Origin of the sequence: Polynucleobacter asymbioticus, from assembly GCF_018687575.1 — a bacterium.
Classification (GTDB): Bacteria; Pseudomonadota; Gammaproteobacteria; order Burkholderiales; family Burkholderiaceae; genus Polynucleobacter; species Polynucleobacter asymbioticus_C.
Map to the genome: position 1 here is coordinate 626,821 of NZ_CP061297.1, position 115,343 is coordinate 742,163.

At 47.1% G+C, this 115,343-nt stretch carries 92 protein-coding genes and 3 tRNA genes (2 of these 95 only partly in view); 75 read left to right on the top strand and 20 right to left on the bottom strand.

Annotated elements, in window-relative coordinates; translation table 11 throughout:
• The 3 genes from AOC19_RS09350 to AOC19_RS03150 all read left to right on the top strand — a co-directional run.
• Positions 1–2,521: the 3' end of an autotransporter-associated beta strand repeat-containing protein gene (locus tag AOC19_RS09350; protein WP_435367687.1), read on the top strand. 20,510 nt of this gene lie to the left of the window's left edge; the window shows 2,521 of its 23,031 coding nt (coding positions 20,511–23,031); its start codon lies off the left edge, out of view; its stop codon occupies positions 2,519–2,521.
• Between the two features lie 11 nt (positions 2,522–2,532).
• On the top strand, positions 2,533–3,123 hold the full coding sequence (locus AOC19_RS03145) for a hypothetical protein (RefSeq protein WP_215377508.1): 591 nt from the start codon (positions 2,533–2,535) through the stop codon (positions 3,121–3,123).
• A gap of 297 nt (positions 3,124–3,420) precedes the next feature.
• The gene (locus AOC19_RS03150) at positions 3,421–21,483 is read left to right on the top strand and encodes a YDG domain-containing protein (protein WP_215377510.1); all 18,063 of its coding nucleotides are present in this window, start codon (positions 3,421–3,423) and stop codon (positions 21,481–21,483) included.
• Positions 21,484–21,501: 18 nt separating this feature from the next.
• On the opposite strand, the gene AOC19_RS03155 is transcribed toward AOC19_RS03150, so the two are convergent.
• Both AOC19_RS03155 and pgi read right to left on the bottom strand, forming a co-directional pair.
• Complete coding sequence (locus AOC19_RS03155; RefSeq protein ID WP_215377512.1) at positions 21,502–22,887, bottom strand: phosphomannomutase/phosphoglucomutase; 1,386 nt, start codon at positions 22,885–22,887, stop codon at positions 21,502–21,504.
• A gap of 46 nt (positions 22,888–22,933) precedes the next feature.
• Entirely contained in the window at positions 22,934–24,430 is a 1,497-nt protein-coding gene (gene pgi, locus AOC19_RS03160; protein ID WP_215377514.1) for a glucose-6-phosphate isomerase, read from the bottom strand.
• Between the two features lie 139 nt (positions 24,431–24,569).
• Here pgi and AOC19_RS03165 point away from each other — a divergent pair, with 139 nt between their 5' ends.
• Complete coding sequence (locus AOC19_RS03165; protein ID WP_215377516.1) at positions 24,570–25,706, top strand: NAD(P)/FAD-dependent oxidoreductase; 1,137 nt, start codon at positions 24,570–24,572, stop codon at positions 25,704–25,706.
• Between the two features lie 20 nt (positions 25,707–25,726).
• A tRNA-Ser gene (locus AOC19_RS03170) sits at positions 25,727–25,816 on the top strand.
• Positions 25,817–25,882: 66 nt separating this feature from the next.
• Here the strand turns inward: AOC19_RS03170 and AOC19_RS03175 are convergent.
• Positions 25,883–26,464 carry a hypothetical protein gene (locus tag AOC19_RS03175; RefSeq protein WP_215377518.1) on the bottom strand — a complete coding sequence of 194 codons (582 nt, stop codon included), beginning with the start codon at positions 26,462–26,464 and terminating at the stop codon, positions 25,883–25,885.
• Between the two features lie 238 nt (positions 26,465–26,702).
• On the opposite strand from AOC19_RS03175, the gene AOC19_RS03180 reads away from it, so the two are divergent.
• The 5 genes from AOC19_RS03180 to AOC19_RS03200 all read left to right on the top strand — a co-directional run bounded on the left by AOC19_RS03180 (position 26,703) and on the right by AOC19_RS03200 (position 31,930).
• Positions 26,703–27,086 carry a DUF1924 domain-containing protein gene (locus AOC19_RS03180; protein ID WP_215377519.1) on the top strand — a complete coding sequence of 128 codons (384 nt, stop codon included), beginning with the start codon at positions 26,703–26,705 and terminating at the stop codon, positions 27,084–27,086.
• A gap of 11 nt (positions 27,087–27,097) precedes the next feature.
• Complete coding sequence (locus AOC19_RS03185) at positions 27,098–27,559, top strand: diheme cytochrome c (RefSeq protein WP_251368074.1); 462 nt, start codon at positions 27,098–27,100, stop codon at positions 27,557–27,559.
• Complete coding sequence (locus tag AOC19_RS03190; RefSeq protein WP_215377521.1) at positions 27,556–28,230, top strand: cytochrome b/b6 domain-containing protein; 675 nt, start codon at positions 27,556–27,558, stop codon at positions 28,228–28,230. Before AOC19_RS03185 ends, AOC19_RS03190 begins: the two co-directional genes overlap by 4 nt.
• A 59-nt stretch (positions 28,231–28,289) precedes the next feature.
• Positions 28,290–29,732, top strand: coding sequence for a sensor histidine kinase (locus tag AOC19_RS03195; protein WP_215377523.1), 1,443 nt, complete (start codon positions 28,290–28,292; stop codon positions 29,730–29,732).
• Between the two features lie 95 nt (positions 29,733–29,827).
• Positions 29,828–31,930, top strand: a complete 2,103-nt coding sequence (locus AOC19_RS03200; protein ID WP_215377525.1) for an alkyl/aryl-sulfatase — start codon at positions 29,828–29,830, stop codon at positions 31,928–31,930.
• A 79-nt stretch (positions 31,931–32,009) separates the two neighbouring features.
• Here the strand turns inward: AOC19_RS03200 and AOC19_RS03205 are convergent, their stop codons facing one another.
• Positions 32,010–33,224, bottom strand: coding sequence for a CaiB/BaiF CoA transferase family protein (locus AOC19_RS03205; protein ID WP_215377527.1), 1,215 nt, complete (start codon positions 33,222–33,224; stop codon positions 32,010–32,012).
• A gap of 117 nt (positions 33,225–33,341) precedes the next feature.
• Between AOC19_RS03205 and AOC19_RS03210 the strand changes: the two genes are divergently transcribed.
• Positions 33,342–34,145 carry an enoyl-CoA hydratase/isomerase family protein gene (locus AOC19_RS03210; protein ID WP_215377528.1) on the top strand — a complete coding sequence of 268 codons (804 nt, stop codon included), beginning with the start codon at positions 33,342–33,344 and terminating at the stop codon, positions 34,143–34,145.
• 27 nt (positions 34,146–34,172) lie between these two features.
• Here AOC19_RS03210 and hemW read toward each other — a convergent pair whose 3' ends face one another.
• Genes hemW through rph form a run of 3 tightly spaced genes read right to left on the bottom strand, consistent with a single transcriptional unit; the run spans position 34,173 to position 36,724 of the window.
• A complete protein-coding gene (hemW, locus tag AOC19_RS03215; RefSeq protein ID WP_215378061.1) occupies positions 34,173–35,393 on the bottom strand; it encodes a radical SAM family heme chaperone HemW in 1,221 nt (406 codons plus the stop codon).
• Entirely contained in the window at positions 35,377–35,976 is a 600-nt protein-coding gene (gene rdgB, locus AOC19_RS03220) for an RdgB/HAM1 family non-canonical purine NTP pyrophosphatase (protein ID WP_215378065.1), read from the bottom strand. Before rdgB ends, hemW begins: the two co-directional genes overlap by 17 nt.
• 16 nt (positions 35,977–35,992) lie before the next feature.
• On the bottom strand, positions 35,993–36,724 hold the full coding sequence (gene rph / locus AOC19_RS03225; RefSeq protein ID WP_215377530.1) for a ribonuclease PH: 732 nt from the start codon (positions 36,722–36,724) through the stop codon (positions 35,993–35,995).
• A 32-nt stretch (positions 36,725–36,756) separates the two neighbouring features.
• Here rph and AOC19_RS03230 point away from each other — a divergent pair, with 32 nt between their 5' ends.
• From AOC19_RS03230 to AOC19_RS03245, 4 genes are read left to right on the top strand one after another with little or no spacing between them, the layout of a single operon-like run.
• Positions 36,757–37,698: a YicC/YloC family endoribonuclease gene (locus AOC19_RS03230; protein ID WP_215377532.1), complete on the top strand. Its 942-nt coding sequence runs from the start codon at positions 36,757–36,759 to the stop codon at positions 37,696–37,698.
• A 34-nt stretch (positions 37,699–37,732) separates the two neighbouring features.
• Entirely contained in the window at positions 37,733–38,383 is a 651-nt protein-coding gene (gene gmk / locus AOC19_RS03235; RefSeq protein ID WP_215377534.1) for a guanylate kinase, read from the top strand.
• 45 nt (positions 38,384–38,428) lie between these two features.
• On the top strand, positions 38,429–38,632 hold the full coding sequence (rpoZ, locus tag AOC19_RS03240; RefSeq protein ID WP_011902918.1) for a DNA-directed RNA polymerase subunit omega: 204 nt from the start codon (positions 38,429–38,431) through the stop codon (positions 38,630–38,632).
• Positions 38,633–38,647: 15 nt separating this feature from the next.
• Positions 38,648–40,993, top strand: coding sequence for a RelA/SpoT family protein (locus AOC19_RS03245; RefSeq protein ID WP_215377536.1), 2,346 nt, complete (start codon positions 38,648–38,650; stop codon positions 40,991–40,993).
• Between the two features lie 17 nt (positions 40,994–41,010).
• Here the strand turns inward: AOC19_RS03245 and greB are convergent, their stop codons facing one another.
• Positions 41,011–41,511, bottom strand: coding sequence for a transcription elongation factor GreB (greB, locus tag AOC19_RS03250; RefSeq protein ID WP_215377538.1), 501 nt, complete (start codon positions 41,509–41,511; stop codon positions 41,011–41,013).
• Between the two features lie 18 nt (positions 41,512–41,529).
• Between greB and AOC19_RS03255 the strand changes: the two genes are divergently transcribed.
• The 7 genes from AOC19_RS03255 to AOC19_RS03285 all read left to right on the top strand — a co-directional run bounded on the left by AOC19_RS03255 (position 41,530) and on the right by AOC19_RS03285 (position 48,517).
• Positions 41,530–41,606 (top strand) — tRNA-Arg (locus AOC19_RS03255).
• Positions 41,607–41,695: 89 nt separating this feature from the next.
• The gene (locus AOC19_RS03260; RefSeq protein WP_215377540.1) at positions 41,696–42,868 is read left to right on the top strand and encodes an MlaE family ABC transporter permease; all 1,173 of its coding nucleotides are present in this window, start codon (positions 41,696–41,698) and stop codon (positions 42,866–42,868) included.
• Positions 42,868–43,635: an ABC transporter ATP-binding protein gene (locus tag AOC19_RS03265; protein WP_215377541.1), complete on the top strand. Its 768-nt coding sequence runs from the start codon at positions 42,868–42,870 to the stop codon at positions 43,633–43,635. Before AOC19_RS03260 ends, AOC19_RS03265 begins: the two co-directional genes overlap by 1 nt.
• Positions 43,632–44,546 (top strand): MlaD family protein, encoded by a 915-nt coding sequence (locus AOC19_RS03270; RefSeq protein ID WP_215377543.1) that lies wholly within the window; start codon positions 43,632–43,634, stop codon positions 44,544–44,546. The genes AOC19_RS03265 and AOC19_RS03270 overlap by 4 nt, the downstream gene beginning before the upstream one ends.
• On the top strand, positions 44,543–45,208 hold the full coding sequence (locus AOC19_RS03275; protein WP_251368075.1) for a PqiC family protein: 666 nt from the start codon (positions 44,543–44,545) through the stop codon (positions 45,206–45,208). The genes AOC19_RS03270 and AOC19_RS03275 overlap by 4 nt, the downstream gene beginning before the upstream one ends.
• Positions 45,209–45,248: 40 nt before the next feature.
• Positions 45,249–46,034 carry an SDR family oxidoreductase gene (locus tag AOC19_RS03280; RefSeq protein WP_215377545.1) on the top strand — a complete coding sequence of 262 codons (786 nt, stop codon included), beginning with the start codon at positions 45,249–45,251 and terminating at the stop codon, positions 46,032–46,034.
• 5 nt (positions 46,035–46,039) lie between these two features.
• Complete coding sequence (locus tag AOC19_RS03285; protein WP_215377546.1) at positions 46,040–48,517, top strand: ABC transporter permease; 2,478 nt, start codon at positions 46,040–46,042, stop codon at positions 48,515–48,517.
• Positions 48,518–48,544: 27 nt separating this feature from the next.
• Here the strand turns inward: AOC19_RS03285 and AOC19_RS03290 are convergent, their stop codons facing one another.
• From AOC19_RS03290 to AOC19_RS03305, 4 genes are read right to left on the bottom strand one after another with little or no spacing between them, the layout of a single operon-like run.
• On the bottom strand, positions 48,545–49,084 hold the full coding sequence (locus tag AOC19_RS03290) for an RDD family protein (RefSeq protein ID WP_251368076.1): 540 nt from the start codon (positions 49,082–49,084) through the stop codon (positions 48,545–48,547).
• 13 nt (positions 49,085–49,097) lie between these two features.
• The gene (locus AOC19_RS03295) at positions 49,098–49,730 is read right to left on the bottom strand and encodes a DUF3106 domain-containing protein (RefSeq protein WP_215377547.1); all 633 of its coding nucleotides are present in this window, start codon (positions 49,728–49,730) and stop codon (positions 49,098–49,100) included.
• A 25-nt stretch (positions 49,731–49,755) separates the two neighbouring features.
• Positions 49,756–50,220 carry a DUF3619 family protein gene (locus AOC19_RS03300; RefSeq protein ID WP_215377549.1) on the bottom strand — a complete coding sequence of 155 codons (465 nt, stop codon included), beginning with the start codon at positions 50,218–50,220 and terminating at the stop codon, positions 49,756–49,758.
• On the bottom strand, positions 50,217–50,786 hold the full coding sequence (locus tag AOC19_RS03305; protein WP_215377551.1) for an RNA polymerase sigma factor: 570 nt from the start codon (positions 50,784–50,786) through the stop codon (positions 50,217–50,219). The genes AOC19_RS03300 and AOC19_RS03305 overlap by 4 nt, the downstream gene beginning before the upstream one ends.
• Positions 50,787–50,979: 193 nt before the next feature.
• Between AOC19_RS03305 and AOC19_RS03310 the strand changes: the two genes are divergently transcribed.
• The 6 genes from AOC19_RS03310 (at position 50,980) to AOC19_RS03335 (ending at position 57,710) form a co-directional block, all read left to right on the top strand.
• Entirely contained in the window at positions 50,980–52,767 is a 1,788-nt protein-coding gene (locus AOC19_RS03310) for an acetolactate synthase 3 catalytic subunit (protein ID WP_215377553.1), read from the top strand.
• On the top strand, positions 52,767–53,258 hold the full coding sequence (ilvN, locus tag AOC19_RS03315; protein ID WP_015420909.1) for an acetolactate synthase small subunit: 492 nt from the start codon (positions 52,767–52,769) through the stop codon (positions 53,256–53,258). The genes AOC19_RS03310 and ilvN overlap by 1 nt, the downstream gene beginning before the upstream one ends.
• Before the next feature lie 50 nt (positions 53,259–53,308).
• Positions 53,309–54,325: a ketol-acid reductoisomerase gene (gene ilvC / locus AOC19_RS03320; RefSeq protein ID WP_215377554.1), complete on the top strand. Its 1,017-nt coding sequence runs from the start codon at positions 53,309–53,311 to the stop codon at positions 54,323–54,325.
• 64 nt (positions 54,326–54,389) lie between these two features.
• Complete coding sequence (locus AOC19_RS03325; protein ID WP_215377556.1) at positions 54,390–55,037, top strand: phosphatidylserine decarboxylase; 648 nt, start codon at positions 54,390–54,392, stop codon at positions 55,035–55,037.
• Between the two features lie 27 nt (positions 55,038–55,064).
• Positions 55,065–55,928 (top strand): CDP-diacylglycerol--serine O-phosphatidyltransferase, encoded by an 864-nt coding sequence (pssA, locus tag AOC19_RS03330; protein WP_215377558.1) that lies wholly within the window; start codon positions 55,065–55,067, stop codon positions 55,926–55,928.
• Positions 55,929–56,162: 234 nt separating this feature from the next.
• Positions 56,163–57,710, top strand: coding sequence for a 2-isopropylmalate synthase (locus AOC19_RS03335; protein WP_215377559.1), 1,548 nt, complete (start codon positions 56,163–56,165; stop codon positions 57,708–57,710).
• 39 nt (positions 57,711–57,749) lie between these two features.
• Here the strand turns inward: AOC19_RS03335 and AOC19_RS03340 are convergent, their stop codons facing one another.
• Positions 57,750–58,352 (bottom strand): YSC84-related protein, encoded by a 603-nt coding sequence (locus AOC19_RS03340; RefSeq protein ID WP_215377561.1) that lies wholly within the window; start codon positions 58,350–58,352, stop codon positions 57,750–57,752.
• A 210-nt stretch (positions 58,353–58,562) separates the two neighbouring features.
• Between AOC19_RS03340 and rpsO the strand changes: the two genes are divergently transcribed.
• The 26 genes from rpsO to AOC19_RS03470 all read left to right on the top strand — a co-directional run bounded on the left by rpsO (position 58,563) and on the right by AOC19_RS03470 (position 82,498).
• On the top strand, positions 58,563–58,832 hold the full coding sequence (gene rpsO / locus AOC19_RS03345) for a 30S ribosomal protein S15 (RefSeq protein WP_015420915.1): 270 nt from the start codon (positions 58,563–58,565) through the stop codon (positions 58,830–58,832).
• Between the two features lie 271 nt (positions 58,833–59,103).
• Positions 59,104–61,272, top strand: coding sequence for a polyribonucleotide nucleotidyltransferase (pnp, locus tag AOC19_RS03350; RefSeq protein ID WP_215377563.1), 2,169 nt, complete (start codon positions 59,104–59,106; stop codon positions 61,270–61,272).
• A 25-nt stretch (positions 61,273–61,297) separates the two neighbouring features.
• Positions 61,298–62,296 carry an NAD(P)H-quinone oxidoreductase gene (locus AOC19_RS03355; RefSeq protein WP_015420918.1) on the top strand — a complete coding sequence of 333 codons (999 nt, stop codon included), beginning with the start codon at positions 61,298–61,300 and terminating at the stop codon, positions 62,294–62,296.
• Between the two features lie 17 nt (positions 62,297–62,313).
• Complete coding sequence (gene tpiA / locus AOC19_RS03360) at positions 62,314–63,072, top strand: triose-phosphate isomerase (RefSeq protein ID WP_215377564.1); 759 nt, start codon at positions 62,314–62,316, stop codon at positions 63,070–63,072.
• A gap of 22 nt (positions 63,073–63,094) precedes the next feature.
• On the top strand, positions 63,095–63,442 hold the full coding sequence (secG, locus tag AOC19_RS03365; protein ID WP_215377566.1) for a preprotein translocase subunit SecG: 348 nt from the start codon (positions 63,095–63,097) through the stop codon (positions 63,440–63,442).
• Positions 63,443–63,526: 84 nt separating this feature from the next.
• Positions 63,527–63,611, top strand: a tRNA-Leu gene (locus tag AOC19_RS03370).
• Positions 63,612–63,720: 109 nt separating this feature from the next.
• A complete protein-coding gene (locus AOC19_RS03375; protein ID WP_215377568.1) occupies positions 63,721–64,080 on the top strand; it encodes an NADH-quinone oxidoreductase subunit A in 360 nt (119 codons plus the stop codon).
• A gap of 5 nt (positions 64,081–64,085) precedes the next feature.
• A complete protein-coding gene (locus tag AOC19_RS03380) occupies positions 64,086–64,568 on the top strand; it encodes a NuoB/complex I 20 kDa subunit family protein (RefSeq protein WP_011902891.1) in 483 nt (160 codons plus the stop codon).
• A gap of 3 nt (positions 64,569–64,571) precedes the next feature.
• The gene (locus tag AOC19_RS03385; RefSeq protein ID WP_215377570.1) at positions 64,572–65,171 is read left to right on the top strand and encodes an NADH-quinone oxidoreductase subunit C; all 600 of its coding nucleotides are present in this window, start codon (positions 64,572–64,574) and stop codon (positions 65,169–65,171) included.
• Positions 65,172–65,174: 3 nt separating this feature from the next.
• Positions 65,175–66,428, top strand: a complete 1,254-nt coding sequence (locus AOC19_RS03390; RefSeq protein ID WP_215377571.1) for an NADH-quinone oxidoreductase subunit D — start codon at positions 65,175–65,177, stop codon at positions 66,426–66,428.
• Between the two features lie 23 nt (positions 66,429–66,451).
• Positions 66,452–66,958 carry an NADH-quinone oxidoreductase subunit NuoE gene (nuoE, locus tag AOC19_RS03395; protein ID WP_215377573.1) on the top strand — a complete coding sequence of 169 codons (507 nt, stop codon included), beginning with the start codon at positions 66,452–66,454 and terminating at the stop codon, positions 66,956–66,958.
• Positions 66,955–68,253: an NADH-quinone oxidoreductase subunit NuoF gene (nuoF, locus tag AOC19_RS03400; RefSeq protein WP_215377575.1), complete on the top strand. Its 1,299-nt coding sequence runs from the start codon at positions 66,955–66,957 to the stop codon at positions 68,251–68,253. The genes nuoE and nuoF overlap by 4 nt, the downstream gene beginning before the upstream one ends.
• 31 nt (positions 68,254–68,284) lie before the next feature.
• A complete protein-coding gene (nuoG, locus tag AOC19_RS03405; protein WP_215377577.1) occupies positions 68,285–70,600 on the top strand; it encodes an NADH-quinone oxidoreductase subunit NuoG in 2,316 nt (771 codons plus the stop codon).
• An 8-nt stretch (positions 70,601–70,608) separates the two neighbouring features.
• Complete coding sequence (gene nuoH / locus AOC19_RS03410) at positions 70,609–71,682, top strand: NADH-quinone oxidoreductase subunit NuoH (RefSeq protein ID WP_215377579.1); 1,074 nt, start codon at positions 70,609–70,611, stop codon at positions 71,680–71,682.
• Positions 71,683–71,693: 11 nt separating this feature from the next.
• Positions 71,694–72,185, top strand: coding sequence for an NADH-quinone oxidoreductase subunit NuoI (gene nuoI / locus AOC19_RS03415; RefSeq protein ID WP_215303350.1), 492 nt, complete (start codon positions 71,694–71,696; stop codon positions 72,183–72,185).
• An 18-nt stretch (positions 72,186–72,203) separates the two neighbouring features.
• Positions 72,204–72,851, top strand: coding sequence for an NADH-quinone oxidoreductase subunit J (locus AOC19_RS03420; protein WP_215377581.1), 648 nt, complete (start codon positions 72,204–72,206; stop codon positions 72,849–72,851).
• Positions 72,848–73,156 carry an NADH-quinone oxidoreductase subunit NuoK gene (nuoK, locus tag AOC19_RS03425; RefSeq protein WP_215377583.1) on the top strand — a complete coding sequence of 103 codons (309 nt, stop codon included), beginning with the start codon at positions 72,848–72,850 and terminating at the stop codon, positions 73,154–73,156. The genes AOC19_RS03420 and nuoK overlap by 4 nt, the downstream gene beginning before the upstream one ends.
• Before the next feature lie 2 nt (positions 73,157–73,158).
• Positions 73,159–75,219, top strand: coding sequence for an NADH-quinone oxidoreductase subunit L (gene nuoL / locus AOC19_RS03430; RefSeq protein ID WP_215377585.1), 2,061 nt, complete (start codon positions 73,159–73,161; stop codon positions 75,217–75,219).
• A gap of 24 nt (positions 75,220–75,243) precedes the next feature.
• A complete protein-coding gene (locus AOC19_RS03435) occupies positions 75,244–76,710 on the top strand; it encodes an NADH-quinone oxidoreductase subunit M (protein WP_215377587.1) in 1,467 nt (488 codons plus the stop codon).
• A gap of 10 nt (positions 76,711–76,720) precedes the next feature.
• The gene (nuoN, locus tag AOC19_RS03440) at positions 76,721–78,226 is read left to right on the top strand and encodes an NADH-quinone oxidoreductase subunit NuoN (RefSeq protein WP_215377589.1); all 1,506 of its coding nucleotides are present in this window, start codon (positions 76,721–76,723) and stop codon (positions 78,224–78,226) included.
• Positions 78,227–78,331: 105 nt separating this feature from the next.
• Positions 78,332–78,934, top strand: a complete 603-nt coding sequence (locus tag AOC19_RS03445) for an NUDIX domain-containing protein (protein WP_215377591.1) — start codon at positions 78,332–78,334, stop codon at positions 78,932–78,934.
• 61 nt (positions 78,935–78,995) lie between these two features.
• The gene (locus AOC19_RS03450; RefSeq protein WP_215377592.1) at positions 78,996–79,523 is read left to right on the top strand and encodes a DUF1178 family protein; all 528 of its coding nucleotides are present in this window, start codon (positions 78,996–78,998) and stop codon (positions 79,521–79,523) included.
• Between the two features lie 81 nt (positions 79,524–79,604).
• Positions 79,605–80,357, top strand: coding sequence for a transporter substrate-binding domain-containing protein (locus AOC19_RS03455; RefSeq protein WP_215377594.1), 753 nt, complete (start codon positions 79,605–79,607; stop codon positions 80,355–80,357).
• A 44-nt stretch (positions 80,358–80,401) separates the two neighbouring features.
• On the top strand, positions 80,402–81,055 hold the full coding sequence (locus tag AOC19_RS03460) for an amino acid ABC transporter permease (RefSeq protein WP_215377596.1): 654 nt from the start codon (positions 80,402–80,404) through the stop codon (positions 81,053–81,055).
• 46 nt (positions 81,056–81,101) lie between these two features.
• Entirely contained in the window at positions 81,102–81,833 is a 732-nt protein-coding gene (locus AOC19_RS03465; RefSeq protein ID WP_215377598.1) for an amino acid ABC transporter ATP-binding protein, read from the top strand.
• Complete coding sequence (locus tag AOC19_RS03470; protein ID WP_215377600.1) at positions 81,833–82,498, top strand: amino acid ABC transporter permease; 666 nt, start codon at positions 81,833–81,835, stop codon at positions 82,496–82,498. Before AOC19_RS03465 ends, AOC19_RS03470 begins: the two co-directional genes overlap by 1 nt.
• Before the next feature lie 87 nt (positions 82,499–82,585).
• Here the strand turns inward: AOC19_RS03470 and AOC19_RS03475 are convergent, their stop codons facing one another.
• A complete protein-coding gene (locus AOC19_RS03475; protein ID WP_215377601.1) occupies positions 82,586–84,106 on the bottom strand; it encodes a CoA-acylating methylmalonate-semialdehyde dehydrogenase in 1,521 nt (506 codons plus the stop codon).
• 150 nt (positions 84,107–84,256) lie between these two features.
• Between AOC19_RS03475 and AOC19_RS03480 the strand changes: the two genes are divergently transcribed.
• The 3 genes from AOC19_RS03480 to AOC19_RS03490 all read left to right on the top strand — a co-directional run bounded on the left by AOC19_RS03480 (position 84,257) and on the right by AOC19_RS03490 (position 87,220).
• Entirely contained in the window at positions 84,257–85,378 is a 1,122-nt protein-coding gene (locus AOC19_RS03480) for an NADH:flavin oxidoreductase/NADH oxidase (protein ID WP_215377603.1), read from the top strand.
• Between the two features lie 62 nt (positions 85,379–85,440).
• Positions 85,441–86,100, top strand: a complete 660-nt coding sequence (locus AOC19_RS03485; protein WP_215377605.1) for a SprT family zinc-dependent metalloprotease — start codon at positions 85,441–85,443, stop codon at positions 86,098–86,100.
• Positions 86,101–86,134: 34 nt separating this feature from the next.
• Complete coding sequence (locus tag AOC19_RS03490; protein ID WP_435367679.1) at positions 86,135–87,220, top strand: tartrate dehydrogenase; 1,086 nt, start codon at positions 86,135–86,137, stop codon at positions 87,218–87,220.
• Positions 87,221–87,239: 19 nt separating this feature from the next.
• On the opposite strand, the gene dnaQ is transcribed toward AOC19_RS03490, so the two are convergent.
• The 5 genes from dnaQ to AOC19_RS03515 form a co-directional block, all read right to left on the bottom strand.
• A complete protein-coding gene (dnaQ, locus tag AOC19_RS03495; protein WP_215377606.1) occupies positions 87,240–87,950 on the bottom strand; it encodes a DNA polymerase III subunit epsilon in 711 nt (236 codons plus the stop codon).
• On the bottom strand, positions 87,950–91,048 hold the full coding sequence (locus AOC19_RS03500) for an efflux RND transporter permease subunit (protein ID WP_215377608.1): 3,099 nt from the start codon (positions 91,046–91,048) through the stop codon (positions 87,950–87,952). Before AOC19_RS03500 ends, dnaQ begins: the two co-directional genes overlap by 1 nt.
• A complete protein-coding gene (locus tag AOC19_RS03505; RefSeq protein ID WP_215377610.1) occupies positions 91,045–92,361 on the bottom strand; it encodes an efflux RND transporter periplasmic adaptor subunit in 1,317 nt (438 codons plus the stop codon). Before AOC19_RS03505 ends, AOC19_RS03500 begins: the two co-directional genes overlap by 4 nt.
• Positions 92,362–92,477: 116 nt before the next feature.
• A complete protein-coding gene (rnhA, locus tag AOC19_RS03510) occupies positions 92,478–92,933 on the bottom strand; it encodes a ribonuclease HI (protein WP_215334807.1) in 456 nt (151 codons plus the stop codon).
• Between the two features lie 4 nt (positions 92,934–92,937).
• Complete coding sequence (locus tag AOC19_RS03515) at positions 92,938–93,723, bottom strand: class I SAM-dependent methyltransferase (protein WP_251368077.1); 786 nt, start codon at positions 93,721–93,723, stop codon at positions 92,938–92,940.
• 36 nt (positions 93,724–93,759) lie between these two features.
• On the opposite strand from AOC19_RS03515, the gene gloB reads away from it, so the two are divergent.
• From gloB to AOC19_RS03550, 7 genes are all read left to right on the top strand, one after another.
• Complete coding sequence (gene gloB, locus AOC19_RS03520; RefSeq protein ID WP_215377614.1) at positions 93,760–94,569, top strand: hydroxyacylglutathione hydrolase; 810 nt, start codon at positions 93,760–93,762, stop codon at positions 94,567–94,569.
• Positions 94,569–95,978, top strand: coding sequence for a transglycosylase SLT domain-containing protein (locus tag AOC19_RS03525; RefSeq protein WP_215377615.1), 1,410 nt, complete (start codon positions 94,569–94,571; stop codon positions 95,976–95,978). The genes gloB and AOC19_RS03525 overlap by 1 nt, the downstream gene beginning before the upstream one ends.
• 35 nt (positions 95,979–96,013) lie before the next feature.
• Complete coding sequence (locus AOC19_RS03530) at positions 96,014–97,897, top strand: propionate--CoA ligase (RefSeq protein ID WP_215377617.1); 1,884 nt, start codon at positions 96,014–96,016, stop codon at positions 97,895–97,897.
• A gap of 245 nt (positions 97,898–98,142) precedes the next feature.
• Complete coding sequence (gene carA, locus AOC19_RS03535) at positions 98,143–99,336, top strand: glutamine-hydrolyzing carbamoyl-phosphate synthase small subunit (RefSeq protein ID WP_215378075.1); 1,194 nt, start codon at positions 98,143–98,145, stop codon at positions 99,334–99,336.
• Positions 99,336–102,599 (top strand): carbamoyl-phosphate synthase large subunit, encoded by a 3,264-nt coding sequence (carB, locus tag AOC19_RS03540; RefSeq protein WP_215377619.1) that lies wholly within the window; start codon positions 99,336–99,338, stop codon positions 102,597–102,599. Before carA ends, carB begins: the two co-directional genes overlap by 1 nt.
• 19 nt (positions 102,600–102,618) lie before the next feature.
• Positions 102,619–103,095, top strand: a complete 477-nt coding sequence (gene greA / locus AOC19_RS03545) for a transcription elongation factor GreA (protein ID WP_215377621.1) — start codon at positions 102,619–102,621, stop codon at positions 103,093–103,095.
• Positions 103,096–103,139: 44 nt separating this feature from the next.
• Positions 103,140–103,598, top strand: a complete 459-nt coding sequence (locus tag AOC19_RS03550) for a DUF4149 domain-containing protein (protein ID WP_215377622.1) — start codon at positions 103,140–103,142, stop codon at positions 103,596–103,598.
• 56 nt (positions 103,599–103,654) lie between these two features.
• Here AOC19_RS03550 and AOC19_RS03555 read toward each other — a convergent pair whose 3' ends face one another.
• Positions 103,655–104,281, bottom strand: coding sequence for a YhbY family RNA-binding protein (locus tag AOC19_RS03555; protein ID WP_215377624.1), 627 nt, complete (start codon positions 104,279–104,281; stop codon positions 103,655–103,657).
• Positions 104,282–104,419: 138 nt separating this feature from the next.
• Between AOC19_RS03555 and AOC19_RS03560 the strand changes: the two genes are divergently transcribed.
• The 11 genes from AOC19_RS03560 to phoR all read left to right on the top strand — a co-directional run.
• Positions 104,420–105,094, top strand: a complete 675-nt coding sequence (locus AOC19_RS03560; RefSeq protein WP_215377626.1) for an RlmE family RNA methyltransferase — start codon at positions 104,420–104,422, stop codon at positions 105,092–105,094.
• Positions 105,095–105,221: 127 nt separating this feature from the next.
• A complete protein-coding gene (ftsH, locus tag AOC19_RS03565; protein ID WP_215377628.1) occupies positions 105,222–107,099 on the top strand; it encodes an ATP-dependent zinc metalloprotease FtsH in 1,878 nt (625 codons plus the stop codon).
• A gap of 25 nt (positions 107,100–107,124) precedes the next feature.
• Positions 107,125–107,994, top strand: coding sequence for a dihydropteroate synthase (gene folP / locus AOC19_RS03570; RefSeq protein WP_215377629.1), 870 nt, complete (start codon positions 107,125–107,127; stop codon positions 107,992–107,994).
• A 52-nt stretch (positions 107,995–108,046) separates the two neighbouring features.
• Positions 108,047–109,393 (top strand): phosphoglucosamine mutase, encoded by a 1,347-nt coding sequence (gene glmM / locus AOC19_RS03575; RefSeq protein WP_215377631.1) that lies wholly within the window; start codon positions 108,047–108,049, stop codon positions 109,391–109,393.
• Between the two features lie 111 nt (positions 109,394–109,504).
• Positions 109,505–110,527: a phosphate ABC transporter substrate-binding protein PstS gene (gene pstS, locus AOC19_RS03580; RefSeq protein WP_215377633.1), complete on the top strand. Its 1,023-nt coding sequence runs from the start codon at positions 109,505–109,507 to the stop codon at positions 110,525–110,527.
• Between the two features lie 87 nt (positions 110,528–110,614).
• Positions 110,615–111,604 carry a phosphate ABC transporter permease subunit PstC gene (gene pstC, locus AOC19_RS03585; RefSeq protein WP_215377635.1) on the top strand — a complete coding sequence of 330 codons (990 nt, stop codon included), beginning with the start codon at positions 110,615–110,617 and terminating at the stop codon, positions 111,602–111,604.
• On the top strand, positions 111,601–112,467 hold the full coding sequence (pstA, locus tag AOC19_RS03590) for a phosphate ABC transporter permease PstA (RefSeq protein ID WP_215377637.1): 867 nt from the start codon (positions 111,601–111,603) through the stop codon (positions 112,465–112,467). The genes pstC and pstA overlap by 4 nt, the downstream gene beginning before the upstream one ends.
• Positions 112,468–112,523: 56 nt before the next feature.
• On the top strand, positions 112,524–113,315 hold the full coding sequence (gene pstB / locus AOC19_RS03595) for a phosphate ABC transporter ATP-binding protein PstB (RefSeq protein ID WP_215377639.1): 792 nt from the start codon (positions 112,524–112,526) through the stop codon (positions 113,313–113,315).
• 12 nt (positions 113,316–113,327) lie between these two features.
• Entirely contained in the window at positions 113,328–114,035 is a 708-nt protein-coding gene (gene phoU / locus AOC19_RS03600; protein ID WP_215377641.1) for a phosphate signaling complex protein PhoU, read from the top strand.
• A gap of 21 nt (positions 114,036–114,056) precedes the next feature.
• Positions 114,057–114,770: a phosphate regulon transcriptional regulator PhoB gene (phoB, locus tag AOC19_RS03605; protein ID WP_215377643.1), complete on the top strand. Its 714-nt coding sequence runs from the start codon at positions 114,057–114,059 to the stop codon at positions 114,768–114,770.
• Between the two features lie 62 nt (positions 114,771–114,832).
• Positions 114,833–115,343 carry the start of a phosphate regulon sensor histidine kinase PhoR gene (gene phoR / locus AOC19_RS03610; protein WP_215377645.1) on the top strand. The gene runs 788 nt beyond the window's last position, so the window shows 511 of its 1,299 coding nt (coding positions 1–511); it begins with the start codon at positions 114,833–114,835; its stop codon lies beyond the right edge, outside the window.

Genomic DNA, 115,343 nt, shown 5'->3' on the forward strand with positions numbered 1-115,343 from the left:
TTATTACTACGTCACTCTCAATGGTGTGGTGAGTGGTACTGGCAACCTCATTAAGGATCAGGCTGGAGTATTAACTCTGGCTGGTATCAACACCTACACTGGTGATACCACCGTATCAGCAGGTACTGTACGTCTAACTGGTTCCGGCTCCATTGCAACTTCAAGCAGCTTTACAAACAATGCTATTTTTGACATCAGCGGCACTACAGCTGGCGCTTCAATTGTTGGTTTAGCGGGTAATAGCTCGGGATCAGTTGTCTTAGGATCTCAGACCTTAACCATTACTAATGCTAGTGATCGATTTGCTGGCGTCATCTCTGGCGCAGGCAACCTCGTTCTGACTACCGGTACTCAAACCCTAGCTGGCACCAACACCTACACTGGTACAACAACGATTGATGGTGGTACGCTGTCCTTGTCCGGCTCTGGATCGATTGCCACTTCAAGCAGTCTGATCAATAACGCCACCTTTAGCATTAGCGCTACTACAGCAGGCGCTTCGATCATCAGCCTGGCTGGTAACAGCTCTGGTAATGTTGCTTTAGGTAGTAAAACACTGACTATTAGCAATGCCAATGACATTTATACTGGCGTCATCTCTGGCACCGGTAACCTAGTTCTTACTGCCGGTACTCAGACTCTGTCAGGTACTAACACCTACAGCGGCACCACCACCATTAACGGTGGCACCTTGGTGGTCAGTAGTGATGCAGGTTTAGGTTCTGTTCCTAGCTCCGTAGCAGTAAGCTCGCTTGTACTGAATAACGGCACACTGAAGACTATCAGTAGCTTTACTCTGAATGCTTCCCGCGGAATCACCTTAGTAGGTAACGGCACGATCAATGTGGATGGCAGCACAACCTTAACATATGGCGGCATCATTGCAGGATCTGGTAATTTGATTAAAGCAGGCACTGGAACTTTGATCTTGAATGGCATTAATAGCTATTCTGGAATGACTACTGTTGCAGCGGGTATGCTCTTCATGAATGGCGAGATCCCATCAACTAATGTGGTTTCGGTATCAGCAGGTGCCGTGTTTACGATCCCGCATGCCATGACCTTGAATGAAATCTTGGGTGAGGGTAATGTTGTCCTGAATGCTAGCCTGACAGTTGGTGCTGCAGATTCTAGCTTTACCTTTGGTGGTAACTTCAGTGGCACCGGATCCTTGGTTAAGGTGGGTAGTGGCACGATGACCTTGTCAGGCAATAGCAGCTTTAGCGGTAATACCGTATTGAATAGCTCTACCTTGGTCTTGAATAGCGCTAACGCCCTTGGTTCTGGATCACTGACTTCATCATCCGGCAATCTACAAGTTGGTAGTGGTGTCGTTTTATCAAGCCTACGTGTCACTGGGCCGATCACCATTACTGGCAGCATTCATACGCTGGGCGAACAAATTTATGATGGTCGTGTGACCATTAGCCCGGCTGGTGGGTCAGTGACTGAGCTAACAAATTATGCTGGTGCTGCTTACACCACTTCGGGCGTCACCTTGAGTTCTAGCAATAGTGCAATTACCTTTAACAGCACGATTGATGCTGGCAGCGCCAAGTCTGCCTCATTGAAGATCAACGCTGGCACCGGCACTGTCACTATTGGTGATAGCGTAGGCTCAATTGCTCCGTTGCAGAACTTCTATATTGTAGGCGGCAGCATTAAGCTCTTAGCGGACGTATTAACCGGTCAAGAACAAACCTATATTGGTGCGGTGACGATTGGCAACAATGGTTCTAATGGTTTCTTACTCTCAGAATTTGCCAATCGGACACGTCTCATCTCTTCATTTGCAATGCAGAGCACGCTCTATACGCGTACTCTTATCTCCAGGGATCCGACCGTAAGATTTGTCGGTAGCGTAAATCCGGATAGGGCTGGCATCTATTCTCTGCTTGTGGCTGCCATCTACCCTGGACTTGTGAATGGTCACCCCGAAAGAGAGCCAAGGATTATCTTTGATGGCCTGGTTGGCAATATTAATTCATTCTATTCAACGAATTTCCAAACCTTGCAGGCTGGCGATCAATTTATGCTCTCGGGCAAAATTAGCACTATGGGCGTAAAGACAGTCGCCACACAGAGCTACAGCACCGATTCCTTGACTGTAAGTCTAGATCCAGGTAATTCAGTGGCAACATTTAGAGCATCGCAGCCAGGCACGATTAATTTCGACTTAAGTTCGGTTGGCGGTCAGCTCAATATGGGCTCAGCTTCTGGGGTAACCCGAGTGATTATTGATGGTTTAACGAATTTCACCGGTACTGGCATCAGTTTGGCGTCAGTAGGGTTTCCACTTCAAGAAGCCGCAGCAGCTGATGCTGCAGCTAAATCTAGAGCATCATCCGGCAGCATGAGTCTAGAAAACGCTGCTCAGTTTAAGCAGCAACTTAGTGGCTTACGCGCTCAGGTAGATTCATCCAGTGTGAGTGTTGTCATGGATGAAAGTATTCGTAAAGAAAGTCCGCAATTAAGGGCGAATGCCTGTGCTGAAGCCGACAATACGCCTGAGTGCCGTTAACTCATATCGCAATGACCATTAAGCAGTTAAATGCCACCTATTTGGTCAATGAAGACCGAATTTTCTTTCGGTTTAATACTCAAGACCAAGTTGAGTACCGTCTCTGGCTAACCAGAAGAGTGACGCTATTTATCCTCGTTGCTAGCACCCATTTACTAACTAAAAAGCTAGAGCAAGTGCATTCACCTGACACGGCAAAAGCCGTTAATGAATTTGAAAAAGCAGCGCTGATAGAGGCTTCAAAAACTGCTAATGCAGGATCAACAGATTACGAATCCGGTGTGCAATTTCCGCTTGGATTTGATCCATTATTAGTCATGGATGTATCTTATTCTCTGACTAAAAATGGTGAAAAAGTAACAGATCAAGATTCATCAAAAGCAGTTGATTTTGACGATGCATTATCAATAGATTTTCTACTCCCCGGTGGAGGTAATTTGAATCTGAATCTACCAAATAATTTGATGCGCGCAATGTGCCTTTTGTTAGATCAACTGCGTATTCAGGCTGGTTGGGGTGAGGCTGTATTGAGTATAAAAAAAGATGTAGAAATACAGTCTGTTGTAGAAGAAGAACCCAAGAAAAATAGCCCGCTACATTAAAGAAAAAGCGGTGGTGTTTTCATCTTTTTAAGTAGTGATTCTTCTCCATTTCTGCTTTCATCATATTGCTCAAATTGATTACTGAAATTGGATATTTTTTCGATATTTAAAATACACCCATCTTTCCAATAGTTTGATCAAAAAAGACTCCCTAAATACGGGGGTTTCAGGGCGTTATCCCTAGGGCTAATTCCATTAGCTATAGGGCTTTGGGAAAATCCTTTTTCCGGAAATTTCCCAGTAAATGTGTTGAAAAAAGCCCTCCTAGAAAGGTCGCTCCTTTCTTCGAAAATCTCGTTGAAAATTTGTTTTGCAAATGCTTCATTTGCAGGCAAATTGACGCGTGCATTTTTTGTGGGCGCATTGTTTTCAGTAACAACCGTATTAGCAAATCCATCCGTTCCTTTACTCCCGAATGTTTTACCAACAGGTGGAACAGTAGTTGCTGGAAGTGCTGCCATTACCCAAACACAAAACGCAACTTCTGCAACGATGAATGTGAACCAAACTTCACAACGTGCAGTCGTCAATTGGGATAGTTTTAATGTTGGTAAAAATGCCACTGTTAACTTCAATCAGCCCAATGCAAATGCAGTCACTTTGAATCGAGTAACGAGTGCAACACCATCAATGATTGATGGTGCAGTAAAAGCAAATGGCCAAGTGATTTTTGTCAATCCGAACGGCGTTACTTTCGGTAAGGGTGCTGACATCAACGCAGCAGGTGTAGTAGCAACCACCATGAACATCGCCAATAAAGATTTCATGGAAGGTAAGTCCACTTACAAAGGTAATGGCACAGGCCAAGTGATTAATGAAGGCAAAATTCATACCAATGCTGATGGCGGATACATTGCCTTGCTAGCACCGGAAGTTCGTAACGATGGTTACTTGCTTGCTAAAAAAGGTGAGGGTACGGTTGCCTTGGCTTCGGGCCAACAAATTACCTTGGATTTCAAGGGCAATTCCCTGATGAGCCTCAAGGTCGATGTCGCCACTTATAACGGCCTCATTGAAAACAAGCGGGTTGTCGAAGTCAATGGTGGTCTAGTAGTGATAGCGGCAGGTGCCGCTAACCAACTTATGGCCTCCGTTATTAAAAATACCGGCCGAATTGCTGCCAATAGCTTAGTGAACAACGGCGGCGTGATTGAATTAGTCGCCAATAGCGTTACCCAGGCGGGCAAAGTCATGGCTAATAGCCAAACTGCCCAGGGTGGCCAAGTCAATATCGTTGGCAATGAGATCACTATTGCCCAGAACTCCAAAACTACAGCCACTGGCACCCAAGGTGGCGGTCAGGTCAATATTGGCCTAGCAAGCACTAAGGTAACTGGCGGTACTCAGGTCAACGCACAGGCTCCGAGCACTCAAAGTAACCTTCAGGCTGAAGCTGCTATTAAGTCGAACGCCCAAGCAGCAAGCAATAGCAAGCAAATGGCCAGAACAGTCACTGTAGAGCAGGGCGCTCTCATAGATACATCGGCCACTCAGTCAGGTAACGGCGGATATATTGCTATCTGGTCTGAGCTGAAAACCGCAGTAGCAGGCGTTCTGAAGTCGATGGGCGGAGCTGTATCCGGTAACGGCGGCTTTATCGAAACCAGTTCCAAGACCCAAGTTAGTCTTGGATCAACAGCCCAAATCAATACCAGCGCAAGCAAGGGCAAGTCCGGTACGTGGCTCTTAGACCCAATTGACTTAACGATTGATACTGCGGCAGCCAACATCATCTCTGCAGCACTCTCATACAACAACGTGATTGTTGAGGTGAATGCCAATACCACCGCCTGCCCAAGCATTGGTGGGTGCACACAAAATGGTAGCGGTAGCTTAACGATTGCTAGTGGTGCGGATATCCTCAAGAGCGGCACTAACCTAACAACATTGACCCTATCCGCCTCAGGCATCTTCAATCTCAATGCCAACATTAGCGGTCAGAACTTAGATGTCATCATCAGATCGTCTATTGCTTACCTCAATGTCGGTACAACAATCTCCGCAACTACAGTAACCGTTCAGGCGCAGACCATCTATGCTGCCGGAACAATCAAGACCTCTAATTACCTGAACGGCAGCAACTCAGGCTCGCTAGGTAATGCGATCAGCCTATTAGCTCAAGCCATTTATGTTTCTGGCCAATTAAGCCTGAACTCAAGCTTGCCAAATAATGCAGCGACCACTGTATTGGTCAATGGCGCGGCTAAGCGTCCAGATGAACTGCCTGTTTATCTCACTAGTCTGAACGCGAGCAGCAGTAATCTAGATCAAATCTATTCAAGCACAGCTGCTAATGATGTCAACAGCTTGCAAGTAAATCCAATCAGTCAATCTCAAAGTAATGTGATTTACCTCACTGCCAGTAATGAAACCTTCGTTCACACAGCAGCGCAAGTTCTTGCTAATGGGACAACTGGTGGTTCAATCTACTTAACATCACCCAGTATTGCTACCCAGGCGGGTAGTGTGGTGCAGGCCAATGGCAATAACGGCCCCGGTGGTTTAATTGCATTTTCAGGCGATCAAATTACAGCAGCAGGCAGCATTGCAGCAAACGGATCTACAGATGGCGGCGCCATCACCATGATTGCCAATAATGGCGATCTCATCATTCAAAACTCCACAATCCAAACCAACGGCTCTACTGGCCGTGGCGGCAGCATTTCTTTATCCGCAAACAACAATGTCACTGTTCAAGCTAGCTCAATCGAAGCAACAGGCTTAAATCAAGGCGGCAGAATATTAATAGGCAATGATGCGAAAAATGGCACATTGCCTTTTGCTTTATTAACTACCATCGATCAGCATTCCAGCATCAATGCAGCTCAGCTAGATCAAGACCTAAGCAATACAAATGGTGGTTTCATCGAGACCTCTGGCCAAACTCTCAGCATGATGGCAAGTATCAATGCGGGTAGAGGAGGGATGTGGCTATTGGACCCAACTAATGTAACAATTGGCTCGACAGCATCTACTGGAGGAAGTTTAGCGACAGCTCAAGGTCAATCCACCACCTCAAACTTCAGCGCTACCGATATTCAAAATGCAATTAACGCCGGTACCAGCGTTACGATCATCGCCTCTGGCACCATCACTCAAACAGCAAATCTTTCTTTCTCAATAGCCTCTGGTAGTAGTGCCAGCTTGACTTTAGATAACAGTAGCGGAACAGCTCAAGCGATTACGCTTACTGGAACCACTACTAATACCGGTGCTGGAGATCTCAATCTCAACTATATTTCAAATGGCCAAATTATTATCAATGGCGCTATTAACTCCACCAGCACTGGAAAAATTAATGTAGCTGCAAAAACAAGTTACGCAACAAATGCCCTAACAGGTTGTACGGCGGGTGCGTGTGCCAGCATCTATAACGGAGCCTCCGGAACTATCACTACCAAAGGCGGCTACGTTGTAATGGATGCAACAGGCGGAACCGTTAGTGGATCAACTGTTACGATCGGAGCAGTACAAAATGGCCCCATTTATCTCAATGCAGCCATTAATACAACTACAGCAGGTACATCGGCAAGTGGTGCCGGTGGCAACTTCTCTCTAGCAGCCTCAGCTAATCTAGCAAGTGGTATCGGTTCATTTGAGCCTAATGTGGCAACTCTGAATATTGGTGGTAATGCCACCTTCGCCCTAAAGAATTACACCAATGCAAGTTATGGATTTGTAGTCGCCAGTTATGCGACAACTTCTCCTATCACCGCCTTTGGGAATATCGACATCACCAGTATTGGTGTGAGTACCAGTAATACGGGACTCATTTATTTAACTTCTGCCTTAACTTCAACTGCTGGCAACATTACCTTAACAGCAACCTCTACCAATACAAGTGCAACTCTTAATCCCGGTGTCAGTGGAACCTCAAATGGCACCCTTACAGCTAATGCTGGGGCAATTACGGTCACGAGTACATCAAATGCAAGCACGGCGGTATCACTAGTCGGTGCAATGTCAGCTAAAAGTATTTCGATTACTGGAACATCAACAACTGCATCAACCATTGTTTCCCTAGGCGCGATGACGATTGTTGCGGGCGGATCTGATCTCTCAGTCACTGCAATGAATACTTCTGGTGGTGCCAATACAGGCATTACTCAAACTGGAACAATTACAGATAATGCTGATGGAGGAAGCATTAGCTTTATATCTAACAACATCATTAGTCAAGGCGGAGCAATTACATTAGCTGCCAACACTGGTGGCAATGCTTCAACAGTTTTGTATGACACTACTTCTGGTGCTAAGACTTCCACTATTGCTGCCGGCGCGCTAACAGTTGCTTCTGGCTCAACCAGTGCCATTAATTACATTATTAAAACCTCAGGCGCTGGTATTGATACTGGTGCATTGAGCGTTCCAGGATCTGTCTTGCTGGATAACACCTATGGTGGCACTGCAGGAGTAGGGGGCACCCCAACTTCTGGATACATTACTACCTCCAATTCCGGTACGTTTGCGGGCGCAAGTATTGGTGTCCTGATTAATGCTGCGATTACCGCTGGTACCGGCATCACCTTAAAGGGTGCTTCACTCACTGGCTGGTATTCAGTGACATTGCAAGCAGCTATTGCAACATCGACTGGAGCTATTTCAATCACCGGTACTGGTATTAATTACGCAGTGCATAGTAATAGTGCTGGGACAATTCTGGCTTCTGCGGGTGCGGTGATAATTACTGGAACGGCAACAACAGGTCAAGCTGTTCAGCTTGCTGGCGCTATTACTGCACACACTGGAATCACGATTGATGCCAATGGCACCAGCACATCAACTATTGCTACCGTTGGCGCGCTGACTTTGGGTTATGGTTATTACGCTGGTGATAACTCTAATCCAACAGTTATCTCTACTGCTACTGGTACTTCGGGAAGTTTGATAGGATCGCTCACCGGTTCTACATTGCCAACTATAAGCTCAGGCTCAATTAGTGGTGCTTCAGCTCCTGGAACCTACTCTATTACTGCTGCTAGTTTGCAAAGCTCAACCGCTACAACCGCAACGTATGTCATTGGCTTTTGGAATGGTACGCACACCAAAATGGTTCAGCTGGTATTAACTGCAAGTGGCAATAATATTTATGCAACAGAGACAGCGGCCAAATACAACACAAGCGCATTGTCAACTGGAACCGCAGCTAATACATTAGGTGGCACCACTAATTTACTATCGCTATGGAATGGCTCTGGTGCAGGCGGGGTTGGAACCGTTTCAACAATGACTTTAGCTGCCAGCTCATCGGCAGCAGGCTATGCTGCGGCAAACATAGCTTTATCTGGTGGAGACTACACTCAAAATACCCCATCCGGCAATATCACTATTACCGCAAACAATACTTCTGGCGGGGGAAATACTGGCATCACTCAATCTGGTGACATTATTAATAATGCCTCTGGTAGCAGCATCACCTTTACCTCAAATAATTTGATCAACCAAACTGGCGCCATTACATTGGCGGCCAATACGAGTGGAACTGAGTCTAACGTTAGTTATGACACTACTCGTGGAAGTAATGCATCTACTATTACTGGTGGCAACCTCAGTATTATTTCTGGATCAAGTAGCGCTATCAATTATGTTCAAAAGAGTGCCGGCGCTAATTTAGATCCTGGCGTAATCAATGTCCCCGGAAGCATCGCTCTAAATAATACCTATGGCTGCTCTGGTACAAACTGCACGCCAGCTAGCGCTTATATCGTTGCTTCAAATATCGCTCTAGCACCCAACGGCGTTGCTGGTATCACCATTAATAATGCATTGACAGCTACCGGTGATATTTCTATTAATGGTGTTTCTAATGGCAACTACTCGATTTATGGAGTTGCAGCTATTTCCTCTTCGGCTGGCGACATTACGTGGACGGGAAGGGCTACCAACTACGGTATCTATACCAATAGCTCAGGAACTATTACTGCATCAACGGGCGATGTTTCTATTACAGGCAACTCAACTACTGGGCAAGCGGTAAATCTTGGCGCCCTGGTAACGGGAGATAGCATCACGATTGTTGGTAATGGCACAGCAGCATCAACGATTGTGACCTTAAGTGCTTTAACAATTAATGCGGGAGGTTCAGACCTCGCCGTCACTGCCAATAACACCTCGGGCGGTGGTAATACCGGCATTACCCAAGCTGGCGTAATCACAGCTAACGCATCCGGTGGAAATATTACTTTCACCTCCAATAATCTGATCAATCAAACTGGTGCCATTACCATGGCAGCTAATACTAGTGGCAATGCCGCCACAGTAACTTATGACACCACCCGTGGTACAAATGCATCAACGATTACTGGCAGCAATCTCACCGCTAATTCGGGATCAACAGGCGCAATCAATTATGTTCAAAAAAGCGCTGGCGCTAATTTAGATCCAGGTGTAATTAATGTCCCTGGGGCCATTACCTTGGATAACACTTACGGTTGTTCCGGAGCAAGCTGCACTCCTGCCAGTGGATATATCGTAGCCTCCAATATTGCTTCCGGTCCAAATGGTGTTGCAGGTGTCACCATCAACAACGCATTAACAGCTACAGATAACATTCTTGTCAAAGCCGTTTCCAATGGTAATTACTCTATCTACGCTGTTGCAGCAATTACCTCAACTGGTGGCGATATTACTTGGACTGGTATTGCTACTAATTACGGTATCTACACTAATAGTGCAGGAGTCATCACTGCTGCCTCAGGTGCAGTAAGTATCAATGGAACATCTACCACTGGCCAATCAGTCAACTTAGGCGCTGAAATCACCTCTCATACCGGTATCACCATTATTGGAACTGGCACAAGTGCAGGCACCATTGCAACAGTAAACGCTTTGACTTTAGGTTATGGCTACTACGCAGGCGATGCCACTAACCCAAGCATGATATCTACGGCTACTGGAGCTTCAGGCAGTTTGATGGGTAATTTGAGTGGATCAACTCTCCCAACAATTGCGGCCGCATATTTAACTGGTGGATCGATCGGTACAGCGCGCTCAGCTACCGCTGCTATTTTGCAGAGTTCCACTTCAACAACAGCTACCTACCTTATTGGTTTCTGGGATGGAACCTATACCAAGATGGTGCAGGTCGTGCTTACATTAAGTGATGGAAAAATATATGCAAGAGAGTCTCTAGCAGGATACAAAGCAACGCAATTAGCCTCAGGTGGGGACGCTAACGTATTTGGGGGAACTACCAACTTAGCAACCATCTGGAGTAGCAGGGTAAACCAGTCCGTTGCAGCTACATCCTCTGCCATTGGCTATGGTGCTGCTAACTTGTTCCTCGGTGGATCTGGTTACTCTTTAAATTCTCCATCTGGAAACATTTCCGTAACTGCCAACAATACGGCTGGCGGCGGTAATACCGGAATTAGTCAAACTGGCGCCATCACCAACAATGTGGCGGGAAGCAACATTACCTTTACATCCAATAATCTGATTAATCAAACCGGCGCCATTACATTGGCGGCAAATACTACTGCCAATGCTGCAACCATTACCTATGACACCACTGCTGGTACTAAGGCGTCAAATATTACCTCTGGAGCACTAACAATTATTGCCGGCTCAAGCAGTGATATCAATTTACTACTGAAGTCAGCTGGTAGTGCAATTAATCCAAACACTATTGGTACTAGCTCTGTTCGTTTGCCTGGAACAGTCGCTATCGATAATTCATATGGCGGTGCTACGCCAGCGACAGGCTATATCACAACAAGCAATCTTTCCACATACGCTACAGGTAGCTCGGGTGTGACGATTAATAATGCTATTTACAGCACAAAGCTCATTAGCGTAAAAGGATTTTCATATTCGTCTCAAGGCGTTGCATACAGTGCCGTCATTAACTCTAATGCTGGCGGTGTTGAAATCACCGGAGCAACTTATAACAACTACGGTATCTACACCAGCAATGCTTCGCTGATTACCGGTGACTTCATTACACTTAACGGTGCCGCTACTACATCAGTAGCAGGATGGGTTGTTTATGCTGGCGCACTGAGCATTAACTCGGGATCTACTGGTGGTGATATAGCAATTACTGCTACTGGATCTGCCGCTGGTGGGGGTAATGGCCTGTATCAGTCGGGTGCGATTACTGGGGCCAATGGATCTGATCTGACTTTTACGACCAATAATGCCCTGAGCCAAAATGGCGCCATTAGCCTTGCAGCAAATACCAGTGGAAATATTTCTACGTTGACATATGACACCACTAGTGGAAATAAATCTTCTACCATTCTGTCGGGCACTATAACAATTACTGCAGGATCAAGCAGTGATATCAATTTTGTAATGATTGCTGATGGTGGCGCCATTAATCCAGGCCTCATTGGAACAAGTTCTGCGCGTTTGCCTGGAACCATCACTTTAGATAACACTTATGGCGGCGTTTCTCCAGCTTCTGGATATATCACCACTAGCAATATTTCAACCTTCGCAACTTCAAGTGTTGGTGTTACGGTTAACAATGCAATTCACAGCACGAAGCTCATTAGCATTAAAGGTATTTCTTATGCCTCACACGGGGTGCAATACACCGCAGCAATTAATTCGAGCGCTGGCGGAGTGGAGCTAACTGGTACTACCTATAACAGTTACGGTATTTACACCGCTTCATCACTTATTACTGCTAATTTCATTACGATCACCGCAAGAGCCACTGTTGCTGCAACATACGTTGCTTACTTGGGCCCATTAACGATTAATTCGGGCTCAACTGGTGGTGATATCACCATTACATCAACGGGTACTTCAGCGGGAAATGATGCGGGCATCACTCAAACGGGGGCAATTTCTGCTGCAAACGGCTCAGATATCACCTTCATAGCAAATAATATTATCAGTCAGTCTGGCGCTATTACTATGGCAGCCAATACGAATGCCATTTCAACAATTACGTATGACACCACAGGCGGGAATCGACTTTCAAATATCACTACGGGTGTTGTAACAACGACATCCGGATCTACTTATTCAATTAATTACCTGATTAAATCTGCTGGATCTGCAATCACTGTGAATGATGTCTCGGTCCCTGGCTATATCAATATTGACAATACTTATGGCTCTGCTAGTGGGGCTAAATCTAGTGGTTATCTCACTGGTGCCAATGTCACCACCAGTAATACAACGGGCTCTTCCGGTGTGTTGGTTAGCGGTGCCTTAACTGCAGGTGGCGCACTCACTATTAAAGGCGCAGCGCCAAGTAGTTGGGGTATTCAGAATTCATCCGCATATACCTTAACTGCGGGATCTGGAGATCTCACGCTAGTCGGTATTGGTGCCCATGGTATTTATCAAATGGGTAGTTTGATCGCTACAGCAGGAAATATTTCGGCAAGTGCATATGCGCTGAGTAGTACATGGTCTTATTACGCCTTACAAAGCTCTCAAAAGAACTATATTGCCTCGGGCAATATTGACTTGATTGGCTATAGTACGACTTATAGTTCATCAATTTATATGCAGTACATATTAATGAGAACTACCACTGGTGACATTACGTTATCCGCAAGAGGCGGCTCAACAGGTAATGGCGCCTCTCATCCGGCAATCCATTTAATGGCGAATGTGATTAATGCTGGCGGTGACTTTATTATTCAGGGTGCTAGCAATGCCGGTGGTATTGCAACAGCTGCACCAGGGACTGCCTCTATGAACACATTGGCTGATACTGGTGTGCATATCTCGTCTAGTGCTAGCTATGCTTATGGCGGTATAACTTATACCGGGTATAAAGCGGCGGGAGATATTACCTTTGCTGGCTCATCTACGGGTTCTTACGCTAACTACATTGCTGCAGCTATCGAGTCAACTGCTGGCGCAGTCACCATTACGGGTACATCATCAACGGGTTATGGAATTACAACAACCAGCACCGGAACCATCACTGGGGTGACTGGTGTTGCACTCTATGGTGTCGGTAATGCAGGAAGTGTTACTACTGCCGCTTTAGTCCGTAACACTGGAACAACGGGTGGCATCATCATCAATGCGGTTGGTAATGCCAGCATAGGTGCTGTCACCAACTCCGGTGCAGACGGTATTCGGATCACGGGTGGTAATGGTGTTGCTGCTGGCACTACAACAGGCGGAACAATTACTGCCTTGGGTACTGTCACCAATACCGGCGGGGTAGTGGCCTTGTCGATGGCTTCCCCGCGTTCAGCAAATTCTTATGACGTTGAGGGCAAAATTGGTATTACTGCATCAAATGCCTCTACTGCCAATATTCGCTACAACGTTCAAGGTGGTAATTTCACTACGCCAACGACCTATACCAGTGGTAACTACATTGATTACCGGGCTGGTACTACCACTTATACGATTACGGTTTCTCTTGGAGGTAATTATTCAGCAGCCTATGGCACTGCTTATACCGATTCCACTGCGCTAAGCTGGCTCCGCACTAATGCTACGGTAACACTTAGCGCGACACCATTTGGTGTCTCAACTGCAGGTATTAAAGATGGCTTGGTATGGAACAGCACGATTGGTTCTGCTGGTATCAATGCCAATGCAGTGCAAGCTGGAACAACCATCGTATCGGCCAACATTCTTTCTGGAACAGGGCAGAGCGTCACACTCTCTGGAACGAGCCGCACATATACCATCACCGCTAAAGCGCTCACGATTACGAATTTAGCTAGTACAAGCAACTACGATGCTGTCACTACTTACGCATCACTGGTGGGTACAGCGGGGTATAGCGTGAGTGGCTTAGTGACTTCAATAGGTGGTGTTGCGGTAACGGATGCAGTGAGCTCGGTGACGCAAACTATGAAGTCAGGTTCTGTAGTGGGCTCTGGTTCTGTAGTTTCTGGGGTGGCTCAGAACGGATCATTTAATGCGGTTCCTAGTTCTGCGGTTGGTGTTGGTTTATCAAACTACAGCATTACTTATGTAGGCGTAGCCTCTACTGTCAATAAAGCGACATTAACGATTACCGCTGCAGACGATACCAAGGTGTATGGCAATACCACTTCAGCTGCAGGCATTGCTTATAGCGCTGGCGCCGCTTCAGCCACTGGCGGAGTAGGTTATTCATTAAGCTCTGGAACTTTGCTGGGAACGGATACCTTGACTGGGGTAACACTGACTAGTACCGGTGGCTTAGCAGCAACCGCGGTAGGAACCGGAATCTCTATTGCCCCAAGTGCTGCCACTGGTAGTGGTATCGGCAACTACACCATTACCTATGCCAACGGTGCGATGGCGGTGACTCAGCGTCCATTAACGGTGACTGCATCCAATCAAAGTGCCAACTATGGCTCCTCTTATTCCTTGGGCACCAGTTCATTTACAACGAGTGGTTTAGTTAACAGCGATGCCGTGAGCTCAGCCACGCTCAAAAACAGCGGCTCAAGCACGGTTGCTGGAACTACTAATGCCGGCACTTATACCGGCGGCATTATTGCTAGCGCGGCGACAGGTACCGGCCTTTCCAATTACGCCATTAGTTATGTAGCCGGTAATTTAACAGTCGCAACTAAGGCTCTAACGATTACTGCGGATGCGCAAAATAGCACCTACGGTAGCGCTTATGGTTTGGGAACCAGCGCCTTTACCGCTAGCGGCCTAGTCAATAGCGATGCTGTTTCCAGTGTGACTCTGCTGTATAGCAATAACGCTACCGTTGCCCCAACTGTTGCCGCAGCAACGTATTCAGGGGGCATTGTTCCAAGCGCTGCATCTGGTACAGGATTATCTAACTACACGATTTCTTATGTAGCGGGTAACTTGGTGGTGGGCAAGGCTACGATTACCGTAACTCCAAATGGCTCGATAGCGACTTACGATGGCACAACCCTCGCTAATAGTACGTATTCACAGACAACAGCGAATTACACGATTACAGGTTATAAAAATACCGACCTTGCTGCTGATGTTCCAGTGACGCTTTCTGGCTCGATGGCATTTAATGGCAGCACCACAACTGTGGTTAAGAATGCCGCTACTTATGCGCTGACTGTAGGCACATTAGCGGGCACCACAACAAATGGTAATTATCAAATTGCATTTGCTAATCCGTCTAGCCATGTTTATTTGATCAATCCAGCAACCGTATCGATATCTGCAGCTAAAGATTACGACGGCACAAGAAGCTTTGCCTCTAATCAAATTACAGTCGCCACTGGTATCGGATCACAAACCCTTACTTTGAGTGGTACTGCAACTGCGAATAGCGCAAATGTAACCGGGGTTTCTTCACTCTCGACTACAGGCTTAACTTTGGGTAATGGCAGCAATGGTGGTTTAGCTGCTAACTACCAATTACCTGCATCTACTAGCAGTGTGGCGATTCATCCGCTGACCTTGTCCGCCTCAATTACTGGCGCACCTACTAAGCAATATGACGCCACTGATAGCGCTACATTAACTTCAGGCAACTATTCAATGTCTGGATTCATAGCCGGTGAGGGCGCAACAGTTACCCAAACTGTCGGTAGCTACAACACTGCTAACGCCACTAGCAATACCGCTTATTCACCAGCTACAACTGTCAGCGCTACATTGGTGCCGGCTCATTTCACGGCAGATGTAGGTACCACGCTCAGCAATTACGTATTGCCAACAACGGCTACTGGTAGTGGCGTGATTACTACTGCACCATTAACCTTAAGCGCTAATTCATATTCGGCATTTGCTGGTCAATCACCATCGAGCTTTACCGGTAGTGTTACTGGAGCACAGGGTAGCGATAGTATTACTGTGAGTATTACTCAAACTGCCTCAGGTATCACAGGAATTTATACGCTAACTCCTGCTGCCGTCATGAGTACTAGCCTAGTAGGTAACTATGGCACCCCAACTGTAGTCACTGGTACTTATACTGAAGCTCAGCAATATCAATTGGTGGTGTCAGCTGCTAATGCAAGCAATTCATACGGAACATTGAGTTCAAGCTCAGCTGCGAACTCAGCCGTCAATCTCGTTGCCCAATATTGCACCGTCAGCAGTAATTGCACTTCAGGAAGCATTGTCACTCTTGCGTTAACCCTTCCAAGTGCAACGGTTTCGCAAATTACGACATCGTCCTCAACTACACCAACTTGGGTGGCAACAGATTCAGCATTGAATACTTACAACATTAAGGTAGTCTCAGACGCTACTTTAGGATTCAGTACTGGTAATTTCCTTAATGCAGGTACGTATACCTTCACCCCAAGCGGACAAACTAACGCCACGATTTCTGGGGCAACTAATCCGGTAATTTATATTCCTGGGGCGCTCACAGTTACTCCAGTCAGCATCACCGCCACTAATAACTCAGCACCGAATAAAGTGTATGACGCCACTACGACATTGACCACAGGCGTTAGCTTGGCTGCATCCAATGCACTAGCTGGTGACGTCGTGAGCGTATCTGGTGCCGGAGCATACTCCAGTAAAAACGTCGGAACCACGAATTACACTATTAGCAGTGTCACTCTGGGCGGGGCAGATGCTGCCAACTATCGCTATTCAACAGGCAATATCGCAGGGACAAATGGCGTGATTACAGCAGCACCAATTACGATTAGTGGATTGGCTGCAAGTAATAAAGTGTATGACGCTGGTTTATCTGCAACCGTTTCTGGTACTCCAACAGCACTCGGTATCTTGGGCTCTGACACCGTGACTGTTTCTGGAAGTGTTACAGCAGGTAGTTTTGCTACACCAGATGCGGCTACATCAATTGTAGTTACTCCAGTACTGACAGGACTATCGCTTAGCAATGCAAACTATGCCATTACCGGAGTGACTAGCCCCTTATCAGCAAACATCAGCGCTGCACCAGTCACAGTAGCTATTAATAAGACCTACGACGGTACCATGACTGCTGCCAATAGCGACATCACCGTTAGTGGTGTAGCAGGGCAGACACTGCTTTTAGCAACAGGTACTGCAACATTGACTAACCCGAATGTGGGTAGCGCAGCTCTCTCAACGTTGAATGGCGCTAGCTTAGCTGACGGTACTGGATCAGCTGCTAACTACACCTTAGTGAGTCCAACTGGGGTGGTAACGATTACGCCAGCTTCAATTAGCGTGTCCGCAAGCAATGCCGTGAAGGTGTATGACACTGCTACTGATGTCTTGAGTGCCACAACGGCACCTGCAGCTACCTTAGTCAGCGGTACCCTTTATACCAATAGTGATACCGGCTTCACAGATGCACTTTCTGGTGGCACATTTACTTATGCAACAAGCGCAGTGGGCAATGGCAATAAAGTCTTGAATGTGAGCGGAGTAGGAATCTTAAATGGCAGCTCTAATGCTGCATCGAATTACAGCATTACCTATGTCGCCAATACCACGAGCACTATTACGCCTGCGCCAATTACCATTAGCGGCCTCTCAGTCAGCAATAAGCAATATGACACTGGCCTCAGCGCAACAGTGAGTGGCACCCCAACGGCAGTAGGTGCGCTCGGCGGCGATACGGTCACAGTGAGCGGTAGCGTAAGCACTGGTAGCTTTGCTTCAGCAAATGTTGGCACCGGAATTGTGGTGACCCCAGTGTTATCTGGACTGAGCTTAAGTAGCGCCAACTACCAAATTACGGGAGTAGCAAGTGCACTCACCGCCAACATTACTGCTGCACCAGTCACTATTAGCGGCCTCACTGCTAGCAATAAGCAATACGACACAGGCTTGTCTGCCACTATCTCCGGTACACCGACTGCGGCAGGGGTTCTTGGTGCAGATACCGTCACCGTGAGTGGTAGCGTCAGCGCTGGTAGCTTTGCTTCAGCAAACGTGGGTACTGGTATTGCAGTTACTCCAGTCTTGAGTGGTTTAAGTCTCAGTAACGCGAACTATGAAATTACTGGGGTCACTAGCGCACTGACTGCCAACATTACTGCGGCACCAGTCACTGTCACCGCTAGCAATCAAAATACTGCTTATGGCACCCCATTGGCATTGGGTACGGCTAACTTCACAGCTAGTGGCTTATTAAGTGGCGACTCCATTTCCTCAGTGACGCTCACTCAGATAGGTAATACCACCGTACCTGGCACGCAAAATGCCGGAACCTATTCTGGAAGTGTGAACGGCATTCTAGCTAGTGCAGCTGTTGGAAGTGGTTTAAGTAATTACCAAATTACCTATTCACCAGGTACTCTCACTATTGCTAAGAAGGGTATTAATGTCATTGCGGATAACGCCTCGATGACCTATGCAGATGCCAACTTGCCAACACTTTCTTATCAAAGCGTTTCTGGTTTGGTCAATGGCGATCAAATGAGTGGCACCTTGGCAACTACAGCCACCCCATACAGCGGTGTTGCTGGCTCAGCCTCTAACGTGGGTTCCTACTTTATTACTCAAGGCACTGTGACTGCGGGTAGCAATTATGAAATTACATTCACTCGCGCCAGTTTGACGGTGAATCCGGCATCTCTTTATGTGATGGCTGAGAATCAATCTAGCACTTATGGTTCCTTATTAGTCCTCCCGCAATCGGGAAGCGCTGCTTACTCTGTTGTGGGTCTGCGTAATGGCGACTACATTAGCTCGAGCACAGTTCTATATAGCGGTAATCAAACCGTTCCTGGCACTACCAATGCTGGAAGCTATGCAGGCTCTTTGGATATCTCTGCTGCTACCGGTGTTGGCATGTCTAACTACAACATTAGTTATATAGCGGGTGACCTCAGCATTGCAAAGGCAAGCTTGTTACTGACCGCACTGGATAGTGGCAAATTCGTGGGCACGAGCGATCCGTCTGGCTATGGTGGCGTGATGTATACCGGCTTTAAGAACTCAGATACAGCCGTTAGTGGTGCACTAGGCTCAGCCGTAGTAAGCGTCAGTAGAAGTAACTCCTCTGTGAATGATGCAGGCGTCTATAGCGGCGTCCTGGTTCCTAGCGTAGATAGAACATTGGACAACTACACCGTGAGCTATGGCAATGGTAATTTCACAATTGCTGGAGCAAATCAACTCTTAGTATTAGTGGGTAATAACACTACCGTGTATGGAACTGCGCCTACATACAGTGCTGGCGGTATGACAGTTTCTTACTGTACTGATTGTGCTACCGGCAATAGCTCGCCAAATATCGTCAGTGTTACTGGTGCTGACGTTTCTGTATCGGGCTCTACAGTCACTGTTATAGCTGGTAACACCACTGGAGTATTCAGTCTAAGCCCAGTCAATCCGGTCATGAATTCATCTAACACGCAATTGTCGGTTGGTGGATATGGCTTGGGTGCTAGTGGAACCAGTATTAGCACTTCGGGCGGCTCTCCGAACTTCAACGCGCTTACAGCTGTTGGTGGCTTAACAGTGACGCCATTAGTCTTGACCTACGCAGATCTGGGTGTCGCAGGTATTACTCAGCAGTACAGTGGCTCAGTCAATATGACTAATTTGCAGCTCACTACCGCTGCAGGATTCTTGCCAGGTGATTCAGTGACTGCTTCGGCTACTGGTACCTTTGCTGCTAAAAACGTGGGAACCAGTGTGGCTTATACGATTGGTGTAGCGCTTACAGGTTCTGATGCTGCGAACTATCAAATGAGTGCTGGCGCCTCCTACACCGGAAGCAACGGCGTGATTACTCAATTGCCATCGGTGACCTATACAGGCTCTAGTGCGGGTGGCAACTGGTCTAATCCTACGAACTGGACAACCACTGGCACCTCCACCGTGGGCGCCATTCCAGACCTATCCAATGTGGCTACTGTGATTATTCCAGTGGGCTCAACAGTTATTTACGATGCAGGGGTAGAGGGTCCCGTGACCTCAAACGTCGTTACGAGCGGTAATATCACCATGAGCTTGCCGTCTGCCACAACGATCTCGATGCCGATTTCCGGCTCAGGTACAGTCACCATTGCAAATTCTGGTGTGATCACGATGTCGGGTGATAATTCTTACACAGGCGGCACAATCCTATCTGCCGGTTCAAATTTGATTGCTGGTAGCGATAATGCAATTGCTGGAGGCGCAATCACTTCTAACGGCACTAGCGTTAGCCCAGCTACATTCTCTATAAGTAGTGGAGTAACGCCCCCAGAACTCAGCATTAGTGGCGGCACTACTAAGTTAGCTAGCAATATCACTACTAGCGGTTCACAAACCTATAGCGGATCGATCTTGATTGCTCCAGCTTCAGGGTCAACTACAACGCTCACTAGTGGCAATGCAGCGATTATGTTCACTGGCGCATTAGATGCGGTGAGTGATAAGTCCAAGTCCTTAGTGATTAATGCTGGTACCGGTGTCGTGACTATTGCTAATAGCATTGGTAGTGTTGCTCGAATAAATGACCTCACGATTACTGGGTCCAGGATTAATCTTCTTGCAGATATCTTGACTGCGGCCACTCAAACCTACAACGGTGCTATTTTCATTGGCGATGCCAGCTATTTGGGTCAAACACCAAGCGTTGGCTTCCTATACTCCTCAACTTATATCCCATACTTCCAATATCAGTCCGGTGGCAATGTTAGTGCGATTGATTACCTGAATCTCAATCCAATTTACATTCGAACCTTAATTTCTGAAGATCCGAGTGTGACATTTAATGGTTCGGTTAATGACATTACCGCTAATACCCATACTCTATTGGTTGCAGCAATTGCTCCAGAAGTAATTCCAAGTTCAAGTGGTGTTTCAGCCATAAATGCAGGAGCTAGCATCAGTTTTAACGGCGCTGTAGGTGTTAGCGCGCCGCTATACAGCTTGAATTCTCAAGTAGTTGTTAGTCAAAGTGAACCAAATGCTAGTAGCGCCTTCATTGGAACTATTAATGCGGTTGACAGCATTAGGACCTACTCAAGTCAGACATATCGAGCCAACTTGATGAGTGCTCGGGCTAGTACGCAGCCGGGAAGCATGACTTTCTCCGTATGGGATCCTGCAGCTAGCGTTAATTTCAATTTGCCGGAACAAACTGTTGCCAATAGCAGCTGCTCAGGAAATTGTGGTCAGCTGAATTTGCAAAACCCAAATAGCTCCGATGTATTGACGGTCAATGGCGTAAGCAACTTTGCATTGGACGCGAACTTAACCGGCGTAAATAACTGGGGCAATCAGTTTGTTCAGAATGAGGCTTTAGGCTACATTCCTCCGGTCGTTGTGCCGCCCGTTGCGATAGTCCGTACCCCACTTATTCCGGTAATGAATGGCGGTATGTTGCGAGAAGTCCTCGATTTCCACGCTGATCAAGTGCAGATGACCGTGGATGCAAAAATTCTGGCAGCTGGAGTGACTGTTTCCTCGCCTGAGGAGATTGCTCAGGTTGTGAGATCAGTGATTGCCTCTACAAAAACTAAGGGCTCAAAAGCGACTTTGAATTCTTCAGGAGCTGCGGTGATCTGCAGCGTTGATGAGAAGGGTGATTCCTATTGCGGGGAGGAGTAACGGCGGCCCCAAAAAGCTTTAGAACGGTAACTTCGCCTCTGGCTTAGCCGCCAACAACACAGCCTTAAATTCCGCCTGAATACGCTTAATCGCCTCTTCGCTATCCGCCTCAAAACGCATTACTACCACTGGAGTGGTGTTGGATGGTCTAGCTAGACCAAATCCATCGGCATATTCCACGCGGACACCATCAATCGTATTAATGGATTCTGATGTTGGGAACTTGGCATTGGCTTTAATGGTTTCCAGAAGGGTGAATGGCTCACCTTCAGCACAAGCGAGCTGCAACTCTGGGGTGCAGATCGCATTCGGCAAGTGATTGAGGGTGTCGCTCGGATTCTTCTCTTTGCTGAGGATCTCTAGTAAGCGAGCTCCGGTATACAAGCCATCATCAAAGCCAAACCAACGATCCTTAAAGAAGATATGGCCACTCATCTCGCCAGCGAGTGGGGCGCCAGTTTCTTTTAACTTGGCTTTAACTAAAGAATGACCCGTTTTCCACATGATGGGTTCTCCGCCATGCTCTTTGACATAGGTCGCTAGATTGCGAGTGCACTTCACATCGTAAATAATCTGTCCGCCTGGATTGCGGGAGAGAACATCTTTGGCAAAGAGCATCATCTGGCGGTCTGGGAAGATCACCTGACCATCTTTAGTGACGACGCCTAAACGATCAGCATCACCATCAAAGGCGAGGCCTAATTCATTATCGGTAGTCTGCAGATTCTTAATGAGATCTTGTAAGTTCTCAATATGCGCTGGATCAGGATGATGGTTGGGGAAATGCCCATCCACTTCGCAGAATAGTTCTTGCACCTCACAACCCAAAGCTCTAAATAACTTGCCAGCAAATGCACCACCAACCCCATTACCGCAGTCGACTGCAATCTTCATCGGGCGGGCAATCTTGATGTCACCCACAATGTAATTGAGATACATTGGGAAAATATCAAAGGTACTTCTTGTTCCTTGGCCAGTAGCAAATTGCTTAGCTTCAATAAGTTTACGTAAATCCTGAATTTTTTCACCGTAAATCGCTGCTGTTCCCAAAACCATTTTGAAGCCGTTGTAGTTCGGGGGATTATGGCTGCCAGTGATCATGATCCCGGACTTGGGGGTCTTGCCATTGATAGTGTGATTAGCGGCGAAGTAGACCATCGGTGTAGCTACCATGCCCAAATCAATCACATTGATGCCTGTAGAAAGCAGGCCTTCTGTCAAAGCCTCAATCAAGCTAGGGCCAGATAGGCGACCATCGCGACCGATGACGATATCAGTTTCACCAAGCTCACGCATTTCAGTACCGAAGGCTTGGCCAATCAGTTTGGCGATCGAGGGATCCAAGGTCTCATCAATAATGCCGCGGATGTCATAGGCTTTAAAAATAGATGGAGACAATTGCATTGCAGATCCTTCGGTAAGAACACCTCCTAACTACAGGGGGTGATAACTAGTTATTTGAATTTAATAGATTAATGCGAGCAGCAGTAATGGCGTCAATATCTGCGCTGGCAGCAATATCATGTTGATGGCTTGCAAGAGCTTTCTCAATCGGCTTGGCCAGTACTTTTCCGTACTCCACGCCAGGCTGATCAAAGCTATTGATATTCCACAAAGCGCCTAATGTCGCAGTGCGATTTTCATATAAGGCGAGTAGAGCGCCGAGATAAAACGCATTGAGTTTAGGTAGCAACAAGAGATTGCTCGGACGTTTACCGGGATAAACATCATTCGGGTTGCTAGCAGTCTTGCCATTCGCTAATGCTTGCGCTTGTGCCAAGCAATTAGAAAGTAGGATGCGGTGATGAGCAACAGCCTCAGGTCGATCACTCATCGGCTCACGCACCGCGATGAAATCAATTGGAATGATTTCTGTACCCTGATGAAAGAGCTGGAAGTAAGAGTGCTGAGCATTACTACCTGCACTACCAAAGACCACCGGCGAAGAATGCTTCACGGGCTTGCCATCACGATCTACGCTCTTGCCATTACTCTCCATATCCAGCTGTTGCAACCACTTCGGAAACCAGTCCAATGCATCTGCATACGGAATGGCTGCATAGGCCTTGATATTGTGTCTCTCTTGCTGGTGCAGCAAAGAGAGCGCCATGATGACGGGCAGATTTTCTTCTAGAGGCGCATTCTTAAAATGCAAATCCATCGCTTCAGCACCTGCCAAGAATTGCTGAAAGGTCTCAAAGCCGTATTGCAAAGCAATGGGTAGGCCTACTGCTGACCAGACTGAGTAACGACCACCAACCCAATCCCAAAAGGGATAAATATTGTCTTCCTCAACACCAAATTCTTTAGCAGCAGGAATATTGGCAGTCACTGCATAGAGGGCGTGAGCAATCTGACTCTTAGTGCAACCACTGTCCTTAAGCCAAGCCACAACGGCTTTGGCGTTCATAGATGTTTCAAGAGTCGTAAATGACTTTGAGGCCACAATCACACGAGTGCTATGAGGCTGAGCGTGTGCCAGGATACGCGCTAACTCAGCAGTATCAATATTGGCCAAGAAATGCATCCGCATGCCGCGGCTTTCAATGCCGGGTACATGCGCCAAAGCTTCAATTGCCAGGCGGGGACCAAAGTCCGATCCACCAATGCCGATATGAATGACATCCGTAACGCCAACCCATTTATTACACAGCGCCTCAATCCGATGCCAAACCTCTGATACTGCTGGCATGACATCGGAGCCATTGATGAGTACCGGGGTTTTGGTGAGATTGCGCAGCGCAGAGTGAAGAGCAGGTCGATCTTCACTGTTGTTAATGTGCTTGCCCGCAAACAGATCTGTAACAAACTGATCTAACTGCGATTTGCGAGCATTCGCAAATAGCTTTGCCCAGTTGCTGGCATCAATTCCCTGATAGGCGGTATCGAGCACCACATCTAGGGCAGAGTGAATACTTTTGGTAGCTAATTGGGCTTGCACAGACATTTCTAGATTTTATCAATAAGGGCACCAAATCCCCCTAAAACGCTGAAAATGTTACGATTTCATGAATAACAAGGCTTTAGCGGAAGCAAAAGTCATTACAAAATTGAGACATATCTGAAATCAGGTCAGGAATAGCCGAATGGAGCAGGTTGATTGCGTTGTGGTGGGTGCTGGAGTAGTAGGTTTAGCCGTTGCTCGCGAGATGGCGCTCCAGGGTCGAGAAACGATCTTGCTCGAGCGTGAGGCTTCTTTTGGAACCATCAGCAGCGCTCGCAATAGTGAAGTCATTCACGCAGGAATCTATTACCCAAAAGATTCTCTCAAGGCCAAGCTTTGCGTCCAAGGCAACCGACTCTTATATGAATACTGTCGTAGTCATCAAGTGAGTAATCGGGCGTACGGCAAGCTCATTGTTGCTGCAGATGCTAGTCAGTTAGATGATCTACAAGCTATTTTGTACAAAGCTCAAAACAACCAAGTTCCCGATATCAAGATGATCTCAGGGGAGCAAGCTAAAGCGCTGGAGCCACAACTGCAATGCGAAGCTGCCTTACTCTCAGGTTCCACAGGTGTAGTAGATAGCCACGGCTTGATGCTGTCATTGCTTGGCGGCTTTGAGGATGCAGGTGGGATGGTTGCTTATCAATCGCCTTTACTAGCTGCAAAGCCGATCGGTGCTAATGCTGAAGGTGGTTTTGAGCTGACCATTGGTGGCGCTGATGGCATGACCATTCAGACAAAGTTACTCATTAATTGCGCGGGACTGAGTGCGCCAGCACTGGCTCAAAAAATTGAAGGCCTCTCGAAAGATTTGATCCCCAAGGCCTACTTTGCAAAAGGTAACTACTTCTCTTTATCTGGCAAATCACCATTCAGCCATTTGATTTATCCGATCCCAGAACCCGGGGGATTGGGTGTTCACTTAACCCTCGATATGGGTGGTCAGGCGAAGTTTGGTCCAGACGTCGAATGGCTTGATATCGAAGAGGAGGGCCAGATTAATTACAGGGTCGACCCCAAGCGCGGAGAGGGCTTTTATGCTGCAGTCAGGCAGTACTGGCCAGGTCTAAAAGACGGTGCTTTGCAGGCTGATTACTCTGGTGTCAGAGCCAAAATCGTCCCGCCAAATGCACCCGCAGGAGACTTTTACTTCGAAGGACCCCAGCAGCATCAGCTTCACGGCCTATTTAACCTATATGGCTTTGAGTCCCCGGGCCTCACCTCTTGCTTAGCCATTGCCCAGCATTTAGAGGCGCAAATCAAAAGTTCTCTATAATCTAGGACTCAAATCGCAAAGGAAGAGTGGCAGAGCGGTTGAATGCACCAGTCTTGAAAACTGGCGAGGATGAAAGTCCTCCGTGAGTTCGAATCTCACCTCTTCCGCCAAATAAAAAACCCCAGCAATCACTTGCTGGGGTTTTGTCTTTCTAGTGACTAGAAAGCGTTATTGCATTACTTCTTCGCAGCTGGTGCGCTAACTACTGCAGCAATCGCTTCTGTGTAAACCACTTTAACTTGGTCATTTACAGCGATATCTTTCATCAAGTCAGGATTCTGAACTTTAACTTTGAAGACATTACCTTGAGGACCTTTTAAAGAAACAACGTTCTTTGCTGTATCAATTGCTTCAACATTCGCAGTTGCAGTAACAGTATTGGTAGTGATCATGCCTGGCTTGTCGCCTTGTGGGGCAGTCGTAGTGCTAGTCGTAACTTGCTCACTCGTAGTGCCTGGGTTTTTTACCTTAACCAATTCAATCGCAACAGCGAGTTCGTAAACAACGTCAAAACGATCGCCAACTTTGATTTCAGCAAAGTTCTTTACTTCTGGGCCAGCAACGATAGTAGATTCACCATCTTGATTTTTGAGGGTAACTGTACGAGTTGCAGCATCAATCTTGATCACTTCACCGTCATAAATGAGGGCGGCTTCTTGAGCGGCTACGCCAGCGATAGGAGCTTTTGGCTTGTTGAGCATGAAGTAAGCGCCTGCAGCAATAGCAGCAAGAATGACAATAATGACTAGTTTTTTCATAACGGTATTAATCCTTAATAAATTGAATCTCATTACCCGATAGGGGCAATGGGGTAATTGATAAATGCAGTTGTTTTAACAATTATGGAGATTGTATTACTCATGTTATTAACCAGAATGAATTTCTGGGCCTAATTTGGCTAAAAAGGGGTTAATTCCAGGCTATTTGTTGATCTATCGCAATACTCCGTCTTTTAAGGGGCTCATACTTTGATCCTAAGGATCAATAGGGGTGCATATGCTTTGGAAGTTATTTTCGGGATTTATCCTCATGGGGCTGGCTCTTGTAGTCAGCGCAGCAACGCCGCAAGACTTGCTGAAGTCTTATGAGGCTCAATCGGGTAAGGCGTCACCAGCTCGTGGAGAGCAGTTCTTCAATGCCAAGCATGGCAAGGAATGGAGCTGCGCATCCTGCCATGAAAATCCCCCCAATCACGACACTAAACATATCGTTACTGGAAAGGTGATTAAACCGTTGGCACCAAGCGCTAACTCTGCACGCTTTACTGATGAAGCCAAGGCTGAGAAATGGTTTAAGCGCAATTGCAATGATGTACTTGCTAGAGACTGCTCCTCACAAGAAAAAGCGGATGTCCTGTCTTGGCTCATCACGGTTAAATGAATCTCATCAATATGAAAAAAATTATAAAGATTGCGACTGTATTGCTCCTGCTATCTTCGCCTACATTTGCTGCAAAAATGGCGATGCCTAGCGATGCGCCTGCTTCTTATGAAGCTGAGTGTGCAAGTTGTCATATGGCCTATCCGCCAGCACTCTTAAGTCAGCAGAGCTGGAAAAATGTCATGGCTGGACTATCAAAGCACTTCGGTACTGATGCTAGCTTGGATCCTAAGACTCAGGCTGAGCTAACAAATTGGCTAGTAAAGAATGCAGCCACTCGGCAAAAGTACAGCGAGACTCCCCCTGAAAACCGCATCACAAAAACATCTTGGTTTATTCGTAAGCATGATGAGGTGAGGGCAGACGTATGGAAGCGAGCGAGCATTAAGAGTCCTGCCAACTGTGGCGCCTGTCATATTGATGCTGCTAAAGGCATTTTTAGTGAGAACAATATCAAGATCCCACCACAATGAATCACCTCCAGAATGACACCATTGACGCTACTGGCAAAGTGAAGCAAGCAATTATGGTTTGGGATATGCCGGTGAGGGTGTTTCATTGGCTATTGGTAATTTGTTTTGCGGGAGCTTGGCTCAGTTCGGAGAGTGAGCGCTGGGCCATGATCCACTATGCGTTCGGATATACCGCATGTTTGCTTGTTCTCATTCGCTTGATCTGGGGTCTGATTGGCACCCGCTATGCCAGATTTAGTCAATTTCTGAAAAGTCCCAAGGCGGTGCTGGAGCACTTTATGGCCATGCTGCGTGGCCACCCCCATCACGATGTTGGTCACAATCCGGCGGGTGGTCTAGTGATGTTTGCGCTGATGTTACTCATTCTATTGATAGGCTTAACTGGCTATCTATCAGTAAAAGAGTTTTTAGGTAACTTTGCATCTGAGGCTCATGAGGTAGTTGCCAACTTAGTTCTTGGCTTAGTGATTGTTCATATCATTGCCGCAATTGGGATGAGTCTGATTGAAAGACAAAACCTAGTCAGATCCATGGTGACTGGCAAAAAAAAGGGTTTTCCGGAGCAGGGAATTCCTTATCCGCAATATCTGATTGGCTCCCTGATTTTTCTCAGCATGCTTTACTTCTTCTACCTCACTTTAACTGGCGCTATACCGAGTCTGACCCAGTAAAAGTCTATCTGGTTAAAGATTGAGAACGGGGCCGTCTGCCTCGTTGTACGATAGACAGTATGAAGCTCCTGATTGCCCTGTATTTCTACATTCTTGCCACTATTCAGTTGGGCTTGTTATTGGGCGTCTACCACTACTATCGCTCTCAAAGTGCGGTAAGACCAAGTCAATACTGGATGGGGTCCTTGGTGGTGAGTATTTTGGCCTTAGCTACCTTTGGCACCGGAATTTTGACTATTGAGGATGTCTCAAAGCCGGAATTTAATTTCACCATAGCTAATTCTTTTTTCTATATTGCGGCTATTTTGCAATTATTGTTTTGTCAGTCTCTGAATAAACCAATCAGCAAGCGTCTTGAATACGCATTCATGATTTCCGTCTTAATTTTCATTCCATTCTTTGAATGGATGCGGGTTCACGGCACATTCGAAAGTCGAACCACAGTCATTTGCGTCATTACAGGTTCTTTCTTTATCTGGCAAATTTTTCAATTGCGTGAAAAGAGAAAGGCGGCTCCTTCGCAGCAATTAATGTATTTGCAATATGCCACTACCGCAGAATTGTTTTTTGCAATCGGTCGACTTTCTGTGGTGATTGCATCAGGATTTACTATCCGACAAGTTGAGCAAATCCCTCAATTTTTGATTCTTCTGACAATCATGCAAATCGTGATGAACACGCTCGCTTATATTGCGATTGGCGGCTACTGGTCTGAGCGGATTGCACTGGCAAGCGCTCAATCACAAATTGAGAATAGAGAAATTAAAGCCTTGCTAATTGAACGTGAGAATTTAATCTCCAGCTTACTCAGGGCAAATAAAACGGCAGCAACTGGTGCTCTGTCAGCCTCTATTGCTCATGAGCTGAATCAGCCCCTAGGAGCGTCGCAGCTCAATATTCAGTTTCTACAGAAGAAGTTATCTGAGGGGCATTTAACTGCTGAACAAAACCAAGAGATACTGACTGCCTTGCTAGCTGATAACCAGCGAGCCAGCAATATCATCCAATCCTTGCGCTCCATATTTTCAGATGGAAAGATTGGGGTAGAACGTATTGATATTGTGGAGTTGATTGAGTCCGTTCTTAAAATTACTAAGCCAGAAATCCAGGCGAAGAATATTCAAGTAGTTCTAGATCTTGCCTCACATTCTTCAATTAACGTAAATCGTGGTGAGATTCAGCAGGTGCTGCTCAATCTGATTAATAACGCTATCCAAGCCCTAAGCGAATCCACTCGATCTCCTCGAACCCTGCGTATTGAAAGTCGCGATGTCCCTGGTGGAATAAATCTGTTGGTTGCGGATAGTGGTGGTGGTATCCCTGCTGCTGTGCAGGATCACCTATTTGAATTACTTTCGAGCAGTAATAAGCGATCCGGTATGGGTTTGGGTTTGTGGCTTTGCCAGCATATTGTCACTCGTCATGGTGGCTACATTCGTTATGAAGACGCAGCTAGCGGGGGTGCTCAATTTACCGTATTCCTACCCTCCATTCAGGGCTAGGATACTAGCTCTATAGCTAATTGCCCAAAGGCAGACCTATCTTTACATTCGAAGAATAGCTTTTCTACCTATTTCCGCTTTAATTCAAGGCTTCTATGAATACAAAACTATCGCTTCTTGCCCTATCTATTGCCCTAATTGCTGGGAATTCCGCCATTGCTGCGGGCGGGGGTGGAGTCGTTGCTGATCCAGGCGCAATGCAAGGAAAGCATTTTGATCCTAAGGGCAAAGCACCCTCCACATTTACCGTTGAATTGCAAAACGGTTTACGCAAATCACTGCCTTTCGAAGATAAGCGTGACTTTGAAGAGTCCAAGAGGGGATTTATTGCAGCTCCAGCTTATAAAACCATCATGGCAGATGCTGGCAACGTGGCCTGGGATATGGGTAGCTATGAGTTCTTATTGCAAGGCAAGGATTTCGATAGCGTACATCCATCATTGCAACGTCAAGCAATTCTGAACATGGGTTACGGTCTGTATGAAGTCGTGCCGGGCAAGATCTATCAAGTTCGTGGCTTTGACTTATCGAACATCAGCTTTGTTAAAACCAATACCGGTTGGATTGTCTTTGACCCATTAACTTCAAAAGAGACTGCAAGAGCAGCATTAGAGTTGGTCAATGAGAAGTTAAGTAAACGCCCAGTAGTAGCAGTGGTGTACTCCCATTCGCATGCTGACCACTTTGGTGGTGTGCGTGGTGTAGTGGAAGAAGCAGATGTGAAGAGCGGTAAGGTCAAAATTATTGCGCCAGCTGGCTTCATGGATCATGCTGTTGCAGAGAACGTCTACGCTGGCAATGCAATGACACGCCGCTTGTATTTTCAGTATGGCGTTTTATTGCCACGTAGCCCATTTGGCCACGTTGACCAATCTATTGGTAAAAATACTGCAGCAGGAAACCTCGGTTTGATTGAGCCTACTATTCTGATTAATGAGCCATTTGAAAAAATGACGGTAGATGGTGTGGAGATGGAGTTCCAAAATACGCCGGGTACAGAGGCGCCTGCTGAGATGAATACTTATTTCCCGCAGATGAAAGCATTCTGGGCTGCTGAAAATATCACCGGCACCATCCATAATATTTATACCTTGCGCGGTGCTCTAGTACGTGATGCCTTGGCATGGTCTAAGAATATTAATAATGCTTTGTATCGTTATGGCACTGAGGCGCAAGTCATGTTTGCCTCCCATTCATGGCCACGGTGGGGTAATGATCGCGTGCAAGAAGTCATGCGCACGCAGCGTGATAGCTACGCCCACTTGAATAACGAAGTACTCCATTTGGCAAATAATGGCGTGACCATTAATGAAGTGCATAACGTTTACAAGCAACCCGAGAGCTTAAAGTCTCAATGGGCGGCGCATAGCTACCACGGCTCTGAAGAGCACAATAGTCGCGCCGTGATCAATCGTTACTTAGGTTACTGGGATGCTAATCCTGCAACCCTGATCCCATTGTCACCAAAAGATTCTGCACCGCTATATGTGGAAATGATGGGTGGCGCAGGCAAGATCATGGCGAAGGGTAAGCAGCTCTATAAGCAGGGCAAATACCGTGAAGCAATGGAGATCGTGAATAAGTTGGTGTATGCAGAGCCAAACAACACGGCAGCTAAAGATTTGCTAGCGGATATTTTTGAACAGATTGGCTATCAAAAAGAAAGTCCAAGTGTGCGCAATAGTTTCTTGGGCGCTGCTTATGAGTTGCGTCATGGCATGCCTTCTGGCGCCTCACCCAAGACCAATGGCCCAGACATGATCAAGGCTATGACAACCGAGTTATGGCTCAATGCCCTAGCAATTAGCATGGACAGCAAAAAAGCTGCCGGTATGAAGTTCACCATCAATCTCAGTACTCCAGATAATGGTGAAAAGTTTGTGGTGGAGATGAGTAATTCCGCGCTGAGTAATATCAAGGGTTACCAGGATAAAAATCCAAGCCTGACGATCACCGTGAATCGCAGTGACTTAGAAAAAGTCATGGGCGGTCAAACCACCTTTGAAAAACTCCAAGCCGAAGGAAAAGCGAAGTTTCAGGGTGATCGTAAAGCGTTCGAACAGTTGCGAAGCACCTTGACTACCTTTACTCCAGACTTCGAGTTGATGCCAGGCACTAAAGCTAAAAAAGCCCCACCTGCTAAACCAAATAAAGACCCATTTGAGGCTCCTCCAATTGCCAATTCTGATGGGGCTTAATCAAGATTAAGCGGTAGATGGGTATTAGAAAAAATGGGCTCCTCGGAGCCCATTTCTTTTACCTAGAAAAACTAGTGACTCAGGCCGCGAAAGCGCCACCATCCTCTAGTACCTTGAGTGCATCTCCAGCAATACCCAATTCTTCAAGCAATTCATGGGTATGTTCACCGAGTAAAGGGGGGTGACGAGATACCTGCTGTGGAGTCCCCATCATCTTGACGGCAAAACCAATATTCGGAACCTTACCTTCAATTGGATGATCAATTTCCATGCGCATCTTGCGATGCTGTCCATGCTCACTATCAAACGCTTGGGGATAGGTATTAATCGGCCCAGCCGGAATGCCGGCAGCCAAGAGGAGATCCACCCATTCTTCACTGGTTTTAGTGGTGAAGGTCTTTTCCAGTTCGGTTGCCAGAATCAAGCGATTGGCTAGGCGTAGAGGATTTGTCCTAAATAATGGATCCTCAAATAATTCTGGGCGATTAATTTTGTCGCAGAGGAGTTTCCAGAGTTTTTGATTGGTAGCACCCATGACAAAGTAGCCATCAGAGGCTTTCATGGCTTGATACGGCGCGCTCATGTGATTGGCTGTGCCTAGCTTATAGGGCTCAACACCGGTACCCCAGTACTGCGCTGTATCCCAAATCGAGAACGCCAGTGCAGAATCAAACAGGGATGCGTCAATAAACTGACCTTCACCCGATTTAGTCTTGCCAATATAGGCTGACAAAATTCCATAAACCGCAAAGAGGGCGCAACCAATATCTGCCACTGGCACACCTGCTTTTACTGGAGGGCCATCTGGATAACCGGTAACACTCATCACTCCAGACATGGCTTGTGCCATTAGATCAAAGCCCGGACGATCCGCCCAGGGTCCAGTTTGTCCAAATCCAGAGATGCTGGCATATACCAAACCTGGATTGAGATCTTTTAGGGATGGGTAGTCGATCCCCAGTTTTTTCATCACACCAGGTCGGTAGTTTTCTACCAAGATATCCGCAGTCTTTACGAGCTCAAAGAAGACTTTTTTTCCGGCCTCAGTTTTGAGGTTGAGCGTCACACTGCGCTTGTTGCGATTCATATTCAGAAAGCCCATGCTATCTGAACCCTTCATCTTGAATCCCATGGCCCCACGGGTTTGGTCGCCTGTGCCTGGAGGTTCAATTTTGATGACATCCGCGCCTAAGTCAGCTAGCAGCATGCAGCAGTAAGGACCTGCCATCACTTGACTCACGTCAAGAACGCGAACGCCAGCCAAGGGCAGGGGTTTATTTGAAGCTGAATTCATTTTGTCTCAATTATTTTTATATGTTTAGAATGAAGTGCTACCAATAGGTATCAATATAAATCAATTACGCAGAGTAGTTCACGAACCCTTTATTTCAACTTCTTGGCCATACCTTCTATGTCATCAACCGCATCCCAGCCGACGTCTTCAACTGCCAAAGTCGATTTTGAGCTGCGCAATGGCATTGCGTACATCACCTTTGATCATGTTGCTGCTCGCAATGCATTGACGGTGAGGATGTATCAGAGCTTGAAGTCCATTTGCGAAGATTTGACTCAAAGCTCGGCAGCGAGAGTGGCTATTTTGCGTGGTGCTGGCGGCAAGTCTTTTGTCTCTGGCAGTGATATTGCCCAATTCTCTAGCTTTACTTCTGGCGATGATGGGATTGAGTACGAAGAGGGCATTGATGCCTACTTTGCGCCTTTAGCCATGTTGCCGATTCCGACCATTGCTGTGATTGATGGCATGGCTGTGGGTGGGGGCCTTGCGATTGCGAGTTGCTGTGATTTCAGAATTGCTACGCCGGATGCTCGCTTTGGCGTTCCCATTGCCAAAACCTTGGGTAATTGCCTATCGGCCGGTAATATTGCTTGGCTAGTTGCACACCTAGGGGCCAACATCGTCAAGCGTATGTTGTTACTAGCCGAGTTAGTGACTGCGCCCGAGTTGCTTAAACAAGGCTATCTCTTAGCTACTTATCCTGCTGAAGTGCTCGAGCATGAAGCCAATCAGCTGGCTGAGCGTTTAATGAAGCTAGCACCCATCACACAGAAATCTAGCAAGCAGACCCTTGCCAGAATTATCAAGAACAACTTACCAGATTGCAGTGATTTGATTCGGGAATGTTATGGCAGCGAAGACTTTAAAAATGGAGTTACTGCATTCTTAGATGGGAAGCCACCCGTCTGGACTGGAAAGTAATTTAAACCACCGAGCAAATTTTTCGGCTTATAAAAACATCTCTTGCAAGTTATTGAGATAGCGCAAACCCTGTTCAGTTGCCTTGAGCTTGTTAGGGTCTGAATCTAACAAACCTTTTTTGCTGGCCTCATCCAATCCTTTGGATACGACATTCAGAGGCAAACCAGTGCGTTCACTGAACGTAACCGTGTCTACGCCGTCTGTTAAGCGTAAGGTATTGAGCATGAATTCAAAGGGAAGATCTTTAGCGGGAATCTCTCGCGCTTCAATAAGAGCATTGCCTTTAGATTCCATTGCCTGCATATATGTTTCAGGATGACGCTCGCGAACTTGCCGGGTAATTTTGTCTGGGAAGGAGATCTTTCCATGTGCGCCTGCACCAATGCCGATGTAATCCCCAAAGCGCCAGTAATTGAGATTGTGTTTACACTCCTGATCTTTCTTGGCATAGGCCGAGATCTCATAACGTCGATAACCTGCTGCCTCTAGGAGCGCTAAGTTCTGCTCAAAGATTGCATCAATCTCATCTTCGCTGGGAAGCTTTGGAGGAAAGCTTGCAAAGTAAGTATTGGGTTCTAGGGTCAGGTTATAGAAGGAGAGGTGTGGGGTTTTGAAGGAGAGGGCAGTTTCGATATCCGCTTTAGCTGCTTCCAAGGTTTGATTCGGTAAACCAAACATGAGATCGAGATTAACGGATTTGAAGTGTTGCAGAGCAATCGCAATCGCGCGCTTAGCTTCTTCGCCATTATGAATACGTCCCAAAGCTTTCAACTGATCATCCTGAAAACTCTGAATACCTAAAGAGACGCGATTGATTCCCGCCTTGGCAAAGCCGGCAAATTTGTCGGTCTCAACAGAGCCAGGATTGGCTTCCATGGTGATCTCGCAATCGGGCTCTAGGTTCACGCGAGCTCGAATGGCTGAGAGTAGCTCATTCATACCATCAGCGGACATCAAACTGGGAGTGCCACCACCAATAAAGATGCTGTGGACTTGGCGACCCCAGATGCGAGGTAGCTCTGTCTCTAGATCGGTAATGAGCGCCTGGATATAACGCGCCTCATCAAATCCCTTTGAAGCTTTTGCGCCAGACTCTGCATTGCCAATACTATCTTTAATTTGATGCGAATTGAAATCACAGTAAGGGCACTTCTTTTCACACCACGGAAAATGAATGTACAAAGATAGCGGGGGAAGGGCGGTGAGTTTTGGCTGTGTTGCCAAAACAGAATTAAGTGGATTGAGCACGGATTTGAAGTTGTGTGATGAGTTCACGCAAGGCTTGACCCCGATGACTGATCTGGTTTTTCTCGGATGCTGCTAATTGGGCCGCAGTCTTGCCAAGCCCTGGTAAAAAGAAGTGGGGGTCATAACCAAAGCCACCATCCCCCTGAGCAACATCAATCACTTGGCCATACCAGCGAGTTTGCACAATCAGTGGTTCTGGATCATTGGCGCTGTTGACCATCACGAGGGCGCAGAGATAGTGGGCGCCGCGATCCGCTTGACCCTGTAATGATGCAATCAGCTTTTGATTATTGGCTGCGCTATCGCCATCAATACCGGCATAGCGAGCAGAGTACACGCCGGGCGCGCCATCTAATGCATGGGCGCAAATGCCAGAGTCATCTGCCAGTGCAGGTAAACCGCTGGCAGCGCTTGCATGGCGGGCTTTAGCTAAGGCATTCTCAATAAAAGTAGGGTGCGGCTCCTCCGCTGCTGGAATCCCCAATTCACCTTGAGGGATCACCTGAAAGTGAAAGGGCGCCAAGAGTTCCTGAAACTCCCGAACTTTGCCGGCATTGTTGGAGGCGAGAACGAGTTGTTGCACCATCTGCATCAATCTTTTATTTAAACGCTTCTTTTTGTAGCTGCGTTAAATCCGCAATGCCTTGCTCAGCTAAATCCAATAGCGCATTTAACTCGGCGCGAGAGAAGGCCGCACCTTCAGCAGTACCTTGCACTTCAATCATGCCGCCTTTGCCCGTCATCACGACATTCATGTCGGTATCGCAAGAAGAGTCTTCCGGGTAATCCAAGTCGAGTACCGGCACGCCTTGGTAGATGCCAACAGAAATCGCGGCAACACTATCAATAATCGGATCAGCCTTGAGCGCGCCGCTTTGCAGGAGTGTATTGATTGCATCACGTGCCGCTACATAAGCACCTGTAATCGATGCAGTCCTCGTGCCACCGTCAGCTTGTAAGACATCACAATCTAAATGGATAGTTCTTTCGCCCAAAATCTTTAAGTCAAATACGCTACGCATGGCGCGACCGATCAAGCGCTGAATTTCTTGCGTACGACCCGATTGCTTGCCGCGTGTAGCTTCACGATCGCTGCGGGTGTGAGTAGAGCGGGGGAGCATGCCGTATTCCGCAGTGACCCAACCTTCGCCAGAGCCTTTTTTGTGGGGTGGCACCTTTTCCAGCACGCTGGCTGTACAGAGCACCTTGGTATCGCCAAAGGCAATCAGTACTGAACCTTCTGCATGCTTGGTAAAGGCGCGGCTGATGCTGACAGGGCGCAATTGCGTAGGGGTGCGGCCACTGGGGCGGGTGATGTTGGGCTGAGTCATGGGGTGTGGTCCTAAAGATCTACAATGTCCATATGATATCGAGCATGACTGGTTATGGCAGCGCTTCTCGCCAAGTCTCCCTAGGGGCTGGCGTTGTAGCTGATCTGCAAGTGGAATGTCGGGCTGTTAATAGCCGCTTTCTGGATTTGGGCTTCCGTCTTCCGGACGAGTGTCGCGGGGCTGAGCCTGCCTTACGAGAAATGGCAACTCAAAGCCTTTCTCGGGGTAAGGTCGAGTTTCGGGCTGCATGGCGCGTTAATTCGGGTGCTGCTGGAGCTGCTAAAGCAAACCCACATGCTTTGGGCGCTCTCAACAAAGACCGCTTGGATGCCCTGTATACCCTGCAAGAACATGCTCAGGTCGCCTTTCCGAATGCTGAAGCATTGCGTATCGCTGATATCTTGCGTTGGCCAGGCATTGTTTCTGAGCCTAGAGGGGAAGAAGAGGGTTGGATTGCTGCCACTGTAGAAGCAGGCCGCGCTGCCTTAGCTGCCCTGATGGATAGTCGTCATGCTGAAGGTAAAGCCTTAGTGATGGTCTTAACTAACATCACCAGCAAGATGCGTGAGATTGTGAAAGTGATCGAGCCAAAGGTTCCGGTCTACGTAGCCCAGTATCAAGAAAAACTGACTGAGCGCTTGGCTGAAGCATTGGCTGCGCAAGAGCAGGGAAAAACCAGCAGTGGGTCTGGTACTGAGTTAATGGAGCGTATTCGTCAAGAGGTGGTACTTTACGCTGTGCGTATTGATGTGGCGGAGGAGTTTGCCCGTCTTAAAACCCATCTTCAAGTAGTCGATACGGCGCTGGCAGGTAAGGGTCCAGTAGGCAAGCGCTTAGACTTCTTAATGCAAGAACTGAATCGTGAAGCCAATACTTTGAGTTCGAAATCCGTTTCAGAAGAATGTACGCAAGCCGCATTAGAGCTCAAACTGTTAATCGAGCAGATGCGTGAACAAGTCCAAAATTTAGAGTAACTATTGTTGACCTTAATCACTTACCTCAATCACCATGGCCAGCCCTAAACCTAAAGCAAATTTATCTCCTGCCTATCAGGGCAGCATGCTGATGATCGTCGCTCCATCGGGTGCCGGTAAATCTTCCTTGGTCAATGCCTTGTTGCAAGAAGATGCAGCACTGAAGTTATCCCTTTCCACGACAACACGCGCTCCAAGACCGGGTGAGGTAGATGGTAAGGACTACCGCTTTATTGCCAGAGATGCATTTATCGCGGAGCGTGACCAGGGCAATTTTTTGGAGCACGCTGAAGTACACGGCAATTTTTACGGCACCTCCAAAGCGTGGATTGAGGCTCAGATGAAAACCGGGCGCGATGTCATGTTGGAGATCGACTGGCAGGGCGCTCAACAGATTCGTCAAATTATTCCCGAAGTACAGTGGATCTTCATCTTCCCGCCTTCGTTCGAGGCCTTAGAAGAGCGCTTGCGCAAACGAGGGCAGGATGATGAGGCAACGATTCAGAGAAGGTTGGCTGCAGCGCATTTAGAGCTCCAGCATGCCCATGAAGCCGATTTCATTGTGATCAATGATGATTTTGAGCAGGCTTTAATAGATTTGCGCTATGTGGTTGCTGCCAGCCGCCTGCGCTCAGGACCGGTTATGGCTCGCAACCCAGCGCTTTTAAGGCGCCTTGGGGTCTAATCAGTTATCCTATAGGTATTGAAGCTAAATTTAAGTGAGTTCAGCATGGCCCGTATTACTGTAGAAGATTGTCTAAAAACTATCCCAAATCGTTTTGAGCTGGTATTGGCCGCGACTTATCGCGCTCGTCAATTGGTTCAAGGTCACTCCCCACGTGTTGAGTCCAGAGATAAAGCAACTGTAGTTGCGTTACGTGAAGTTGCTGCTGGTGTAACTGACCGTGACATGTTGACCAAAGTACCTTTGTAATTCAGGGGTTCCGTTGTGGAGCTCCCCTTAGGCGACCCAAACACATCGGAATCCAAAGGTCAGGTCTCGCCTAAAGAGACCGCTAAAGGCGATAAGTCTTCCATCATCGCAACTTTGTTGGCTCAGTCGAGTCGACATTTATTTGGCCCCACATCTGCGCCAAAATTACCCTTAAAGCACCAAGTTGTTTCTATTGATGGTCTCATTTCTAAATTAGGCTACCTCAAGCCCGATGAAGTAGCTCTTATTAAGCAGGCCTTCCATTTTGCTGATGCAGCTCACCTCGGTCAGTATCGCCATAGCGGCGAGCCATACATTACCCATCCCGTAGCCGTTGCTGAACTCTGTGCGACCTGGCACTTGGATGCGTCCTCCATCATGGCAGCCTTACTGCATGATGTGATTGAGGACACTGGCTGCACTCAAGCTGATCTGGTGGGTAAGTTTGGCAGCAAAGTAGCGGAGCTTGTAGAAGGTTTAACCAAGCTCGATAAGCTGGAATTCCAAAGTCATGCAGAGGCGCAAGCGGAAAGCTTCCGTAAGATGTTTATGGCGATGGCGCGCGACGTTCGAGTCATTTTGGTTAAGCTCGCTGATCGCACACACAATATGCGCACGCTCGATGCCGTTCCAATGGAAAAGCGTCGCAGAGTGGCCGCTGAAACCATTGAGATTTATGCACCAATTGCCCATCGCTTGGGCCTGAATGTAATCTACCGCGACTTACAGGACTTGAGTTTCCGCTACTCAATGCCTATGCGCTTTAGGGTGATCGAGGATGCAGTGAAGCGGGCGCGTGGTAATCGCAAAGAGATGGTGGAAAAGATTTTGCAGAACGCCCGCATGGCTTTTGCAAAAGTGAATCTCGAGGTCGATCTACAAGGCCGAGAAAAAACGCTGTTTAGTATTTACAACAAAATGCGCGGTAAGCATTTGAGTTTCTCTCAAGTGCTCGATGTGTATGCCTTCAGGGTGACCGTTCATTCAATTGATGAGTGCTATCGTGCGCTCGGTATTTTGCACGCACTCTATAAACCGATGCCTGGCAAGTTTAAGGATTACATTGCGATTCCTAAGCTCAATGGTTACCAGTCTTTGCATACAACGCTTTTAGGGCCATCGGGTGTACCAGTTGAGTTCCAGATACGCACTAGTGATATGCATGCGGTTGCTGAGGCAGGCGTTGCTGCGCACTGGGCTTACAAAGATGGCGGCCCTGATATGAGTGAGGTGCAAAACCGCGCACATCAATGGTTGCAATCCTTAATTGACATTCAGGATAGCAGTGGTGATTCACAAGAATTCTTAGAGCACGTCAAAATTGATTTGTTCCCAGATGCGGTTTATGTCTTTACACCGAAGGGTCAAATTAGGGCCTTGCCCCGTGGTGCTACCGCCTTAGACTTTGCCTATTCGATTCATAGTGATGTGGGCAACACTTGTGTTGCGGTCAAGATTAACGGCATGCAATTGCCCTTACGTAGTGAATTAAAGAATAGCGATATTGTTGAGGTGGTGACATCAGCCAACTCTCAGCCTAATCCGGGCTGGTTGGCATTTGTGAGAACGGGTAAGGCTCGTGCCTCTATTCGTCACTCACTCAAGACCAAGCACTATGCCGAGTCTCTTCAGTTGGGCGAGCGTCTTTTGGCCAGCGCCCTACGTCAACAAGGGGTCGATGCTGGACTGCTAACACCAGAGCTTTGGGAAAAGTTATTACATTGGACTGGTGATAAAACCCGTGAAGAGGCTTGTGTCAATATTGCCTTGGGTCGTAGATCCGCTCAAGAGCTAGCTATTCGATTGAAGATTTTGATTGATGATGAGGGCGGTTCCGAGCAAATGCGCTTAGGCGTGGCAGATTGGGTGTCTCCTCAACAAGAGATCGCCTCACACCACCATCAGCGTCAGGCTATTTTGGTAGATGGTCGCGAAGGCAATTCGATTAGCTTTCAAACTTGTTGCCATCCAATTCCAGGTGACAACATCATTGGTTATCTCGGTAAGGGCGAGGGCTTGCAAGTCCATACCAATGACTGTCCAGTTGCTCTCAGAATGCTCTCTAAAGATAGTGACAAGTGGGTAGAGGTCGAGTGGGGTAAAGAGGTTAACCGAGAATTTGAGGTTGATCTTGCAATCGACACGCGCCAAGGTAAGGGAGTATTAGCCAGGGTAGCCAGCAGTGTGACTGCCGCCGACTCCAACATCATGAACGTATCGATGGATGATCGCTATAAAGAAGATGCTGTCACTATCCGTTTCACAATCCAAGTCTCAGATCGCTTGCACCTTTCTAAGGTGATGCGTAGCTTGCGCACGAACCATGATGTGATGCGCGTGACCCGCGTCCGAGTTAGCTAAATTTCTTTAAACTGGATTTACCGGTACTGAACGTCTAGTATTTCAATCTCGGTGGAGCCGGTTGGTGTCTGAATTTTCACGCAATCACCCAAACGAGCCTTTATTAAGGCTTTAGCAATCGGCGATACCCAACTCACGTGACCCAGCTCTAAATCGACCTCATCAACCCCCACAATGGTGATGGTGGTCTCTTTGCCAGAGTCAGCACCTTCTAGGCTGGCATAAGTGACCGTAGCGCCAAAAAAGACCTGCTCGGCATCGGCTTCACCCGATTTTCGGGCCTGATTGTCGACAACTACGGCAAATTCAAGGCGTTGATTGAGGAAGCGAATTCGGCGATCAATCTCCCGAAGTCGCTTTTTTCCGTAGATATAGTCCCCATTTTCAGAGCGGTCGCCATTGGAGGCTGCCCAGTGAACAACCTTAACAACCTCGGGCCGATCAAGGTTTAGGAGCTGTAAAAGCTCGCTTTTAATGCGCTCGTGACCTGCAGGTGTGATGTAGTTCTTCTCTTCCATGGCATAATTATGGCTGTTGCGGCTGTAGCTCAGCTGGATAGAGTACTTGGCTACGAACCAAGGGGTCGTGGGTTCAATTCCTGCCAGCCGCACCAACCTATATGGGGCCTAGTTGAAAGACTGGGCCCTTTTTCTTTTTTAGCCATTTCACAATGGTTTCATTCAGATCCCTTATAGTTTGCCTATGAGCATTTCAGACGCCATTTCCTCAGATTCACAAGCTCCCGTTGCGGTTTGGTCGCAAGTTGATACATTGCATGCCCAAGTGACCTTGAGCGGCGCTGTGAATGTGTATTCATTGGCTGGCGTATGGACTGAGGTGCGGGAAAAGCAGACCCTATGGTTGGGGCAGGGAGATCCTCAAAGCCGCTCATTGGTGATGGATGCTTCAAAGGTCAGTTCGCTGGATGGATCTGCGTTTGCTTTTTTAATTGACATAGAAGAGGCTCAACAAAAAGCAGGTGGGCGCTTTGAGATCCAGGGTCTAGATCAGAAGTATCAGCCGCTATTACATGAATTCGATCCTATTCAGAATTTGTTCCCTGTCCCTGCTGTAAAACCCAAACGAAGTTTTGTAGTGAGCACCGGGATGGCAGCTCAAAATCTCATCGATGATGCTCGTGGATTGGTTATCTTCGTTGGCCACCTATCAGCAGACTTGGCCTGGTCGATACGCCACATAAAGCAAGTTCGCTGGGGTGACTTTGTCAATGCTGCTGTAGAGGCAGGTATTTCTGCATTACCCATTGTGGGCCTAGTTGCATTTTTAATTGGCGTAATTTTGTCTTTCCAGGCTGCTATTGGCATGGAGCAATTCGGTGCCGTCTCATTTGTAGGGCCGCTAGCTGCCCTCGGTATCGTACGTGAGATGGGGCCACTAATCACCGCAATCTTGCTGGCCGGCCGTTCATCAGCTGCCTTTGCTGCCGAGATCGGCACAATGACTGTCAATAGTGAAGTGGATGCTTTGGTGACTGGCGGTTTAAGTCCTATTCGATTCTTAGTGGTGCCGCGCGTATTGGCAGGTATTTTAGTGGCGCCCATATTGACCTTATTCGCCGATATCGTGAGTATTTTTTCCTCCATGCTGACGATGCAAATTTATGGCATCCCCTTTATTAATTTTTATAACGGCATGTTGGCTGCTGTAGGCGTAGAAGATGTTCTATCGGGTCTTCTGAAGGCTACTTTATTTGGTGTAGTTGTATCTGCAATGGGTTGTTTGCGTGGGATGCAAACAGGCACTGGTGCCGCTGCTGTTGGTATCTCTGCAACTCGAGCAGTGGTGAGCAGTATTGTCATGATCGTCCTGGTAGACGGCATCTTTGCCTACATTTCTTACAGGACGGGTTTCTGATGAGTGCAATCGATAACGCAATCGATGTTCAAAACCTAACCGTGGGTTATGGCTCAAAAGTACTCTTGCAGAATCTCAATTTCTCTGTCAAGCAGGGTGAGATCTTTGTCATCTTGGGTGGGTCAGGATGCGGTAAGTCCAGCCTCTTAAAAAACTTGTTTGGACTATATCAGCCGCTTTCCGGAGATGTGTTGATTGAAGGTCAAAATATCACCGTAGCTCAGGGTGCTGAGCGCCAAAAAATCATGACAAGTTTTGGGGTGATGTATCAGCAGGGCGCTTTATTTGGCTCTATGAATTTGCTCGACAACGTGACGCTCTTTATGGAGGAGTACACCCACCTCAGTAGAGATCAAATGAATCTATTAGCGCGGTGCAAGCTGGATCTAGTCGGTTTACTTCCGTACGAAACTTATATGCCTAGCGAGATTAGTGGCGGTATGCAAAAGCGTGCCGCGATAGCTCGTGCGATGGCTTTAGATCCCAAGATATTGTTTTTAGATGAGCCATCGGCTGGTCTTGATCCCATTACATCAGCCGATCTAGATAGCACGATCCTGGATCTCTCTAAAAACTTGGGATTTACTTTCGTGATTGTTTCTCACGAGTTGGCCAGTATTTATTCGATTGCCGATAAGGTGATCATGTTAGACAAAGACGCTAAAGGCATTATTGCTGAGGGTGATCCCAAGGTGTTGAGAGATACCAGCAAAGATCCTAAAGTGCACCAATTCTTTAATCGCATCATGAGTAAGGACGCAGCATGAGTAATGACTCCAATCCCAATTATTTCCGTCTGGGAATTTTTGTTCTGACTGCAATCGGTGTATTGCTCACCATTATTTTGATCTTTGGCTCAGGACAGTTCTTTAAAAAATCATTCATGGTGGAAACCTATGTCAAGCAATCCGTCACTGGTCTAGATGCTGGGGCAGCAGTACGCTTTCGGGGTGTCAAAATTGGACAGGTGACATCCATTAGTTTGTCGGGCGACTTGTATGAAAAAGATGTTCCGATGATTCAGAAGCAAGAGTATGTCGTTGTGAGAATGCAAATTTTCGGTGATGCTTTAGAGAGGAGCCACCTAGAATCATTCGTCAAAGATAACTTACGAGCACGCATCAGATCTATGGGTATTACTGGCGTGAATTATGTGGAGTTGGATTTTTATCCCAAGTCGGACCCGAATTACATTCTGAAATATCCGTGGGAGCCAGAATATCCGGTAGTACCTTCTATGCCCAATCAAGCTGATGAGATTATTTCTGGTATTCAGAAGTTAATTGGCGCCCTGAATGGCTTGGATGTGGATGGCACTCAAAAGAAATTTGATGCCCTGTTGGGTAATCTGAATAAGTTGATGGCGGGTGATGGCAAACAAAATGCTGGGCTGATTAATTCTGTTCAAGATTTGAATGTGCTGTTGGATCGGATTGCTAAGGCCACCGACAAAGACCAGCTGAATATCTTGATGCGTGAATTGGTTGCAGCCATGGCGTCTTTGCGCCAAACCGTAACTAGTGTGCAGGGTGATACCACAGCAACTTTGGAGAACCTCCGCCAGGCAAGCGAGCAGTTAAATGAATTCACTCGCGTTGCAAGTCAGTCGCCATCTACTCTGATTTGGGGTGAGCCACCTGCACGTATTACACCTCCTTTAAATGGAGTTCAAAAATGACCCCAATTAAAGTTCTGACGATGAAAAACTCGCGCCTGACTCAATTTGCCGCTTGCGTATTCATCATGACTGCATTGAGCGCCTGTTCTTTGCCTAAAAGACCAGCTCTAGAGACTAGCAGTTGGATGGTGGCACCAGAGCGTACTGGTAGCCCCTATAAACCACGGAGTGATCTATGGCTCAAGATGGGTTCAGTATCAACAACGCCGCCGTTTGATGGCAAATCTTTGGTTTACCGTTTAGGTGATCAGCGCTATGAAAAGGATTTTTATAATATCTATTCGGCGTTACCGAACGAGATGGTAAGTAATGCGACTCGTCAATGGCTCAATAACGCTCAAATCTTTTCAATGACGGTGGGGCAGGGAAATAGCTTCTTCCCTTATTACAACCTTCAGGTTTCTGTGGAAGAGTTTTATGGCGACTACCGAGTTCGCCCAGAGGCTGTTGTGACGGCTGAGTTTTTCCTGACTGCGACTGATCCTCAAAAGCGTAATCCTGTTATTGGTAAAAATCGTTATACCAAGAGGATTGCGCTGAAAGACAATACCCCGCAAGCGCTAGTGTTGGGTCAGCAAGAGGCCTTGGCACAAATTTTGCAAGAATATGAGGTAGTGCTTTACAAGTATGCTGGCAATCTGCCCCCACCATTAGGGCAGTAGTTATTCTAGAATTGCAAAAAATATAAAAAGTGGAGAAGACATGGATTTAGGGCTTAAGGGCAAGGTTGCACTGGTGATGGCGTCAAGCCGAGGTTTAGGTCAGGCGATGGCTGTTTCTTTAGCGCGTGAAGGCGTTAAGGTGGCGGTAACTGGTCGCAATCCTGAGGGATTAAAAAAGTCAGTTGAATTAATTGAAGCAGCCGGTGGAACTGCTCTCGCATTGACTTGGGATTTATCAGATCCTTCTGTCATTGATGGGCTGGTGAGCAAAGTAGAAAAAGAGCTCGGACCAATCGATATCTTGGTGAACAATACAGGTGGACCCCCTCCAACCCTAGCCGCTGGTCAGGATCCTGCCTTATGGCAGAAGAGCTTTAACGACATGGTTCTCTCGCTAATCAGTATTACGGATCGTGTTCTTCCTGGAATGCGTCAGCGTCAGTGGGGCCGTATTATTACCAGCACCACCTCAGGCGCCATCGCCCCCATAAAAAATCTCGCCATCTCCAATACCTTGCGTGCCGCACTATTGGCTTGGTCTAAAACCTTGGCTGCAGAAGTGGCTGCTGAAGGTATTACCGTGAATGTGATCATGCCTGGTCGTGTGGCTACTGATCGTTTGCGCCAATTGGATGAGGCGCGCGCTCAACGTGAGAATGTCAGCTATGACTCTGTCGTTCAGGCTAGCTTGAAGCAGATTCCGATGGGTCGTTATGGTGACCCTCAGGAGTATGGTGATACCGCTGCATTCTTGGCAAGCCAAAGCGCTTCCTTTATCACTGGGTCGGTGATCCGTGTTGATGGCGGTCAGATTCAGGCGATTTAAGCGGAGTGCTAGCTAGTTTCTTTCGGGGTATTCGACAAGATCTGCGATCCAGTGAGCTACTGGCTTTACTAGTTGCATTAACGCTTTCTGTAGCAGCCTTATCTAGCGTCAGTTTCTTGGCTGATCGGATGCAACGGGCTTTCCAGTTTGATGCCCGCCAACTTCTTGCTGCCGATTTATTGCTGGTCTCCGATCAACCGCTGCATGAGCGCTTCATTCAGGAGGCAAAAAGGCGGCAACTAAGCTCCGCTCAAACAATTGTCTTTCCAAGCATGGCCACCGTGGGTGCGCAAAGCAAGCTTGCCTCGCTCAAGGCGGTGAGTGCTGATTATCCTTTGCGCGGCAACTTGCAGGTTTCTCCATCTCAGGCAAGTCTGACCCCATCATCTGGTTCGGTTTGGGTGGATCCAGCTATGCTCAATACGCTGCGGGCTAAGCTAGGCGATCAGATGTTGTTGGGGGATAACTCATTTGTCATTAGCGGTGTCCTGGAGCGTGAGCTCGACCGAGGTGCTGGCTTTATGAATTTCGCGCCACGCGTGATGATGTCACTGGAGGATTTGCCGGCCACGGGTCTGATTGGTTTGGGTAGTCGGGTCACTTATCGCTTGCTACTAGCGGGAAGTGATCAAGCTATTTCTGATTATGAGCAGTGGGCCACGCAATGGATTGAAGCTGAAGGTCTGCGCGGTTTACGCATCGAGACCTTAGAGAACGCGCAACCGATGATGCGCAAGACGCTAGAGCGGGCAGAGCGCTTCTTATCCTTAGTGGCCTTGCTGACGGCAATGGTAGCCGCAGTAGCCATTGCCCTCTCGGCACGCCGTTACGTTTTAAAGCAGGCAGATGTCTGCGCGGTAATGAAATGCTTAGGTGCAAGCCAAAAAGTGATTCTGATTAAGCAAATTAAAGTGCTGGGCAGTCTGTGTCTGGCAGCAGCAGTGATGGGGGCTGCCATTGCTTATGGTATCCAGGAGGTATTGATACGTATCTTAGGTAATTTGGTATTTACTAATCTACCTTCGCTATCCCTCTGGCCATTAGTTTGGAGTGCGCTGTTTTCTTCCTGCTTGCTGATTGGTTTTGCTGGACCACCCTTATGGAGCTTGGTCATGATTTCCCCAGTGAGGTTGATTCGAAAAGAATTGGGTTCAGTCAATATCAAAGCACTTTGGGTTGCACTGTTTGGTCTGATGACTTGCCTTGCTTTAATCGCCATAGCAGCCCAAGACCTGAAACTGGCTGCTTGGGTTGCCCTGAGCTTTGGCTTGGCCCTCGCTCTTTTTGCCGCGGTCTCTTGGTTATCACTTCGTCTGTTGAATATTGTGTTTTCGGGGTGGGGTGCCAAGAGCTTTGCAATTCGCTTTGCATTGACTGCACAAGCACGGCGCGCAGGATTTGCTGTGATGCAGATTACTGCCTTAGGCATCGCCTTGATGGCCTTGCTACTGATTCTCTTACTTCGCCAGGATTTATTGGCGGCTTGGCAGGGGAATATTCCGGTGGATGCGCCCAATCGCTTCATGATTAATATTCAGGAAGATCAAAAGCCCAAAATCACCCAGTCTTTACAAGATGCGGGTGTAGCTAAGCCCAGCTTTAGTCCTATGGTGCGCGCGCGTCTGGTTGAGGTGAACGGAAAAGCTGTTGGGCCGAATGACTATATTGATGAAAATGCACGGCGCTTGGTCGATCGAGAATTTAATCTCTCGTATACCGAACAGTTGCCTGAAGGTAATCGCATTACTGCGGGTAAATGGATTGAGGGTAGTGCGCCACAGGTTTCATTAGAGGCCGGGATTGCGAAGACCTTGAAGTTAAAGCTTGGCGATCAGATGACCTTTGAGCTCGCCGGTGAAAAAGTCACTGCGCCTATTACCTCTTTGCGTAAGTTAGATTGGAGTTCAATGAAAGTGAACTTCTTTGTCATCATGCCGCCCGCCATGCTGGAAGAAATGCCACAGTCCTGGATTACCTCCTATTACCAAAGCGCTCAAATTGAAGGTCTCGATTACCAGCTTGCGCAGACCTATCCAAACCTCACTATTGTGGATGTGGCTACGTCCTTGCAGCAAATTCAAGATGTATTAGATCGACTATCTTCTGTGCTGGGTTTATTGTTCGCTTTCACTATTGCAGCAGCGATTTTGGTTTTAGTTGCTGCAATTGCGGCAACACAAGATGAGCGCTTTAGGAGTGCAGCCTTGCTCAAAGCAGTTGGAGCATCTCGTTATCTGCTGGGAAAAATTGCTCTAGCTGAACTCTTCATTATTGGCTCTCTTGCTGGAGCCCTAGCGGGACTGGCCGCTGGAATCGCCGCATGGGCGCTAGGCCGTTTTGTTTTGGAGATTGAGTTCAATGCATTTGCCCAGTCCTTAGCAATGGGCATCATCTTTGGAGTACTTGCCTGTCTATTGGCAGGCTATCGCTTTCAGAGAAAAATTCAAACTACTACTGCGATGGAGTGTTTGCGCGAGATTTAAGACGCGCCCTGGTAGTTGACCCCGTAATTATGAGAGCTTGACTAAGTTCTTTGGCAGCTCTACTAAACGCGTTCCAGCAAAACGGTCTGGCAGGCTTTGGCGTTGAAGAGGATTGACGCGATCTAAGTAAATGCTCAGTGGCCACAGAATTAGGGCAACTGCAAATAGCATCTCAATAATTTGCCATCTTTGAAGTTCAAAGACCCACTGCATCAGGACGCATGGCAGAAGCCATAGGGATCCAAAAACATAGCGCTTGATTGCTTGCTTGCGGCTTAGGTTATATCCCCCTGGGCCAATCATCCGTACACGCCACGTTTGCATGGCAAGCGTCTGCCCAGACTTGGTCCAATACCAAACAAAGTAAATCCCCAGGACGGCATAGAGATAGAGAAAAGTGAGCCAACTTGGCAGTGAAATATTGAAGAGCATGCCCAATCCCAAATTCGGGACAAGGAAAGTGAAGGCGATCACACCAAGCAAGACTAATTGTTCGTAAAGTGTGCAAGACACCCGGCGCCAAAATTGCGGGGCAGGAAGTGCATCTAATTCAGCGGGAGTAATCACAGCCTAGAGATTCTTAGGGGTTGCTTGAGTTGCTCTCTGAGCTTGCGCTCGGAGCCGGAACTTCTTGGACTGGGGTGCTACTTGCTGGCAGGGTTGGTGCTAAGTTCGATTTTTGCGTAATCGGATGCTGTTGTAATGTTGGTGCGCTAGCAGCCGTTGGTTTTTTCTTGTTGACTTCAGCTTGAGCTAATTTCTTTTTTTGCTCATCACTGAGTTTTTGATACGCGCTCCAGGCTTCTGCTTTTTTCTCAGCAGGGAACTTGAGGCTACTTAAGTAATTTTCACGGGCTATGCGGCGGTCTTTTTGAGAGAGATTGGACCAACTGGTCATCCGAGACTGCAATCGATTTTGATCGACCTCGCTCATTTTGGGGTATAGATTTGCAACCTGAATCCATTTCTTGCGACTATCAGGGAGCATGTAATCCCAATCGCTTTCCAGAGGCGCCAAGATTTTTTGTTGCTCAGGCTTAAGGCCTTCCCAAGTTCCATCTGGTTTCTTTTCTGGAATGCCAGTACTTTTTCCATGGCTGGCTGTGGGAGTTTGAGCGAGTGCAAGTGAAGATTGCACCGATCCAGCAACGCCAATCGTCATCATCATGGAGATGCTGAGAGCGGCATGCAAGGATCGTGAATTTTTTAGCATGAGCTAATTTGACTTACCCTGAACCTTAAGATGGTGACTTCACTGAATCCAGGCTATCTTGTTCAGATTCAGCCAAAGGACCATTTTTGAGGAAGCCCATAAAGCCGCTATCAGCATAGGCATCTGGCGGGACATCATCAGTCAAGAGGGCAACATCGAGCTCAGCAATATCGTTAATGCGGGAGTCTTGCTGCCATTGGGCGATGCCAATTAGGCCAAATACAAGAACAACGAGCGGAGCAACCCAACCCACGTTATCCCAAAAAGTACGTGAGCCTGAGGACCAGTTTCCAGAGGTGCTGGCCAGAACATGCTGTTGGACGCGTACTTTTTCTGGTTTTTTGACGGAAAGTGCCTTGAGGCGCGCTGCATAGAGACGATCTTTAATGCCAGCCGGCAGGGATTGGGATCCTTGACGAAGCAGGGCGGCAGCAGACTGGCCAAATTGGTCAGCTTCTGTTGGATTGAGGAGGTCTTGATTGCGGTTCACAGCGTAATTCCTTTTAATTTCAATGCTTTAGCTAGAGCCTGGGTGGCTCTTGAGCAGTGGGTTTTGACGCTTCCCTCGCTACAACTCATGGCAAGGGCAGTTTCAGTAATACTCAGCTCATCCCAATAACGCATCAGGAAGGCTTCTCGTTGACGGGCAGGCAATTTTGATATTTCTGACTCTAAAGACTGTAATAACTGACTGCGTTCTAGCTTGAACGCACCATCTTGGTGAATTTCACTGTCATCGGGGGCCGAAAGGGACTCCAGGGGGTCAAAATCATCTTTTTCATCTGATTTCTTGCCCATATTGGAGAACAGGGTGACCCAGGTATTGCGAACCTTCTGGCGCCTAAACCAGTCGTGAATACGGTTTTGCAGAATTCTGGTGAAAACCAGGGGTAATTCCGCTGCGGGACGATCACCGTACTTTTCGGCCAGCTTAATCATGGCGTCTTGAACGATGTCTAATGCCGCATCGTCATCCCGCACAGCATAGACCGCCTGCTTGAAAGCGCGCTGCTCAACACTGCTTAGAAAGTCAGAAAGTTCTTGGGGTGAAGCCATTCAGTAGATTAGACCTGAATCAGATGGAATTCGTCTATTTTAGGGGATTGCTATAGAATATAGGGCTTACTACCTAGAATCTCATTCAAGAAGTGGTTTTTTCCGGTAGCAGCGCCGTTCGAACTCAGGCCACAAGCAGGAGACAGAACAGACCAATCAATTTTTTGCCGAAAATTGCAAAGGACGAAAGAAAATGAATACAAGCAGCGCCGAATTTTTAGCTTCTAAAGCTAACCAAGACACAGCAAACCCAAATTCCACAGCGAATGCGCCTGAAATGATTGGCGCAGAGATGTTGGTTCAAGCATTGCACAAAGAGGGTGTTGAATACGTTTGGGGTTACCCAGGTGGTTCCGTTCTTTTTATCTACGACGAAATTTTTAAGCAGGACAAGTTTGAACACATTCTTGTTCGCCATGAGCAAGCAGCAGTTCATGCGGCCGATGGCTATGCGCGTGCAACCGGTAAGGTTGGTGTCGCTCTAGTTACTTCAGGTCCCGGTGTAACCAATGCGGTTACCGGAATTGCTACTGCCTACACTGACTCCATTCCATTGGTAGTCATCAGCGGTAACGTGCCAACTTACGCTATTGGTGAAGATGCTTTCCAAGAGGCCGATACCGTTGGTATCACTCGCCCAGTGGTAAAGCACAACTTCTTGGTAAAGGATGTGAAAGACCTTCCTTTGGTGATCAAGAAGGCCTTCCATATTGCACAAACAGGTCGCCCAGGTCCAGTATTGATTGATATTCCTAAGGATGTATCTGCTGCCAAAGGACCATTCGTCTACCCAGAAACACTGGAGATGCGTTCGTATAACCCAGTGGTAAAGGGGCATAGCGGACAAATTCGTAAAGCAGTTTCTTTGTTGCAAGAAGCAGAGCGCCCATTCATCTATACCGGTGGTGGCGTGATCTTGGCTGATGCCGCTCCAGAACTGAAAGAGTTTGCTGATGTATTGGGTTACCCAGTTACTAATACCCTCATGGGTCTCGGTGGTTTCCCAGGCACTAGTCCGCAGTTTGTGGGTATGCTGGGTATGCACGGTACCTATGAAGCCAATATGGCGATGCAGCACAGCGATGTGTTGATTGCAATTGGTGCACGTTTTGATGACCGCGTAATCGGTAACACTGCACACTTTGCAAGTCATCCACGCAAGATCATTCATATTGATATCGATCCATCCGTGATTTCTAAGCGGGTGAAAGTAGATGTACCTATCGTTGGTAATCTCAAAGAAGTATTGCAAGAGATGACGGCTCAACTTAAAGCTGCTGGTCCACGTAAGAACGATGCCAAAGTGGCTGCATGGTGGGAGCAGATTAATGAGTGGCGTAAAAAAGATTGCCTAAAGTACGATGAAGCTTCGCAGATTGTTAAACCACAGTACGTAGTTCAGAAGCTGTGGGAGCTGACTGGTGGCGATGCATTTATTACTTCTGACGTTGGCCAGCATCAAATGTGGGCTGCACAATTCTATAAGTTTGATAAGCCACGCCGCTGGATTAACTCTGGTGGTCTTGGAACTATGGGCGTTGGTTTGCCTTATGCCATGGGTATCAAGAAAGCATTCCCAGATAAGGATGTATTTGCTATCACTGGTGAAGGCTCTATTCAGATGTGCATCCAAGAGCTGTCTACTTGTAAGCAGTACAACACGCCCGTGAAGATTGTGTCATTGAACAACCGTTACCTCGGTATGGTTCGTCAATGGCAGGAGCTGACTTATAACAAGCGCTATTCCAGCTCGTACATGGACTCATTACCAGACTTTGTGAAGTTGGCGGAGGCTTTTGGTCACGTTGGTATGCGTATTGAGAAGAAGTCAGATGTTGAAGGCGCCCTCAAAGAAGCGATTCGTTTGAAAGATCGCACTGTATTCATGGATTTCCAGACAGACCCAGAAGAAAACGTTTGGCCAATGGTTCAAGCGGGTAAGGGTATTACTGAAATGCTTTTGGGTAGCGAGGATCTCTAATGCGACATATTATTTCTGTATTGATAGAGAACGAACCAGGGGCACTCTCTCGTGTAGTGGGTTTATTTTCTGCGCGTGGTTACAACATCGAAACCTTGAGTGTTGCGCCTACTGAAGATCCTTCACTCTCGCGCATGACGATTGTCACGATTGGTTCTGAAGATGTGATTGAGCAAATTACAAAACACTTAAATCGCTTAGTTGAAGTGGTTAAGGTATTTGATTTGACTGAAGGCCCTCACATTGAGCGTGAGCTCATGATGATTAAAGTTCGCGCGGTAGGTAAAGAGCGTGAAGAGTTGAAACGTACAACGGATATCTTCCGTGGTCGCATCATCGATGTGACTGATAAGAGTTACACCATTGAATTAACTGGTGATGGTGCCAAATTAGACGCCTTTATTGATTCGATTGATCGTGCATCGATTCTAGAAACTGTCCGTTCGGGTGGTTCTGGTATTGGGCGCGGTGAGCGCATCCTCAAGGTTTAATTTTTTAACGGATTACTGAATTAACTACATTTTCAAAACAAGGAAAGAGCATGAAAGTTTTTTACGATAAAGACGCTGATTTGTCCCTCATTAAAGGCAAAAAAGTAACCATCATTGGTTATGGTTCACAAGGGCATGCACATGCATTGAACCTCAAGGATTCTGGCTGCAATGTGACTGTGGGTTTGCGTAAAAATGGCGCTTCCTGGAGCAAGGCTGCAAATGCCGGCTTGACAGTAAAAGAAGTTGGCGAAGCCGTTAAAGACGCTGATGTAGTGATGATGCTTTTGCCTGATGAGCAAATCGCTGAGGTATACAACAAAGAAGTTCATCCAAATATCAAGCAGGGCGCTGCATTGGCATTTGCTCACGGCTTTAACGTTCACTACGGTCAAGTTCAGCCACGCGCTGACTTAGATGTGATCATGATTGCTCCTAAGGCACCGGGTCACACTGTTCGTGGTACTTATGCACAAGGTGGCGGCGTTCCTCATTTGATCGCTGTGTACCAAGATAAATCTGGCTCTGCTCGTGATGTTGCTTTGTCATATGCAACAGCAAACGGTGGCGGTCGTGCCGGCATCATCGAAACTAATTTCCGAGAAGAAACTGAAACTGACTTGTTCGGTGAGCAGGCTGTTCTTTGTGGTGGCGCAGTAGAGTTGATCAAAGCTGGTTTTGAGACTTTGGTTGAAGCTGGTTACGCTCCTGAAATGGCTTACTTCGAGTGCTTGCATGAGCTCAAGTTGATTGTTGACTTGATCTACGAAGGTGGTATCGCCAACATGAACTACTCTATCTCTAACAATGCTGAGTACGGTGAATATGTCACTGGCCCACGTGTTGTTACTGAAGACACTAAGAATGCAATGCGCCAGTGCTTGAAAGACATTCAAACTGGTGAGTACGCTAAGAGCTTCATCTTGGAAAACAAAGCAGGTGCGCCTACTTTGATTTCACGTCGTCGCTTGAATGCTGAGCATGACATCGAAGTAGTTGGTGCAAAGTTGCGCGCCATGATGCCTTGGATTGCGAAGAACAAATTAGTTGACCAAACAAAGAACTAAGCTAAGAACTAAGCAAACAGTAGTTAGAAACTAATAGCAGTAACTAAAAAGGCTCAGAACAAAGATGATGTATCCGCACCCCATTATTGCGAAAGAAGGTTGGCCGTATTTGGCATTAGTGGGGGCCGTTACTTTGCTAGTCCACTATCTAGGTGGCATTGCATGGTCATGGCCTTTGTGGATCATCTTTATCTTTGTTCTGCAGTTCTTCCGTGATCCGCAGCGTATTGCTGCTTTAGGTCGTGATCTAGTGCTATCTCCAGCAGATGGTCGTATCGTTGTAGTTGAAGTAGCGAACGATCCTTATGCAGGTCGTGAAGCTTTGAAGATCAGTGTTTTCATGAACGTATTTAATGTTCACTCCAACCGAAGCGCAGTCAACGGCTTGGTTAAAGAGATTCAGTATTTCCCAGGCAAGTTTGTAAATGCCGATTTAGATAAAGCCTCTACTGAGAATGAGCGTAATGCTGTTGTGATTGATGCCAATGGTCAAATCGTCACTCTGGTTCAGGTTGCAGGCCTGATCGCCCGTCGTATTCTTTGTTATATCCATGTTGGCGATAGACTCAAAGCAGGGGAGCGTTACGGCTTCATTCGCTTTGGTTCTCGTGTCGATGTCTATTTGCCACTAACAGCTGAGCCTTTAGTCAGTGTTGGTGATAAAGTTTTTGCTACGAACACTGCATTAGCGCGTGTACCTGGCTTAGATTAATTAAGCTGCAATAACTGGGAATATTCTGTGACTACATTTCGCCGTCGTGGCCGTATTGATCGCAGTCGCTTTTCGCGTACCCGAGCTGACCGCACTCAAGACGAGTGGGCAGAAGATCTTGGCGATGCCATTGATTACGAAGTAGAAGAGCTGCATGCGGATAAGCCGCGCCATCGCAGCAAAGGAATTTATCTCCTTCCGAATGCATTTACTACTGCAGCTTTATTCTGCGGTTTCTTCGCCATCGTTAATGCGATGAACCACCAATTTGAGATGGCTGCCATTGCTATCTTTGCATCTTTGGTTTTGGATGGTATGGATGGCCGTGTTGCACGTATGACCAATACACAAAGCGCTTTCGGCGAACAATATGACTCTTTAGCGGATATGGTGTCATTTGGTGTGGCGCCAGCTTTGGTAGCCTATGAGTGGGCTCTTAAAGATTTAGGTAAGTGGGGTTGGTTAGCTGCGTTTACCTATTGCGCCGGTGCCGCTCTGCGCCTTGCTCGTTTTAACGTCAATACTGGCGTAGTCGATAAGAAGTTTTTTCAGGGCTTGCCTAGTCCAGCTGCTGGCTCTTTAATGGCGGGCTTTATCTGGTTGGCTGATGACAATAAGATTCCAGTGCGAGACAGCGCAATCCCTTGGATTACCTTCTTCTTGGCGGTGTATGCTGGCTTAACCATGGTATCCAATGCCCGTTTTTATAGCGGTAAGGCTTTGGATGTTCGCTACCGCGTTCCCTTTGGCGTGATGGTCTTGATGATCCTCACCTTTGTGTTGATCTCCTCCAATCCCCCATTGACCTTATTCGGCCTCTTTGTGGTGTATTCCATTTCAGGCTATGTCATTTGGGCTTGGGAGCGACTGAGCGGTCGCCGTTTTAGCTAAAACCAATTTTTTTAGGTTATATTCAATCCATGTTGATGAATTTCTCACTTATCTCGAACCTGCTTCTACTAGCACTAAGCCTACAGCTTGGGGCAGGTAAGGCCTGAGTTAATGAGATCAAAGTAATTCATTAGCCACGACATACCAGCCCCAGCAAATTGCTGGGGTTTTTTGTTTTTAGATCGACAATCAAGTTATCAGCAAAATTAAGCAATATTGAACCGGAGAGTAGTGATGAGTGACAAAGTAATCATTTTTGATACCACCTTACGTGATGGTGAGCAGTCGCCTGGTGCCTCAATGACCAAGGACGAGAAGGTTCGTATTGCCCGTCAATTAGAGCGTCTCAAGGTAGATGTAATCGAGGCTGGATTTGCTGCGAGCTCTGAAGGTGATTTTCAAGCTATTTCAGCAGTAGCGGCTGCCGTCAAAGATTCCATTGTGTGCTCACTTGCGCGTGCAAATGATAAGGACATTACTCGTGCAGCAGATGCTTTGAAAGCTGCTAATGCTAAGCGGATTCATGCGTTCTTAGCTACTAGCCCATTACATATGGCCGTGAAATTACGTATGTCTCCTGAAGAAGTGCTGGAGCAAGCGAAGCGTTCTATTCGTTTTGCCAGAAACTTAGCAGAGGATATTGAATTCTCAGCGGAGGATGGTTATCGCTCAGAAATGGATTTCTTGTGCAGAGTAGTTGAGGGCGTCATCAATGAGGGTGCTACTACTATCAATATTCCAGACACAGTGGGTTATGCCACTCCAGAGTTGTATGGCGAGTTCATTAAGACCTTGCGTACCCGTGTTCCGAATTCAGATAAAGCGGTTTGGTCAGTGCATTGCCATAATGACTTGGGTATGGCCGTTGCCAACTCCTTGGCTGGCGTGAAGATCGGTGGAGCGCGTCAAATTGAGTGCACCATTAATGGCTTAGGTGAGCGCGCTGGCAATACGGCATTAGAAGAGATCGTGATGGCCTTGCGTACGCGTAAGGATTATTTTGATATGGTCTGCGGTATCGATGCGACTCAAATTGTTCCAGCCTCTAAGTTGGTTTCTCAGATCACAGGTTTTGTGGTTCAGCCTAATAAAGCGGTTGTTGGGGCAAACGCATTTGCGCATACCTCAGGTATCCATCAAGATGGCATCCTGAAGAATCGCGATACCTATGAAATCATGCGCGCAGAAGATGTGGGCTGGTCTACCAATAAGATTGTGTTGGGCAAGCTTTCCGGTCGTAACGCATTCAAGCAACGCTTACAAGAGCTGGGTATTGCGATTGAAGCTGAAGCGGATTTGAACGAAGCTTTTGTTCGCTTCAAATCATTGGCGGATCAAAAATCAGAAATCTTTGATGAAGATATTATTGCCATCATGTCTAATTCAGCTGCTGCTGAGGAGGGTGAATTTTATAAATTCATTTCTTTGAGTCAGCACTCTGAAACTGGTGAGCGACCAAAATCGAAGGTCACCTTTCGAGTTGGCGATAAAGAAGCCAGCTCTGAGGCTGAAGGCAATGGGCCGGTCGATGCTAGCTTGAATGCAATTGAAGAAATTGTGAAGAGTGGGGCGGAGCAATTGCTCTATTCAGTGAATGCGATTACATCAGGCACCCAGTCTCAAGGTGAGGTTACTGTGCGACTTGCTAAGGGTGGGCGTATCGTCAATGGTGTTGGAACTGATCCGGACATCATTGCTGCATCAGCAAAAGCCTACTTATCTGCACTGAATAAATTGCATGATCCTAGTCAAGCTAAGCTTAATGCACAGATGACGCCTTAAGAAATTGCAGGCGACATCTGTAGTATCTACGTAATAGCTTTATTTATTGAGATCTGTGTTCTTGTAGTACTTAGTGCCTTTGCCGGTAATTTCTACGGCAAGGCCTGAGTCAGTTAATTGGTACATCAGCACGCCAGGTGCAACGACCACTGCGTCTTGGTAGGCATCACCATCTTTTTCATATTTGGCTGCTGCAGTCACTTGACCGCCAAAGGTCCATCCGGAATTGACGAAGTCATTTAAGGCTGCTTTTGTCTGAAATACAAAAATGTTCTGGAATGACTTAATACCAAGACCAAGTCCAGCCTGCACTTCGGCCATATCCATATAAATCGGTTTAGCACCGTCTTTTTGGATAACCACGCCGCTACCTGTTCCCCCGCCTGCAATCAGAATCTTCATGCCAAAGTTGCTAAAGGTGGCATAGCCAATAGACTTTTCAACAACTTCTTTTGCCTTTGGCTGCACTTGGTATAGCGCCTTTAGGGTGTCGCCACTCGTTTTAAGGATATCTTCCCGTTTCTGGGCAACTGTCTTTTGAGAGGCAAAAGGATTGGAAAACTGGGCAAAAGCACTGTTAGTGAGGCAAAAAGTGCCTAAAACCAGGGTGCATAGAGGGGGAGCAAGGCGATGAATTTTCATAACTTATTGATTTTATTGGGTAATTTTATTTTAAATGGGGTGTGATTCCCTAGAGGATAGCAAGTTCTAGGCGAAGCAAGCCATTTTTTGACCTGTCTCTGCTACAATTCGAGGGCTTTGATTTTTAAAGCTTTTTTGTTGTATTTGATTAATTAATGCACGACACAAATTGGGTGAAAGCTCAGGTGTTCGCAAGTAAGGAGTATGAAAATGGCAGTTGCTGATATTAAAACGGCGGAAATCGTCAAAGAAAACGCGCGCAGCGCAAACGATACGGGTAGCCCTGAAGTTCAAGTTTCATTGCTAACAGCCCGCATCAATGAATTAACCCCCCATTTCAAAGCTAACGCTAAAGATCATCACAGCCGTCGTGGTTTGTTGAAGATGGTTTCACGCCGTCGCCGCCTTTTGGATTACCTCAAGGGCAAGGATTTGGGTCGCTATCGCGCATTGATCGAGAAATTAGGTCTCCGTAAGTAATTCTTATCGGTATTGCAATGCCATCTTTCTTAGGGTTGTTTCGTAACAGAATCAGTCTTAAGCAGATGGCATGTTTTTTGAGCGCTTCAAGATTATTTGTGTAGGGGATCGTGTCATTCCAATGAGTTTCTGGATTATTAAATCCAGTGCCTCCCTGGAATGGCATCCCTTGTAATCTTCAAACGCTCCAGTGTTGTCGTGACACTGCTTTATCCCACGACAAGCGTGAAATCTATGTGGCTTTTACGTGAACAATTTGGAGAAGATCAGAATGACTATGTTTAAAAAAGCAGTAAAGACGTTTCAATGGGGTAACCACCAAGTAACAATGGAAACAGGCGAGATTGCTCGTCAATCTGGTGGTGCTGTGATCGTTAATGTGGATGACACCGTAGTAATGGGCACGGTAGTTGCCTCTAAATCAGCCAAGCCTGGCCAGTCTTTTTTCCCATTGACTGTTGATTACCTCGAAAAAACTTACGCCGCAGGAAAAATTCCTGGTGGTTTCTTCCGTCGCGAAGGTCGTCCATCAGAAGGTGAGACATTGATCTCCCGTTTGATCGATCGCCCATTGCGTCCATTGTTTCCAGAAGGCTTCTTGAATGAAGTTCAGGTAGTAGTACACGTTCTATCTATCAACCCAGACGTTCCTGCTGATATTCCTGCTCTGATCGCTGCTTCTGCAGCTTTGGCTGTTTCAGGCATTCCATTTGCTGGCCCAGTTGGTGCAGCACGTGTTGGTTACGCTAATGGTCAATACCTCTTGAACCCAACCCGTACAGAACAAGCTACTAGCGAGATGGATTTAATTGTTGCTGGTACTCAAGCTGCTGTGTTGATGGTTGAGTCAGAAGCCAATCAGTTATCAGAAGAAGTGATGTTGGGTGCAGTTGTATATGGTCACGACCAAATGCAAACTGCGATCAACGCAATTAATGATTTAGTGCGCGAAGCTGGCAAGCCAGAGTGGGATTGGACTGCCGCACCTAAAGATGAGCCATTCATTGCTAAGGTCACTGCATTGGCTGAAGCGCCATTGCGTGAGGCTTATCAGATTCGTCAAAAGGGTGCTCGTTCAGACAAGCTCAAAGAGATCTCTAAAACAGTTTTAGCTAAGCTAGCTGAAGAGGGTGATGTTGATGCAGTTGCTGTTAGCGACATCATGTTTGAAATCGAAGCGAAAATTGTTCGTAGCCAGATCCTGAATGGCGAGCCACGTATTGATGGTCGTGATACACGTACCGTTCGTCCGATCGAGATTCGTAATGGCGTATTGCCACGCACACACGGTTCAGCATTGTTTACTCGTGGTGAAACGCAAGCTCTCGTAGTAGCTACTTTAGGTACTGCACGTGATGAACAGATCATTGATGCGCTCGAAGGTGAGTACCGTGATCGCTTTATGTTCCACTACAACATGCCTCCGTTCGCCACTGGCGAAACAGGTCGCGTAGGTAGCCCTAAGCGTCGTGAAATTGGTCACGGCCGTTTGGCTAAACGTGCATTGATTCCAGTATTGCCAAGTGCAGAAGATTTCGCATACAGCATTCGCGTGGTTTCAGAAATTACTGAGTCCAATGGTTCTTCATCTATGGCTTCCGTCTGCGGTGGATGTTTAGCGATGATGGATGCTGGCGTTCCAGTGAAAGCACACGTTGCTGGTGTTGCAATGGGCTTGATTTTGGATGGCAACCGCTTTGCTGTGTTGACCGATATCTTGGGTGATGAAGATCACTTAGGCGATATGGACTTCAAGGTAGCGGGTACTGCTAACGGTATTACTGCTCTTCAGATGGACATCAAAGTTCAAGGTATTACTAAAGAAATTATGCAAGTTGCATTGGCCCAAGCTAAAGAAGGCCGTTTGCACATTTTGAGCAAGATGCAAGAAGCGATGGGTTCAGTTCGTACTGAATTGTCTGCACATGCTCCACGTATGGTTTCTTTCAAGATTCATCCAGACAAGATTCGTGAAGTAATCGGTAAGGGCGGCGCAACAATTCAAGCCTTGACTAAAGAAACTGGTTGCAGCATCGATATTAAAGATGACGGTACCGTAACTATTGCTTCTACCTCTGCTGAAGGCATGGCTGAAGCAAAAGCCCGCATCGAAGGTATTACAGCTGAAGCTGAAGTAGGCAAGATCTACGAAGGTCCAGTAGTGAAGTTGCTTGAGTTTGGTGCTTTGGTAAACATCCTTCCAGGTAAAGACGGTCTCTTGCACATCTCAGAAATTTCTAATGAGCGCGTAAAAGAAGTCAAAGACTACTTAGCAGAAGGCCAGGTAGTTCGCGTGAAGTTGTTGGCTGCTGATGAGCGCGGTCGTTTGCGTTTATCTCTCAAGGCTGCAATGGCTGATGAGGGTGGCACGATTGCTCCTTTAGCTGGCGCAACTGAAGCTGCTGCTGAAGCTGCTCCTGCATCTGGCGAAACTGCTTAAGTAAAGTTAGCGAGCGGGAGTTCATATGCGCGTAATGGAAATCAAAGAATTTGGCGCCCCAGAAATGCTGGTGGCTGCTACTCGTCCTGATCCAGTAGCTCCGGCTGCTGGTACTGGCGAGATTTTGATTAAGGTGATCGCTGCTGGAATTAATCGTCCAGACGTTTTGCAACGTAAAGGCCATTACCCAGTTCCAGCGGGCGCATCGGATATTCCTGGACTTGAAGTAGCTGGTGAGATTGTTGGTGGTGACTTAGCTCATGCTGACAATCTGTTTGGCCTTAAAGTTGGCGATAAGGTTTGTGCGCTTGTGCAGGGTGGTGGTTACGCAGAACTGTGTACCGCTCCTATTGCGCAATGCTTGCCTTACCCAAAAGGATTTACCGATCAAGAAGCAGCATCTTTGCCTGAAACTTTTTACACCGTATGGAGCAATGTCTTCATGCGTGGTGAGTTGTCTGAGGGTGAAACTTTGCTAGTGCAAGGTGGCTCTAGTGGTATTGGAGTCACTGCGATTCTGATTGCGAAAGCCTTGGGTCATAAAGTATTTGTTACTGCTGGTACTGATGAGAAGTGCGCTGCTTGCGTTGCTTTGGGTGCTGACTTAGCAATTAATTACAAGACACAAGACTTTGTAGAAGAAGTAAAAAAGGCAACTGACGGTAAGGGTGTCAATGTGGTGCTCGACATGGTTACTGGTACTTACGTTCAAAAAGAAATTGATTGTTTAGCTGATGATGGCCGCATTGTGATTATTGCGATCATGGGCGGATCAAAGGCTGAAGTGAATACGGGGCAAATTTTGCGTCGCCGTTTAACTATTACTGGTTCTACCTTGCGCCCACGTCCAGTGTCATTCAAGAAACAGATTACCCAGCAGTTACATGCGCGCATCTGGCCTTTGTTAGATGCAGGTAAGTTAAAGCCAGTGATTTATAAAACATTCACCTTAGACCAAGCGGCTGATGCCCATCGTTTGATGGAGTCCTCTGAGCACGTTGGCAAGATTGTGTTGACCGTTTAAGTATTGAGCTAGATTTAATGCGTCCACTCACTGTTATCGGCAATTGGAAAATGAACGGCAGTCTTGCAAGTAATGCAGACTGGGTCAAGACCGTTTGCCGTGGAATGGAGCAGGGGATGCCAGCAGGTCGCAAATATGCGGTTTGTGTGCCGGCACCTTACTTGGCGCAATGTGGTGATTTGATTCATGAATGCTCATTAGCTTTTTTAAGCTTAGGAGCTCAAGATGCTTCAGCTTATGCTGACGGCGCGTATACCGGTGAAGTGGCTGCCTCTATGCTCAAGGAATTAAATTGCGGCTACGTCATTGTTGGTCATTCTGAGCGTCGCCAATACCATCAGGAGACTGATGAGCAGGTAGCTGACAAAGCACTTCAGGTGCTCGACAATGGCATGATCCCAGTGATTTGTGTCGGTGAGTCTGCTGATGAGCGTAACTCTGGCCGTGAGATTGAGGTGGTACGAGGTCAAATTTCAAAGCAGGTCGCGATTTTGCAAGACCGTTTAGCTGACTGCCTAATTGCTTATGAGCCTATTTGGGCCATTGGTACGGGTAAGGTTGCAAGCGCTCAGATGGCTCAGGATATGCACCGAGCAATTCGCTTGCAATTGGCTGAATTTGATGAAGATGTAGCGTCCCATGTGGGAATTTTGTATGGCGGCAGTGTCAAACCTGATAATGCCGTTGAACTGTTTGCAATGCCGGATATTGATGGTGGATTGATTGGGGGCGCTTCATTGAACCCTCAAGATTTTCTAGCCATTTGTCAGGCCTAGATTTTTTAATTGGAGATAAGCCATGGAATGGTTTAAGACTTTATTGATCGTTTTGCAGGTAATTTCAGCTTTGGCTGTGATCCTGCTTGTGTTGCTTCAACAGGGTAAGGGTGCTGATATGGGTGCCGCTTTTGGCTCTGGATCCTCTGGTAGCCTTTTTGGCGCGAGCGGATCAGCCAATTTCCTGTCCCACACAACCGCTATTTTTGCGGCAGTCTTTTTTGTCTGCACTTTGGGGATTACTTGGATTGGGAATAAAAAGGAAGTTAGTCCTGGTGTTTTGTCTGGCACGGTAGCGCCTGTAGTGGCTCCAGCCCCAGCGCCAATTGAACCACCTCAAGACCCAAGCAAGCCAGCGGTTCCGAAGTAAAAAATAGCTTTTAAGCACTCTGTACCCCTATTTTTGGGGTAACTCAGTGGTGCAATGCAGTAGAATTGACAGGTTTTACAAGATGCCGACGTGGTGAAATTGGTAGACACGCTATCTTGAGGGGGTAGTGGCTTAGGCTGTGCGAGTTCGAGTCTCGCCGTCGGCACCAGATTGTAAAATTTGTAGGGATTTATGCTGTAAATCAATGCTTTATGTAGTTGAGTAAATGATAATTTGCTGTTTCTTAAGATTTGTCAGACGAACGACTCAGGACCATTTTGAATCTCGCTAATTACTTTCCTGTTCTGCTTTTTATCCTCGTAGGTATTGGGGTGGGCTTAGTCCCCATGTTCCTCGGAAAAGTCTTGGCTCCCTCAAAGCCAGATTCTGAAAAGCTGTCTCCATATGAGTGCGGTTTTGAAGCATTCGAAGATGCACGTATGAAGTTCGACGTGCGTTATTACCTCATCGCCATCCTATTTATCTTATTTGACTTAGAAACTGCATTCCTATTTCCATGGGGTGTAGCTCTTCGCGATATTGGCTGGTTTGGCTACGCCTCTATGGTGATTTTCTTATTGGAATTCATTGTGGGCTTCGTATATATCTGGAAAAAGGGCGCTCTCGACTGGGAGTGATAGATATGGCACTAGAAGGCGTTCTCAAAGAAGGATTTGTTACTACCACTGCAGACCAGTTAATCAACTGGACACGTAATGGTTCTTTATGGCCAATGACTTTTGGCCTTGCTTGCTGCGCTGTTGAAATGATGCACGCAGGCGCATCCCGTTATGACTTGGACCGATTTGGCGTGGTGTTTCGCCCATCTCCACGTCAATCAGATCTCATGATTGTTGCTGGTACCTTGTGTAACAAGATGGCTCCAGCGCTGCGTAAAGTTTATGACCAAATGCCTGAGCCACGTTGGGTTATCTCCATGGGCTCTTGCGCTAATGGTGGTGGTTATTACCATAACTCGTATTCAGTAGTGCGCGGCTGTGACCGCATTGTCCCAGTCGATATTTATGTTCCTGGCTGCCCTCCCACTGCAGAAGCACTGATCTACGGAATTATTCAGTTGCAATCTAAGATTGCTCGCACTAGCACGATTGCGCGGAAGGCTTAAACCATGTCAGATCGTTTAGTTCAACTCGCCGCCAACCTAGAAAAAGTTTTAGGTAAGCGCGCTCAATCTATTGAAGTCGCTTTGGGTGAAGTGACTGTAGTGCTTAATGCAGACACCTATTTTGAATCCGCCATGTTATTGCGTGATGAGCCTTCATTGGCTTTTGAGCAATTGATTGATTTGTGCGGCGTGGACTATCAGGATTACCGTGAAGGACAGTGGGGCGGTCAGCGTTTCGCTGTTGTGACTCACCTCCTGTCAGTAGCCCACAACTGGCGTTTACGTGTCCGCGTATTTGCACCAGAAGATGCTTATCCAGTAGTTGCCTCGCTCACTCCCGTCTGGGCTGCAGCTAATTGGTTTGAGCGTGAGGCGTTTGACCTCTACGGCATCTTGTTTGATGGCCATGAAGACTTGCGTCGCATCTTGACTGATTATGGTTTCATCGGTCATCCATTTAGAAAAGATTTCCCTATCTCTGGAAACGTAGAAATGCGTTACGACCCAGAGTTAAAGCGTGTGGTGTATCAGCCTGTCACGATTGAAGCGCGTGAAATCACGCCTCGTGTCGTGCGCGAAGAGCAGTACGGAGGTCCGGTTTAAGTCATGGCACAAATTAAGAACTACACCCTCAACTTTGGCCCTCAGCATCCAGCGGCACATGGCGTATTACGCTTAGTGCTTGAGCTTGATGGTGAAGTCATTCAGCGCGCTGACCCGCATATTGGTTTATTGCATCGCGCTACAGAAAAATTAGCAGAGACACGTACTTGGATTCAAAACGTTCCATACATGGATCGTCTGGACTATGTGTCGATGATGTCCAATGAGCATGCTTACGTGATGGCAATTGAAAAGTTGCTACAAGTAGATGTGCCATTGCGTGCGCAATATATTCGCGTGATGTACGACGAGTTAACTCGTTTGCTAAATCACCTTTTGTGGATTGGTTGTCATGGCTTGGACGTTGGTGCTATGGCCGTATTCTTATATGCCTTCCGCGATCGTGAAGATATTTTTGATATGTACGAAGCCGTTTCAGGTGCTCGTATGCACGCCGCTTACTACCGTCCAGGTGGCGTCTACCGCGACCTGCCAACGCAGATGGCGCAGTACTCCAAGTCTAAGATTCGTAGTACCTCTGCGATTAAGCGTTTGAATGAAAACCGCAGCGGCACATTGCTCGATTTCATTGAGCAATTCTCAAATGGTTTTGATGCTAACGTCGATGAGTATTGCAACCTCTTAACGGATAACCGTATTTGGAAACAACGCTTGGTAGGTATTGGTGTTGTCTCTCCTGAGCGCGCTTTGCAGCTTGGCTTCACAGGTCCTATGTTGCGTGGTTCTGGTATTGAGTGGGACTTGCGCAAGAAGCAACCCTACGAAACTTACGACAAACTCGACTTTGATATTCCAGTGGGTGTGAATGGTGATTCTTATGATCGCTATTTAGTGCGTATGGAAGAAATGCGTCAATCCAATCGCATCATTAAGCAATGCGTAGCTTGGCTCAAAGCAAATGATGGTCCAGTCATGAGTGATAACCATAAAGTAGCTCCACCGAAGCGTGTGGATATGAAAACCAATATGGAAGAGTTGATTCACCATTTCAAACTCTTTACTGAAGGTATGCACGTTCCTGATGGTGAGGCTTACTCCGCTGTTGAGCATCCAAAAGGTGAGTTTGGTATTTACTTGATTTCTGATGGTGCGAACAAGCCATACCGTATGAAGATTCGTGCACCAGGATTTGTTCACTTATCTGCAATGGATGAGATGTCACGTGGTCATATGTTGGCTGATGCTGTAACCATTATTGGTACCCAAGATATTGTGTTCGGGGAGATTGACCGCTAATACAGCGCGCCAAGGATTAATTCATGACAACAACTCTTCAACTTTCAGACAAAACGCTCGCAGATATTGCGCGCAATGTCGCGAAATACCCTCCAGAACAAAAACAATCCGCAGTGATGGCTGCTCTGATTGCTGCTCAAACCGAAGTAGGTTGGGTTTCACCAGAGGTGATTGCTACTGTTGCTCAAATTTTAGAAATGCCCACGATTGCAGTTGATGAAGTGGCTACTTTCTACAACATGTACGACACCAAAAAAATTGGTAAATACAAGCTAGTGATTTGCACAAACTTGCCTTGCCAGTTGACTCATGGTGAAACTGCAGCTACTTATTTAAAAGAAACTTTAGGCATTGGCTACAACGAGACAACTCCTTGCGGCACGTTCACCTTGAAAGAGGGTGAGTGCATGGGTGCTTGTGGCGATTCTCCAGTGATGCTGGTCAATAACAAGCGTATGTGCAGTTTCATGAGTAAAGAAAAGATTGATGCTCTATTAAATGAGCTCCGTGCAGAAGGGAAAGCAGCATGACCAGCTTGCACGATAGACATATTAAGCCTTTGATTCTTGCTGGATTGAACGGTGAGAACTGGCGTTTAAAAGATTACGAAAGCCGTGGCGGATATCAGCAGCTGCGTCGCATTATCAATGACAAAGTTGCGCCTGACGCAATCATTGCTGAATTAAAAGCTTCATCATTGCGTGGTCGTGGAGGCGCAGGCTTCCCAACTGGATTGAAGTGGAGCTTTATGCCCCGCCAATTCCCTGGCCAAAAGTATTTAGTTTGCAATAGTGACGAAGGTGAGCCGGGTACATTTAAAGACCGCGACATCATGCGTTACAACCCGCATGCTTTGATTGAGGGCATGATTATTGGCGCCTACACAATGGGCATTTCCGTGGGTTACAACTATATCCACGGCGAAATTTGGGAAGTCTATTCTCGTTTCGAAGAGGCGCTTGAAGAAGCCCGTGCTGCTGGTTATCTGGGCGACAAAATCATGGGAAGTGATTTCAACTTCCAATTGCATGCCTCTCCAGGTTGGGGTGCATACATCTGTGGTGAAGAGACTGCACTTTTAGAGTCACTAGAAGGCAAGAAGGGTCAGCCGCGCTTTAAGCCGCCATTCCCTGCAAGCTTCGGTTTGTATGGCAAGCCAACCACGATCAATAACACTGAAACATTTGCCGCTGTGCCATTCATCATGGCAATTGGTGGCCCAGCGTATTTAGAGTTGGGCAAGCCAAACAACGGTGGTACAAAGATTTTCTCTATCTCTGGTGATGTCACCTATCCAGGTAACTATGAGATTCCATTGGGCACTCCATTTTCTGAGCTGTTAAAGCTTGCTGGTGGCATGCGAGATGGCATTCCATTGAAGGCGGTAATCCCTGGTGGATCTTCTTCACCGGTGATTCCTGGCGCTGAGATGATGACCCTCACAATGGATTACGACAGCATTGCGAAAGCAGGTTCGATGTTGGGATCTGGCGCAGTCATCGTCATGAATGAAACACGTTGTATGGTTCGCGCCTTAGAGCGCCTTTCCTACTTCTATCACGAAGAATCTTGTGGTCAGTGCACCCCATGTCGCGAGGGTACTGGTTGGTTATGGCGCATCGTTAGCCGAATTGAGCATGGCGAAGGTCGTCCAGAAGATTTGGATTTATTGAATGATGTGGCAGCCAATATTCAAGGTCGCACGATTTGCGCCTTGGGTGATGCTGCTGCAATGCCGGTTCGTGGCATGTTGAAACATTACATGGATGAATTTGCGTATCACGTAGAACATAAGCGCTGCTTAGATTCTGCTAAACCTTTATAAGACATTGAGCACGGGACATCTTAAAGTGAGCATGGTTGAAATCGAATTAGATGGTAAGGCAGTAGAAGTTCCGCAAGGTTCGATGGTGATGCACGCCGCGAACAAGCTCGGCACTTATATTCCTCACTTTTGCTATCACAAGAAATTATCTATCGCTGCCAACTGCCGTATGTGTTTGGTTGAAGTAGAAAAAGCGCCAAAACCATTACCGGCTTGTGCAACACCAGTGACGCAGGGTATGAAGGTGTTTACGCATTCTGCTAAAGCGGTTGAAGCCCAGCGCTCTGTGATGGAGTTCCTATTGATCAACCATCCTTTGGATTGCCCAATTTGCGATCAAGGCGGTGAGTGCCAGTTACAAGATTTGGCGGTTGGTTACGGCAAATCGAATTCACGCTATGAAGAAGATAAGCGTGTGGTGTTTCACAAGAATGTAGGACCACTCATCTCTATGCAAGAGATGACCCGCTGTATCCACTGCACCCGTTGCGTACGCTTTGGTCAAGAAGTGGCTGGCGTGATGGAATTAGGTATGGTCAACCGCGGTGAACATTCTGAGATCACTACTTTTGCCGGTCAAACCATTGATTCAGAGCTATCTGGAAATATGATTGATATTTGTCCAGTTGGCGCCCTGACTAGCAAGCCGTTCCGCTATGCAGCACGTACCTGGGAATTGGGTCGCAAGCGTTCTGTAAGTCCACATGACAGTCTTGGTGCGAATACGACGATTCAAACAAAAGCTAACAAAGTCATGCGTGTCGTTGCTTTAGAAAATGACGCAATTAATGAGTGCTGGATTAGTGACCGTGATCGCTTTGCCTACGAAGGCTTGAATAGCGCAGATCGTGTCACAACCCCGATGGTGAAGCAGGGCGGTCAGTGGCTTGAGACTGATTGGCAATCTGCCATGGATTATGTTGCTCATTCACTCAAAACCATTTCCGCTGAGAGTGGTCCTGAGGCGGTTGCTGCCTTAGCGCATCCGATCTCTAGCACTGAAGAGCTGTATCTCCTCCAGAAGATGATTCGTGGTTTGGGTTCCAAACAAGTTGAGACACGCCTACGTCAAACTGACGTAAAAGGCGCAGCTTCCGCCCCTTGGTTAGGCATGCCGATTTCTAAAGTCAGTGAGCTCGATCGTGTTCTAGTGATTGGTAGCTTCTTGCGTAAAGAACAGCCATTGATTGCTACTCGTTTACGTACCGGCGCAAAGCGTGGCTTACAGGTTTCACGTATTGATGCTGGTGGCGATGATTGGTTAATTCCTAATACCGGTATCGCTGCTACTCCAAGCGCATGGCTCAATGCACTGAGTGAAGTTGCTTTGGCAGTAGCTAAATCGAAGTCTGCCACTGCTCCGGCCGGCACACCAAATTTACAGGTATCTGCGACTGCGCAAAAGATTGCAGATAGCTTGCTTTCTGGTGCATCTGCCTCAGTATTGTTGGGTTCTGCCGCAATCGCGCATCCACAAGCATCTGATTTACATGTACTGGCGCAGTTTATTGCCGAACAAACCGGGGCTACTTTAGGCTTCTTACCGGTTGGCGGTAATGCGGTTGGTGCTAGCTTAGTGAATGCTAACGGTGTTGGTGTTGAATCAGTTTTGTCTGGTGATCGCCGCGCTGTGATCTTAATGAATATCGAGCCAGATTCAGACTTGCCAAATCCTGCCCAAGCTCGTGCTGCATTGGCGAAAGCCAATACCGTGATTGCCTTAAGTGCTTATAAGAGTGCCGATCTTTTAGAAGTGGCTGATGTGATTCTGCCGATCGCTACCTTCACAGAGACAGTGTCTACTTTTGTGAACTCAGAAGGTCGTGCGCAAACGATTCAACCAGCGGTAAAACCTTTGGGCGATTCTCGTCCAGCATGGAAAGTTCTTCGTGTTTTAGGTGGGTTGTTGAACTTAGATGGCTTCCTTTACAACATGCCTGAAGAGGTATTGGGTGAAGCGCTAGGTGAAAACTATTGCACCAAGTTATCAAATCAATCTACTGCAAGCGGATTGAGCAATGGAAGTGCAGCTGCACCAGCAGGTTTGGAGCGTTTATCTGATGTTGGTATTTATGCCGGCGATCAAATTGTTCGCCGCTCATCAGCATTGCAGTTAACCCGCGATGCTAAGCGCGGCAATCAAGTTGGATTAGGTCAAGCACTCTTTAATGAGTTGGGCTTGAAAGAGGGCGATGCTGTGCAAGTGACCCAAGATGGTCAATCCGTAGATTTGCCAGTCACATTAGAAGCGAACCTAGCTAAGGGTGCTGTCAGAATTTCTGCAGGCACTATGGCTAGCGCTAAATTGGGATCGATGTTTGGTCCTGTAACTGTTAGCAAGGCATAAGGGACGAGATGGATAATTTCTTGAACCTCATTACCACCCAAGGTGAGGCTATCTTTGGCTCACTGTGGCCGCTTGTTTGGGCTTTGGTGCGTATTGTCATCATCGTATTACCGATGTTTGGCGCGGTTGCTTACATGACTCTGTGGGAGCGTAAGTTAATCGGCTGGATGCATATCCGTCTTGGACCTAACCGTGTTGGTCCTTTGGGTTTATTGCAGCCAATCGCTGACGCCTTAAAACTCTTGATGAAGGAGATTATTTCTCCGACTCAAGCAAGCAAGGTACTGTATTTCATTGCGCCAGTCATGGTGATCATGCCGGCTTTTGCTGCTTGGGCTGTAATTCCTTTCCAAGCCAAAATGGTCTTAGCTGATGTCAATGCTGGATTGCTGTATGTAATGGCGATCTCATCCATTGGTGTTTATGGTGTGATCTTGGCGGGTTGGTCATCTAACTCGAAGTACCCATTCCTGGGTGCAATGCGCGCTTCAGCCCAAATGATTTCTTATGAGATCGCCATGGGCTTTGCTTTGGTTACCGTGTTACTGACTTCAGGTTCTTTGAACCTCAGCACGATTGTGGCTTCGCAAGAGCAGGGCTACTTTGCCAGCATGGGCTTGAATTTCCTCTCTTGGAATTGGTTGCCATTGCTCCCAATGTTTGTGATTTACTTCATCTCTGGTGTTGCCGAAACGAACCGCCATCCATTTGACGTGGTTGAGGGTGAGTCTGAGATTGTTGCGGGCCACATGGTCGAGTACTCTGGTATGGCCTTCGCGATGTTCTTCTTGGCTGAATACGCCAACATGATCTTGATCGCAGCACTGGCATCTACTATGTTCTTGGGTGGCTGGTTGCCTATCGTTGATTTGCCAATCCTGCGTGATATTCCTGGATTCTTCTGGCTGTTTGCAAAAACCTTCTTCCTCTTGTCATGCGTAATCTGGTTGCGTGCGACTTTGCCACGCTATCGCTATGACCAAATCATGCGTTTGGGTTGGAAGATCTTTATTCCTATCTCTGTATTCTGGGTAGTTATCGTTGGCGCATGGGTTGTATCCCCATTGAATATTTGGAAATAAGTTGATCAATCATGTTTAAGAAAATTTCCCAATTCCTCGATAGCTTGATGCTCAAAGATATTTTGACGGGTATGTCGATTACCGGTCGCTATCTCTTTAAGCCAAAAATTACTGTTCAATACCCTGAAGAGAAGACGCCGCAGTCTGTTCGCTTCCGCGGTTTACATGCTTTACGCCGTTATGAAAATGGGGAAGAGCGTTGTATTGGTTGCAAACTCTGCGAGGCAGTTTGTCCTGCTTATGCAATCACGATTGAAACTGCTGAGCGCGATGACGGTACGCGTCGCACCAGCCGTTACGACATTGATCTAACTAAGTGCATTTTCTGTGGTTTCTGCGAAGAAGCTTGTCCAGTTGATGCCATTGTTGAAACTAATATTTTTGAGTATTTCGGTGATAAACGTGGTGATTTGTATTTCACTAAAGAAATGCTCTTGGCAGTAGGCGATAAGTATGAAAAAGATATTGCCGCTAATCGCGCAGCTGATGCGCCTTATCGTTAATCGAATAGAGCACAACATATGACATTCGATACCTCTACATTATTTGCAGTTTTCTTTTATGCCTTTGCCGGCCAGTTAGTGCTTTCAGCACTGCGTGTGATTACTGCTCGCAACCCAGTGCATGCTGCACTGTTCTTGGTCCTAGCCTTTTTCTGCGCCTCCGGTCTGTGGATGTTGCTCAAGGCTGAATTCTTAAGTCTTGCCCTTATTCTTGTATACGTTGGCGCCGTGATGGTGCTCTTCTTGTTCGTGGTCATGATGCTCGATCTGGATCTTGAGCATTTACGCCGTGATTTCAAGAAATTCCTACCTGTAGCTTTCCTGATGGGTGCGGTCATCGTGTTGGAGTTATCCATTGTTTTGATTCGTAGCTTTATCGGTACTAGTGCGCCAGTCCAGCCGATGCTCGAAGAAATGACAACCAGCAATACCCAAGCATTGGGTATGCTGATCTTCGTTGATTATGTTTATGCATTCGAAGTTGCCGGAGTTATTCTCTTGGTGGCCATCATTGCTGCAGTTGCTTTGACCCTGCGTAACCGTAAAGATTCTAAATCGCAAAATATCCATGAGCAGGTGAATGTGAACTCTGCTGATCGCATGCGCATCGTGAAGATGGGCTCTGATATGGCTGCAAAGCAAGATGCGCGTGGGGAGAAGAAATGACTATTACCCTAGCTCACTACTTAGTGCTTGGCGCAATCTTGTTTGCGACTAGCGTGATCGGTATTTTCTTAAACCGTAAGAACATCATCGTTCTGCTAATGGCAATTGAATTGATGCTGCTTGCGGTCAACATGAACTTTGTGGCCTTCTCTCATTACTTGGGAGATATGGCTGGTCAAGTATTCGTATTCTTTATTTTGACTGTGGCTGCTGCTGAGGCAGCAATCGGCTTGGCAATTTTGGTTGTTCTCTTCCGTAAGGTCGACACCATTAATGCTGAAGACCTGGACCACCTAAAAGGCTAGTGATGCAATTGACCTTAACTCTTCCTGTTCTCTGCGCAATCCCGCTGGCGCCGTTGTTTGGCTCTGCGATTGCCGGACTTTTTGGTACCAAACTAGGCGGCAATCGTATTGGGCAGGGCGCTTGCCAGTTTGTTACTATTTTGGGCGTCACGATTGCTTTTGTTCTATCTTGCTTTGTGCTTGTGCAGGTAATGGATGGCTTCTATTTCAATGGCACCGTATATCGCTGGATGCAATTAGGTGAACTCAATCTAGATATTGGCTTTTTAATTGATCCGCTGACAGCTACCATGATGTGTGTAGTGACCTTCGTTTCTTTAATGGTCCACATTTACACCATTGGTTATATGCAGGGTGAAGCAGGTTACAACCGCTTCTTCTCCTACATCTCACTCTTTACTTTCGCGATGTTGATGTTGGTAATGAGTAATAACCTTCTACAACTCTTCTTTGGTTGGGAAGCAGTGGGCGTAGTGTCTTATTTATTGATTGGCTTCTACTATGAGCGCCAGTCTGCTGTGTTTGCAAACATGAAGGCCTTCTTGGTTAACCGGGTTGGTGACTTTGGCTTCATTCTGGGTATTGGTTTGCTATTGGCTAGCACTGGCTCCATGAACTACGATGTGATCTTTGCTCAGAACACAGCACTTGCTGCACAAACATTACCAGGCACTAGCTGGAATTTAGTTACCGTAGCGTGTATCTGCCTCTTTATTGGCGCAATGGGTAAATCAGCCCAGTTCCCGTTACATGTTTGGTTGCCAGACTCAATGGAAGGCCCAACTCCAATTTCTGCATTGATTCACGCTGCAACGATGGTGACTGCCGGCATCTTTATGGTGTCACGTATGTCCCCGCTGTTTGAGTTATCCGATGCAGCCTTGAGCTTCATTCTGGTGATTGGCTCAATTACAGCTCTGTTTATGGGCTTCCTAGGTATAGTTCAGACCGACATCAAGCGGGTAGTAGCTTACTCAACACTGTCTCAGTTGGGTTATATGACTGTAGCTTTGGGCGTATCAGCTTATCCAATTGCCATCTTCCATCTGATGACCCATGCATTCTTCAAGGCTCTCTTATTCCTTGCTGCGGGAAGTGTGATTTTGGGTATGCATCATGAGCAAGATATGCGCAAGATGGGTGGTCTCTGGAAATACATGCCAATCACTTGCCTAATGATGTTGTTGGGTAACCTTGCATTGGTCGGTACGCCATTCTTCTCTGGCTTTTACTCAAAAGACTCCATCATTGAAGCGGTAGCAGCTAGCCATATTCCAGGCGCAGGCTTTGCGTACTTCGCAGTCATGGCCAGCGTCTTTGTAACCGCTCTGTACTCCTTCCGCTTGTACTTCTATGTATTCCACGGTAAAGCCCGTTGGGGACATGAAGACGCGCATGCACATGATCATCATCATGACCATGCGGAGCAGGGCGATGATCATGCGCATCACGGTTTGGCTCCCGGCCAAAAGCCGCATGAGTCTCCATTTGTTGTGACCTTACCATTGATCTTGCTGGCGATTCCTTCGGTCATCATCGGTTACTACACCATTACGCCTTTGTTGTTTGGTACCTATTTTGGCGATTCTATTTTTGTCGACATTGGTAAGCATCCAGCTATGAAAGAGCTAGCTGAAGAGTTCCATGGTCCGATTGCTATGGCAATGCATTCATTAACCTCGCCAGTATTGCTATTGGTTGTCCTTGGCATACTGACTGCAGCGATTGGCTACCTCTGGGCACCGAAGTTGCCTGGTGTTGTGGCGCAAGCATTTGCTCCCATTAAGAAGCTCTTGGATAACAAATACTATCTTGACGATTTAAATCAAGTGGTGTTCTCCAAAGGCTTGCTGTGGATCGGTGGCGTCTTGTGGCATCGCGGTGATCAACAGGCTATTGATGGCTTCTTGGTTAACGGCAGTGCACATGCAGTAGGGCGCTTTTCTGCGGTGATTCGCCATTTGCAATCCGGTTATCTTTATCACTATGCCTTCGCAATGATTGCGGGCTTGGCGGTATTGTTAGCTTGGGTTTTATACGCTTACCTGCCTTTTGTTCGCTAGGCCTTTGTTACTTAAGTAGCCATCATGATTCTTTCTTACGCCATTTGGATCCCGATTGTTTTCGGCATCATTATTTTGTTCTACGGTTCAGAGAGACCGACTGCTGGCGTTCGCTGGTTAGCTCTTTTTGGTGCCGTACTTGGCTTCATTGCAACACTGCCCTTGATCATTCATTTTGATATTGCCAATCCTGGTATGCAGTTTGTTGAAAAGATTAGCTGGATTCCGCGTTACGACATTAACTATTACTTAGGTATCGACGGTATCTCTGTTTGGTTCATTGTTCTAACTGCATTCATTAACATTTTTGTGGTGATTGCCGCATGGGAAGTAATCGATAAGAAGGTTTCCCAGTACATGGCTTCTTTCTTAATCCTTTCTGGATTAATGATTGGCGTATTTGCTGCTTTAGATGCTTTGCTGTTCTACGTATTCTTCGAAGCAACTTTGATCCCGATGTACATCATCATTGGTGTCTGGGGTGGCCATAACCGTATCTACGCAGCATTTAAATTCTTCCTGTACACCTTGCTTGGTTCATTACTCACTTTGATTGCCATGCTGTATCTGTACAACGTGACCAATACCTTTGACATCTTGGCTTGGCATAATGCGCGCCTCGATATTGTTGAGCAAATACTCTTGTTCTTTGCTTTCTTCATGGCCTTTGCCGTTAAGGTGCCAATGTGGCCTTTACACACATGGTTGCCAGATGTTCACGTTGAAGCGCCAACTGGTGGTTCTGTAGTATTGGCTGCAATCATGTTGAAGTTGGGTGCTTATGGTTTCTTGCGTTTCTCATTGCCAATAGCGCCTGATGCAAGTCAGTTCCTTGGCCCATTTGTGATCTTCTTGTCTTTGGTAGCGGTGATCTATGTTGGAGCAGTAGCCCTGGTTCAGAAAGATATGAAGAAGCTAGTTGCCTACTCATCAGTAGCGCATATGGGTTTTGTGACTCTTGGTTTCTTCCTGTTTAGCCCCCTTGGTATCGAGGGCGGTATTGTGCAGATGATTTCTCACGGCTTTGTAGCTGGCGCCATGTTCCTTTCTATTGGCGTGCTGTATGACCGTATGCATACCCGTCAGATTGCTGATTACGGTGGTGTTGTGCACCGTATGCCTGCCTTCACAGCCTTTGCGGTCTTGATGGCAATGGCAAACTGCGGTTTACCTGCTACTTCAGGATTCGTTGGTGAATTTATGGTCATTCTGGCAGCCGTGGATTATGACTTTGTGATTGGTATCCTAGCTGCAACTGCTTTGATTCTGGGTGCCGCTTATTCCTTGTGGATGGTAAAGCGCGTATTTTTCGGTGTAATCACCAATCACCATGTTGAGGAACTAAAAGATCTCAACGCGCGTGAGTATTTCATGATGGCAGTTTTGTCCATTTGCGTGATTGGTATGGGCGTTTATCCAAAACCGTTTACCGACATCATTCATCCGTCTGTGATTAATCTGCTGCAGCATGTTGCTGTTAGCAAACTCTGAGTAAAAGCTAATGCAAGCATTTGACCTATACGCCGTCCTGCCGGAACTCGTTTTACTTGTAGTTGCCTGCCTCTTGCTGGTTGCTAGTGTTTACGTGCCAGAGCATCAGCCGGCAACACCTGGTGTTGAGCAAGATATTTTCCATACGCCACGCGGTGTTGGTTTTGTTTATTTCTTCACCATCATTTTGCTGGTGTATTTGATCTTTGCATTTGTGGGTCGTATCGGAGATGTATCCGTAGTTGCCATGAATGGCTTGTTTCAGTCTGACCCAATTTCAAACTTGCTAAAGGCCTGCTCATGTGGGGCTGTGTTGGTGAGCTTGATTTACTCAAAACAGTATCTGACTGATCGTGCGATGTTCCGCCCAGACTTCATTGTTTTGGCTTTGCTAGCTTTATTAGGGCAATGTGTATTGATTTCTGGCGCCAATCTGTTGACTCTGTATTTGGGTCTCGAACTGATGGCTTTGCCTACTTATGCTTTGGTAGCAATGCGTCATAACAATGCAAAGAGTGTTGAAGCGGGTGTGAAGTACTTCATCCTTGGTGCGTTGGCATCTGGTTTCTTGCTTTACGGTATGTCGATGTTGTACGGTGTAACTGGATCACTCGACTTAATCGAGATTTTCAGAACAGTTGCTGATCCTCGTGTGAATCACTTAGTCATGGCCTTTGGCTTGGTATTTATTGTTTCTGGCCTAGCTTTCAAGTTAGGTGTTGTGCCATTCCATATGTGGGTTCCTGATGTATATCAAGGCGCACCAACAGCAGTGACATTGATGATTGCTGCAGCCCCGAAGATTGCAGCCTTTGCTTTGCTATTCCGCTTGCTCGTCAATACCTTGTTGCCACTTCTGGGTGACTGGCAGCCAATGTTGGTCTTGTTGGCCGTCTTGTCATTGGTAGTGGGTAACGTCACTGCGATTGCGCAAACCAATATGAAGCGTATGCTGGCCTACTCAGCGATTGCGCAGATGGGTTTTGTACTGCTAGGAATGTTGTCTGTATTCGATGATCATGCTTTTAGCGCTTCGATGTTCTATGCCATCACTTATGTGCTGACTACCTTAGGAAGCTTCGGCCTCCTGATGATGTTGTCACGTAAAGGCCATGATTGCGAAACGATTGATGACCTCAAAGGCTTAAACAAGCGTCACCCTTGGTTTGCATTTATTGGTCTTGTCATGATGTTCTCTTTGGCTGGTATTCCGCCAACGGTAGGCTTTGCTGCCAAGCTAGGTGTACTGGAGGCTTTGGTAGATGGCGGACATACCTTCTTGGCTGTTATCGCTGTGATTGCATCTTTAATCGGTGCTTTCTACTACCTCAGAGTAGTAAAGGTGATGTACTTCGATGAGCCAAAAGAAGAGCACCCTGAAGAGATCTCTGGGTCTGGCTTTGCTCGCGGATTATTGAGTCTGAATGCGATATTTGTTCTGGCCTTGGGGATTTTCCCGGCTGGATTAATGACTGTTTGCTTGGATGCGATGCGCCGTACCTTATTGGGTTCATAAGTAAGCACTTGTAGTGGCTTGCGACAAAGGCTCCGAATAGGGGCCTTTCTCTTTTCTGTCATCTAGGTTTTGTATGATGACTGTTCGATACATGAAAGACTACCTATGACTGAAAAATCGTTTAAAGACCTGCCAATTGGCGATGCCCATTTAAAGGAAGAGCGTTTATCTGGCGAGGATATCTACGGCGGTATCTTTCTGAATATGAAGCGTGACCAGGTGAGCTTGCCGGATGGCAAGCAAGCGGTTCGCGAGTATTTGACGCATCCTGGAGCAGTTGCTATTTTGGCTATCTTGGATGATGGTCGAGTACTGATGGAGCGTCAATATCGTTACCCAGTAGCTAAAGCCTGTATTGAGATTCCTGCGGGTAAATTAGAAATCGGTGAAGATCGATTGCTCTGTGCGCAGAGAGAGCTTGCAGAGGAGACAGGCTATTCTGCGAGCAAGTGGAGCTTTATTCGGCGCATCCATCCTGTGATCTCTTACTCAACTGAATTTATCGACATCTATCTCGCGGAAGGTTTAGTCTCGGGTAAAAGCCATTTAGATGATGAAGAATTTTTAGATGTATTTGCTGCCCCTCTAGAGCAATTATTGGATTGGGTGGAGCGGGGTGAGATTACGGACGTCAAGACGACGATTGCGACCTATTGGTTGGATCGTTATCGACGTGGCTTAGTCAGCCCAATGCCTATACCCAGTTAATTTCATAATCCATTTAAAATAGGGCTATTGAATTTGGTATTTTTGCCCCTATATAGGTCTTATGAAAGTCTACAACCTCGCTTGCCCACTAGATCATCGCTTTGAGGGATGGTTTGCCTCTGAGGAGGATTGCCTTGCTCAGCAAGACAAGGGAATGCTGGCGTGCCCTATTTGCGATAGTACTGAGATTGCTCGGATGCCATCGGCACCACATATTGCCAAATCAAGCTCTAACAAGGTAGATCCAAGCTCAACCGAGCTCACTGTTGCCAGCCCGGCTGCAACAGACCAGGCGGGTATTGGTGGTGCCCTGAGTGGTGATGTGCTTGCCCTTACGGGCAGTGACCATTCTCAACTGGAGGCACAGGTACAGGCAGCCTTTTTAAAGGGTATGCGTGAGCTGATGGGGCGCTCTGAGGACGTTGGTAACTCTTTTGCCGAAGAGGCCAGAAAAATTCACTATAAGGAATCACCCGAGCGGAGTATTCGTGGTCAAACCACTCTTGACGAAGCTGAGTCCTTACGCGAAGAGGGTATTGAAGTGATGGCGATGCCAATGTTGCCGGCCTTTAAAAATACTCTGCAGTAGCCAGCTCCCGCCTAATTCCCCTATACTTGTTGTGCACCCAGAGCTTGGGTATCAATATTCACTAGGATAGGAGAATTACCCATGAAACGCTTTTTCCTGGCACTGTTTGCTGCTGTTTTAGCGCTCACGATGGTGGCTTGTTCTAAGTCCTCAGATACCAAAGAAATTAAGGTAGCTGTATCGCCTGCATCACCCCCCATGTTGTTTGATGACAAGGGCCAGATCGTTGGCGTGGATATGGATATTTTCCAGGGCTACTGCCAGTCCCGCGGCTGCACTTTAAAAGTTACTCCGTATGACTGGGCTGGAATGTTGGGTGCCGTTTCTAGTGGTCAAGCTGATGTGGCTTTTTCGGGCATCTCTATTACCGATAAGCGTAAAGAGGTAATGGATTTTTCTCAGCCCTACTATGACAATGCTTGGCATTTGGTCAGCATGAAGAATAAAAATATTCAGATCACGGATTTAAATCAGCTGAAGAAATACTCCATCGGTTACCCTCGTGGCATGGCTTACGATGATCTGATAAAGAATGAGTTGGAGCCAAAGGGTTACTATTCTCTCAGCAAGGTCAAACTATATCCTTCCTATGCTGAAGTCATTACCGATCTTCAAAATAGCAATCTAGATTTAGCCTTTATTGAAGAGCCTGTATTTCTGAATTATGAAAATAAACTCAAACTACCGATTCAAAGTAGTTATGTATTTAAAGGCTTTGATAAGCTTGGTTTTGCATTTGCCAAAGGTTCTAAGTTGCGTGATGACTTTGATAAATATCTCAATGAACTGGGCCCAGAAAAAATCAAGGCTATTCTGGATAAGTGGATGAAATAAGCATTCCTCATCAACACCTTAATCAGTAGTCGAAAGCCCGCCCTGTGACTTTTCTGGATATTCTTGCCCAGTTAGCTCAGGGCGTTTCTTATACGGTTGTAGTAACGCTAGTTTGCTCTATCACTGGCTTGATAGTGGGCTTAACTGTTGCAAGTCTTCGTCGCCTAGATATCCCTTGGCTTACCCCCTTAATTGATTGCTATACCTATGTCTTTAGAGGTGTGCCAGTGTTAGTGCTCTTATTCATGGTGTACTTTGGTTTGCCGGGTATTGGGTTTAAGGTTCCGCCTTTAATGGCTATGGCGCTCAGCCTGGGCCTTGTTGCTTCAGCCTATTTGGCCGAGGTATTTCGGGGTGCCTACAACTCGGTTGATCCTGCTGAAATCATAGCTGCCAAAGCCATGGGTATGACACGTATTCAGGTGCTGAGATTTATTGAGTTACCTCAGATGTTGAGATTCTCCATTCCAGGCATGGTCAATGAGTTCACTTCAGTTTTAAAGTACTCACCATTCGCCTATACCGTGGGGATTCCAGAGATTACTAAACAGGCTATGACATTAACTTCGACAACGCTGCGTGGCATAGAGGTCTATCTGGCTGTGGGCATCCTCTATTTTGTGATTTACCGAATTTGCTTAGCTGGTGTTCAGCTTTTAAGTAAGCGTTTTCAAATACCGGGAATGAGTCCAGCATGAGTACTAAGGTGGCTACCAACGTGACATTGCTAAATGAGGCAATTTCGTGGCATTAATTCAGGTACGGGACTTGGTCAAAGAGTTTGATGGGCAGACAGTTCTGTCCAATATCAATCTTGATCTGAATGAGGGTGACGTCCGCGTATTAATGGGCGCCTCTGGTTCTGGTAAATCGACGTTATTACGTTGTCTCAATCGCCTAGTGGAGCCCACCTCAGGATCAATCGTTTTTCGGGGTAGGGAGGTACTAGCTCCTGATGTAGATGTGCGGGAGTTGCGCAAGCAAATTGGTTTCGTATTTCAGCAATTCGCTCTTTACAGTCATCTCACTGTTTTGGATAACGTCTCATTAGGTCTGCGCAAGCTGCATCAGATGGGTAAAGCAGAGGCCAAAGAAAAGGCCTTACTTGAGTTATCTCATTTTGAGATGACACCCCATCAGGATAAATATCCCTCGCAACTTTCAGGAGGGCAGAAGCAGCGGGTTGCGATTGCAAGGGCGCTTGCGATGGATCCAGCAGTCTTAGTTCTGGATGAGCCTACTTCGGCTTTGGATCCCGTCATGTCTAGAGACGTGGCTGATCTGATTAATCGCTTACATAGCGAGGGCATCACCATGATCTGCGTTACGCATGATCTCAACTTAGCTCGCAATATTGCCGATACCGTGATGTTCTTAGATCGCGGCGTTATTCGTGCCGATGACCGGATTGATGTCTTAAGTCAACACTCTGATCCAGAAATTAAAGCCTTCTTTGGTTCGGAGGAGAAGCGTTAATGGGAGGGTGGCCATCCTTCATTCGTGATCTCACGGAGCAGATGCCCTTGATTTTGACGGGGCTAGTAAAGACCTTGCAATTAGCGGGCTTGATTAGTATTTCAGGATTGCTACTGGGTATTGTGGTGTTTTATCTCACGCTCAATAAAAATCAGTATGTGCGTAGCGCCATTAATTCTTATATCTCCTTCTTTATTGGAATGCCCTTAATCGTTTTATTATTCTTGATGTATTACGGCTTACCGCAGTGGGGCGTCAGACTTTCTCCATTCACAGTTGCTTTCATTGGTTTTACCTTCAATGTGGCCGCATATAACGCAGCTTATCTAACGACTGCCTTTAATGGTTTAGATAAGAGTCAGCTTGAGGCGGCAAGCGCTCAAGGCTTTAGTCCCTTGCAGATCTTTCGCTTAATTACCTTGCCGCAAGTCATTCGCCTTTCTATTCCAGCGCTCACCAATCAAGTGATTGCTAACCTGAAAGATAGTTCAGTGGCATTCTTAATTCAGTACACCGAATTCTTTGCCCGCGTGCAGGAGTTAGCTGCAACCAACTTCCAATTCTTCAAGGCTTATTTTTTGGCTGCCTTGGTCTACCTAGCATTGGTATCCATCATTGTGCTGTTCGCGCGCGCAATTGAGAGGCGGTACTTTATCCCAGCTTGATGTGCCAACTTAAACTCGAGTTGATGTTAAAAAAATAGCGACCCGAGGGTCGCTATTGTTATTGGCAGATGCTTGCCACTGTATCGATTACTTCGAAGTGGGCATCACAAACTCTGCACCCTTAGCAATACTTTCAGGCCAGCGCTGCATCACACTCTTTTGCTTTGTATAGAAGCGAACGCCTTCTTTACCGTAGGCATGCATATCGCCAAAGAGGGACTTCTTCCAACCGCCAAAGCCATGCCAAGCCATCGGCACTGGAATAGGGACGTTAATACCAACCATGCCGACCTGAACGCGGCGGGCAAATTCACGGGCAATATTGCCATCGCTCGTAAAGCACGCTACACCGTTTCCATACTCACAGGAGTTAACCAAATTCAATGCTTCAGTGAAGTTCGCTACGCGCAAGCAGGATAGAACTGGTCCGAAGATTTCTTCCAAATAGATCTTCATGTCTGGGGTCACGTTATCAAAGAGGGTGCCGCCGATAAAGAATCCGTTGTCATGGCCGGGTACTTTCAAGCCACGACCATCTACTAACAACTTTGCACCAGAAGCTACGCCACTCTCAATATAGCCAGTGATGCGCTCTAAAGCAGCTTTAGTAACGATGGGGCCCATTTCAGCATCGAGCTCCATACCGTTCTTCACTTTGAGTGTCTTGGTACGCTCAATCAGTTTTGGCATGATTTTTTCTGCAACATCACCAACCAAAACAGCTACTGAAATTGCCATGCAACGCTCGCCAGCTGAACCGTAGGCTGCACCAATCAAAGCATCAATGGTTTTATCGATGTCAGCATCGGGCATCACTACCATGTGGTTCTTGGCACCACCTAAAGCTTGGGAGCGCTTACCAAAGTGCGCGCAACGCTCATAGATGTAATTCGCAATTGGAGTGGAGCCGACAAAGCTGACAGCTTTGACATCCGGATTCTCGATCAAGGCATCCACGGCTTCTTTGTCACCCTGAACCACATTGAATACGCCATCAGGTAAACCCGCTTCTTTTAAAAGCTTGGCCATCAATAAAGAGGCTGATGGATCTGTGGGGCTTGGCTTCAAAATGAAAGTGTTACCGCAGGCAATAGCGACTGGGAACATCCACATTGGAACCATCACTGGGAAGTTAAACGGTGTGACACCTGCAACTACGCCTAATGGCTGACGCATGACCCAGTTATCAATATCAGTAGATACCTGCTCGGTGTAATCACCCTTGAGTAGTTCTGGAATACCAGTGGCAAATTCCACAATATCAATACCGCGAGTTACTTCGCCTTGCGCATCGGTAAATACCTTGCCGTGTTCAGCGGTGATGATGGCGGCTAATTCATCGCGATGGGCATTGAGCAATTCAAGATACTTAAACATGATCCGTGCACGGCGAAGCGGGGAGGTTTGGCTCCAGCTCTCGAAAGCCTTTTGGGCAACTGCCACGGCAGCGTCCACCTCTTTGCGGCTAGCCAAGGCAACCCGTCTTGCGACAGCCCCTGTGGAGGGGTTAAATACATCGGCAAAACGACCGTCTTTTGGGTTGACGACAGTACCGCCAACAAAATGGCCAATATCTTCTTTTGATTCAAAGGCTTGTGGTGCACTCATAGTATTTTGCTTAATAATTTTTTACTAGTTTTAGGTTCAATAAACTTGTATTGCGAAGTAATCGCACAAGTTTATGGTCTCGTTTATCCTACTCCTTCTATTTTATCGCTTTCATCCCCATTACGCACCTCCGAATCTAAAGGTATTGAAATGAGTCTCTTATTTTCCAGCTACAAGCTGAGCTCCCCTAGGGGTGATTTAATGCTGCCCAATCGCATCGTGGTGGCGCCGATGTGCCAGTATTCAGCGGTAAACGGAGAGGCTCAGGATTGGCATCTCATGCATTGGGGCAACCTGCTAAATAGCGGAGCCGGACTATTCATGATTGAGGCTACTGGGGTAACTCCAGAAGGCCGGATTACACCAGCCTGCCTTGGCCTATGGGATGACCGTACCGAAGCCGCCCTGAGGGATAAGCTCGGCAGGGCTCGTAAGCTGGCGCCTAAAACAGCCGTTTTCATTCAATTGGCGCACGCTGGCCGAAAAGCCTCCAGTGCAACCCCGTGGGAGGGTGGTCAACTACTCTCTAAAGACCAGGGTGGCTGGGATATGCTTGCTCCTTCTGCCATCCCTCAGTTAAAGGATGAGCGTTTACCGCATGAACTCTCCAAGGCGGAATTGACTGAGCTGATCGATGCATTTGTTGTTGCAGCGCAGCGTGCTGAGCGGGTCGGGGTAGATGGTATTGAGTTGCATGGGGCTCACGGCTACCTCTTGCATCAGTTTCTGTCGCCGATTGCCAATCAACGTACTGATGAATACGGCGGCTCTTTTGAAAACCGCATCCGCTTTCTATTGGAGTTATTTGCAGCGGTTCGCGAAGCATATCAAGGTGTTTTGGGTATTCGGATTTCGGCTAGTGATTGGATCGAAGGGGGTTGGACTCCGCAGGAGACTGCCGATTTTGCATCTCGCCTAAAACCATTGGGATGTGATTTTGTTCACATCTCATCAGGGGGTATTTCACCGCTACAGAAGATTGCAATCGGTCCAAACTATCAAGTGCCGTTTGCCAAAATTGTAAAAGACCAATCTGGTTTGCCCACCATGACAGTCGGCTTGATTACGGATCCCCAGCAAGCAGAAGATATTCTTCAAAAAGGTGATGCAGATTTGATCGCCTTGGCCCGTGCATTTTTATATAAGCCAAGATGGGCTTGGGAGGCTGCTGCAGCATTAGGTGGTACCGTGCCATCGAATGAACGTTACTGGCGCTGTTTGCCACGTGAGGCTCAGGCCATATTTGGTGAGGTCAAAGTAGGGCAACGATAATAGAGACTTAATCCGCAGCCCATAGCTAACATCACCAAACTAAAAATATAAAAGAGTTATTCATGAAGCAACACTCCGTAAGAGAATCTTGGCTTGAAGATGCCGTAAGACATTTGGAACCTGTTTTTTCAAAAGCGGGCTATGCCATTCCACCGGTCAGGGTGTCTTGTGGTTTTCCAGCTTCAAGTAGTCCAAGAACTACGCTGGGACAATGCTGGCCCCGTGAGCGCTCTGGCGGCGGGGTAAATGAGATTTTTATCTCCCCCAAGCTAGATGACCCTGTTCAGTTATTAGATACCTTGGTGCATGAACTTTGCCATGCGGTAGATGATTGTTTTAGCGGCCACGGCGAGGACTTTAAAGGCATTGCCCAAACTGTTGGCCTGGAAGGCCCTGCCCGAATGGCCCATGCAACTGAAGAGTTGATGGTGCGCTTGATGATGATTAGCCAAGAGCTTGGCCCATACCCTCATCAAGCCATTGTTTTCCCACCACCCCGGCCGAGCAATGCGAGTCGCAATAAAGCCAAGTGTGCTCAGTGCGGATATGAGGTAACGCTACTCAAGAAGTGGGCAACTTATGGTGCACCTATTTGTCCCAAGGACAATATCCGTATGCAAGAAGCGGTGATTGAAACAATTGAAAATACAACTGGGCACGATACAGAGTCTGTTACCGGTTTTAAGCCCAAGGCGGATGAAATTCGTCGGGCAATTAGCTAAACCCATTCACACTGAAAATGAGATGAGACATTAAATGAAGAAAAATACAATCATTCAGAATCCAAAAATCGCCGTAATTGCTGGCGATGGCATTGGTAAAGAGGTCATGCCAGAAGGGGTTCGCGCACTAGAGGCTGCTAGCAAAAAGTTTGGTATTGGTATGCAGTTCGATCATTTTGATTTTGCAAGCTGCGACTACTATCTCCAGCACGGCAAGATGATGCCCGATGATTGGTTTGATACCCTGATGCAATACGATGCCATCTTCTTTGGTGCCGTTGGTATGCCAAATATTCTGCCGGATCACGTGTCTTTATGGGGAAGCCTCATTCAGTTCCGTCGTTGCTTTGACCAGTATGTCAATTTGCGACCAGTCCGACTGCTCCCTGGTGTTCCATGTCCATTAGCCAATCGCAAGCCAGGTGACATTGATTTTTACGTCGTGCGTGAAAATACTGAGGGTGAATATTCCAGTGTCGGTGGAAAAATGTTCCCGGATACTGATCGAGAGTTCGTGATTCAGGAATCCATCTTTACCAGACAAGGCGTTGACCGCATTCTTCAATATGCTTTTGATCTCGCCCAAAGTCGTCCCAAAAAGCATTTAACCTCTGCGACTAAGTCTAACGGTATTGCCATCACCATGCCTTATTGGGATGAACGAGTGGAACAAATGGCGAAGCAATTTGGCGATGTGCGGATGGATAAATACCATATCGATATCTTGGCTGCCCATTTTGTGATGAACCCCGACAGATTTGATGTTGTAGTGGCTAGCAATCTATTTGGCGATATCTTGTCTGATTTAGGTCCAGCCTGCACTGGAACCATCGCGGTAGCGCCATCCGGAAGTATTAATCCAGAAGGTAAGTTCCCATCATTGTTTGAGCCGGTTCATGGCTCAGCTCCTGACATCTATGGAAAGATGATTGCCAATCCGATTGGACAGATCTGGTCTGGATCCATGATGTTGGATCACTTGGGTTATCCAGAGGCAGGCAAAGCGATATTCAATGCTATTGAGCGAGTTCTTTCTACAGCTGGCGCTCCGCTTACGCCTGACTTGGGTGGTAAAGCTCGCACTGATGATTTGGGCAAAGCAATCGCCGCTGAAATCTAAATTGGTATTTAGTTAGACTTTAGTTGGCTGCAGCAGAAGGACTCCATACGGGGTCCTTTTTGCTTGCCTTTGCAATCTCACCCAAGATCTTTTCGTGTAACTGGCAATCCTCATCGCTCGCGCTCAAGAGTTTGAGCTTGCTTGGTAGGGCCTTCATCTGCCCAGATGCATCAGTGCCGACGGTGTAATCAATCAAATCAATCGAGAGATCTTCTTGACCGCGCGTCATGGCCACATAGACTTCGGCCAAGAGCTGGGCATCTAACAAAGCGCCGTGCAGGGTTCTATGTTGATTGCTAATGGCAAAGCGCTCACAGAGTGCATCCAGCGAGTTGCGCTTGCCTGGGAACATCTGCCGCGCATCTAAAAGGGTGTCAGTGATTTTGGCAGCAAGGCCTCTGAAAGCCGGGCGCTTCAGTAAAGCAAATTCGTTATCTAAGAATCCCAAGTCAAATGCCGCATTATGAATAACTACCTCAGCACCATCAACAAACTCAATCAGCTCTTCAACAATATTGGCGAACACCGGCTTGTCAGATAGAAACTCACGTGACAGTCCATGAACTGCAAACGCACCTGCATCAATATCACGCTCTGGATTAATGTAGTAATGGAAAGTGCGATCAGTTAAGCGGCGACCTATCATTTCAACGCAACCGATTTCAATAATACGGTCACCCGTAGCAGGATTCAGGCCAGTGGTTTCGGTATCGAGAATAACTTGACGCATTAGGTGCCTTCCAACACAGATGGGGGGATTTCCATGGGTCCATTGCCTGCGTATTTATCTAAATAGAGGTAGATCACAGGCGTAATGATGAGGGTTACAAATTGGGAGAAGATGAGTCCGCCGGCCACGCTAATACCCAGGGGTTGGCGCAATTCTGCTCCAGCGCCTAAGCCCAATGCGATAGGGAGTGCACCCATGAGTGCAGCGATGGTGGTCATCATGATTGGTCTAAAGCGCAAGATACAGGCTTCACGAATCGCTTTTTCTGGAGACATGCCTTGATTACGCTGCGCATCCAAGGCAAAGTCGATCATTAAGATGGCATTCTTTTTGACAATACCAATGAGTAGCAAGATACCAATCGATGCAACGATGGTCAACTCAAATCCAAAGATGCGAAGCGATAAGATGGCCCCAATAGCTGCTGAGGGGAGGCCAGCCAAAATGGTGAGTGGGTGGATATAGCTCTCATAAAGAACACCGAGCAAAATATAAATCACACCCAAAGCCGCCAAGATCAGAATGATCTGACCAGATTGATTATCTTTAAAGACGGCTGCATCACCGCCATAGCTGGTAATAATTGAAGGTGGAAGTCCAATCTCTTTCTCGTACCCATCGATTGCCTTCGTTGCATCACCCAGGAAAACATCTGGCGCAAGGTTAAAGGAGATGGTCACCGCTGGAATTTGACCCTGATGATTTACGGCTGTTGGCCCAACAGTGCGAACAAAGCTAGCCAAACTGGAGAGGGGAATTAATTTATCAGTAGCCCGACCTCTCACAAATACTTTACTGAGATCAGTCTCAAACTGACGATCATTCTCAGCAGTTTCTAGGATGACGTAATAGGTGTTGACTGGCGTATAGATCGTGGATACCTGGCGCTCACCGAACGAGTTATACAGTGCACTACGAATATCTGCAATCGTGACACCGGCGCTCGCAGCTTGTTCACGATTGATCTCAATTTTGACGTTGAGACCTTTCATCTTGGAGTCGCTTGTAACATCTCTAAAAATGGGGTTGGAGCGGATCTTATCGGTCATCTTATCCGCCCACTCATTGACGCCCTCAAAGCCTACGCTTTGAAGCGTAAATTGGTAGCGACTCTTACTGGTGCGACCACCCAGTTGTAAATTCTGAACTGGACGCATGTAAACCTGAAGACCTGGAATATCTTTGAACTTATTTCGCAGGCCTTCAATAACCTTAGACATCTTTTCGCGGTCACCCTTAGGTTTTAGGATGATAAAGAAGCGGCCAGTATTTCTTCCGGCGCTTTGACCACCACCCAAAATGGAGATTGAGTTAGCGACGTTGGGATCGTTGTTCACAATCTCTGCTGCGCGGTCTTGAAGCTCCAGCATGGTTTTAAAGGAGGTGTCCTCTGCAGCTTCTGTGGTTGCAGTAATTTGGCCAATATCCTCTTCAGGAAAAAATCCTTTAGGACTATTGGCAAACAAGTAAATAGTCAGGAAGAAGCTTGCAACGGCTCCCCACAATACTTTTTTGCGATTGGCTAATGCTAGATCCAGATAGTGGACGTAAGCCTTGAGAGACCAGTCAAAAATTCGATCGAATTTTTTAGTGATGGCATATTCTTTTGGATGGTCGCCAGGCTTTGGTAGGAAGCGGCTGCAGAGTAGGGGAACTATGGTGAGAGAGACCACTGCCGAAACCAGAATTGCCAGCGAAACCACTACTGCAAATTCTCTAAATAGTAGGCCGATTGGGCCGGCCATAAAGAACAGGGGAATGAAAACTGCCACCAAAGAGATGGAGATCGAGATAATTGTGAACCCTACCTCTTTACTGCCTTTAAGCGAGGCCTTAAGCGGATCCATGCCTTGTTCAATGTAGCGCATGATGTTCTCAAGCACAACGATGGCATCGTCCACTACTAGACCAACGGCGAGCGTAATTCCCAGCAAGGAAATATTGTCTAGGCTATAGCCTAAAACGTAGAGTAAGAAGAATGCGCCGATGAGTGAGATGGGAAGGCTGATCGAGGGAATCAGCGTTGCTGATATGCGCTTCAAGAATAAGAAGATCACCATCACAACAAGCAAAATAGTTAAGACTAAAGTGATGTTGACATCATGAATCGCTTCAATGATGGAGAGGGATCGATCGTTAATCAGCGTTAATTTAATGGACGCTGGCATTTGCTCTTGCAATGAAGGGAGCAGTTTTTTGATCGCCTTAACCAGATCAACAGTATTTGCATTGGGTTGGCGTAAGATGCCAATCGCAATGGAGCGCTCTCCACCGGATGTAGCAAAAGTTTTTACATCCTCAAAACTTTCTTGGACATCTGCGACATCGCGAAGATATACCGGCAAGCCATTTCGCTGCGCGATGATGAGGTTGCCGAATTCTTCTGCTTTGACTAACTGGGGATTGGCATAAATAGTGATCAGCTGACGTGGTCCATCTAAGGTACCTACTGGGCTATTGGTATTGGCCTTATTAATCGCCGTGGCCAATTCTTCCATGGTGATGTTGCGGTTGCCTAAAGCATCGGGGCGCACGCTCACACGGACAGCATAGCGTTTCGCACCGTATACCTGTACTTGAGAGACTCCGCTAATAGTCGAGATATTCGGAGCTAGCAGATTCTCTGCGTAGTCATTAATCTCAGACAGGCTCATCGATGGTGAGCTGACTCGAATGACAAGCACTGCTGTATCAGCAGGATTAATTTTGCGATAAGACGGGGGGATTGTCATTTCTATCGGAAGCCTACGCTGTGCACGTAGTAAGGCTGCTTGTACATCCACCGCAGCTTTATCAATATCTCGTTCGCTCGTAAATTCCAAGGTGATGCTGGTGGAGCCTAAGGTGTTAGTTGAGCTAATCACCTTGATGCCATCAATAGTGGAAAACTCTTTTTCCAGTGGCAGGGCTACCGAGGACGCCATATTTTCTGGTGCTGCTCCAGGAAGACTCGCGCTCACCGAAATAATCGGCGTATTAAAGCTAGGCAGTGCTGCAACGGGAATATTGAAGTAGGCAACAGCGCCTGCGATCACGAGTGAAATAGAGAGCAGCACCGTCATGACGGGCCGTCTGATGCATAACTCAGAGAGTGTCATTTTGTCTCGGGCGCAGGAGTGGGTGTAGCTGCTTTAGCGGGAGCGGCTGCAGGAGTTTGTTTCTTGGCTTCACGGATCTTGCTACCAGGCCTCAGATTTTGTTTGCCCTCAACAATGACTCGAGAGCCCGCTTCAATCCCTCTGATCACTGCGCTACCTTGGTACTCGTAAATTACTTTGATAGGTTTAGATTGCACCTTATCGTCTTTATCCACTAGATAGACCACACGACCTTTCGGGCTAATCACAATGGCTTCAGATGGAACTGCGATGGCATCTTTTAGGGTGTTTGCACTCAAGGAGACACGAGCGAACTGACCGGGTAGAAGAGTCATCTTCTCATTTGGAATTTGAGCACGCACTCGTACTGCTGCAATACTAGGATCCACTTGGTTGTCAATCACAAGCACTTCACCTTCGTAAACAGATTTAGCATCATTGCCAACGCTCACTTTGACTTTGAGTGGCTTATCCGCCTGTTTACCGTCCATTAATAAGGGAATGTCTTTCTCAGGCACTACAAATTGAACGTTGATTGGATTCAGTTGGGTAATCGTCACCATGGAACCAACGCTGGAGGTTGCTGTCGAGCTCGTTGCAGTAGTTACCACGTTGCTTGCTTGTACTAGAGAGCCTGGGAATACGTTGATGATGCCGGCTCGTCCCGCAATAGGGGATCGGATGGAGTCATAGGAGAGTTGTACTTCAGCAGAGCGTGCAGCTGCCTGTGCTGACTTAGCATTCGCTAGAGAAGTCTCCAGACCTGCCTTTGAAATAAAGTTCTTGGTGACTAGTTCTTTAGCTCGCAAGTATTGTTTTTGAGCGTCGTCTGCCAATGCTTTTAATTTCTCATAGTTGGCGCGATCATTACGGTCATCTAGAGTGAAGAGGAGCTCACCTTCCTTCACTTCCTGCCCATCTTTAATGTGAATGGTTTTGACCGTATTGGTTGTCATTGGGCGAATATCCACAATACTGCTGGAGATGATCGTGCCCGTTGCCTCAATAATTAATGGAATATCTTTTTTCTCCACTACGACGCTCGTAATGGTTTGTGCCCCACCTGTTTTGCCGGCAGCAGGGAAGAAATAATCAAATGCCTTGGAACCAGCATATAAAACAATCAGCAGCGCCAAAATACGCCACTTGTATTTGAGTGTGAACTCCTTCGCTGTCGCGTAATCTAATTGTTTGACCTTAGCAAGATAGGGGGATGCTTTTTGCCAAAGAGTGCATAAGCGAGCCTTTAGCGCATTTTTGAGTAGGGGCAGCTTGGCAACGACTTTATCGAGTGCTGATTCAATTTTTGACACGGTCTCGGAGTTTTTCTTGGTTCTATATGGGTTAAGCGGTGAATTCTGTACCAGCTTTGAATGCAATCATTCTCTCATAAGACCGTTAAAAACGGGCTTGCTAAGGCCTATCCAGCCTAGGGCAGAAATTCCTCTACACCTTTGTTTGCCAGCAGGTCTGCCAGCTCATTTCCGGGGTGGCCATTGTGTCCGCGCACCCAATGCCAGGAGATCTTGTGATCAGGAATGAGGGCATCCAATTCCTGCCATAAATCCGCATTCTTGACGGGATCCTTGCTGGCAGTCTTCCACCCCCTTTTTTTCCAGCCTTCTAGCCACTCCGTAACGCCTTTTTGGACGTATTGTGAGTCAGTCCATAGCTCGACTGAGCTGGTTTGCTTGAGGGCTCGAAGCGCATGAATCACCGCACTAATTTCCATGCGGTTATTGGTGGTGTGCTCAGCCCCTCCGTGTAAATGCTTTTCATGACCACCCGAGCGTAAAACCGCGCCCCAGCCGCCAGGCCCGGGATTGCCTTTGCAGGCGCCATCGGTGTAAATAACAATATGGGGGAGGGATTTGGTGTGGGGCATGCCGTTAATTTACTTGGTCTTGGCTATTTGCCAAATTCTGGCGGCTTTCAGCTGCCGGAGTTAATTGAGCCATTGCGGGTATGCGTAAGCCTTGGGCTTGCCCAATCAGGCGGATACCTTGCTGGCGTTTAATGGCCGAGACCAAGAAAACAGCCCCAAATATAGGCCACCAACGATTGCCCGCAGGTTCCATAAAGTCCATTCTGGATATACCTGATTCACCGCTCAGTGGGAGTTTGTAGCACCCAAAATGACCTCGATCCAATGAGAAATTCAAAAGCTGTAACCAGTCTTTAATCCTCAGAAGGCTAATAAATTGACCATCTCGCGGCAAATAAGGGCTGCCGATCAAGCGGCTGAGATATTGGCGCATGCCCCAAAGGCTGGCGGGATTAAATCCCGAAATGATCAAGCGACCCTCAGGGCGCAAGACGCGCTCAGCCTCCCGCAGAATTTGATGGGGGTCGGCAGCAAATTCCAGAACATGCGGCAATACCAATAAGTCGATGCTTTCCGAGGCAAAAGGGAGCTCATTGGCATCCCCCTCAATCTGATGCCAACTGAACAGGCTGGCCTGTTTTTGGCGATCATGGGCGTCAATCAGCAGGGCCTGCAAAGGCATGCGGTTTTCTGCCAGGGTATTCAGTTGCGGCAAGCCAATTTGAACGGCATAAAAACCAAAGACATCAGCCACAATTTGATTGAAGCATTTCTGCTCCCAGCCAAGTACATAACGTCCTGGGGGTGATTGCAACCACTTTTCCCATGAACTCCATGGTGGTGCAGGCATCTGGGATGGGGAGGGTGGGATTGGTATCATCGGTCTATGGTGAAGAATACTTTATTGCAAGTTTGGCCGATACCGGCTTTTGATGACAATTACATCTGGTGTATCCATGATGGTCAGTCTGCCTTAATCGTAGATCCGGGTGATGCTGCCCCCGTTTTGCAATATCTCGAGCAAAAAAATCTGACTCTGACAGGTATTTTAATTACCCATCATCATGCTGACCATACTGGCGGCATATTGAACTTATTAGAGTTCTTGGGTGTTCAGGTTCCTGTGTATGGCCCTGCAAGTATTGACATTCCGGGTCGTACGAATGCCATGATGGAAGGCGACAAGATTGAAGTGGCTGCACCACGGATTAGCTTTGAGGTGTACGAGGTACCAGGCCATACCCTGAGCCACATTGCTTACTTTGCCAATATGCAGGCTAACGTCGTCGAACCCATGCTGTTTTGTGGCGACACCTTATTTGCCTCTGGCTGCGGTCGTTTATTCGAGGGCACGCCAACCCAGATGAGCCAGTCGCTCGCCAAGTTCATTGCCTTGCCAAAAAATACCTTGGTGTATTGCACTCATGAATACACCTTATCCAATATCCGATTTGCTCTAGCCGTTGAGCCCAATAATGCAAACCTCATCACTTGGGCAGAAACCGCTAAAGCTCTGCGCGATCAACATTTGCCGACCTTGCCAACGACCATCGGGCAGGAGTTGCAAGTGAACCCCTTCATGCGCTGTGATCAGCAAGCTGTCATCGACGCAGCAGTTGAGGTCTCAGGAGAAAAATCTCTGCCGACGCCGGCACATGTATTGGCCGTGATTCGAGCCTGGAAGGATCGGTTCTGATGTTGTGGCGCTATGCGGCAATATTTCTCATTGCCGCACTCTCGGGTTGTGCGAGTACGGGAGATTGGTCTTCGGATACGCCGACTCGTCAGGATCCTCGTGCCTCTAAAGCAAAGCGGGTTAATCTAAAGAATCAGTCTGTCAGTGATCTGTATGCACCTTCCAGCAATCTCTGGATCCGCATTCGGGATGGCTTTGAGATGGAGCCCATGAACACACCATTGGAGATCGAGCAAGTGCGTTGGCTGAGTGCGCGTCCCGACTACGTTCACCGTTCCATGGCCCGTTCATCACGCTATCTCTTTTATATCGTGCAAGAGGTCAATGCGCGCAATATGCCAACTGAGATTGCATTGCTCCCATTTGTAGAAAGTGCTTTTGTCACTCATGCCAAATCCAGTGCAAAAGCAATGGGATTGTGGCAGTTTATGCCTGCAACCGGTAAAGACTTTCGTTTAACTCAAAACGTCTTTCGAGATGAGCGGCGCGATGTGCTGCAATCAACCGATGCTGCATTGGATTATCTGCAGCGCTTACATAAGCAATTCGGTAGCTGGGATCTTGCATTGGCAGCCTACAACTGGGGGGCGGGCAATGTCTCGAAAGCCCAAAAGCGCAATTTGGCCGCAGGACTCCCAACAGACTATCTGAGCCTCAAAATGCCCAATGAGACCCGGAACTATGTGCCCAAGTTGATGGCTTACCGACAGATTGTGTTGGATCCAACGGCTTACGGCATCGTGTTGCCTGAGTTAGAGAATCACCCTTATTTTGTAGCTGTGGATGTTGGCTCTGATATCGATGTGGAGTTAGTCATCAAGCTTGCTGAGATTCCATCGGATGAATTTCATAGTCTCAATCCATCGTTTAATAAGCCGGTGATTCTCAGTAATGCTAACCAACAGATTTTGCTGCCGTTCGGGCATGCGGAAATCTTCCAAGAAAATCTTAAGAAGTACAACAAGCCACTGTCCTCTTGGACGGCTGTGCAGATTACTAAAACCGAGACAGTGGATAAGGCTGCCAAAACCCTGGGGGTTGATGTGGATGCCTTAAGAGAGGTCAACGCTATTCCCAAGGGCATGCGCATTCGGGCTGGATCTACCGTTTTAATCCCCAAAACCAGTCAGCGTCCCGGGGATATTTCATTGGCCATGGCAGAAAACGGCAGTCTGAGTCTGGATAAACCAGCTCCACCGGCAGCTCAAAAGTGTGCAAAAGGGGCTAAATGCCCGGTAGTAAAGTCTGCAAAAGGCGCTACTAAGGGTAATTCTTCTAAAAATAATGCTGCATCTCAGCATAAATCCGCATCGACAGGACTTGCAAAATCTGCGAAAAATGGTACTGCGAATGCTTCTAGCTCGACTGCCAAGGTTTCCAATAGCAAAGGGGCTAGCAAGATTCAGTAATCCCAGACACTTTAATTTACTTATTTAGGTTGACCATGTCCTACAAATCAGAACACGAACGCTCCATTAAAGACCCAGATGGATTCTGGGGAGAGCAGGCAAAACTTATTCACTGGGAAAAGCCTTTTAATAAAGTTCTGGATTACGCAAACCCCCCGTTTGCGAAATGGTTTGAAGGTGGCTTAACCAATCTTTGCTACAACGCAGTTGACCGCCACCTGAAAGATCGTCCCGATCAAATTGCTTTGGTTGCTGTTTCAACCGAAACCAATGTAGAGAAAGCCTATACATTCAAAGAGCTCTACGAAGAAGTCAATCGTATGGCTGCAATCTATCAAGCGAATGGCGTTAAAAAGGGCGATCGCGTATTGATCTATATGCCGATGATTGCTGAAGCATGTTTCGCAATGCTCGCTTGTGCCCGTATTGGTGCAATTCACTCAGTTGTATTTGGTGGCTTTGCATCTCATAGCTTGGCATCTCGTATCGATGATGCAAAACCCAAAATGATTGTGACCTCAGAGGCAGGATCACGTGCTGGCAAATCCGTTCCCTACAAGCCATTGCTTGATGAGGCCATTACTCTGGCAAGTTACAAGCCAGAAAAAGTATTGATTGTGAATCGCGGCTTAACTGAGTTCACTACAGTTGCTGGACGCGATTTGGACTACGCAAGTGAGCGCCAAAAACATTTAAATGACTTGGTACCAGTTGAGTGGGTTGATGCCACACATCCTTCTTATATTCTGTATACATCCGGTACAACGGGCAAGCCTAAGGGAGTGCAGCGTGATACCGGCGGTTATGCTGTGGCCTTGATGTCCACGATGAACCATATCTTCTGTGGCAAGCCTGGTGAAACCATGTTTACTACCTCAGACATTGGCTGGGTTGTTGGTCATAGCTATATCATTTACGCACCACTACTCAATGGCATGGCAACCATCATGTATGAGGGCACACCATTGAGTCCAGATGCGGGTATTTGGTGGAAGCTGGTAGAGAAGTACAAAGTCTCTGTCATGTTCTCTGCACCTACTGCAGTTCGTGTTCTCAAGAAGCAAGATCCCGCATTCTTAACTAAATACGATCTCTCCAGTTTGCGCGCCTTGTTCTTAGCTGGTGAGCCTTTGGATGAGCCAACGGCGACATGGATCCATGGAGCGATTAATAAGCCGATCGTAGATAACTATTGGCAGACAGAAACAGGTTGGCCAATGTTGGCGATTCAGCGGGGCGTAGAAGTCATGCCGCATAAGTTTGGCTCGCCTGGCGTTCCTTCCTTCGGTTACAACATGAAGTTATTGGATGACGCTACATCGCAAGAGCTGGGCCCAGATCAGAAGGGTGTGATTGCGATTGAGGGACCTTTACCTCCAGGTTGTATGCAAACCGTTTGGGGCGACGACAAACGCTTTGTGAGCACCTATTGGGAAACCATTCCTGGCAAGACCATTTACTCTACCTTTGACTGGGGCATTAAGGACGAAGACGGTTACTTCTTTATCTTGGGTCGAACTGATGACGTGATTAACGTTGCTGGCCACCGCTTGGGTACTCGCGAGATAGAGGAGAGTATTTCTGGTCATCCCAATATTTCTGAAGTAGCTGTGGTGGGTATTGAGGACAAGCTCAAGGGTCAGGCCGCAATTGCTTTTGTGATTCCAAAGGATTCCTCTAATACGGCGACTCTTGAAGCTGAATGCATGAAGACTGTGGACACTACCTTGGGCGCGATTGCCCGTCCGGGTCGCGTGTACATCGTCACAGCATTACCAAAGACCCGTTCTGGCAAGATTGTCCGCCGTGCACTCCAGGCTGTAGCGGAAGGGCGCGATCCAGGTGATATCAGCACCATGGAAGATCAGGCTGTTTTGGCTCAAATTAAGACCATCATCGAGCAAAGCGCAAAGTCTTGAACAAAGCCCGAAACTGGCCAAAATAAGCCTCTTAGTCTGATGACTTTGGGGCTTATTGCCTTCTGAGCCTAATTGGCTGGGAATTCAAGGGTTTATACGTAAAACTGGTATCATTGGCAGGTTCAAAACTTAATAAATTACCCTAGCGCTTAAAGACACTCACCTCCCGCACAAACAGTCCTGGGTTGGTCTTTTTGGGGTGTTGAGCGTCGGATGGAGCAGGGACTGGAGATGGTTTGTCACCCTTGCTTCCTTCTTTTCCTCCCGCCGTGTTGGCTCTAGCCGACGGCACCGTATTTCCCGGTCTGAGTATTGGCGCCCCTGGCGAAACTACCGGCGAAGTCGTTTTCAATACCGCACTTACTGGCTATCAAGAGATCATTACTGATCCTAGTTACTCGCGCCAAATTGTCACTTTGACCTATCCCCATATCGGTAACGTTGGGGTAAACGGTCAAGATGCTGAGTCGGATCAGATTCATGCGGCTGGCTTGGTTGTTAAAGACCTTTCCAAGCGTGTCTCCAATTTCCGCTCAGAAGAAAGCCTCGATAGCTATCTCACCAAAGCGGGGGTAGTTGGCATCTCTGGTATCGATACTCGTAAGCTCACTCGCATCCTGCGTGACAAAGGTGCTCAGTCTGGCGCAATCGTCGCTGGCAACATGGGTGATGACCTTGAGGCTCTTGGCAAGAAAGCCTTGGAGTTGGCTAAAGCCTTCCCAGGTATGTCCGGTTTAGATCTGGCTAAGGTAGTTACTACCAAGACTCCATATCAATGGCGCGAAGCTGAATGGGATCTACACGGCCCTGACGGTAAAGCTGCATACAGAAGCTTAGATACAAGCAAGCCAATCAAAAAAGTGGTTGCTTATGACTTTGGTGTGAAGCGCAATATTTTGCGCATGCTGACAGAGCGTGGCTGCGAACTCACAGTTGTGCCTGCACAAACCAGCGCTGCTGAAGTGTTGGCGATGAATCCAGATGGCGTGTTCTTCTCAAATGGCCCTGGAGATCCTGGCCCTTGTGATTACGCTATTGCTGCTGCAAAAGAAATTATTGAAAAGGGTATTCCAACCTTCGGTATCTGCTTAGGTCACCAAATCATGGGCTTGGCTGCTGGTGCCAAAACTTTGAAGATGAAGTTTGGTCACCACGGCGCCAATCACCCAGTAAAAGATTTGGATACTGGGCGCGTAGCCATTACATCGCAGAACCATGGTTTTGCGGTCGATGCCAATACCTTGCCTGACAACATTCGTGTTACCCACGTTTCCTTATTTGATGGATCACTGCAAGGCTTGGCTTGGAAGGATAAGCCAGCTTTGTGTTTCCAAGGTCACCCAGAGGCCTCACCAGGCCCTCATGACATTGCTTATTTATTTGATCGTTTTGTGGAGCTAATGAATGCTGCCGCTGTTAGTAACAAGGGAGGCAAATAATGCCTAAGCGTAGCGACATTAAGAGCATCCTGATTATTGGTGCTGGCCCAATTGTGATTGGCCAGGCTTGTGAGTTTGATTATTCCGGTGCGCAGGCTTGTAAAGCTTTGCGTGACGAAGGTTACAAAGTGATTTTGGTGAACAGCAATCCTGCCACCATCATGACTGACCCGGAGATGGCTGATATCACTTATATCGAGCCGATTACCTGGGAAGTGGTAGAACGTATTATTGCCACCGAAAAACCAGATGCGATTTTGCCAACTATGGGTGGTCAAACTGCCTTGAATTGCGCACTCGATTTGCATCGCCATGGTGTTCTCGAAAAATACGGTTGCGAATTAATTGGCGCTTCACCAGAAGCGATTGATAAAGCAGAAGACCGTCAAAAGTTTAAAGATGCCATGACCAAAATTGGTCTGGGTTCTGCGAAGTCTGGCATTGCGCATTCCATGGATGAGGCGCACGAAGTTCAGCAGCGTATTCAAAAAGAAACTGGTAGCTTAGGTTTCCCAGTTGTGATTCGTCCATCATTCACCATGGGTGGATCTGGTGGCGGTATTGCTTATAACCGCGAAGAGTTTGAAGAGATTTGCAAACGCGGCTTAGATTTATCACCAACCCGCGAACTCTTAATTGAAGAGTCCCTCTTGGGTTGGAAAGAGTTCGAGATGGAAGTGGTGCGTGATCGTGCTGATAACTGCATCATCGTTTGCTCAATCGAAAACTTAGATCCGATGGGTGTGCATACCGGCGACTCAATTACTGTTGCCCCAGCACAAACACTGACGGATAAAGAGTATCAAATTCTGCGCAACGCCTCGATTGCGGTGTTGCGTGAGATTGGTGTTGATACTGGCGGTTCAAACGTGCAGTTCTCGATTAACCCAGTCGACGGTCGCATGATCGTGATTGAGATGAACCCACGCGTTTCACGTTCATCTGCATTGGCTTCTAAAGCAACCGGTTTCCCAATCGCCAAGATTGCTGCAAAGCTGGCTGTTGGCTACACCTTGGATGAGCTGAAGAACGATATTACTGGTGGCGCAACTCCAGCATCCTTTGAGCCATCCATCGACTATGTTGTGACGAAGATTCCACGTTTTGCGTTTGAGAAGTTCCCGCAAGCGGATTCTCGTTTAACTACGCAGATGAAGTCCGTAGGTGAGGTGATGGCGATTGGCCGAACTTTCCAAGAGTCGTTCCAAAAAGCATTACGTGGTTTAGAGGTGGGCGTCGATGGTCTCGATGAAGTTTCTACAGATTTAGATGACATCATTCAAGAAATCGGCGAACCAGGACCAGATCGTATTTGGTATTTGGCAGACGCGTTCCGTATGGGCATGGGTCTCGATGAGGTTTACAACGAGACCAAGATAGACCCTTGGTTCTTGGAGCAGATTGAAGAGCTCATCACGATGGAAACTGAGCTCAAGCAGCGCAAGATCGATAGTTTGTCAGCGCCTGAACTACGTTTTATTAAACAAAAAGGCTTTTCAGATCGTCGCTTAGCGAAGTTGTTGGGAGTGGATGCTTCCTCCGTTCGTGCAGCACGTCATCGTCTTAAAGTGGTGCCCGTATACAAGCGGGTGGATACTTGTGCTGCTGAGTTCTCTACGAACACAGCGTATCTGTACTCCACATATGAAGCAGAGCATGGTGAGTGTGAATCCCAGCCAACCACCAAAGATAAGATCATGGTGCTTGGTGGTGGACCCAACCGCATTGGTCAAGGTATTGAGTTTGACTATTGCTGCGTTCATGCCGCACTAGCAATGCGCGATGACGGTTATGAAACCATCATGGTGAACTGCAACCCAGAAACAGTTTCGACTGACTACGATACATCTGATCGCTTGTATTTTGAGCCATTAACTTTGGAAGATGTTTTGGAGATCGTTGCGATTGAAAAACCAAAAGGTGTGATCGTGCAGTACGGCGGTCAAACTCCATTGAAATTGGCTTTGGATCTCGAGGCGAACGGTGTTCCAATTATTGGCACATCGCCAGACATGATTGATGCCGCTGAAGATCGCGAGCGCTTCCAAAAGTTATTGCATGAGTTGAACTTACGCCAGCCACCTAACCGTACTGCACGCGCAGAAGACGAGGCCCTCAAGCTTGCCGAAGAAATTGGCTATCCATTGGTAGTGCGTCCTTCCTATGTATTGGGTGGTCGCGCCATGGAAATCGTGCATGACGGTCGTGATCTCGAACGCTATATGCGTGAAGCGGTCAAGGTTTCTCATGACTCACCAGTTTTATTAGATCGCTTCTTAAATGATGCGATTGAGTGTGATGTGGACTGTATTAGCGATGGCCAGCGTGTATTCATCGGCGGTGTGATGGAGCACATTGAGCAGGCCGGTGTCCACTCTGGCGATTCCGCTTGTTCATTGCCTCCTTATTCCTTGTCTGATGAGACGATTGCCGAAATCAAACGTCAAACAGCAGCAATGGCTAAAGGATTGAACGTAGTTGGTTTGATGAACGTCCAATTTGCGATTCAGAATGTCGATGGTAAAGATGTTATCTATGTTCTCGAGGTAAATCCACGCGCCTCCCGTACCGTGCCATTTGTATCGAAGGCAACTGGTTTGCAGTTGGCGAAGATTGCAGCGCGCTGCATGGTTGGTCAGACTTTAGATCAGCAGGGCATTAAAGCTGAGGTGAAGCCAGGCTATTTCTCAGTGAAAGAAGCGGTATTCCCGTTCAATAAGTTCCCAGGCATTGACCCGATTCTCGGGCCAGAGATGCGCTCTACTGGTGAAGTAATGGGTGTTGGTAAAACTTTCGGTGAAGCCTTGTTTAAGTCTCAGTTAGGCGCTGGCATTAAATTGCCTAAGAGCGGAACTGTAGTCTTAACGGTGAAAGATAGCGACAAGCCTAAAGCTGTTGAAGTGGCTAAGCTCTTGCATCAACTCGGCTTCCCAATGGTTGCCACTAAAGGCACTGCTGCGGCGATTGAAGCTGCTGGATTGCCAGTACGTGTAGTCAATAAAGTAAAAGATGGTCGTCCCCATATTGTTGATCTGATCAAGAATGGTGAGATTTCACTGGTATTTACTACTGTTGATGAAACTCGCACAGCGATTGCAGATTCACGTTCCATTCGTACCAGTGCTCAAGCCAATAATGTGACTTACTACACTACGATTAGTGCAGCACGCGCGGTGATGGATGGTTTAATGACATCGCAAAATGGCAATAAAGAGTCTCTTGAGGTGTATTCATTGCAGAATCTGCATAAGACTCTCAATTAAATTAAGTTAGGTAAGAAGCATGAACACAATCCCGATTACTAAGCGTGGCGCAGAGCTCCTCAAAGAGGAGTTGCATCGCTTAAAGCATGTCGAGCGCCCATCAGTAATTAATGCAATCTCTGAGGCACGTGCACAAGGCGATCTTTCTGAGAATGCTGAGTACGATGCCGCTAAGGAGAAGCAAGGATTTATCGAAGGTCGTATTCAAGAGCTTGAAGGCAAGCTGTCCGCAGCGCAAATCATTGACCCAGCCACTTTGGATGTGAACGGTCGGGTGGTGTTTGGTGCGACTGTAGATCTTGAAGATTTAGAAGATGGCACCAAGCTCACTTACCAGATCGTTGGCGATGATGAGGCGGATATTGCCGTGAATAAGATCTCGATTAGCTCGCCGATTGCCCGCGCTTTGATCAGCAAAGAAGAGGGCGACGTTGTTGCCGTTCAGGCTCCCGGCGGTAATCGTGAAGTAGAAATTCTCGCGGTTCGTTACATCTAATATCAACGAGAATCAAGATGCAGACTGTAGAGACTCCGAATCATATGGGAGCTCAAAGACTCTTCATTTTGATTTCGGGCTTATGGGTTGGAAGTCTGCTCGCTGTGGGCTACTTGGTTGCCCCAGCTATTTTTAGCACCATGACTGATCGTCAGGCTGCTGGCATGGTTGCTGGCAGCATCTTTAAGTTAGAGGCCTATCTGAGCTTGATCGTATCTATCAGCCTGATGGTCTTAGCTAATCTCTTAGTCAATCGTGGACTGAATCATTTCAGAATCATCCGCTGGCTCTTATTGGCCATGCTGCTGTGTTCTATTGCCGCAGCCTTTGTCTTGATCCCTTGGATGAATACCCTTCGCGATAACGCTTTGCTCCAAGGTATGCCGGTCATGCTCTCTCCCTCCGCTACTTTGTTTGGAAGGCTCCATGGCGTCTCCAGCATTCTGTTTATGCTGCAAAGTCTCTTGGGAATTACTTTGGTCTGGCGGCTTACTAAAAGGTAGGCAATAAAAAACGCCGACTAGCGGCGTTTTTTTAAAACTCATTGATGCACTCTGCATCAAGAACCTAATGATTTCTTCTTCGTGCTGCTCATGCGTACCTTACGTTTCTTAATTGGCGCAGGCGCTGCTATTGCCTTGCGGTAGCCAGGCGATGACCAGCCAATCTTAGACTCGGCAGCATCAGCACGCAGAACGCGCTTCTTTGGGGCGGCGCTTTTGACTGCAGCTGCTCTTTCAAATGGTGACTTGCTAGCAGCAGAGCGTCGATCCGATCTTTCAGAAGTGCTGGTGCGAACACCGGCTTTTGCCACCACACGATTCGGTTGACGCTTCGTGCGAGGTGCTTGCAATGATTTCTTGGTTTGCTTGCTGGATCTTCCTAAGTTGGAGAGGGCAGCATCCACAATATCGATTGGCTTCCAAAGTACAAGTAACTTGCCGATGTGCTGAACTGGCGCTGCGCCCAGTTTGTCGCAAAGCTCTTCATAGATGGCAATACGGGCATCACGATCATCGCCAAATACGCGAACTTTGATCAAGCCGTGATGAGAAATAGCCAACTTAGCTTCTTTGATGACCGCAGGGGTCAGGCCGTCGCCGCCGATCATGACAACTGGACTCAGTCCATGGGCATCAGCTTTGAGGGATTTACGTTGTGCGGGGGTAATAGTAAGTGCAGTCATGGCCTCGATGATAGAGCATTAGGGCTTGTAAAACAGGGCTTTCGGCCCCATATAAACCGATATCAAGCTGTTTTACGTCGATTCCTTTTGCCTTGTAGGGCATAAACAAGGAAAATGGATGCCGAAAGTGGGTAAGTTGTGGCAAAGAATAAATTTAATAAAAGTTGGTTGCAGGATCACTTAAATGATCCATACGTGAAGATGGCCCAAAAAGAGGGTTATCGTGCACGAGCAGTCTATAAGCTGAGTGAGATAGACGAGCAAGACCGACTCATCAAAGCAGGTATGACTATTGTGGATCTGGGGAGTGCTCCTGGGAGTTGGTCTCAGTACGCCCGTAATCGCCTGACTGAACTTGGTAAAAATAATCCAGATATTGAATCTGGGAAGCCGGATGGAACCATCATTGCAATCGATATCCTGCCAATGGAGGATATTGCCGATGTTTCCTTTATTCAGGGAGACTTTCGTGAGGATGAGGGTTTAAGGGCACTTGAGGCGCTTTTGCCAGCTGATGCAGAAGGAAAGGTCGATCTTGTGATGTCGGATATGGCCCCCAATCTCTCTGGGGTGGGTGTGGCAGATGCTGCTCGCATGGCTTTTCTGGCAGAAATTGCCCTGGATTTTTCAGTCCAGCACCTCAAACCAGAAGGTGCCTTACTCATTAAGTGCTTTAACGGCAGTGGCTACAGTCAAATCGTGGAATCCTTCAAAAAGGTCTTCAAAACCGTGGCCTCCAGAAAGCCCAAAGCCTCTAGAGCGAAGTCCTCGGAAATCTTTTTACTTGGCCGCGACCTCAAACCACCTAAATAACCCCCAAAAAGCAGGGGTTTATCAAATAAATCCGCTCTCAGCTCTTGAAAAAGCCTAGTAGTAGAATCAAATACTTAGATATAGCAATCCGCTTTAACTCCCGGATTAATCCGGCAAAGGTCTCCTTTTGAATAGCAATATGTTGCAAAAAGTCGGTGTGTGGCTCATTGTGGGTTTGGTCTTGTTTACTGTCTTCAAACAGTTTGATAAGCCAAAAGACCAGAATCAAGTCACGTATTCTCAATTCATGGACGATGCCAAAGCTGGCAAAGTAAAACGAGTTGATGTGCAAGGTCGCACTCTGCAAGTGACTCCAAATGACGGCAACAAATATTCCATCATCTCCCCGGGAGATATTTGGATGGTTGGCGATCTCATGAAATTCGGAGTTCAGGTAACTGGTAAAGCGGATGATGAGCCAAATATGTTGGTTTCTGCTTTGTACTATCTCGGACCAACTCTATTGATTATCGGTTTCTGGTTCTTCATGATGCGCCAGATGCAAGGTGGCGGTAAGGGCGGTGCATTCTCCTTCGGCAAATCCAAAGCGCGCTTAATTGATGAGAACAGCAACACAGTTACTTTTGCTGATGTTGCTGGTTGCGATGAAGCAAAAGAAGAAGTCTTTGAGATCGTTGACTTCCTGAAAGATCCACAAAAATTTCAAAAGCTCGGCGGCCGTATTCCGCACGGTGTATTGCTAGTAGGCCCTCCGGGAACTGGTAAGACCTTGTTAGCACGTGCGATTGCGGGTGAAGCAAAAGTTCCGTTCTTCTCCATCTCTGGTTCAGACTTCGTAGAGATGTTTGTTGGTGTCGGCGCATCACGTGTGCGTGACATGTTTGAGAACGCTAAGAAAAATTCTCCTTGCATCATCTTTATTGATGAGATCGATGCAGTTGGTCGTCACCGTGGTGCTGGTATGGGCGGCGGTAATGATGAGCGCGAACAAACTCTCAACCAGATGTTGGTAGAGATGGATGGCTTTGAAAGCAATAGCGGTGTCATCGTGGTTGCGGCAACTAACCGTTCTGATGTGTTGGACCGTGCCTTGCTGCGTCCTGGTCGTTTCGACCGTCAAGTACATGTTGGCTTGCCAGACATACGTGGTCGCGAGCAGATCTTGCAAGTACACATGCGTAAAGTTCCAATTGATCCGGATGTTGACGCAGCGGTTTTAGCGCGTGGCACTCCTGGTTTCTCAGGCGCTGATTTAGCTAACTTAGTTAATGAGTCTGCATTGTTTGCGGCGCGTCGTAATAAGCGTGCTGTCGATATGAAAGACTTTGAAGATGCAAAAGATAAGATCTACATGGGTCCTGAGCGCAAATCAGCAGTCATGCGCGAAGAGGAGCGTCGTAACACGGCGTATCACGAGTCTGGCCATGCTGTAGTTGCTAAGGTATTGCCTAAGGCTGATCCGGTACACAAGGTCACCATCATGCCCCGCGGTATGGCGCTGGGTGTTACCTGGCAGTTACCAGAATTTGATCGTGTGAATTTATATAAAGATCGCATGATGGAAGAGTTAGCAATTTTGTTTGGCGGTCGTGCTGCCGAAGAAGTCTTCTTGCACTCCATGAGTACTGGCGCATCCAATGACTTTGAGCGTGCTACCAAAATGGCGCGTGACATGGTGACGCGTTACGGTATGAGTGATAGCTTGGGTACGATGGTTTATGTCGATACCGAATCAGAAAGCATGTTCGGTCGTACTAGCTCCAAGACGGTTTCTGAGTTGACCCAACAAAAGGTGGATGCAGAGATTCGTGCATTGGTAGATAGTCAATATGCCTTGGCAAGATCCATTCTTGAGCAGAACCGCGACAAGGTAGAAGCCATGGTGGCTGCTTTGCTTGAGTGGGAAACCATTGATGCTGAGCAGATCACTGACATTATGGAAGGTCGCCCGCCACGTGCACCTAAGCCTCCACCAGCAACCCAGTTTGGTAACTCTGCTGGTACGCCAGGTCCTGCTGCAGGCGCTGCGCCAGCGACCGCTTAATTAGCCCCAAGCTAATAGCAAGGTGATGAAACAAAATCTGCCCGCAACATGGCGTTGCGGGCGTTTTCTTTTTGACTTTAGCAAACGTCAACGCCCAGTAGTCATGGGTATTCTCAATGCCACACCGGATTCCTTTTCTGACGGTGGCAAGTTCAGAACTCCAAGTGATGCTATTGCGCAAGCAGAGCGCATGATTGCTGATGGTGCAGACATGATTGATATTGGTGGTGAATCTACTCGCCCTGGTGCGGAGCCTGTTTCTCTACAAGAAGAGTTGGATCGCGTCTTGCCGGTGATAGAGGCTTTAAAAGATTGTGGTGTTGCTTTGTCGATTGATACTTATAAATCTGAGACTATGCGTCAAGCCCTTGCGGCTGGCGTCGATTGTGTCAATGATGTTTGGGCATTGCGACAAGAGGGCGCAGTTGAAGCCATCATCGAGAGCGACAGAGTCAATTCAGATAGACAGTGCGGTATTGTCTTGATGCACATGCAACGTGATCCCCAAACCATGCAATTTGATCCTGAGTATCAGGATGTCATAGCTGAGGTCAAAGTATTTCTACAGGAGCGCGCTAGTTTGTTAGAGAACCAAGGCATCGCGAAAAACAGAATTGCGATTGACCCTGGATTTGGCTTTGGTAAAAGTCTGGAGCACAACCTTAAGATGCTCGCTGATTTTGATCAATTCTCGGAATTGGGTTATCCGGTATTGGCAGGCATCTCTCGTAAATCGATGTTGGGAAAATTAACGGGTCGCGATACCAACGACCGTGTGGCGCCCAGTGTTGCGGCTGCCATACTGGCTGCAGATCGCGGTGCTCGCATCATCCGCGTCCACGATGTTCAGGAGACAGTAGACTCCTTAAAACTCTGGGAAGCCATTCAAGGCTAATTGCGCAATAAACCGCACTAGACAAAAGGTCACAAGTTTTATAATTAAACCCATGAAAAAACAATACTTTGGTACTGATGGCATCCGCGGTGAAGTGGGGCAATTTCCGATTGTTCCGGAGTTTATTACTCGCCTAGGTTACGCGGCTGGCAAAGTATTGAGCAAAAATACAAAGCAGGGTGAGCGCTGTAAAGTACTCATTGGTAAAGATACCCGGGTATCAGGTTATTTATTGGAAGCCGCCTTAGAAGCCGGCTTTGCTGCTGCCGGTGTAGATGTCATGCTGTGCGGCCCAATGCCAACCCCTGGCGTTGCCTACCTTACCAAGGCATTGCGTTTATCTGCAGGCGTGGTGATTTCTGCATCACACAACCCTTATCAAGATAACGGCATCAAATTCTTCTCCGCTGAGGGCGGTAAGTTAACTGATGAGTTTGAATTAGCAATTGAAGCTGAGCTTGAAAAGCCGATGGGCTGCGTTAGTTCAAAAGAATTGGGTAAAGCATTTCGTATCGATGATGCCGCTGGTCGTTATATTGAATTTTGTAAATCCACTTTTCCTGGCGAGCTTAATCTCAAGGGAATGAAGTTGGTAGTTGATTGCGCGCATGGCGCTGCATATCACATTGCACCGCATGTCTTTCATGAGCTCGGGGCAGAAGTCATTTCTATTGGTGTTCAGCCTGACGGCCGTAACATTAACGACGGCTTTGGTGCAACAGCGCCAGCAGCATTGATTGCTAAAGTTAAAGAAACTAAAGCAGATCTCGGTATTGCTTTAGATGGCGATGCAGACCGCCTGCAAATGGTCGATGCCTCTGGCAGATTATTTAATGGTGATGAGCTTTTATATGTACTCGCAAAAGATCGCATCGAGCGTGGTCAAGCGATTGGTGGAGTGGTGGGCACCTTAATGACCAATCTTGCCGTAGAGAACGCCATTAAGACATTGGGTATTGGATTTGAGCGAGCCAATGTGGGCGATCGTTATGTCTTGGAGTTACTCAAGCGAAAAGGCTGGATTATTGGTGGCGAAGGGTCAGGCCATTTACTTTGCTTAGATCAGCATTCCACCGGAGACGGCACTATTGCTGCATTACAGGTGCTGGCGGCTATGAGCCAGACTAAGAAGAGTTTGGCCCAGCTTCTAGACTCCGTCAAAATATTTCCCCAAGTGCTTTTGAATATCAAGTTCAAGTCCGGCTATGACTGGAAGGCGGATGCCAATCTCAAATCCAAGATAAACCAGGTAGAGACCGATCTCAATGGAACGGGTAGGGTGCTGATTCGTGCCTCAGGCACAGAACCCGTTCTGCGGGTCATGGTGGAGGCTCAAGATGGCGACCTCGCCATGAGCTCGGCTAAGAGCATTGCTGATCAGGTGCCTACATCTAAGTAATTGATTTTATTAATTTATTTTTTGTGACATGGGTTGTCATAAAAGAGTCATACAGACATCGTATCGTCCTCCTATCGCAATCTTGCGTAATTTATCTGAGGAACGATCCACATGAACTCATTTTTGAAAAAAGCGCTCGTGATCGGCGCGATTTCAGTAGCCCCAGTTGCATTTGCAGCCGATATGACCGGCGCTGGCGCAACATTCCCTTACCCAATCTACGCTAAGTGGGCTGAAGCTTACAAAGCAAAAACAGGCGCCAACATGAATTACCAATCTATTGGTTCTTCAGGCGGTATTAAGCAGATCAAAGCAAAAACTGTTGATTTCGGCGCTACAGACAATCCAGTGAAGTTTGATGATTTAGAAAAAGATGGCCTTGTTCAATTCCCAGCAATTATTGGCGGTGTAGTGCCAGTCATTAACGTGGAAGGTGTCAAGCCATATGAGTTGAAATTATCTCCAGATACTTTGTCTGATATTTTCCAGGGCACTATTACCAACTGGAATGACAGACGTGTTGTGTTGAACAACCCTGGTATGAAGATGCCTGATTTGCCAATCACCGTAGTTCACCGCGCTGATGGTTCTGGAACTACAGCAATTTTTACCAATTACTTGGCTAAAGTAAGTCAGAACTGGAAAGATGCTGTTGGTGAAGGTGCAGCAGTTAAATGGCCTGCAACGTCATCCGTTGGTGGTAAAGGTAATGAGGGTGTAGCGGCAAACGTATCACGCGTTAAAGGTGCCATTGGTTATGTTGAGTATGCTTATGCCAAGAAAAACAAAATGACTAGTGTTTCTTTGAAGAATAAAGATGGTCAATTTGTTCAGCCTGATGACATCACCTTTGCTGCCGCGGCTGCTGGTACAGATTGGTCTAAGATTCCAGGTATGGGTACATTCATTACCAATGCTTCTGGCGCTAAATCATGGCCAATCACTGGCGCATCCTTCATCTTGATCTACAAGAATCCAGAGAACAAGGCTAATGCTGCTGAAGTAATTAAGTTCTTTGATTTTGCTTTCAAAGATGGCAAGAAAATGGCGGAAGAGTTGGACTACGTTCCAATGCCTGACGTTACAACAGACTTCATCCGTAAGAATGTATTTTCTAAGGTTGTCACTAAGTAAGGTGTAATGATTAAGACTTCTTAATCATTGATAAATAACAGCTCCACCCAAAGTGGGGCTGTTTCAATATTTAAATAAGCGTAATTTATGATTGAATCGACCCAGTCTCACTCAGCACCGACGCCTCAAGCACTCCGAATTGCTAAGTTGCAACGTATTCAAGATTTTCTGTTTCATGCGATTACTCAATTTTTTGCTTTATCGGTACTGATTGCTTTGATCGGAATCATCATTTCACTCATTATTAATGCTTGGCCAGCTCTTGATAAATTTGGTATTGGATTTTTCTTCACCAAAGAGTGGGATATCGTTAACGGTGAGTTTGGTGGCTTAATTGCCATCTACGGCACTATCGTAACCTCTCTGATTGCCTTATTAATAGCTGTGCCATTAAGTTTTGGAATCGCTGTATTTTTGACAGAGTTATGTCCAGGCCCATTGCGTAGGCCTTTGGGTACCGCAGTTGAATTACTTGCTGCAGTGCCATCAATTATTTACGGTATGTTTGGCTTGTTTATTTTTGCCCCTCTATTTGCGGACTATATTCAGCCGGCCCTGGCTGCCACTCTTGGACAAGTTCCAGGTTTAGGAATTTTATTCTCTGGCGCTTTTAACGGCATCGGTATCTTGTGCGCTGGATTAATTTTGGCGATGATGATTTTGCCATTTATTGCCTCTGTAATGCGTGATGTATTTGAAATCGTTCCACCAGTTTTAAAAGAGTCTGCCTACGGAATTGGGTGCACTACTTGGGAAGTGGTTAAGAATGTTGTTCTCCCTTACACCAAAGCGGGTGTTATTGGCGGGATCATGCTGGGTTTAGGTAGAGCACTCGGTGAGACTATGGCTGTGACATTTGTGATTGGTAATGCCCATCGTTTATCTGCATCACTTTTTGCCCCAGGGAATTCCATTGCTTCAACGCTTGCAAATGAGTTTGGCGAAGCTGAGCTAGGACCCCATTACTCCTCTTTATTTGCTCTAGGTCTTGCGCTATTTATGATTACATTCATTGTGCTGGCTATTGCGAAGTGGATGTTAATGAATATGGAGAAAAAACAGGGATTGAAAACATGAACGGCTTATCGAATATTGACCCTGCGATTTTTGCTAAACGAAAGCGTGCAAATAAAATTGGTTTAGTGCTTTCTACTGGTGCCATGGTTTTAGGTATGGCATTTCTATTGTGGATTTTGAGTATTCTCTTTATTAAGGGATTTTCCTCAATCAATTTTGATGTGTTTACACAAAGCACACCTGCCCCTGGATCTGAGGGTGGTGGTTTGGCAAACGCAATTCTTGGAAGTCTCATGATTGTCGCCAGCTGCACCTTGATCAGCACTCCAATCGGTGTATTAGCAGGTTTATATCTTTCTGAGTATGGCGATAGAAGTAAGGTAGCCTCGATTACGCGTTTTGTGACAGATATCATGCTATCTGCACCATCAATTGTGATTGGACTATTTGTATACGCGATTGTGGTCGCACAAGTTCGGCACTTTTCCGGTTGGGCTGGCACAATTGCATTGGCTTTAATTGCTATTCCAGTAGTAGTACGTACGACTGAGAATATGTTGCGTTTAGTTCCAGGCAGCTTGCGCGAAGCTGCATATGCTTTGGGTACTCCGAAGTGGAAGGTGGCCTTCATGATTACCTTGCGTGCAGCTCAAAGTGGGGTGATCACCGGTATTCTGCTCGCGCTCGCACGTGTTAGTGGAGAAACCGCACCGTTGCTCTTTACTGCTTTGAATAACCAGTTTTTCTCTACCAATATGAATGCCCCGATGGCGAACTTACCAGTGGTCATTTTCCAGTTTGCAATGAGCCCATATGACAACTGGGTTGACCTCGCTTGGGCCGCCGCTTTGCTAATTACATTTGCAGTGCTTGGATTAAATATCCTCGCCCGTGTTGTCTTCCGTGAAAAAGTGCAAAGTTAATGGCTGATATGAAAACAATGTTTGACTTAAATACAATCGATAGTCAAGGAAATAGAATGATCGACAATACTAATATGCAAGCAGGTAAAGAAGTCAAAAATGCACTTGAAGTACGCAATTTAAATTTCTTTTATGGATCTTTTCAGGGTCTGAAGGATATCAATTTAGATATCGAAGAGGGTAAGGTTACCGCATTCATCGGACCATCCGGTTGCGGTAAATCTACTTTACTTCGCACCTTAAATCGCATGTATGACCTTTATCCAGGTCAGCGCGCTGAGGGTGAGATTAACTTCTATGGCCAAAATATTTTGGAGTCAGGGCAGGACTTAAACCTACTGCGCTCACGTATTGGTATGGTTTTCCAGAAGCCAACCCCATTCCCAATGTCTATCTACGAGAACATCGCTTTTGGCGTGCGTCTTTATGAAAAGCTTTCTCGCTCTGAAATGGATGAGCGAGTTGAATGGGCTTTGAATAAAGCTGCATTGTGGAATGAAGCCAAGGATAAATTAAATCAAAGCGGCTTGTCTTTGTCCGGTGGTCAGCAGCAGCGCTTATGTATTGCTCGCGGTGTAGCTGTTAAGCCATCTGTGATTTTGCTCGATGAGCCGACCTCTGCCTTGGATCCAATTTCTACGGGTAAGATTGAAGAGCTGATTAATGAGTTAAAGCATGAGTACACGATTGCTATCGTTACTCACAATATGCAGCAGGCAGCCCGTGTATCGGATTACACTGCTTATATGTACCTTGGAAGCCTGATTGAATATGGCAAAACAGATGAAATCTTCATCAAGCCTAAACGTAAAGAAACAGAAGATTACATAACCGGTCGATTCGGTTAATTGGAGATGAATATGCCAGATAAACACCTTTCCTCGCAGTTTGATGCTGATTTAAATTCCCTCTCTAGTCGTTTGTTGGAGATGGGCGGCTTAGTTGAGTCTCAAATTTCTTCGGCGATGCGTGCTTTTACGCAAATGGATGTTGATACCTGCAACATCGTTATTGCTAATGAGAAATTAGTCAACGATCTAGAAATTCAAATTGACTCGGCGTGCACTGAGTTGATCGCTCGTCGCCAGCCTACAGCTCGTGATTTACGTTTAGTGATGGCTGTTTCTAAGGCGATTACTAATTTAGAGCGTGCTGGTGATGAAGCAGAGCGTGTAGCCAAAAGAACTAAGCGTCTCATTGAGTCGGGCGCAACCCACAATATCAATGTGGCGGAGATTCGCTTGTCAGGTCAGATGGCTATTTCATCACTGCGCCGCAGCTTGGATGCATTCGCTCGTTTAGATACGGTTGCTGCTGCCGAGGTTGTACAGGAGGATCGTCAAATTGATGAAGAATTTAGAGGCTTTGTTCGTAAGCTAATTTCATACATGATGGAAGATCCACATACTATTTCCACGGGCCTAGATATGTTGACTATTGCTAAGGCAATTGAACGTATTGGCGATCACGCAAAGAATATTGCTGAATTCGTTATTTACATTGCTAAAGGCTCCGATGTGCGTCATATCCCCCATGAGGATTTGGTTCGCGAGGCAAATAAACCGTAACTAGTCAAAGCGGAATCCCAGATGACTCACCGAATATTGATTGTTGAGGATGAGCCTTCGATTGCTGAGCTCATTGCAATCAACCTGACTCATGCAGGCTATGAAGTGGAGAGGGCTCTTCAGACTGATCTCGCCATGAATTTGATGCGAGATGAGCTGCCATCCCTTTTAATCTTGGACTGGATGCTCCCTGGTAAATCAGGTGTTCAATTTGCTAAAGAGCTGCGCTTGAATGAGCGTACTCGCTCTCTACCCATCCTCATGCTTACGGCTAAAAGTGACGAGTCAGATAAGGTTCTAGGCCTAGATTCTGGTGCAGATGACTATGTAACTAAGCCTTTCTCGCCCAAAGAGCTGGTTGCGCGTGTAAAAGCACTTTTACGTCGCCAAACCCCAGTAGAAGACTCTGGGCCTTTAGCTGTCGGCCCATTAAGAATGGATCCACTCTCTCATCGTGTAACGGCTGTCTGGCCTAATATCGAGCCTCAATCCATTCCCTTGGGGCCTACCGAATATCGTCTTTTACAGTTCCTGATGGCCAATCCTGAAAGGGTGCATTCTCGGGCAAATTTGCTGGATAAGGTCTGGGGAAATGAGGTTTATATCGAGGAACGGACTGTAGACGTTCACATTAAGAGGTTAAGAGCCGCTTTGTCACCTACGGACTGTGATCGCTATATTGAGACGGTTCGTGGAAGTGGTTATCGTATTACTAAGACGCCAACCCAGACCTAATTAGAATCAGGCCTGACACCAGAGTTTTGGATCCGATTGAGCAAATGCTCTAAGATTGTCTAATGTTATCCGTTATTTCCCGCTTTATTCTGCTTATTTGCCTAGCTTTTCTTGCTGCTTATATAGCATCCTCCAATTTGGGCCATTACTACGGGGTTGCGGCAGCAATATCGGTGCTTGCAGTGCCCTTAATTTATTCCTACATTAATTTAGCCCGTTTAAGAAAATTTACCTTATCCGACTCAGTCGAATCCATGCCCCTGCCAAGCGGCTACTGGGAGGAGATTTTTTTTCGACTGCAGCGCTTAGTTCGTAATCTGAAGCAACAAATACTATCCATCGAAAAACAACACAATCGTTTCATTGAGGCTTTTCAGGCCTCCCCCAATGGCATTGTGATGCTGGATAGCGAAGATCATATTGAGTGGTGTAATGCCATTGCTGAGCGCTTCTTTGGCTTGAGTTTCAAGCGTGATGCGCTCCAGAGAATTAATTTTCTGATTCGACGCCCCGAATTTATTCAGTATTTATATAAAAGGTCTTTTGAGGATCCATTGTTGATGGAGAGGATGG

Bases quoted from the DNA above. Each gene is read 5' to 3' on its own strand.
- AOC19_RS03145 (WP_215377508.1), top strand. From the start codon at position 2,533: ATGACCATTAAGCAGTTAAATGCCACCTATTTGGTCAATGAAGACCGA.
- AOC19_RS03155 (WP_215377512.1), bottom strand. From the start codon at position 22,887: ATGCAATTGTCTCCATCTATTTTTAAAGCCTATGACATCCGCGGCATT.
- pgi (WP_215377514.1), bottom strand. From the start codon at position 24,430: ATGTCTGTGCAAGCCCAATTAGCTACCAAAAGTATTCACTCTGCCCTA.
- AOC19_RS03165 (WP_215377516.1), top strand. From the start codon at position 24,570: ATGGAGCAGGTTGATTGCGTTGTGGTGGGTGCTGGAGTAGTAGGTTTA.
- AOC19_RS03175 (WP_215377518.1), bottom strand. From the start codon at position 26,464: ATGAAAAAACTAGTCATTATTGTCATTCTTGCTGCTATTGCTGCAGGC.
- AOC19_RS03180 (WP_215377519.1), top strand. From the start codon at position 26,703: ATGCTTTGGAAGTTATTTTCGGGATTTATCCTCATGGGGCTGGCTCTT.
- AOC19_RS03185 (WP_251368074.1), top strand. From the start codon at position 27,098: ATGAAAAAAATTATAAAGATTGCGACTGTATTGCTCCTGCTATCTTCG.
- AOC19_RS03190 (WP_215377521.1), top strand. From the start codon at position 27,556: ATGAATCACCTCCAGAATGACACCATTGACGCTACTGGCAAAGTGAAG.
- AOC19_RS03195 (WP_215377523.1), top strand. From the start codon at position 28,290: ATGAAGCTCCTGATTGCCCTGTATTTCTACATTCTTGCCACTATTCAG.
- AOC19_RS03200 (WP_215377525.1), top strand. From the start codon at position 29,828: ATGAATACAAAACTATCGCTTCTTGCCCTATCTATTGCCCTAATTGCT.
- AOC19_RS03205 (WP_215377527.1), bottom strand. From the start codon at position 33,224: ATGAATTCAGCTTCAAATAAACCCCTGCCCTTGGCTGGCGTTCGCGTT.
- AOC19_RS03210 (WP_215377528.1), top strand. From the start codon at position 33,342: ATGTCATCAACCGCATCCCAGCCGACGTCTTCAACTGCCAAAGTCGAT.
- rph (WP_215377530.1), bottom strand. From the start codon at position 36,724: ATGACTCAGCCCAACATCACCCGCCCCAGTGGCCGCACCCCTACGCAA.
- AOC19_RS03230 (WP_215377532.1), top strand. From the start codon at position 36,757: ATGATATCGAGCATGACTGGTTATGGCAGCGCTTCTCGCCAAGTCTCC.
- gmk (WP_215377534.1), top strand. From the start codon at position 37,733: ATGGCCAGCCCTAAACCTAAAGCAAATTTATCTCCTGCCTATCAGGGC.
- rpoZ (WP_011902918.1), top strand. From the start codon at position 38,429: ATGGCCCGTATTACTGTAGAAGATTGTCTAAAAACTATCCCAAATCGT.
- greB (WP_215377538.1), bottom strand. From the start codon at position 41,511: ATGGAAGAGAAGAACTACATCACACCTGCAGGTCACGAGCGCATTAAA.
- AOC19_RS03260 (WP_215377540.1), top strand. From the start codon at position 41,696: ATGAGCATTTCAGACGCCATTTCCTCAGATTCACAAGCTCCCGTTGCG.
- AOC19_RS03265 (WP_215377541.1), top strand. From the start codon at position 42,868: ATGAGTGCAATCGATAACGCAATCGATGTTCAAAACCTAACCGTGGGT.
- AOC19_RS03270 (WP_215377543.1), top strand. From the start codon at position 43,632: ATGAGTAATGACTCCAATCCCAATTATTTCCGTCTGGGAATTTTTGTT.
- AOC19_RS03275 (WP_251368075.1), top strand. From the start codon at position 44,543: ATGACCCCAATTAAAGTTCTGACGATGAAAAACTCGCGCCTGACTCAA.
- AOC19_RS03280 (WP_215377545.1), top strand. From the start codon at position 45,249: ATGGATTTAGGGCTTAAGGGCAAGGTTGCACTGGTGATGGCGTCAAGC.
- AOC19_RS03295 (WP_215377547.1), bottom strand. From the start codon at position 49,730: ATGCTAAAAAATTCACGATCCTTGCATGCCGCTCTCAGCATCTCCATG.
- AOC19_RS03305 (WP_215377551.1), bottom strand. From the start codon at position 50,786: ATGGCTTCACCCCAAGAACTTTCTGACTTTCTAAGCAGTGTTGAGCAG.
- AOC19_RS03310 (WP_215377553.1), top strand. From the start codon at position 50,980: ATGAATACAAGCAGCGCCGAATTTTTAGCTTCTAAAGCTAACCAAGAC.
- ilvN (WP_015420909.1), top strand. From the start codon at position 52,767: ATGCGACATATTATTTCTGTATTGATAGAGAACGAACCAGGGGCACTC.
- ilvC (WP_215377554.1), top strand. From the start codon at position 53,309: ATGAAAGTTTTTTACGATAAAGACGCTGATTTGTCCCTCATTAAAGGC.
- AOC19_RS03325 (WP_215377556.1), top strand. From the start codon at position 54,390: ATGATGTATCCGCACCCCATTATTGCGAAAGAAGGTTGGCCGTATTTG.
- AOC19_RS03335 (WP_215377559.1), top strand. From the start codon at position 56,163: ATGAGTGACAAAGTAATCATTTTTGATACCACCTTACGTGATGGTGAG.
- AOC19_RS03340 (WP_215377561.1), bottom strand. From the start codon at position 58,352: ATGAAAATTCATCGCCTTGCTCCCCCTCTATGCACCCTGGTTTTAGGC.
- rpsO (WP_015420915.1), top strand. From the start codon at position 58,563: ATGGCAGTTGCTGATATTAAAACGGCGGAAATCGTCAAAGAAAACGCG.
- pnp (WP_215377563.1), top strand. From the start codon at position 59,104: ATGACTATGTTTAAAAAAGCAGTAAAGACGTTTCAATGGGGTAACCAC.
- AOC19_RS03355 (WP_015420918.1), top strand. From the start codon at position 61,298: ATGCGCGTAATGGAAATCAAAGAATTTGGCGCCCCAGAAATGCTGGTG.
- tpiA (WP_215377564.1), top strand. From the start codon at position 62,314: ATGCGTCCACTCACTGTTATCGGCAATTGGAAAATGAACGGCAGTCTT.
- secG (WP_215377566.1), top strand. From the start codon at position 63,095: ATGGAATGGTTTAAGACTTTATTGATCGTTTTGCAGGTAATTTCAGCT.
- AOC19_RS03380 (WP_011902891.1), top strand. From the start codon at position 64,086: ATGGCACTAGAAGGCGTTCTCAAAGAAGGATTTGTTACTACCACTGCA.
- AOC19_RS03385 (WP_215377570.1), top strand. From the start codon at position 64,572: ATGTCAGATCGTTTAGTTCAACTCGCCGCCAACCTAGAAAAAGTTTTA.
- AOC19_RS03390 (WP_215377571.1), top strand. From the start codon at position 65,175: ATGGCACAAATTAAGAACTACACCCTCAACTTTGGCCCTCAGCATCCA.
- nuoE (WP_215377573.1), top strand. From the start codon at position 66,452: ATGACAACAACTCTTCAACTTTCAGACAAAACGCTCGCAGATATTGCG.
- nuoF (WP_215377575.1), top strand. From the start codon at position 66,955: ATGACCAGCTTGCACGATAGACATATTAAGCCTTTGATTCTTGCTGGA.
- nuoG (WP_215377577.1), top strand. From the start codon at position 68,285: ATGGTTGAAATCGAATTAGATGGTAAGGCAGTAGAAGTTCCGCAAGGT.
- nuoH (WP_215377579.1), top strand. From the start codon at position 70,609: ATGGATAATTTCTTGAACCTCATTACCACCCAAGGTGAGGCTATCTTT.
- nuoI (WP_215303350.1), top strand. From the start codon at position 71,694: ATGTTTAAGAAAATTTCCCAATTCCTCGATAGCTTGATGCTCAAAGAT.
- AOC19_RS03420 (WP_215377581.1), top strand. From the start codon at position 72,204: ATGACATTCGATACCTCTACATTATTTGCAGTTTTCTTTTATGCCTTT.
- nuoK (WP_215377583.1), top strand. From the start codon at position 72,848: ATGACTATTACCCTAGCTCACTACTTAGTGCTTGGCGCAATCTTGTTT.
- nuoL (WP_215377585.1), top strand. From the start codon at position 73,159: ATGCAATTGACCTTAACTCTTCCTGTTCTCTGCGCAATCCCGCTGGCG.
- AOC19_RS03435 (WP_215377587.1), top strand. From the start codon at position 75,244: ATGATTCTTTCTTACGCCATTTGGATCCCGATTGTTTTCGGCATCATT.
- nuoN (WP_215377589.1), top strand. From the start codon at position 76,721: ATGCAAGCATTTGACCTATACGCCGTCCTGCCGGAACTCGTTTTACTT.
- AOC19_RS03445 (WP_215377591.1), top strand. From the start codon at position 78,332: ATGACTGAAAAATCGTTTAAAGACCTGCCAATTGGCGATGCCCATTTA.
- AOC19_RS03450 (WP_215377592.1), top strand. From the start codon at position 78,996: ATGAAAGTCTACAACCTCGCTTGCCCACTAGATCATCGCTTTGAGGGA.
- AOC19_RS03455 (WP_215377594.1), top strand. From the start codon at position 79,605: ATGAAACGCTTTTTCCTGGCACTGTTTGCTGCTGTTTTAGCGCTCACG.
- AOC19_RS03470 (WP_215377600.1), top strand. From the start codon at position 81,833: ATGGGAGGGTGGCCATCCTTCATTCGTGATCTCACGGAGCAGATGCCC.
- AOC19_RS03475 (WP_215377601.1), bottom strand. From the start codon at position 84,106: ATGAGTGCACCACAAGCCTTTGAATCAAAAGAAGATATTGGCCATTTT.
- AOC19_RS03480 (WP_215377603.1), top strand. From the start codon at position 84,257: ATGAGTCTCTTATTTTCCAGCTACAAGCTGAGCTCCCCTAGGGGTGAT.
- AOC19_RS03485 (WP_215377605.1), top strand. From the start codon at position 85,441: ATGAAGCAACACTCCGTAAGAGAATCTTGGCTTGAAGATGCCGTAAGA.
- AOC19_RS03490 (WP_435367679.1), top strand. From the start codon at position 86,135: ATGAAGAAAAATACAATCATTCAGAATCCAAAAATCGCCGTAATTGCT.
- dnaQ (WP_215377606.1), bottom strand. From the start codon at position 87,950: ATGCGTCAAGTTATTCTCGATACCGAAACCACTGGCCTGAATCCTGCT.
- AOC19_RS03500 (WP_215377608.1), bottom strand. From the start codon at position 91,048: ATGACACTCTCTGAGTTATGCATCAGACGGCCCGTCATGACGGTGCTG.
- rnhA (WP_215334807.1), bottom strand. From the start codon at position 92,933: ATGCCCCACACCAAATCCCTCCCCCATATTGTTATTTACACCGATGGC.
- AOC19_RS03515 (WP_251368077.1), bottom strand. From the start codon at position 93,723: ATGCCTGCACCACCATGGAGTTCATGGGAAAAGTGGTTGCAATCACCC.
- gloB (WP_215377614.1), top strand. From the start codon at position 93,760: ATGGTGAAGAATACTTTATTGCAAGTTTGGCCGATACCGGCTTTTGAT.
- AOC19_RS03525 (WP_215377615.1), top strand. From the start codon at position 94,569: ATGTTGTGGCGCTATGCGGCAATATTTCTCATTGCCGCACTCTCGGGT.
- AOC19_RS03530 (WP_215377617.1), top strand. From the start codon at position 96,014: ATGTCCTACAAATCAGAACACGAACGCTCCATTAAAGACCCAGATGGA.
- carB (WP_215377619.1), top strand. From the start codon at position 99,336: ATGCCTAAGCGTAGCGACATTAAGAGCATCCTGATTATTGGTGCTGGC.
- greA (WP_215377621.1), top strand. From the start codon at position 102,619: ATGAACACAATCCCGATTACTAAGCGTGGCGCAGAGCTCCTCAAAGAG.
- AOC19_RS03550 (WP_215377622.1), top strand. From the start codon at position 103,140: ATGGGAGCTCAAAGACTCTTCATTTTGATTTCGGGCTTATGGGTTGGA.
- AOC19_RS03555 (WP_215377624.1), bottom strand. From the start codon at position 104,281: ATGACTGCACTTACTATTACCCCCGCACAACGTAAATCCCTCAAAGCT.
- folP (WP_215377629.1), top strand. From the start codon at position 107,125: ATGAAACAAAATCTGCCCGCAACATGGCGTTGCGGGCGTTTTCTTTTT.
- glmM (WP_215377631.1), top strand. From the start codon at position 108,047: ATGAAAAAACAATACTTTGGTACTGATGGCATCCGCGGTGAAGTGGGG.
- pstS (WP_215377633.1), top strand. From the start codon at position 109,505: ATGAACTCATTTTTGAAAAAAGCGCTCGTGATCGGCGCGATTTCAGTA.
- pstC (WP_215377635.1), top strand. From the start codon at position 110,615: ATGATTGAATCGACCCAGTCTCACTCAGCACCGACGCCTCAAGCACTC.
- pstA (WP_215377637.1), top strand. From the start codon at position 111,601: ATGAACGGCTTATCGAATATTGACCCTGCGATTTTTGCTAAACGAAAG.
- pstB (WP_215377639.1), top strand. From the start codon at position 112,524: ATGATCGACAATACTAATATGCAAGCAGGTAAAGAAGTCAAAAATGCA.
- phoU (WP_215377641.1), top strand. From the start codon at position 113,328: ATGCCAGATAAACACCTTTCCTCGCAGTTTGATGCTGATTTAAATTCC.
- phoB (WP_215377643.1), top strand. From the start codon at position 114,057: ATGACTCACCGAATATTGATTGTTGAGGATGAGCCTTCGATTGCTGAG.